The following is a 115,343-nucleotide window of genomic DNA, read 5'->3' as shown; positions in this document are numbered from 1 at the left end:
GTTAAACACCAGATAACGGCTGGTGGCAAGAGTTTCATTGTTAAGTAAATGAGTGGTGAACAACGTACCAAGCAGTTTATGCAGTTTCGTTGACACAGGTAGTGATGATGCTGTGAAGTTTAATTTAGACATAGTGAGTCCTCCTTGTTTCAGGATTCAAATAAGAAATAACAGAGTGGAAGTTAGTGGAACGTTCCGACCATCTTCAGTTGCATGTCGTCAAAGACGTTTCTGGAAAGATGACGAGCAAAGGCTTTCATCCATACCGATAGCAGCTCTTGTACTTCAGGGTGGGATAAATCAGTGCTCCCCACATCGGGCTGATAGCACCATTGGTTTGCAAGGTGAAAGTACAACTCAGGCTCAACGGATGTGCTGTTGTCGTCGAGATATGAGAAGCTGGCAAAGAACACCACCAGCCAAGGGCTTGATACAGATTCTCGTTTTAGCTGCACTTCAATGGGGTGCAAGCCTTGTCGATGTCGGTAGTAACTCATTTGGCGGCAGTTCAATACGAGTCGTTCGGCGTTTTTTGGGATATTCCTTGAGAAGCCTCTTCGATGTAGTTGCTCCACCAACGCATCATCTCTCGACGCTGGTTCAGGTATAATGCTCGATTGTAGATGCCCCTAATTTGGTTTTTATCTACGTGAGCTAACGCTAACTCAATAACATCATTGTGAAAAAGCTTAGTTTCGTTCAATGTCGTGCTCGCTAAGGCGCGCAAGCCGTGGGAGACTAAACGACCTTTAAAGCCCATTCTTTTTAAAGCAATATTGGCAGTCTGGCTATTGCTCGGTCTCATTGGGTCTTTATAAGAAGCGAAGATGTACTCGCTTCCACCATTTATTTTTCTCATCTCATTCAATAAACTTAAGGTTTGTGGTGTCAGGGGAACTAAGTGGTCTTTTCGCTTTTTCATTCTTTCTGCGGGGATAACCCATAGATTTTCTTCCCAATCAATTTCACTCCAACGGGCTTCGGCTGTTTCAGCTGGTCGAGTCATCGTGTGAAGTTGCCATTCAATCATACAACGAGTGGTATACATGATGCTGGCTCTTGTCAGTGTCTTCATTAAATCAGGCAGTTCATCTGTATTAATCGACTTCATATTAGTCACTACAGGTTTCAGGAACGCGGAATGGATTTTTGTCAGTGAGTTGAACTCGATCAGTCCTTTATTTTGAGCAAAATTCATTATCTCATTTATGCGTTGGCAGGCTCTTCGCAATGTTTCTAGATGCCCTTTAATTTGAAGTGGTTGAAGTGCGTTGATTACTAATGGTGCTGTTAGTTCTGTAACGGGATATTTGCCAAGCTTTGAGAGCACGTGGCGTTCTAAAAGGCGTTTAAGGTTTGTAAGTGTTTTTTCACTGATGGTGACACTTTTTACTTCTAACCAGTTAGTTGTAACTTCAGCTAATGTAGACTCCAAACGTTGTTGCTCGACTATTTGTTGGTTCTTGAGTTTAACTTGAGGATCAATGCCTTGCTGGAGCGTCTCTATCGCTCCAAGAGCTCTCTTTCTTGCATTAGTAAGTGAAAGGCTAGGGTAGCTGCCAAAAGTCATGTTAGCGCGTTTACCGCTGTGTGGGCGTGTATAGTTAAAGAGCCAAGTTTTTGTGCCGTTTATTTTTACACGTAGACGAAGGCCGTTACTATCAAAGAGTGTGTACTCTTTATTCTGTGGTTTAGCGTTAGAGATTTGTTTATCTGTTAAAGATTTAGTTGTTCTTGCCATGATTGGTACACCGTAAATTGGAACATACGGACAATGTACCTATTTGTGTACCTAAACTTCTAAGCTAGTATCGGTCTGGATAAGACGTTAAGAGAATGCAATCCCTTGAAGTAGCTACGTTTAGATACAAAAAAAGACGTCCTAGGACGTCTTTCTTCTTGAATTTGGCTCCCCCTGCGGGACTCGAACCTGCGACATACGGATTAACAGTCCGCCGTTCTACCAACTGAACTAAGGGGGAATTGCGTTTAAGCGCAGCGAATATTATCGGCGAGACGAAACGCTGTCAACCTCAAAATCGCCTGAATGGTCTAAATTTTTTTGATAAAAAGTGCTTTACTTTTTTGTAGCCCTTGATTTGCCTAAGCTAGATTTACTTATCCACCAAAATTGTGGATAACTATGTTGATGAATCTTGAGCAATGAATAAACTGAGCAATAATAGGTGTTTAGCTCTAAAAATAATCATAAAAGATCATTAGCTAACTTGTTGTATATTAAAGCATCAGGTGAAGGTTAGATCTGTTCTTATGATTTTTAGGATTTTTTGATCAATGTGGACAAGTTGAGATTTTAACTAGAAATGTGAATAAGCTGTGTGAGAATTTTGGAAGATTATTAAGATGGTTCCCGAGTAGGGCGAGAGATAATAGCAGGATTGAATATTGGGATCTAGCGTTAACAGTGCAAAATTTCTAAAACAGAGGGTTATTTTTTCTCTAGCTATTGTTTCTGTATATTTATACAGTCAAAATAGACCGAATTTATTCTTCATGTGCGGGTGAGGTGCAAATGAGCAAAGTTTTTGATTTGGTTTCGGATTACCAACCGTCAGGTGACCAGCCAACAGCGATTAACCAGTTACTGGAGGGGTTGGATTCAGGTCTCGCTCATCAAACTTTACTGGGGGTTACTGGCTCAGGTAAAACTTTTACCCTTGCCAATGTGATAGCACAGGCTCAGCGCCCTGCGATTCTACTCGCACCGAATAAAACTTTGGCTGCACAGCTTTATGGTGAGATGAAATCATTTTTCCCTAATAACGCTGTCGAGTACTTCGTCTCTTACTACGACTATTACCAGCCTGAAGCCTACGTACCGACTACCGATACATTTATAGAGAAAGATGCCTCTGTAAACGCCCACATTGAACAAATGCGCCTGTCCGCGACCAAAGCCTTACTTGAACGCAAAGATGCCATTATTGTGGCTTCTGTTTCCGCAATTTACGGTTTGGGTGATCCTCAGTCTTATCTACAAATGATGTTGCACGTACGCCGCGGGGATGTAATGGATCAGCGAGATATTTTGCGCCGTCTGGCTGAATTGCAATACAGCCGCAACGATGTGGCATTTGAGCGAGGACAGTTCCGTGTTCGTGGTGAAGTGATCGATGTTTTCCCTGCGGAATCCGATCAAGATGCGGTACGTATTGAAATGTTTGATGATGAAATCGACTGTATCAGTATCTTCGATCCACTGACGGGTGTGGTCAAGCAGCGCGATTTGCCTCGTTTTACCATCTATCCGAAAACGCACTATGTTACGCCAAGAGATAAGATCTTGGATGCGATTGAAAATATTAAGGTTGAATTAGAAAGTCGCAAAAAGCATTTGTTGGACAACAACAAGCTACTTGAAGAGCAACGTATTTCTCAGCGGACTCAATTTGATATTGAAATGATGACAGAGCTTGGCTTCTGCTCTGGTATCGAAAACTATTCTCGCTACCTCAGTGGTCGCAGTGAGGGCGAGCCGCCACCGACCCTATTTGATTACTTGCCCCATGATGGTTTGTTAGTGATCGACGAATCTCACGTAACCGTGCCGCAAATTGGCGCCATGTTCAAAGGTGACCGTTCACGTAAAGAAACGCTGGTGGAATTTGGCTTCCGTTTGCCTTCTGCTTTGGATAACCGGCCGCTCAAATTCGAAGAGTTTGAATCTCTCGCACCACAAACCATTTTTGTATCCGCAACGCCAGGTAACTACGAGCTAGAGAAATCAGATGGCGAGGTGGCTGATCAAGTCGTTCGTCCAACAGGTCTGCTTGATCCTGAATTGGAAGTTCGTCCAGTGGCGACTCAGGTGGATGATCTGCTGTCCGAAATCCGTATTCGATCTGCTAAGGACGAACGTGTGTTGGTCACCACGCTAACAAAACGTATGGCAGAAGATTTAACAGAGTACCTGACGGAACATGACGTACGTGTTCGTTATCTCCACTCTGATATCGACACGGTTGAACGTGTGGAAATTATTCGAGACCTGAGACTGGGTGAATTTGACGTTTTGGTCGGGATCAACTTGCTGCGAGAAGGTTTGGATATGCCGGAAGTGTCGTTGGTCGCTATTCTGGACGCTGACAAAGAAGGTTTCCTACGTTCTGAGCGTTCGCTGATTCAGACTATTGGTCGTGCGGCACGTAATATTAGTGGTAAAGCTATTCTTTATGCCGATAGTGTAACGAAATCTATGCACAAGGCGATGGGAGAAACCAACCGTCGTAGAGAGAAACAACAAGCCTATAATGATAAGATGGGCATCGAGCCGCAGGCACTGAAACGTAATATTAAAGATATTATGGAACTTGGCGATATTGCTAAGAGCAAAAAACAACGAACTAATAAGCAGGTTCCGTTGTCCAAGGTCGCAGAGCCGTCCCAGTCTTACAATGTGATGACACCGCAACAGCTTGAAAAAGAGATTAGCAAGTTGGAAGCACAGATGTATCAGCATGCTCAGGATCTGGAATTTGAAGCGGCGGCTGAGAAACGAGATCAAATTGAAAAATTGCGTCAGCAGTTCATTGTGAATAGCTGATTTCGTGTTATGGCCTCCGACTGACAGATAAAAAAATAGCCAGTAGAAATAAATTCTATTGGCTGTAATTTGTGAATACTAAGTTCACTAACAACGTCAGTTGGCTAGGTGACCCATAAGGGTCAATGTTATAACAGCATTTAACGTGCCAATTTTTTTACGCCAATTTTAGGGCGTTTCTCGTTTTTTAAGCATTAAATTTGCAAAATGCAAAGCGCAATGCAATCATTTATACAAATTGCGAAGAAAAATTCGGCTAGGTTATGCAACATAATACGCAAACACAAAAGTCCAAATATCTTTTGATGGTTGAAGATACTGCGTCGGTCGCGGCGTTGTACCGTTCTTATCTCACCCCTCTGGGTATCGATATCAACATTGTTGGTACCGGGCGTGATGCCATTGAAAGCCTCAACTTTCGCACTCCTGATTTAATCCTATTGGACCTTCGTCTTCCCGACATGACAGGTATGGATGTTTTGCATGCAGTGAAACAGAAAATGCCTGATGTTCCAGTGATCTTCATGACGGCCCATGGCTCGATTGATACCGCTGTAGAAGCGATGCGCCATGGTGCTCAGGATTTCCTTATCAAACCGTGTGAAGCAGACCGACTCCGTGTCACGGTTAACAACGCTATTCGCAAAGCGACCAAGTTGAAAAATGAAGCTGATAATCCGGGTAACCAGAATTATCAAGGCTTTATCGGTAGTAGCCACACTATGCAGGCTGTGTATCGTACCATCGACTCCGCCGCATCCAGTAAAGCCAGTATTTTCATCACTGGTGAAAGTGGTACGGGTAAAGAGGTGTGTGCAGAGGCCATTCATGCGGCAAGTAAGCGTGGTGACAAGCCCTTCATCGCGATCAACTGTGCGGCTATTCCAAAAGATCTGATTGAAAGTGAATTGTTTGGTCATGTGAAAGGCGCGTTTACCGGCGCTGCCACTGATCGACAAGGCGCGGCTGAGTTGGCTGATGGAGGCACGCTGTTCCTTGACGAACTGTGTGAGATGGATCTGGATCTGCAAACTAAGCTACTACGCTTTATTCAGACGGGTACCTTCCAGAAAGTCGGTTCTTCGAAAATGAAAAGCGTCGACGTGCGTTTCGTCTGTGCAACCAACCGAGACCCTTGGAAAGAGGTGCAGGAAGGTCGCTTCCGTGAAGACTTATATTATCGTTTATACGTAATTCCTTTGCACCTACCTCCTTTGAGGGAGCGTGGCGATGATGTCATAGAAATTGCTTATTCTCTGCTAGGCTTTATGTCTAAAGAGGAAGGAAAAGACTTTGTCCGACTGGCACCAGAAGTCGTAAGCCGCTTCGCTCAATACGAGTGGCCGGGTAATGTCCGTCAATTGCAAAACGTACTGAGAAACGTCGTGGTTCTTAACAACGGTGAAAACATCTCCATGGATATGTTGCCGCCTCCATTGAATCAGCCGGTCGAAAATCAGATCAGGGTAGACTTGCAGGACAAAGACAGTTTTTCTGTGCATGACATTTTCCCTCTGTGGTTAACAGAGAAGAAAGCTATTGAGCAAGCGATTCAGGCCTGTGAAGGGAATATTCCTAAAGCCGCGGGCTATTTAGACGTCAGTCCATCAACGCTTTATCGCAAGCTGCAAAACTGGAACACGAAGGAAACACAGTAATCGATCATGGAAGTGTTAAATCAAACTAAAATAGACCGACTGGCAAGTGAAATTGGTGCTGACAATGTACCGATTTTGCTTGATATCTTTCTTGGGGAACTAGCGCAGTACATCGAAAAGCTCAGTACCGATGAAGGATTGGATAAAGATGCTTATCTCAAAGAAATTAGCCATGCCCTGAAAAGCAGTGCTGCAAGTTTCGGGGCTGAATCTCTATGTGCGTATGCGGTGGAAGTGGACGCGAAAGCTAAATCAGGTCAGACGCTCGATATCTCAGCGACACAGCAACAGATGGTTGCGCTGCTGAGTGAAACCCAACAGCGCTATAAAGCGTTACTCGCACAATAACGACTCAACGGCAGACTGCAATTTGCTTCTGTCGTGTCGCCAGTCTCGATTTGGTGAAGCGAGAGGTGTTGTTATGCAATTCCAATCGCTTAATTCAGGGTGAGGTTCTTCACCCAAAACCACATCAATTTTTCTACCGCGGCAGGCACGCTCGCACCATTCCAGTTTTTCTTTCAGAGTCATCTTACCCGCAGGACCGTATTCAGGAGAGAGGTTTTCAACGAAAACAAGCTGGGCCTTTTGGTTGTTTTCGATTGCGCGGCCAATTTCAGGTAACAGCAATGGTGGCATAATACTGGTTAGAAAACTGCCCGGACCAAGAATGATCGCATCCGCTTGTTCTATCGCAAGTACACCCTCACTGGTTGCGGGAACTTCAGGCTCCAAGTCGAGACGAACCAGTTTTTCAGGCATTTCATCGACACTGGTTTCTCCTGTTACCCACTGACCGTTAGGAGCAAGCGCTTTAAGGTCAGCAGGGTGTTCTGTCATTGGGATGATATTCACATCGACTTTAAGCATGTTACGGATAAGGTTGATGGCATCCAAAGGTCGAACTGACAGGTTATCGAGGCCAGTCAGCATTAAGTTACCTAAGTTGTGGCCATCCAATTCGCCAGACCCTTTGAAGCGATATTCAAACATCATCGAACTGATTGAGGGTTCGGTAATTAACTGGTTGATGCAGTTGCGGGTGTCACCCCAAGCGATGCCGCCCTGACAATTACGTATCCTACCAGTTGAGCCGCCATTATCTGTAGTGGCAACAATGCCTGTCGCATTCTCACCAAAGTCTTTCAAAGCCGCCAGCATGCGTCCAAGGCCGTGACCACCACCAACGGCGACTACTTTTTTCGTGCAGTACAGAGTCATTAATTTTGTTCTTATTTGATCATATTCATCTACAATCTAGAATAATCGAACCGTTCAAAGTACTCAATACGGGGTATTTTGGGCGTTGGGTGTGATTTTTTTATCTTGAGGGTAGAAACACGCACAATTATTAAGTATTTTATCGTCAGCTACTGTTGTTAAGCATTGGTCTTAATAGGCAGTTGCCATAACTCCGAGCTCATCAGGCTAAGTTCATAGTGAATAAGCGTGCTGAGCCAGTGACAAATTGTCACAAGGGCATAATTGGAAATGATTATCGCCTCCCGTGTTTGGAAAGGTGTTCCGTGGCGCAACAATTCGAAGATAGATTTCATCGCAAGTTTTATTACTTGCGTCTCTCTGTTACAGATGTCTGTAACTTTAAATGCACATATTGTCTGCCTGATGGTTATAAGCCTTCGGGAAAGAAAAACTCGTCTTTTTTAACGCTTCCTGAGATCAAACGTGTGGTTAGAGCGTTTGCTGACTGTGGTACGTCGAAAGTCCGTATTACTGGTGGTGAACCGAGCTTGCGTAAAGACTTCACTGATATCATTCATACTGTGGCCGAGACCAAAGGCATCGGTAAGGTGGCAACGACCACCAATGGCTACCGAATGGAGAAGCAGGTTGCTGACTGGAAGCAGGCTGGACTGACACATATTAACGTTAGCGTTGATAGCCTCGATCCTCGCATGTTTTATCAGATCACTGGTGAAAACAAATTTACCGAAGTGATGGCTGGTATCGACCGCGCCTTTGAAGTCGGCTATGAGCAGGTCAAGGTGAACGTGGTATTGATGAAAGACCTCAATTCTCATGAGTTGCCAGCGTTTCTAAACTGGATCAAAGACCGCCCAATTCAGCTGCGTTTTATTGAACTGATGCAAACTGGTGAGATGGATCAGCTCTTCCACAATCATCATGTTTCAGGTGTAGCGATTCGTAATCAGCTGATTGCCAATGGTTGGCTACTTAAAGCGCGTGCAAACAACGATGGGCCTGCTCAGGTGTTTATTCATCCTGACTATCAAGGCGAAATCGGTCTGATTATGCCTTATGAGAAAGACTTTTGTGAGAGCTGTAACCGCTTACGTGTATCGGCCAAAGGCAAATTGCACCTGTGTCTGTTTGGTGAACATGGTGTTGAGCTGCGTGATTTATTACAGCAAGACTCGCAAGAAAATGCGTTAATTCAGCGTATTCAGGAGCAGTTACAGACTAAATCAGTGAGCCACTTCCTCCACGATGGTAATGCGGGCATGACGCCGCATCTGGCGTCGATTGGCGGCTAAACGCTGATACTCAATTCTCAAATCATATTATGTTGGGCTAAGCCTCAGCTTGGCGCAATCTGAACAAATCGAAATAGGTAGGTGAACAAATGGGTCACGCAGAAAGTAAATTTCAACCAGCAAACATTGCCGTGTTAACCGTCTCTGACACACGTACAGAAGAAAATGATACTTCTGGCGCGTATCTGGTTGAGAACGCAAAAGAAGCGGGTCACAACGTTGTGGACAAGCAGATCGTGATTGACGATATGTACAAAATCCGTGCGATCGTTTCTCAGTGGATTGCGGATGAAAGCGTGCAAGCTGTGATGATTACCGGTGGTACGGGTTTTACCTCTCGCGATAGTACACCTGAAGCACTGAAACCTCTGTTTGACAAAGAAGTAGAAGGTTTTGGTGAGCTGTTCCGTCAGGTGTCGTACGAAGAAATCGGTACATCGACCATTCAATCACGCGCGATTGCGGGCTTTGCGAACCATACTGTCATCTTTGCAATGCCGGGTTCGACAGGTGCTTGTCGTACTGGCTGGACAAAAATCATTAAGCAGCAGTTGGATGCCAGCCATCGCCCTTGTAACTTCATGCCACACCTTTCTGTATAAGCAGGTAGCACTATGAGTCAGTTCACTCACATTAATGCCTCCGGTGAAGCCAATATGGTCGACGTATCGGCAAAAAATGACACTGTGCGTGAAGCGCGAGCTGAAGCTTTTGTTCATATGGCACCGGAAACCTTGCAGTTGATCGTTTCGGGTCAACATCATAAAGGGGACGTGTTTGCGACCGCTCGTATTGCAGGTATTCAGGCAGCGAAGAAAACTTGGGATCTGATCCCGCTTTGCCATCCGCTTCTTCTTTCAAAAGTTGAAGTTCAGTTGGAAGCGATTGAATCTGAAAACATGGTTCGTATTGAGTCTGTGTGCAAACTTGCAGGTAAGACCGGGGTTGAGATGGAAGCCCTAACTGCGGCGTCAGTGGCTGCGTTAACCATCTACGACATGTGTAAAGCGGTGCAGAAAGACATGGTGATTGGTCAGGTTCGTCTGCTGGAGAAAACCGGCGGCAAGTCAGGTCATTTTAAGGTGGATGCATGATTAAAGTACTGTTCTTTGCTCAGACCCGTGAATTGGTTGATACCGATGAACTTGAACTAGAAGCTCGTTTTGAGACCGTTGAAGCACTACGCGCAGACCTTGCTACCCGTGAAGGTAAATGGGACTTAGCGCTGGAGCCTGGTAAATTACTGGCAGCGGTTAACCAGTCCATTGTGCCTTTTGAGCATCCTTTGAACGATGGCGATGAAGTGGCTTTCTTCCCTCCTGTGACAGGAGGTTAATGATGGAACGTGTGTCTGTTCAGTTCGAAGATTTCTCTGTTGGCGCTGAGTACGCAGCTCTCGCACAGGGCACAGCCTCTGGCGCCGTCGTTACATTTGTTGGCAAAGTACGAGATATGAACCTTGGCGACAATGTTACAGGGCTCTCTCTGGAGCATTATCCGGGGATGACAGAAAAAGCACTTGGCGAGATTTGTCAGCAGGCTGAGCAGCGATGGCCTTTGCTTGATGTTCGTGTCATTCATCGTGTCGGTGATTTGGATATTGGCGATCAAATCGTATTTGTTGGTGTATCTAGTGCGCACCGCGGTGCGGCGTTTGAAGCTTGTGAATTCATCATGGATTATCTAAAGACCAAAGCACCATTCTGGAAAAAAGAACGCACTACGGAAGAGACTCGCTGGGTTGAATCCCGAGAGTCGGATGCGAAAGCTGCTGAACGTTGGAAATCATAAAGAAACAGGCCCTTCTTGATGACGGGCCTGTTTTGTATTTGATTTACATTTTGTGGATGGTGCCTCGTTGGTGTTTTTTGGCAAAGAACAAGGCTTTGTCTGCAATTCCCACAAACTTTTCTGCGGTCATATCTGCGGGGATTGGATCGCAATGACGAATCCCAACGGTAATTGTCAGGTATTGAGAAACGTGTGATGTCCTATGCTCTAGCGCGAGTTGCGCGATCGCATCAAGTAGGTCTTGTGCGTGCTGAATACACATATGTTCCGATATGCCGGGAACAAACACCAGAAACTCATCGCCGCCATAACGAAAGCAAAGATCGTTGTTGTGCGCCCACTGTTTGATTGCACTACCGACCGCTTTTAATGCTTCATCTCCTTTGATGTGCCCATAGTGATCATTGAACTCTTTAAAGCAATCGATATCGATCATAAACACGGCTGCTCCCATGCCCTTTAATCTTGCCAGATCAATAGAATCTGGTAATAAAGCATCCATGGCATAGCGGTTATAAACTTGGGTCAAGTGCTCCATTAAGGTCAGCCGCTCGAGCTCATTTTGCTGCTCTGCCAGTTTATTGAGAGCGCGTTGATATTCAGAGATGTTGCGTACGGTCCAAAGCACATACTCCGTATTGGGTAAAGGGATTACCAGAGCGCTAAAGTATTGGATCTCTGCTGGTCCCTGGATGCCTTCAAAGCAAGTGAGGTCTTTGGGATCAAGCGAGTAGCTGAGCTCAGCGGGTTTTTGATTATCGATGACATCAACAATCACTTGACTGAACCACACTGCTTTGTCTGCAGGTAGCACCTGATATTGATTGAGCCCGATTAGTGATGCTGGGTTGTGATGGCGTTTGGTGTCTGTGCCACCCCAAGCCTCAACATAGATACCGGATTTATTGATCAGAAAGGTCGGTTCAGGCAGTGATTCAAAAACAGCATGCATGAGGTCTGGGTTTCTGGCGACTGCCGCTGAAAATGTCGAATTCACGAGCCTCATCCTTAACTGCTTTCTATCTTCTAACTATAGTTTATTCAGAGAACACAGTACTTATACAAACATAAGGCTCAATAAGATGAATATGCAAATGGCGAAAAGAGCGCTGATCATTGCGGCGGTGGTGGGCACCTTACTCAATCTGATCAATCAGTATGATGCAATTCTGGGAGAAGGTTCTGTGAATTGGGCCAAAGCGTCTTTGACCTACTGCGTGCCATTTTGCGTCTCACTATTCAGTAGCTGGTTGGCGGCACGTGACGCTCAGGCTAACTGTCCCAGCGAGTAGTTTTGTGATAGGTAACGCCTATTGGAAAAATTGTTGTTTTCAATTTAGTAAAATCAAGAAATTAGACAACAATTACAATATGGCAAGCGTGACTTGCTCGTTAAGGAGACACAAATGGAATCATTGAAAGTAAGAGATTACATGACATTGCAAGCCGTGACGTTTAAACCTGAAATGTCACTAAGTGCTGCGCTGGAAAAAGTGATGAAGTCGAGTTATCTCGGTGGACCGGTTATTAACGAAAAAGAAGAAGTGATTGGTTTTCTTTCAGGACATGACTTGCTAGATAAACTGGTTAAGGTCAGTTACTACTGTCAGGATACTCACATTGTGTCGGACTGCATGCATCCTGATGTTATTTCGGTTGGTCCAGATACCTCGATTATTGAGCTGGCAGATATGATGCAAGTGGGTAAACCGAAAGTGTATCCGGTGATTGATAACGGCAAGCTCGTCGGCATTATTACGCGTCGAGATGTGCTCAGAGCGGTGGCGAAGAATCTGGACGATTGCTTTAAGCATCCGGTATAGTGAAGTGTTACAAACTGTAAAAGAGGCGCAAATATGCGCCTCTTGTTGTTATTGATACCTGCAAAGTCCGGGGAGAAGCATGCAGAATCAGAGCGCTAAATTTGTTGAAGGTTCAACCATGCGCCACATATTGGTGATGTCCGGCGCAGGTTCTGTTGGTTTAATGGCCCTGTTTGTTGTCGACTTACTGGATATGCTGTTTATCAGTATGTTAGGGCAAGTGGAGCTGGCGGCTGCGGTCGGCTTTGCTGGTACACTGGTGTTTTTCTCTACTTCAATTTCTATTGGTACATCCATCGCAATGGGGGCACTGGTCTCTAAGGCGATAGGGGCTAAGCAGCGCGATCATGCCAGACAACTGAGTAGCAGCATTATTGCCACCGCTTTTGTCATCAGCAGCGTAGTCAGTGTGGTCATGTTTTTCTATATTCCCGAATTGCTGCACGCGATAGGTGCTAAAGGGTACGTGGCAGAGCGCGCCGAAGCTTATTTGAGAATCCTTATTCCGAGTGGCCCTGTGATTGCCATTGCCATGTCTGCGGGCGCGGGCTTAAGAGCAGCTGGAGATGCGAAACGCTCAATGTGGGCGACACTGGCAGGTGGTATTGCTAACGCTATTCTCGATCCAATTTTCATCTTTGGTTTTGGATGGAATGTGGAAGGCGCTGCAATTGCCACCGTCTTTGCCCGATTTACCGTGCTGTTTTTCTCTATCTATCCTCTGATTCGTGTTCATAACTTGGTTGCGCGCTTGTCGCTGCCTGCGTGGAGTAACAATCTCAAAGCAATTCTGACTATTGCGATTCCAGCCATTATCACCAATATCGCGACCCCGATTGGCAACGCAATCGTAACAACGTCAATCGCACAATATGGCGAAGATTTTGTCGCAGGTTATGCGGTTATCGGACGTCTGATTCCAGTGTGTTTCGCGGTGATATTTGCTCTGTCAGGCGCGGTCGGGCCAATCATAGGCCAAAACTTCGGAGCAGAGCGATTTGATCGAGTGCGTGATACGTTAAACAATTCACTAATCGTGACCACCACCTACACGATTCTGGTTTGCTTCATTCTCTACTTCGCACAATCGTTGGTGATTTCTGGGTTCAGCTTGAAAGGTGATGCCGCCGTTATCGTCTCCGCCTTTTGTACCTATGTGGCCGTGAGCTTTATTTTCAATGGGGCGCAATTTGTCGCCAACACCTCTTTCAATAATCTTGGTAAACCGCTTTATTCGACAGCATTAAACTTAGGCAAAGCGACGTTAGGCACGTTGCCGTTTGTTTATTTAGGCTCGAGTTGGTTTGGGGCACTGGGCGTGCTGTATGGTCAAGCGCTTGGCTCGATTGTATTTGGCATCCTAGCGACCTTTGTTTTACGCATGCACTTGGCCGATTTAATGAAAGGTGAATCCACTGAGCTGGTGGAGGAAGATCCGTCGATTACCAGTATCAACTCTCAGCCGTTTTGTACTCATGATGCAGTCTTGATTGATGAAGTAGCCAGTCAGAAAGAAATTTTGCCTCAGGAAGCAAAAAATAGTTGACCTTGGAGTAGACTCCAAGGTTTATGATTAAGGTGTACATTCAATGGAGATAAGTTTATGTGCACCAAACATCAAGCATGTCGTTCAGACAAAGTGGCGGTTAATCCTTCAAATACAGGCTCTTGTGCCAGCCCAAAAATTTCAACTATTAAGATGGCAGGCGTAGAAACGGCGGATTCTGGTTGTTGCAGTTCAGACAGTTGTGGTAGTGGCACTGATCCAGCTGATGAGGAAAGTGACTCCGGTCTGTCACAAAACCCTCGAATGACGCAAAGCTGGAAAATCGGTGGTATGGACTGCCCATCCTGCGCGCGAAAAATTGAAACTGCCGTTAACAAAGTTGATGGTGTTGTTGAAGCAAAAGTTCTGTTTGCGACAGAAAAATTGGTTGTAAAAGTAGACCACTCTGGTGTGGCGCAACTGGTTGAACAAACTATTCTTGATACTGGCTTTAGCTTTGCCAGCCCCAATTCTTCTAATCAAAAAACGGCTTCTGGCTGGAAACATATCTTCAAGCAAAACGCCCAGATTATTGCCATTGCTTCGGCGATGGCGGTTGCAGCAGTGCTCAAACCGGCTCTTCCTCTAGTCAGCGAATGGATGTTTATCCTAACGTGTTTGGCTGGCCTGTATCCCATCGGTAAGAAAGCCATTGTATTAGCCAAATCAGGTACGCCCTTTGCTATTGAAACTCTGATGAGTGTGGCAGCACTTGGTGCTCTTTATCTGGGGGAAACCGTCGAAGCGGCTATGGTATTACTGCTGTTTTTGATTGGTGAGCAGTTAGAGGCCTTTGCGGCTTCTCGTGCCCGCAGCGGCGTGCAAGCCTTGATGGAATTGGTGCCGGAAACCGCGACCAAAATCATTGACGGTCAGCGCGTTGAAGTCTCAGCCAGTGAGTTACAACCTGGCGATATCATCGAGGTCTCGCCCGGAGCAAGATTGCCTGCAGATGGTAAATTGGTCGGTGAAGTAGCCAGTTTCGATGAAAGTGCACTCACCGGTGAATCCATTCCTGTCGAGCGTTACCAAAATGAATCTGTCATGGCTGGTGCCGTTGTGGTGGACAAAGTGGTGCGCTTCACGATTACCTCTAAACAAGGTGAGAACGCCATTGATCGTATTCTTCATCTGATTGAAGAAGCAGAATCACGTAAAGCACCTCTGGAACGTTTCTTAGATAAATTTAGCCGTTGGTACACGCCACTCATGATGCTGGTGTCGCTGTTTGTGATTATCGTACCGCCAATGTTCTTTGCTCAGCCTTGGGAAACTTGGGTATACCGCGGCCTAGCATTGCTGTTGATTGCGTGTCCTTGTGCTTTGGTGATCTCCACACCAGCAGCGATTACATCAGGGTTGGCGGCAGCAGCAAAACGTGGGGCTCTAATCAAAGGCGGAGCGGCGCTAGAACAGCTTGGAAAGATTGAAACCATCGCCTTCGACAAGACGGGTACTTTGACCAAAGGTAAACCGGAAGTAACGGACATCATTACTCTTGGTGATGTGAAAGAGTCGGAGTTGCTTGAGAACATTGCGGCTATCGAAGTCGGCTCAAGTCATCCGCTGGCTGTCTCGCTGGTTAACAAAGCCAAATCAGCAGGTATTCACTTACCAGAAGCTTTGGACAAACAGGCATTGATAGGTAGTGGTGTTCGCGGTGTGGTGAATGGGGTTGTGTATCAGGCAATTGCACCAAGTAAGCTTGGGTTTGAGATGAGCGGTGATATCGAATCTCGTATCCAGCAGATGGAAGAGCAGGGCAAAACGGTAGTAGTAGCCGTGCAGAACGAAAACACAGTAATGGGCCTGATTGCTTGGCAAGATACCTTGCGTGAAGACTCCGCGCAAGCAGTGAAAGCGTTGAGAGGCTTAGGCATCAATTCGATTATGTTAACGGGGGATAACCCGCGCAGTGCGCAAGCGATCAGCTCAATGATCGACATTGATTTCAAAGCCAGCCTGCTGCCTCAGGATAAAGTAACCTATGTTGAGGAGCTGTCCTCCAACGCGAATGTCGCTATGGTTGGTGACGGCATCAATGATGCTCCTGCGATGAAAGCATCAAGCATCGGTATTGCTATGGGTGGCGGTACGGACGTTGCTCTTGAAACCGCAGATGCTGCAATCACTCACAACCGTTTAGTGGAGCTGGCAGGTATGATTGAGCTGTCGCGTGCGACACTAAGCAATATTCGTCAGAATATCTTCTTAGCTCTGGGTCTGAAGGGCGTGTTCTTAGTCACTAGTTTATTGGGTATCACTGGTCTCTGGGTCGCAGTTTTAGCGGATAGTGGGGCAACAGCGATTGTGACATTGAATGCGCTTCGACTGTTGAAATTCAAATCTCAGCAGGATTAGTTCAAAAAGGACGTTTCTGATTAAACGCTCTGCCTCTGTATCCAAGGTACAGAGGCTGTTTTTTATGCAACACGAGAAGCCAATTTGTATAAAAGTGTGATGCCAACCGATTTTATGTGCAATGCTAATATTGTTTGCGCTCATCATTGTGAGTTTTATCACTCTTTGGTGGGCGTGAGTTAGATAAAGTATTCCTGTACCCGATGAAATTTATAGAACGAACAGGTTCGTGTGTTGAACCAAGTTTCGTCAAACTAAGGAGCCCCCTATGTCTCAAGCCGTATTTCACTTAGGCGTTACTGAAGCTGATCTTGTAGGTGCAACATTAGCGATTATTCCAGGTGACCCTGCGCGCGTTCAAAAGATCGCAGAAGAAATGGAGAATCCGGTATTTTTGGCAAGCCACCGCGAATACACGCTTTACCGTGCTGAGCTAGACGGTAAGCCGGTTGTTGTTTGTTCTACTGGTATCGGCGGCCCTTCTACTTCAATCGCTGTTGAAGAGTTAGCGCAGCTAGGTGTTCGTACTTTCCTACGCGTGGGTACAACGGGCGCAATTCAGCCACACGTTAATGTTGGTGACATGATCGTTTCAACAGGTTCTGTTCGTCTAGATGGTGCAAGTCTTCACTTTGCTCCAATGGAATTCCCAGCAGTTGCTGATTTTGAAGTAGCTACAGCAATGAAAGCTGCTGTTGAAGAGTCTGGTGCAGATGTCCACATGGGTGTAACTGCATCTAGTGACACGTTCTACCCAGGTCAGGAACGTTACGATACTTTCTCAGGCCGTGTAGTGAAGCGTTTCCAAGGCTCTATGAAAGAGTGGCAAGATATGGGTGTGCTGAACTTTGAAATGGAGTCTGCAACACTGCTAACCATGTGTGCGAGCTCAGGCTTGAAAGCTGGCTGTGTGGCGGGTGTTATCATCAACCGTACTCAGAAAGAGATCCCAGACCATTCAACGCTAAAAGAAACAGAAGCGCGTTCAATCAAAGTTGTGGTTGAAGCTGCACGTAAGATGCTTTAATCAAGCAAACTTTTCCCTTTCTAAAGCCCTGCTCATTGAGCGGGGCTTTTTATTTACTCTATACACATATGCTCTCAAAAAAGCTAAAAACACGGTTTTAGCTTTTTCAGAACCAGTAAGAAACCTTCCGTTCCTATCTCAGCCTAGCTTCTTTACCTTGTGCCAGCTTTGAACGACAGCCAGTCGTTAGGAATGACACAAGTTTTATGAGGGAAATCCGTGTCAAAAATATTCTTCGCTATCAGCACACTTATTCTAACCAGTCAGTGTTATGCCCTAGAAAACCCATTCGATCACGTTTCAGCTGGCCTGCACATTAGCAATGCGGGTGAGGGACTGTATGGAGACGAGGATGCAAGAGAAGGTTTAGGAGCCTATTTGGATGCTTCTTGGAACTTCTATGATCAGCTTTTTATTCAGGCTCGTTACGATGAGTCAAGTTTAGAGGGAGCTGAGCGTCAGACCAGCAACGCATCTTCGCAGTACTCTGGTAAAGAACATTTTGCGAGCGCGAATCAATACATTGGTCTGGGTTATTTCTTGTCGTTGGGTAGATTTAAACCATATGCCGCTGTTGGTTGGAGTGATTTTAAAACGAGCCGAAGGTATTTCACCAATGAAGAATACGATTCTATGAACCCACAAGACTATGTCGCTGTTACTGATGAGGTGAACCGGTTTGAAGGTGGAATGTCGCTGGAGTTAGGAAGCGTCGTTAGCTTAAGTGACAACGATAGACTGAACATTTTTTACAACATCAGTTATTTCGAAGAGGACGGCATGGACATCTATAAGCACGAAATCCACTTAAACAATGACTATTACTTTTCGAAGCACTGGGCGCTCAACACCAATTTTGTCTATCGAGAGCTAAAATTTGCAGATTTTGATTTGGAAAAAAAAGCGAACGACAACATTTTTCAGATAGGGGCGACGTACTCCTTCTAGACAGATTTAGCTGCCTCTTCGGTAAGAGGCAGCCTCTATTCTCTAGTGATCATTAGCGTTTTTAGTTCACCTTCTTTTGCTTCGACTATCAGCTTATCTTTGTCACGATAGATAACGTTGAATGAATCGACCAAGGTCAAGTCTTCAGAAAAGTACAGTTGTGTGTAGGGTTCCGAAATCAGCTCCGGTAGTGAAGTCTCTTGCATTGATTTAGTTTTAGAAACGATCTGATAGGCATATTCGGCATCTTTATTGAGTTGGCCAAATACAGAGAAGACTTCAGTTCGTGGCAGCTCATTCCCTTCTAGGATGAGTGTTGCATGAAAGCTACCATCTTCATTGATCAAAATATTGATATTCTCTTGCCACTTTTCTGCTTTGTATGGGTGAGTAATAATATTGCTGTTGAATACGCCACCTCTGAAATTAATATCACTTTCAAAAACAACAGAACCCCAAAGCGCTAAAGAACTAATGATAAGTAAAATATAATACCGCTTCATCATTCATTGCCCCATTTTTTATAAATACATCCCATTCTTCTTTATCAATAAAGTAATTGTTACTACTCTTATTTTTTTAACTAAATGTTGATAATTCATAAGTGTCTTTATTCTTATAATAAAAATAAGAACATTGGCAGGGCATTTCCTTTATTCTATCGATAAGCTCTTGAGGTAAAGGCTGATCCTTGCGTTTTAATACCGTCTTAGTTGATATTTTCATAATGTGGTATTGTTCATCAATAAAGGTTGTATTAAAAAAGTAATTGTTACTGACAGACCACAGCGCAGTGCTAAGCATTATCGCTGAAAGGGAGACAATACTTGCTTTGATGAATTTTTTGGGGGCTTTTTCAACTCGAGAGGCGGCCATATTCTCGCTTTCTCTTTCAACACGTTTTGCTTCAAAATAATTGCAAACCCACATATAGCCTTTATTGGGAATAGTTTTTATTTCGATGGTTTTGGAGTGTCGAGTTGCTGAGCGAAGATTAAAAATAGCTTTGTGTAACGAGGAGTCAGTAACAATACTGTCTGGCCAGCCTACTGAGATAAGGTGATTCTTTGATATGACCTGATTATTATTTTCCATAAAGTGGATAATAATCATTAGTTCATTATAGTTTAGTTTGTTTTCATGACTATCTATTTCTATAGACATTTCTTTTCTGTCTAAGATTAAGTCATCACAATAATAAACGATACTATCGTTTTTACTCATAGAAAAATAGAATTAAGATTTTAAGTCAATTCTATAATTTTAGACTAAGTTGTAAAGTTTGAATTAAGATATTTTATGTAATTTTTACATTATAAGAGCGCCACAAATCATGTGGCGCTACTACTCATTAGTTAAAAGCAACTTTAGGCAGGGGTAAATACAAACTTTCAGTGATGTTTGACAACATCTGGTCGTACACCTGAGAAATGATTAGGGAGATGTCTGTCGTCAATTGGTATAGCTCTTCTACGGAAAGCACCATGTCATCGGAAGCCCCGATTTCAGACAAAGTATGCATGGACTTTGAGCTTAGCGGTGAGGCAATCGACATTGGGCAAATCAGTGATAGCTGATTGAGCTTACGCCTAGATTTATCACAATAGTATTTCACACGCAGCATTCCTTCAGGGTAGTGAGCTTCCTGAATGGAAACACGCAGTTGAGTGAGCACTTCCATGCTGTCGAGGACTTGTTGCCAGTTAAGGTGATACTCATCACTCAATTCTCCTCGCCCAGATTCGATCAACCAAGCGATGGCGACTTCATCCATTAAGAACATACAGTGGCGAATGGCGTGTCCGTGAACGACTTGATTGCGAGCGATGGAACGATGAGACCACTCTTTATGTAATCCCTTGAGTTTCAATTGCAGAATTCGATACATAGGTTTGTTTTCAAACTGTGCAACTGCAATAAGCTCGCCCGATTTCTCCATCATTTGGTCATAAATTCGTTCTAACTCAGGAAAGCTCTGAGATTGATTTTGGTTGGATAGCGCTTGATGAGTGAGTGATCTGTGCTGTCGACCAAGCAGCAAAACTTGCCTAAGTAATACGAGAATATCGAATTTTCTCTGTAGTGTCGTTTGACGATGTTTTGAAAAGTGAAACAGCGTCAGCAAAATGCCTACGGATATAATGATAGAAATGAGTACAAACATGACTGACTCCTTGTTGCTTGATACCTCTTAATGGGTAGAGCAGCTTTGATGCCAGAACTTTATCTATTATATTTCAATAACTTAATTTTATTAGGTACTCTTCTGTGCTCTTAGAAGGTGCATGAACTCACCAAAAGTGTGAAATAGGGCACAAAAAAGCCCCGCTATAAAGCGGGGCTTGTGTAACTAAAAGTCAGTTGACTTACATGACACGCATGCCTGGCTGGGCACCTTCGTGCGGCTCTAGGATCCAAAGATCACTGCCACCTGGGCCTGCTGCCAGTACCATGCCTTCAGACATGCCAAACTTCATCTTACGTGGTTTAAGGTTTGCCACCATCACCGTGTGCTTACCGATCAGATCTTCAGGTTTGTAAGCGGACTTAATGCCTGCAAATACCTGGCGCACTTCACCACCGATATCCAGTTTCAATTTGAGAAGCTTGTTTGCTTTTGGTACTTCTTCACACTCAACGATTTTAGCAATACGAAGATCAACTTTCGCAAAGTCATCGAATTCGATTTCGTCCGCAATTGGCTCTTTATCAAGCTCAGTCTGGCTCGCTTGGTTCTTGGCTGCTTCTGCCGCTTCTTTTGCTGCAACTTCTGCTGCTGCATCTTCTTTTGAAGCTTCAACCATTGCTTCAACCTTCTTAGGATCGATGCGGTTGAACAGTGCTTTGAACTTAGTGATTTCGTGACCAGTCAGTGGTGCAGCGATACCTTCCCAAGTCAGTTCTTCGTTTAGGAAGCCTTCAGTTCGCGCAGCAAGCTCTGGCATGACTGGTTTTAGGTAAGTCATCAGAACGCGGAATAGGTTAATACCCACAGAACAGATGTCTTGCAGTTCTTGGTCTTTACCTTCTTCTTTCGCTACAACCCACGGTGCTTTTTCATCAACGTATTGGTTTGCTTTGTCTGCTAGCGCTGTGATTTCACGGATAGCACGGCCAAATTCACGAGTTTCAAAAAGCTCTGCGATACGATCAGCGGCTGCAACGAATTCGTTGTATAGCTCAGGCTCTGCGAACTCTGAAGATAGCTTGCCTTCAAAACGCTTAGTGATAAAGCCTGCGTTGCGAGAAGCTAGGTTAACGATCTTGTTGACCACGTCTGCGTTAACACGCTGAGTGAAATCTTCAAGGTTAAGGTCTAGGTCATCGATACGGCTGTTTAGCTTCGCTGCGTAGTAGTAACGTAGGCACTCTGGGTCAAGGTGATTCAAGTAAGTTGCTGCTTTGATGAATGTGCCTTTCGACTTAGACATCTTAGCGCCGTTTACGGTCACGTAGCCGTGGACGAATACGTTGTTTGGCTTACGGAAGCCAGAGCCTTCAAGCATTGCCGGCCAGAATAGAGAGTGGAAGTAAACGATGTCTTTACCGATGAAGTGGTAAAGCTCAGTTGTGCTGTCTTTCTTCCAGTACTCATCGAAATCTAGGTCATCGCGCTTGTCACATAGGTTTTTGAATGAACCCATGTAGCCGATAGGGGCATCTAGCCATACGTAGAAGAACTTGTCTTTCTCACCTGGGATTTCAAAGCCGAAATACGGTGCATCACGAGAGATGTCCCACTGTTGAAGACCAGACTCAAACCACTCTTGCATCTTGTTCGCTGTTTCAGCTTGAAGTGAGCCAGAGCGTGTCCACTCTTGCAGCATGCTTTCAAACTGAGGTAGATCGAAGAAGAAGTGCTCAGAGTCTTTCATTACTGGCGTCGCGCCAGATACTGCTGATTTCGGGTCAATCAGTTCAGTTGGGCTGTACGTCTCACCACAGTTGTCACAGTTGTCGCCGTATTGGTCTTCTGACTTACACTTAGGACATGTTCCTTTTACAAAACGGTCTGGTAGGAACATCTCTTTCTCAGGGTCAAATAGCTGAGAAATAGTACGGCTAGAAATAAAGCCGTTCTTTTTCAGCTCTAGGTAGATATGTGAAGCCAGCTCACGGTTCTCTTCTGAGTGTGTGCTGTGGTAGTTATCAAAGCTAATATCGAAGCCAGCGAAGTCTTTCTGGTGCTCTTCACTTACTGCAGCGATCATCTCTTCTGGCGTAATACCCATCTGTTGTGCTTTTAGCATGATTGGCGTGCCGTGAGCATCGTCAGCACAGATGAAGTTTACAGTGTTGCCACGTAGGCGTTGGTAGCGAACCCAGATGTCAGCTTGAATGTGCTCGAGCATGTGACCTAGGTGAATCGAACCGTTAGCGTACGGAAGGGCACAAGTGACCAGTAGTTTTCTTGGATCGTTTGCCATACTTAATAATCGCTTCTTAAGGTGTATAAAAATAGAGAGTAATACTACCTTATCCCACCAGTGACTCCAAGGAGTCATCAGCGTGATTACCTTAGTTTTTTCGGGGTTCAGTCCTGCGCTGCTCAGTGCTACGATTAGATGCATAAGGAGGACCTATGCGTCATTTCACTTCAAAGCAAGATTTTTGTACTTGGTTAAACCAATTTGAGCACCCGAGCTTAGCTCCTCAATGGGCATCTGTGGCCAATATTGTTACGGTCGGAGCAAATGCTATCCAAATCGCCATTCCATTTGCCGCGAAAGCGCTCGTTAGCGAATTGTCTGAATGGGTTCAGTCTCAGCAACAAGGTGGTGAGGTTGCTGCTTTTAAATGCGAGATTACCGTGGCACCTAAACCATTGGAAACTCATGTCGGCCATGAAGTTAAAGGGGTGAAAAATGTCATCGCAGTGACATCTGCGAAAGGCGGTGTCGGTAAATCCACAACTTCAGTCAACCTAGCGCTCGCCATGGCGCAATCTGGGGCAAAAGTCGGGTTACTTGATGCGGATATTTATGGGCCGTCCGTACCTATGATGCTTGGTCAGCAAAATGCGACACCGGTTGTTCGCGATGATAAGTGGATGCAGCCTATTGCTGCGCATGGCATTTACACACATTCGATTGGTTATCTGGTATCGAAGGATGAAGCAGCCATCTGGCGCGGGCCGATGGCGTCTAAAGCGCTGGCTCAATTGCTAAATGAGACAGAGTGGCCAGAGCTGGATTATCTGGTGATCGATATGCCACCGGGGACGGGAGACATCCAACTGACACTCGCGCAGCAAATTCCTGTGACCGGAGCTGTGATAGTGACCACACCACAAGATCTCGCATTAGCAGACGCGCGCAAAGGTGCGGCAATGTTTGAGAAGGTGCAAGTTCCAGTAGTGGGGTTAGTCGAGAACATGAGTTACCACATTTGTAGCCATTGTGGTGGTAAAGAACACATCTTTGGAGCGGGTGGCGCCGAGAAGATGTCGAGTGAGTATGGTCTAGACTTATTGGCTCAGATTCCTCTGCACATCTCTATGCGTGAAGACATTGATAACGGTTGTCCGACGGTAGCAGCGCGTCCAGCTTCTGAACATGCAGCTCAGTATATTCAACTGGCTGAATCCGTATGTGCCCGAATGTACTGGCATGGCAAAGAAAAGCCAGCATCCATCCAATTTACAATGGTCGAGTAACGATAAAATGAGTGCTTTTTAAGCACTCGTTTCTTCATCTTATAGCTTGTAATCGTTTGCGTTGCGCTTATTTATTCCATTTGTAGGTTTGGGCTAAATCCTCACTAGTAACTGCAAGCCGAACTCCCTATAATCAGGCGGTTTATCTATTACACACTAATACACAATGTGTGCTTTTATGCACAATGCTAGTATTAGAACATGACACCAATTCAATTCATCGGGTGCAAGAATAATGTCTGATAATAATCAATGCGTCATCGTCGGTATTGCTGGCGCGTCTGCTTCTGGAAAAAGTTTAATCGCTAGCACTATCTACAACGAGCTTCGTGAGAAAGTGGGCGATCATCAAATTGGTGTGATTACGGAAGATTGCTACTACAACGATCAGGGTCACCTGAGCATGGAAGAGCGTGTTAAGACCAACTACGACCACCCGAGCGCGCTGGATCATGACCTTCTGTGTGAGCATCTTGAAATGCTGACTCGTGGCGAAGCAGTCGAAGTACCAGAATACAGCTATACAGACCACACACGTACAGAAAATACCTCATCTATGACACCAAAGAAGGTGATCATTCTGGAAGGTATCCTTCTTCTGACTGATCCACGTTTGCGTGATTTGATGCACGCGACCGTCTTTATGGACACTCCTCTCGACATTTGTTTGCTGCGCCGTGTGAAGCGCGACGTGGAAGAGCGTGGCCGTACAATGGAATCAGTACTGAAGCAGTACCAAGAAACAGTGCGTCCTATGTTTATGCAATTTATCGAACCTTCAAAGCAATACGCGGACATCATCGTTCCTCGTGGCGGTAAAAACCGTATTGCTATCGATGTACTAAAAGCTCACATTGCAAAACTTTTGAAAGCTTAAGCCCTTATCTCATTCAGGCGCTTTATTTTTTATGTAAGAAGTGGCACTTTAAGTGCCACTTTCTTTTTATGTCTCATAAAAGTTTTCCGACAAGACTTATACTTGGGATATTTGTCCACTCACGTCTGGCAATACCCGAATAGCAAGGATAATGCTGATGAAGAAACTGTTCCTATTTATAGCGATTCCTCTAGTAATCATTATCGGTGCTCTATTGGCACTGGTACTTTTGGTTAACCCAAACCAATTTAAACCTCTTATTGTTGAGCAAGCGCAGAAACAAACTGGCCTTGAGCTAGTGATTGAAGGCGATATCAGCTGGCAATTCTTCCCATCTATCGGCTTTGAGCTAGGCAAAACGGAACTGCGTAACCCGCAGGGTTTTAGCCAGCCAAACATGTTCAAAGTTGAAACAGTGGGCGTTGATGTCTCCGTTATGCCTTTATTCAGTCAGCAGCTTGAAATTGGCAACATCACTCTTGATGGCGCAGAGTTTTACCTCGAAACGCTCAAAGATGGCCGTAAGAACATCGATGCTTTGACTCAGGCTCAAAATACGCAGACGGAAGCCGCGACAACGGATACACAAAACACAGAAGCGCCTGCGGATTCTGCTCCGACAGAGTCAAGCCCAAGCCCAGCTTCTGCTCCGACAGAGTCAAGCCCAAGCCCAGCTTCTGCTTGGACGATCAATCTTGCCGGAGTCACAGTATCTAATGCTGCGGTTGAAATTCAGGATAAGCAGGCTGGTTCCTACGCTAAGCTCTACGATGTGTCGCTCAACTTGTCTGAATTTGCAGTAGATACTTGGACCAAGGCAGATTTTGCCGCCAAAGGCGAAAACAACCAGCAAAAGTTCACGGCGCAAGGCAGTGCTGAATTTAAGCTAGCAAAAGGCTTTGCTGAGTATGCGCTGCGTAACATTGATCTCAATGCGAGCTTTAGCGACCCGGCAACCAAGATGGATTCAATCAAGCTAGGATTGGAAACGTTTGAGTTTGATAAGGCAAATGCTTTGACTTACAGCGTTGCAGGTCAAGCTGCTGGCCTAGACATTAATATGAAAGGCGCAGGTGCACTGACGGTCGACAAAGCGATTTCTAAAGTGGTGATGAACAAACTGACTTTGGACGCAACATTCAAAGGCGACTCACTGCCTCAATCGCCAATGAAAGTGGATATGGCGTCTGATTTGACGTTTGATCTGACAAAAAGCCACTTGAGCTTTGTGTTAGAGAAATTAACCGCCAACGCACTTGCTTTTGATGGTAAGGCGGATGTGACGCTAGGTGATATTCCAAAAGTGCGTTTTGCTCTGCACAGTCCAAACATTGATTTGGATGAGTTTCTTGGTCTCAATAAGCCAGCAGAGAATACTTCAGCATCAGATACAGCAGGTACGCAAAATACAGGCTCGACAAGCTCTAGTAGCGCTTCTGCATCTGCAAGTAAGCCACAGGCCGAAGTAGAACCTGATTTGTCAGCGTTGAAGACGTTGGACGTCAAAGGTGACATTACCATTGATAAGTTCAAAGCCAGCAACGCCAGAATGCAGAACGTCAAAGCGAGCTTCTATGTCAATCGAGGTATTGCTGAGTTGACATCTTTCTCGTCAAACTTGTACCAAGGTTCAATTACTGCAACCGCTAAATTGGATGCACGTAAGAGCCCAGCTTCTTACACAGCGAAGAAGAAAATCAAAGGCGTTAAAGTTCAGCCGTTACTGAAAGACGTGGCAAACAATGAAATGCTGGAAGGGACGGGTAATATCGATGTTGACGTTAAAGGCAGCAGTCTGACCCCAACGGGTATTCAGAAAAACTTGGTCGGAACTATTGGTATCAACTTCACCGATGGTGCCGTTAACGGCATCAACGTTGCTCAGTTGATTCGTGAAAACTACGCCAAAATAAAAGGCCAGAAAGTTGAGTCTAGCAATGAGACGCAAAAGACAGACTTTAGTGCGATGAAGGCGACGCTGAAACTGAACAAGGGCAACGTGTCGACCAACGATTTAACAATGCAATCACCACTGCTGCGCATTCGTGGTAATGGTAGCGCCAATTACCTGAATCAAACCGTCGACTTCACGGTTAGTACTTCAATCGTTGGCTCGCTAGAAGGGCAGGGTGGTAAAGACATTGATGAGTTGCGTGATGTAACGATTCCAATCAACATCTCTGGCTCTTGGCAGCAGCCTAAATTCAAGCTTGTTTTCGATGATGTTCTGAAGCAAAAAGCGCAGAAAGAAATTGATCGCGGCCTGAAGAAGCTTGATGAGAAACTGGGTGACAAGATCAAAGATGAAAAGACCAAAGAAGCAGTGAATAGCTTACTGAAAGGTCTATTCAACTAACCCACATGGATATCAATTGAAAGCGCACCCCAGGGTGCGCTTTTTTTGTTTTTGGTCCACTTACAAAGTCATTACAAGTGCTTACAGATTCATATTGTGAATGTGAGTAGAGTGGAGTTCTGACTAAGGAGGGAACATGAAACGACTGATTTATCTTTTACCATTTATGGTTGTGCCAGCGCAGGCTGGGGAATTCGATCCTAGCCCCTACGCTAAACAAGGCTGTCCGGCTGATTTCTTTACACAAAAAGCAACGGTGTTTAATTCCGTCACGATTTGTGCAACGAACCAGGTGCCGATTGATAAACTGCGCCACGCTGCGAATGTTGCCGCGCAGTGGCTAGACAACGATCAAGATGGTCAGGTTGACCAAACGGGTATTGTTAATGAGCTTCAGGGTAATCGAGCAACCTTGGTCATGAGTGCCAGAGGATTTAGTGACCAAGCGTTTGAACAAATGGACATTGATGGCATTGTTGGGCAGGACTTGTCCGCGGAAGAAACCAATCCAGATGCGGACCGAGATGCCTCCCAGGAAGAGATTCATCATTTGATTCTTAATGCAGGGTGGCAGGGACTGTTTCCGAATGTATTCAGTGATCAAAGTTCTCAGCAGAGTGAGCTGTATCGCCAATGGCAAACTGCAGAGCAGAAAGGTTACTACTTTTATGATGACCCGACATGCGATGACGCGTGTAAAGTTACTGAGTTCTTCTATCTGGCAACCGCTGCGTATTCAGGATCTCAGGCGGATTTGTTTTCTGATGAGATGAGGCTTAAGACGAGAAAAGCACTGAGCGATAAATTGCCTGGCACAGCTGCTATTATGGAATCAGATCGCTATCACTACCCATATCACTTATGGCCTGATGGACATTATAAGCATCAAAACAACATCCATATTGAATAGAGATACAGTGCCAACGGCACGAAAGAGTGGCGTAGACTGACTACGCCACTAACCAGCAAATCTTTACCAATCAACACCCTTGAGCGCTTTCACCCCAGATTCAAACGCATGCTTGACGTTTTTCACTTCTGAAACAGTATCGGCCATTTCGATCAACGTACGATGCGCGCCGCGACCTGTGATGACAACAGATTGCATCTTTGGTCTGTTGTTCAATGTTTCGACGATTTCATCAAGATCACATCGATAGAGCTTATTGTTTTTTATGCCACATATTTTACATGTGGCATAAAAATGACAAGCAGTTTGCGATCAAAAATGAAGTATCTTGCAACTGACATATTTGTCATAGGCATACTTTAAAGAGGTCATTCGAATACGTTTCTTACCATTATTCTCTTTCGTCATAACTACCTGTAATTTAGCCACCAACAGAAAGTCATTATAGATCATAGTGTTGTTATGAGAGAAAAGACAGTTTCGTATTACAACAACCAGATAACAGGTATGCCTTATGGAGCTCTATCGAAAGCAGAAGCAACGCATGAGCTAGGCCGATTTGTTGAAACCATGTCTAAGAGTAAGTTGCGACAAAATTTAAACTTGTCGTCCTTCATACATTGGATCAAACCAGCTGTTCTCCATCGGCAATATAAGTTCCTTAAGCTAACTAGTGATGTTGAATATACCGGATATGTATTATGGGCATGGGTGGATGACTCGACTTTGACAAAGTACATGACTCAGCCTCGATTCTTTTTAAAACCAATGCACTGGAATGAAGGTAATAACTTAATAATTGTCGATTGGTTTGTTGAAAAAAACAAGAATAGCCAATTAAGAGAATTATATAGATACATTACTTCATCCACAGATATTAATAGAAGTGCGGTCAATATTTGTATTCGAGACGATCAAGGTCGGATTGTTAGAACAAATAAGCGGAGTATTTATGGGTACTGAACTACTAAAAACGCACAAGCTGGTTGGAGTAGATAATACCCCGTGCATAGGAAATTTATTACCAGAGGAATCTTTTGTCTCTTTTGATGCTTATAAATTGTCAGGAACAGAGGTTGTCTGGATTAATAAAAAACTTCTTCAAGATTATGAAATTAACGGCGACGAGAATTTAATTAAAAATGAGTTAGTTAAAAATTTTAGCTATGTTTCCAAAGATTATGCTAAGAAGGATCGGATTAATATAAATGATAAGAAACAATTCATGGCTGATCAATACGGCTCTCGACATGAAGTTTGTAATGGAGGCAGTGCTAGATGTGGAATAAATGGTAATTTTCAGGTCAAAGGTATTGGACGAAATCCACTAATCTCTCAAAATGTTTCTGAAAGCCACTCTCATGGAAAGTTATTTATCGACGAAGCCATTAGCGAAGCTATATGGGGTGAGATCTGTCACAAACATTTACCATATGGAGCAATACGTACATTAGCCATTATTAAAACCAATACCAAACATGCTTTTACGTATCAAGATGGTACTCCAAATAAGCACTGTGCACTAGCAATCAGAGAAATGTCAGTTCGTCCGGCACATTTTGAACGATGCACATTTTTTTGGCCAGAGGAGAGTTACAGCTTCCTGCGTGATAATGATGCTAACCGTGTAAGGAAAGCAGTACCGTATCTCTCTAAATTGTTAGGTGGGATGGAGGATCTCCCTCTAGGTGAAGTTCTAAACGAATTGATAAACCGCCTTGCTTCTCAGGTCGCTGCGTCGAGAGTAAAAGGAATTCCACATGGCTCACTAACGAGTTCAAATATATCGATAGATGGTAGGTTTTTGGACTTTGGAACGATAACAGCGGTTCCAGACTTTGGAAACTACGTACTGGCTAATGGAGTGGGTGCCGTATGGGATGACCACGAACTAATTGAATCTTGGCTAGAAAATCTGTTTGATACAGTTAATCACTATTCAAAAGGTGAACTTACTCCAAATCAAATTAAAGATTTATCGTATGGTTTCTCAAAAGCACTTTGTGACTATGAAAATCGGTATTTATTGGAGGAATTAGGAATCGAGGATCACTCCGAGAGTAATTTGCAAAGTGCAAATACTTTAAAGGAGCGACTAAAGGGTGATGAAAGGAAATTTATTATTCGATTCAATGATAATGAGTTTCGACAGAAAGTTTTAGTTGAGTCAAAAAAATTAGGTTTCAATAATAGCAATGCGAAATTTTCTTTAAGAGAAGGAAAGTATTCAGCGTTTAATATGAATCAAGAACACCTACATAGAAAATATGATTATCAATCTATTAGTTGTCTTATTAATGGTTATTTATCATAAGTGGAATAATTATGATTGATGTGATCGAAGTGATATTAATTTCTACGTCGCTATTGTCATTTATTACAACTCTTGTTTTATTTGGTTGTTATAAACTGAGAAAGTCTAAGTGTAAAAATGATAACGACCCAGAAGTTTCCGTATTTCTGCCTTTTTACAACGAAAATGAAGAGCATTTAATATGTGCACTGAACAAGCTAAATGAGCAAAACTATTCAAGTCGACTTCAGGTTATTGTTATTGATGATGGTTCTACAAACGATGCAATAAGTAGGGTTAAAGCGTGGATTACTAGCACCGAGATAAACCACGACTTCCAAATTGTAGAAAGGGCAGTAAATGGTGGTAGAAAAGGTTTCGCCTTAGATCATGTCCTTCATCTTGGCGTTGCAACTGGGGATGTTTACGTCGTAGTAGATAGCGATACTTATATCGAACCCAATGGCATCTATGAGCTGGTCGCGAAGCTTTGGTCTGATGAAAAATACGCTGCAGTTTGTGGGTATATCACACCAGAGAACCATGAAGTCAGTTTTATCGGTAAATTGCAACACTATGAACATATTAGCTTTTATGGTGCGATAAGAGCCGCGCAAGACAAACTTGGTTGTGTTCCAGTATTAGCTGGCGCGTTTGTAGCCCACCGAGCTTCAGTTGTGAAAAAGCTAGGGGGATGGAGCGAGTGGCTAGTCGAAGATATCGCTTGGTGCTGGAAGGCCATTTCTAACGGCTATCGAACAGGATATGCACCTAAGGCAAAGGCAACAACACAATGCCCTACCGATGCTAAAGGGTTGTTTAATCAACGCAGGCGATGGGCGCGAGGTCGGGTGGAAGCCTATACGGAAGCATGGAAAACTCATTGGAGCGCGGGTTTGTGTGCATCTCCTTGGTTTTTACTTACGGCGGCACAGTATATATTCCCATCTAGCATTATTTTGTTTGTATTTATGGTTGCGACAGGTATTTGGGTTCCGATTGCTATAGGTGCTTTAAATATTGTGTTTTATTTTTTACTTGTTAATTCATATGTAAGAGATTTTGATCTTTCGGATGATTTATCAAACCAGCAAGTTATTAAAGCGCCAATATATTCAGCCTTATTAGAGTCAATTACGTGGATACCTAATTTACTCGGATATTCAGATGAAATCCTAGGCAAGAAGAAAGGATGGCTAACAAGATAGATTCTATGAGTACAGTACTCTTTTACTGTAAAAAAATATAAGGAAATAACTTATGTATAACTTAAGCGTTGATGAGATTTCAATGGTTGATGGTGGTGGTGATGGTAGTGTAGGGACTATTATAGGCAATATCGGCTGTGGAATAGCAGGGACAGTAGTTGGTGCAGCTACGAGAAATGTGATAGTAGGGACTGCTTCCGGTATTTTGTGTTCCCAAATGGTCAGTAATAGTGCTAACGGCAACAGTGGAAGCAATGGTCGGGGTGGTAGCATGAGTATGAGCAATGTTCAAGGTAATGCAGGCTTCGCAGGTGGTCGAGGGTTGTAACCTATAAATATCCCCACCGACATATTGTGGGGATAATTTATAGAGACAGTATGAATGCTTTCCTAATTGTAATGTTGAACATCTAAATGATAGTTACTTAGATATAAAACATCCTTCACGACGAGAATTAAGGAGGGATGATAGGAATGAATGCAATGAAAAAATGCCCTTCATGTAAAAATAACGTTAATCTTTTTCGACTGTTAACTGGTTTAAAATTGAATAGACATTTCAAGTGTTCCAACTGTGGTTTGAGATTAAGTATTTCTAAATGGTTTTATTTATATTTTATGCTGCCCCCATTTATTGTTTTGCTATTAAATGACTATACTAATCTAGATTGGTTATCTGTAACTATAGCCTCCTTTGTATTATCGATGGTTGTCGCATATTTATCGTTAGCTTTATCTATTGTTTCAAAATGAAGTTTTGAGGGAAGTGATGTGTAGTTATAGTTATTTATATAACAAAAGGGTTAGAAAGGGGTTTTATATAAACTGGGCTTTGATGAATACTTGTAATTATAAGTGTCGTTATTGTCACTCAGATTTGAATGGGGGAACTATTAAGGCTCCTAGTTATCAAGCTGTACTAGGTTTTGTTAAGCATATACTTGATAGTATAGAAGATCCCAATGATAAACCATATTTTGAGTTCGGTGGGGGGGAAGTAACACTTCTAAGCTATTTTAGCGATTTATTACAGTATATTTCATGGGGAGGAGGGGATGTAACAATTGTGTCTAACGGATCAAAAAAAGTTTCTTGGTGGCGAGACAATGCTGAGTACTTATCGGGCGTGAGCCTTAGTTATCATATTAACGATATCAAAAGCGAATCCCATTTTGTTGCGGTATCCAAAGTTCTTGAGGCATCTCAAAATACACGCTTCCATGTCAATATCATGATGATTCCAGAGCGTTTCGATGACTGCTTAGAGTTTGCAAATAGGCTAAAACAAGAAGTTCGTTGCTCTATTGCTCTCCAGCCACTTTTTGAAGGCTTCGGCAATGGTGGAATTACTAAGAAGTATTCGTATACCCCTGAACAAGAACAGATAATGAAAGACTTTCGTGGTAGGCCGGAACTTAAAACACTACCCCCGTCAATGGCTGAACTAGAAGTTAAATATATTGATGGTACAGCTAGGAATTTGTCTACCTTTGACCTAATCGCTAATAATCAAACCAACTTTGTTGGGTGGGATTGCTATGCTGGTATTGATAGTTTAGTCGTGACGTTTAGCGGAGATATTTATCGCTCTTGGTGTATGCAAGATGGACCTATTGGTTCTATTTATGACGAAAATTTTGAACTTCCCGATATTCCAACCAAGTGTAGAACTAAGATTTGCCAATGTGGTGTAGACCTGTCGGCTACAAAGGTGAATACAAAGTTAATTTCACATAAGCAACAAGAAATTGCAGTAACGCAGGTTTAGCCTCATTTGTTTCGGGAAAGGATAACCAGTGGTAGCAAGAGCCAAGCATTTATACCGGCCAGAGTATTTTGAGGCGCAAAGATCAGACAATCAAGGTTCAATTTTAATTGATGCTTCAGTTAGTCAGAACTTGTTCGTTGGCGCATCTGTATTCGTTTTATTGACGATCATTTTTTTCGTTGTTTTTGCTGAATATACTCGGAGAGATACACTGAATGGAGTGGTAAGCCCTACAGGCGGTATTGTTAAGATACAGTCTAACGATGAAGGGTATGCCGAAAATGTATTTGTTACTGAAGGTCAGAAAGTTCTCGCTGGAGAAGCGTTGTACGAGATAAAAACAGAGCGATATGATGAGTTTGGCCAAGGTGTAAAAAAGCGCATTGTTACTACCATTGAAAATCAAATCACTTTGCTAAATGAACGTCGAAATAAAGAAGTAGAAAAATCCCAACATCAACGAGAAGTCATTGAGGATGACCTAGCGCGCCTGTCAGAAGAAGCAAGTATACTGAAAGTTGTCGTTGATTTATCTGAACAAGAACTAAGCCTTGCACAAAGCCTAGTCGATAAGCAACAAGTGTTAGCCAACAAACAATTCATCTCTTCTATTGAGCTTCAAAAACAAAGGCTTGAGCTAATAACACTAGAGGCTAAAGTACAAACTCAACGTCTTAGTTTACAACGCTTGGTCAGAGAAAAAGCTAAGCTGGAAGAATCGAAAGATACCCTCCAGTTGGAACTTGATATTGCCCTACAGGAAATAGACCGCCAGCTTCAGCAAGTTACTCAAAACAAAATAGAATACTTTTATCAGACAGATACTCAGGTTGTGTCACCGATAGACGGCGTCGTTGCGTCAATCTTCGTCAAGGAAGGTCATTCAGTTAACAAAGGTCAGCCTTTACTTGTTGTAATTCCAGAGGGTGAAGATCCAGTCGTTGTTGAGCTTTATGCGCCCAGTCGTAGCATCGGCTTTATTCAAGAAGGTCAGGATGTTCGCTTACGGTTTGACGCGTTTCCTTATGAAAAGTTTGGTGTTCAGCAAGGCGTTATCGCATCTATATCAAAATCTGCAGTCTCCGCGGAGATGTTACCAAATAGTCCACTAATACAAAGTCAGCTTTCTCGTACTCTTGGTGGTGTTGGTTTGTACCAAGTGAGAGTTAAATTAGATAAGCCAACCATCACGGTATATGGGGAGGAGCAAGTATTTGTGCCAGGAATGACGTTAACTGCAGACATTGAATTGGATACACGTAAGGTCTACGAGTGGCTTTTAGAGCCTTTGTACACGATTAATGGGCGAATATAGCGATGCATGCAGATGGTCTAATAGATTGGGGGTGGGAAAAGAAACTCCCATTGATCCGACAGACTGAAAAGGCGGAATGTGGTATTGCTTGCTTGGCGATGGTTGCCGATTGGTATGGTTACAAAACCGATCTTAGGTCACTGAGGGTAAAATGCGGCATTACCCAGCATGGGATGTCGTTTGCCCGGCTAATTGAATGTGCTTCTCTTCTCAAGCTTTCTGGCCGAGCGGTGCGCTTGGACCTGCATGAATTAGAACAGTTAGCCACACCTTGTATTTTGCACTGGAATCTAAATCATTTTGTTGTGTTAAAGAAAGTGAGTGGGAGGAGAATTGAAATTCATGATCCTGCAAATGGAGCATTGACACTGAGTTATGATGAGGTGAACAAACATTTTACAGGTATTGCTCTAGAGTTAACACCCACTCATGACTTTGAAGAAAAGGTCGAAAGCAAAGCCGTTCGGCTATCAACCCTTATTGGTAAAACAGTTGGCCTAAAAGGGGCACTAGGACGAATTTTTGTTTTTGCATTGGTATTGGAGGTATTAGCCCTTACGTTACCTATCTTCAATCAAATCGTGATTGATGAAGTGTTGGTTGGGTATGACAAAAATCTCCTTGTACTCGTCATTGGATCCATCCTTATGATAACGGCGACTCAAACCTTAATCGGTCTCGCCCAGCAATGGGCGACAATCAAGCTTTCAGTAAATTTTAATATGCAGTGGGCTGCAAATGTTTTCCATCATTTGTTCCGATTACCGATAGATTGGTTTGAAAAAAGGGATATAGGGAGTATTAATGCTAAATTTTCTGCTGTAGATGTCATTCAGCAGACGTTAACAACCAGTGTAATTCAAGCTCTACTCGACTTAGTATTAGTCGTTGGCACGCTGTCGGTTATGTTGGTTTATAGTCCTCAACTCTCATTCATTGCCATCGCTGCTGCGTTGGGCTACATCTCTCTCAGGTTGGCATGGTTTGGTGCGTTTAAACGCGCTGAAGAAAATACTTGGGAAGCTAGTACTCAAGAAGAAAGCTATTTCATTGAGACTGTTCGCGGTGTATTAAGTTTGCGAGTAAATGGGACGCTACCTTGGCGAGAGTCGTCATGGAGAAACCTTAACATTAATCGCAGAAATGCGCAGCTATACGAGCAAAAGCTAGGAATGATCTACAACACAATGAATGTGAGCATTGTTAGCCTTGTATCTGCGAGTGTTCTTTGGTTTGGTGCGAATTTGGTGTTAGATGGACTCTTTACTATCGGTATGTTAATGGCGTTCCTGTCTTATCAAGGGCGCTTTTCGGCCAGCATTAGCTCCCTAATAGATAAGTATTTCGAGTTTAAGATGTTATCCGTGTATAACGAGCGTCTTGCAGACATTGTCTTAACGGAAAAGGAAACAGATAGCGCTCCAGATGTTACGGAACTACCTAGTGTGATTAATGACCAGAATGAGAGTGCCATCGAGTTCGACGATGTATACTTTTCCTATGGGAAAGACCTGCCCCCTATTCTTAGTGGCGCTAGCTTTAGTATCAAAAACGACGAAATTGTTGCGTTAGTCGGGCCATCTGGTTGCGGTAAATCTACGATCTCTAAGCTTCTATTGGGCATATACTCAGCCACATCTGGAGACATTTGCTATTTTGGTAATAGATCGACAGCTTCTAAATCACTTAGAGCTCAAGTCGGAGCAGTATTACAAGAAGATCAGCTATTTAGTGGTTCGATTATCGAGAATATTACGTTCTTTTCAGGCGATCTAGATGAAGAGTGGCTCGTTGAGTGCGCTCGAAGGGCAGGTGTTCATGATGATATTGAACGTCTAAATATGGGGTATCACACACTGGTTGGTGAAATGGGCTCCAGTCTCTCCGGAGGTCAAAAGCAAAGAATCCTTATCGCGCGAGCTTTGTACAAGAAACCTAAGTTTTTGGTGTTGGATGAAGCCACAAGTAGTTTAGACATCTATACCGAGTCGTTTGTCTGTCAGATGTTTAAAGAAATTAATATTCCCATCCTGATGATCGCTCATCGCCCAGAAACTATAGCATCGGCAGATCGAGTTTTACTTATGGACGGAGGGGTAATCCAGGAGATACCTAATAATTTTAGGCAGGAGGGTTCAAATGTATCACTCTGAACGCATATTGTGTCCGGATAAGCATTCTGGATTGTCAGGGACTGAATTGATGCAACAGTTTGGGGAGTACTGTGGTGTAGATAATTGGGTGACATTTTCGGGTTGTCCATCAGTGACGTTAACTAAAGTTGGAACAGATAGTTTTGGTAACCTCCCCAAAAACAATGAAGTTATTTGTATCGGTTCTAGCTGTTATATTGAGTCCACTCATCTTCCTGCATTTCCTTCGGGAATAACCAAGTTAACTAGTGTATCTATTAAAAACCGTCCATTTGGAAAAATTGAAATCGGGAACAACTGTGTTCTCCAAGGTACTTCTATCTGTTCTTATCAAGAGATAAAGATAGGGAACAATGTCATTTTTGGCCCTAATGTAGTCATTATGGATTGCAGTGGTCACTCTTTGGCTAATAGAGGTCACGCGAATGAGCTAGATAGCCTAGAAGCTAAGCCTGTTACGATAGGTAACGACGTCTGGGTTGGATACGGGGGCATTATTTTACCTGGCGTCCATATTGGTGATGGAGCAGTTATCGGAGCAGGTAGTGTTGTCACGAAAAGCGTCCCTTCCTACTGTCTGGCGGCGGGCAATCCATGTAATATCAAGAGAAAGAACTTACAGGGTCAAAGCACTGAGCGATAGTCATTGTCAGTGCTGTCATTCGTGTTGTTGTTGGTAATGATAGTGGGCAGCCTAGACTACCAATCAACACCCTTGAGTGCTTTCACTCCAGATTCAAAAGCATGCTTAACGTTTTTCACTTCTGAAACAGTATCGGCCATTTCGATCAACGTACGATGCGCGCCGCGACCTGTGATAACGACAGATTGCATCTTTGGTCTGTTGTTCAATGCTTCGACGACTTCATTAAGTTCAATGTAGCCGTAGCTGACCATGTAGGTTAATTCATCAAACAGAATCACGTCGATAGACTCATCGCTCAACATTCGCTTACATTCTTGCCAAACTTTCTGCGCGGCTTCGGTGTCGGTGGCTTTATTCTGAGTTTCCCAAGTAAAGCCAGTCGCCATGACTTGGAATTCTACTCCGAGGTTTTCTAGCAAGTTACGCTCACCGTTGTCCCACGTTCCTTTAATGAACTGGGCGACTGAACATTTGAAGCCATGGCCAACAGCGCGCGCGATAGTGCCAAACCCTGAAGTGGATTTACCTTTACCGTTACCAGTTATGACCAGTAGCAGGCCTTTTTCTTCCTGAGCAGCAGCAACTTTAGCGTCGATTTGCTCTTTCACTTTTTGCTGACGCGCTTGATGGCGTTCTTGCTTTGAATTTTGATCAGGCATGAATGCTTCCTTAAGTGTATTTGGCCTTATCATAACCAAAAAAATTGCTGGTAAATACCAGCAATCATTGTGTCATTTCAAGTGCCTACCACCATCGAGATAGATGTTCCTGCCAGTCATGTATTCGCTAGACATGATAAACCGAATCGCTTCTATCACTTCTTCAAAACCTGCTTCATGGGGTATAAGCGCTTTGGTCAGAGCCTTTTGCTTGTACGCATCATCATCATGCTCATTAAACTTAAGAAGGGCTGGAGAAACGGTGTTCACTTTAACCTTTGGCGCTAACATAGCTGAGAACGAGAGCGTAAGATTGTTAAGCGCAGCTTTACTGGCTGCATAGGCTGCATGCTTTTTACTGCCTTTTTCAGCAACATAGTCACTGATGTGAATAATATCGCTGGTGCCAGAGCCCTTGGAGAGTAATCCTTGTAGTGCCAAGTTCATCTGGTATGGTGTGCTCACATGAACCGCCATCATTTTTTGCAACACCTGAGTGTGATTGTTGGACCCTGCAGGCTCATCCGGGCTCCAGTCTGAAGCATTATGAATAACCGCCCGCAGCTCAGAGTACTCAAGATTGAGGTATTGGATAAAAGCATCGAGGCTTGCAGGCTGATAGAAATCAACTTGACGCAAGTCAGCTCCTTGTGCCTGTAAAGTTTCAAGTTCTGGGTATGCGGTGCGATAAGTACCGATCACTCTATAATCTTGAGCGAGAAAATCTTTCGCCAATGCTAATCCCAGTCTTTTACCAACACCTGTTATTACAACCGCTCCTTTCATCCTAGAAACTCCGCGCGGGTCTGAGGGTTGGTTTTGAAGATGCCACCCAGTGCAGTAGTCGATGTCTCTGAGCTAGTATCCATGACACCTCGAGATTTAACGCAGTAGTGAGTGGCTTTTATAGACACTGCGACATTTTCAGTTTCCGTCAGGGTTTGAATCGCCACTAAGATTTGTTGAGTGAGGCGCTCCTGTACCTGTGGTCGCTGTGCAAAGAAGCGTACAATGCGATTTATTTTCGACAAACCAATGATTTTGTTCGACGGAATGTAAGCGACTTGAGCTAGGCCATCAATAGTGATGAAGTGATGCTCACAGGTCGAAGTGATGTTCACATCCGATACTTTGACCATTTCATCAACGGCCATTTTGTTTTCAATCACACTAATTTTTGGAAAGTTTTGGTAATCCAGACCAGAGAAAATCTCATGCACGTACATTTTTGAAATACGATGAGGTGTTTCAGCCAAGCTATCATCGGTAAGATCCAGTCCTAATGTGCTAATGACTTCGGTGAGTAGACCTCGAATACGTTGATATTTCTCATCTGCCGTCATTTCAGAGGGAACGAGTGGCGTTTCCAATCCACGTGCGATTAATGCTTCTTGTACTTTTTTAGCTTCTGGTGAAATCATGCCTTGTCTCCTGTTTCTGCCGTGTAGTTCAAAGTGAGAGAAACAGAGTCTGCAAATCTCAGAGCATGAGGTTTATCAATCTTAACTTGAGCATAAGAGACCCAAGGGTGATCGATACAGATGCCGAGAACGTCGCTGGTGAGTTTTTCTAACAGTAAGAACCTGCCATTTTCGACATGGTTAATGATTCCTTTACAGATGGTTTTGTAATTCAAGGCATTATCAATGTTGTCTTCTAAACAAAGTTTATTAGCTGGGTAGTGGATTTCTGCGTTGATAATGATGTCTTGCTGCTTCTTTTTTTCCTCTTCGTTGAAACCGATGTAGGTACGAAGTCTGAGGTTAGTAATTGTTATTATTGCGTTGTGATTCATCATATTTTCCTAATTTAGGACCGTATCAACCTTTACGTAATAGCCGCTTGCTGAGATCAATTTGCATATAGCGGTAAGAGGGAAGACTGATTGAGATAGGAAGGATGAGCAGATTAAGGCCAAGTGAAATCGGTCACGGTGACATGCTGACTGCTTTTGTCGTATTCACTCCAAAGTTGCTCGTATGTCTTTGTTGTTAGTGGATGAGTTTCGTGTGGAATAATGTCTGCTAGCGGGCGAAGCACAAACGCGTTTTCGGTGATTTCGCCTCGAGGGAGCTCAACACCATCAATGATTCCGACTAGATCATCGAAAGTGAGTATGTCGAGGTCTAGTGTTCTTGAAGCGAACTTTTCTCCACTTCTAACGCGATCACTTTCATCTTCGATTTGTCTAAGTAATGTTGCTAGGTCACTTACGGATTGAGAGCACTCAAACCCCACTACCAAGTTTAGAAAGTTGTCACCCTCAAAGCCAACAGGTACACAGTCGTAAGATTTAGATACGGTCAGAGGCGCGAAAAACTGGTCAAGTGCGTTCAACGCTTTGTAAACGTAAAACTCTCTGTCGATGTTGCTGCCAATGCTGACAGTTACGTGATGCATTGTCGTAGGCTTCCCTATGTCTCTTCTCAAACGGTGCCAACCAAAGTTTGTTTTTGGTTAACGCCCCCTTGCCTAACTACATGAATTACTTTCTTAATTTACGTGAAGTGGGGCAGAAAGGATCACGAATTGATTGGTATTCGATATATGCAAAAATAGAGTTTTGAGATCTGCACTTTGCTGGTAATAACTTGAGAAGGTGTTTTAATATTAAATTATGTGAATATTGAGTACGGGATTTGGCAGCGTTATAGGTTTAAAACTATGAATAATATAAAGAAACCATCAATACTTGTGGTATGCATGGGAAACATTTGCCGTTCTCCCACGGGAGAAGCAATTCTGCGCGCGAAAGCAGAGCAAATGGGCGTGGATGTCGAAGTCGACTCCGCGGGTACGATTGGCTACCACCAAGGTAACCCACCAGATCCTCGCTCGAAAGCTGCGGGTGAGCAACGAGGTTACTCATTCAAAGGGATTCGTTCCCGCAAAGTTGTTGATAGCGACTTTGAGCACTTTGACCTGATTTTAGCGGCTGATCGAGACAATTTAGCTGACTTGAAAGCACAATGCCCATCTCAGTATCAAGAGAAGCTCAGGCTGTTTCTTAGCTTTGGAGAAGCGTGTGAAGAGGAAATTCCGGATCCCTATTACGGCGGTGATAAGGGGTTTGAGTTGGTGTTGGATTTGATCGAAGAAGCATCAGAAAAACTTCTTCGATCTCTTTAGCTTAGGCGGCCATGACTCGGCCGCTGAAATAATCGTTTGAAACAATGTATTCCGTATTGCGGATCAGCTCATCGTGGATTTTAGCCCAGTGGGTTTCTTCTTGTTCGTAGCAAGGGACCACACCACCGACTCGAATATTAAACGGTGTCAGTTCTTTCGCCCAACTCTGGGTAAATCCGGCAACCATAGAGGTAGCATTTTCAAATCCGGATAAATCATGGTAGTCCGCGTGAGCAATCACATTCACAATCACACCGTTTTTCTTATCCTGACGCATTTTTTCTGCTGTAGCCTGGCCAAAACTAAACAATGTCGCGGCCATTAGTGATAAGTGCTGCGTAAAGACATCTCCCGCTCGATCATCAAAAAACTTGGGCATAGCCTGACTGGTCAAGGCATTGATCAAAACATCCGGTGATTGATGAACCGATTGATCAATAAATCCGAAAAGAGAGTGGATAGAGTCCACTGAATGATCCGGCAAAGCGTATTGATATATATCTGGTGAAATGGCTTTGCAACGGACAAAAGTTTCATTCAATTGAGCCGCGCTTTTATCGCAAAGAACAACGGTGGCACCCAGTGAAGCAAAGTGCGTAGCGAGCGTACTACCAAGCTGTGAGCCTGCCGAAGTGATTAAAATCACGGCACTTTTTATATCCATATAGTGAGCCTCCGTCCATAGCTAAAAAGGTTGTCCACATAGCATGGTAGATTAGTTGTTGCTTAAGTGTGAATAAGCTCAAATAACTTGTGCATATCTTGTGCTTAGGGTAAATAATTTGCACTCATTCACATTTGTAAGTGATTGATTGAATATAAAGAGAAATCGAAGGCAGGATTGTGTGATCTCGATTGATCTTCAAACTTGCGTTTGGATCTGGAAGGTTCGCTGGGCTTTGATCAGCTGATTGTAGAGATCGATAGGTATCAGTTCCTTGGCGTCTTTTTCGCCTAACTGGCGGCGTTGATGGCCAGATAAATTATTGTAAATCTCTTCAGGAAGGTTGTGAGTATCTTCTGGCATGTATGTCAGAACTTCAGGGTGAAGGTAGTGAGTCAGTTTGGCACTTGGTAAGCCTGCGCGATGAAACATATCGGCTTGCATCGCCGAGATAGGATAGGAGTCCTGATCAGAACGAATTTGCTGGGGAGGTTGCAGTTCGAATCGGCGCCTCAAAGCTTCTTCAGTTGCGTCCTGCTCGTTTACCTTCTCGATGGGGGTGTTATCGCGAACGTCATCAGAAAACATCGACAGAATCAAAGCGAAGTCGGCACGACGCCCTTCGTGAACAGCATGGTTAATCCCCTTGCCGAACTGAAGTTCGTTAATAATACCCGCTTTATCTAAGGTGTGAATCTGAGTTTGCATGTTACCTCGCTTGATGCCTATGTAGCGGCAACATCGAGGTGAACTTTAGGGGAAATGACTGACTAGAAAAGAAAAAAGCCAGCTAAGTGCTGGCTTTTTAAGCGACTAAATTTTAAATCCTATAGGGGAGGATTATTTAGCTAGGTTTTCTGCTACGAAGTCCCAGTTAACTAGCGCCCAGAAACCATTCATGTAGTCTGGACGAACGTTACGGTAATCGATGTAGTAAGCGTGTTCCCATAGGTCAACAGTAAGAAGTGGAGTTGTACCTTCTTCTGTTAGAGGAGTCGCTGCGTTAGAAGTGTTAACGATGTCTAGAGAACCGTCAGCTTTCTTAACTAGCCAAGTCCAAGAAGAACCGAAGTTGTTGATTGCTGAATCAGTGAACTTCGCTTTGAACTCTTCGAAAGAACCGAATGCAGCGTTGATTGCGTCAGCAACTGCGCCTGTTGGTTCACCGCCCGCGTTTGGAGCTAGACAGTGCCAGTAGAACGTGTGGTTCCAGATCTGTGCTGCGTTGTTGAATACGCCGCCAGTAGACGTTTTGATGATTTCTTCTAGCGTTTTGCCTTCGAACTCAGTACCTGGGATAAGACCGTTTAGCTTAACTACGTAAGTGTTGTGGTGCTTACCGTGGTGGAAATCTAGAGTCTCTGCTGAGATATGTGGTTCTAGCGCGTCTTTCGCGTAAGGAAGAGCTGGTAGTTCAAATGCCATTGCTCGATTCTCCATTGATATGAAAGAGTTAAACTCTCTCGATTGCTTCCAGTGTTATTTATTATTCATGGCTCGCCACAGGCCAACCATGTCATTCTGCTGACTTGCGTTATAGTCTAACAAGTTTTTACTTTAATAAAAGCGCCTCGACAAATTTCTTTCTTCTATAAAACCATAGATATTATAGGCTTTTTATTCTCAGCCAATGGTTTAAAATGTGTCAATAACTTGCAGTAACTCCATGAAGAGGAAGTAATGGAAACCATCGACAAAATCAAACAGCAAATCGAAGAGAACGCTATCCTTCTTTACATGAAAGGTTCTCCAAAGCTACCTAGCTGCGGCTTCTCATCTCAGGCTTCACAAGCGCTAATGGCATGTGGTGAAAAATTCGCTTATGTAGATATCCTACAAAACCCGGATATCCGTGCTGAGCTACCTGCATACGCACAGTGGCCAACATTCCCACAACTTTGGGTTGAAGGTGAGCTGATTGGCGGTTGCGACATTATTATTGAGATGTTCCAGAAAGGTGAACTTCAGCCACTGATTAAAGAAGCAGCTGAACGCGCTGGTGCAGACGAAGAATAATAGAGAAACTACTGTTTAAATTTACAGTTTTTCTTGATTTTTAAGGGCCACATTCGATAATGTGGCCCTTATTGTATCTGCCTGATTAAGTTTTATGTCACGTCTGTTCATTGCTGAAAAACCAAGCTTAGGTCGAGCTATCGCTGCTGCGCTGCCCAACCCGCAAAAGAAAGATCAAGGTTTTATTCGTTGTGGCAATGGCGACGTGGTGACGTGGTGCATTGGTCACTTGCTAGAGCAGGTAGAACCAGACGCTTACGACGACAAATATAAAAAATGGAATCTGGCTGATTTACCAATCGTTCCCGAACACTGGCAACTACGTCCTCGCAAGTCGGCGTCTAAACAGCTGACTGTGGTTAAGAAGTTACTCAAAGAAGCGTCTGAAATCATTCATGCTGGCGACCCGGATCGTGAAGGCCAGTTATTGGTGGATGAAGTGTTGGATTACTGCAAAGTCAGTAAGACGAAAAAAGAAGCCACACAGCGCTTATTGATTAGCGACCTCAACTTACCGGCGGTCAAACGCGCGCTAAATCAGATGCGCAGTAACCGCGAGTTTATTCCACTTTCAGTTTCCGCTCTTGCTCGCTCCCGAGCTGACTGGTTGTATGGTATGAACATGTCCCGCGCTTATACGCTACTGGGGCAAAAAGCAGGCTATCAGGGAGTACTGTCAGTCGGCAGAGTTCAGACACCCGTGCTTGGGTTGGTGGTTCGTCGTGATAAAGAGATCGAGAACTTTGTCCCTCGCGACTATTTTACCTTGCATGCCTTGATTCCTTATCAGGACGGAAATAGTGCGTTTGATATCCGCGCCCGCTGGAAACCGAGCGAAGCGTGCAAGCCTTGGCAAGATGAAGAAGGGCGGGTTCTCAATCGTAAACTGGTCGAGAACGTTGCCAATCGCATTACGAATCAGCCTGCCAAGGTTGTCGAGTCGGAGCAAAAGCAGACTAAGCAATCGGCTCCTTTACCTTATTCTCTCTCTGCGTTACAGATTGACGCAGCCAAGCGTTTTGGCATGAGTGCTCAACAGGTTCTGGATACCTGCCAATCTCTGTATGAAAAGCACAAGCTCATCACTTACCCTAGGTCGGACTGCCGATACCTTCCGATGGAACATTATGGACAGGCCAAAAGTGTCTGCGATGCGATATCGAATAACTGTAACGAGTTAGGTCAGGCTGTTCATGGCGCTGATTTAAGTCTCAAATCCAAAGCATGGAATGATAAAAAAGTGGACGCCCACCACGCGATCATTCCCACGCCTAAAAAGGCTTCCGTAAATGCGCTGTCAGGCAATGAGATGAAAATCTATCAGCAAATTGCTCGCCAGTATCTAATGCAGTTTTATCCAGCCGCGGTTTATGCAGAGGCGAAACTGGTATTTGACATCGCTGGGGGGACTTTTATTGCCAAAGGTCGCCAGCTTGTTTCGGCTGGCTGGAAAGCGTTGATGGGAAAAGTGGACGATGATGACACGGGTGTTGACGCGGTTCCCCCGCTTGATGAGGGCACAGTACTGACTTGTCGCGAAGGCGAAATCAAAGACCGTAAGACTGAGCCACCTAAGCACTTTACTGAAGCGACTTTACTCCAAGCGATGACAGGCATTGCCCGTTTTGTTGAAGACAAAGAGCTGAAAAAGATCCTAAAAGAAACCGATGGCCTAGGTACCGAAGCGACTCGCGCAGGCATTTTGGATACGCTGTTTAAGCGCCAACTGCTGCAACGGCAGGGCAAAACAATCCTCAGTTCACCAGCGGGGAGAGGGTTAGTGCATGCATTGCCTTCCGAGTCGACTTATCCCGATATGACGGCACACTGGGAGCATCAGCTTCAAGGAATGGCCGAACGTAATCAAGCCTACAGCCCATTTATGCAGGCATTGCAAACGCGTATTGACGGTCTAATGCAGCAAGTCAAAGGCGGCGAAGTGCCTGAGTCGCTACGTCATCTACCTAAGGTGGAACGTCCTGCCTTTAAGCGTAAGCGGAGAAGCAGTGCGAAAGCTGGTGGTCAGAAACGTGCGACCACGCGCCGTAAGAGCAGTTAATGCTCATTGCCAATAGTTCGTTGATACTCTCTTGGCGTGACGCCAAACCTTTCTCTAAAACGCTGACGAAAGCGTTCTTCTGACTGATAACCGCACATTTGCGCTAACTGGTAGCCATCGTATTGATGTTTTTGCATCAATTGCAATGCATGGCTAAGGCGCACTTGTGCCAGTAATTGCCGATATTGACTACCTTCCAGCTTAAGCTTTCGGATCAGCGTTGCCCGGCTCATACCAAAATGATCGGCGACGTCTTCAAGAGAGTGTTCGTCCGCTGGTGCGATGGAAAGGTATTGGGTGATAGTTTGTGTCAGTGATGCTTGGGAAGAGCGAAAAATCTTATGCAGAGCGCCTTGTTCTGCCAACTGCTGATAAAGCGGCATTAACCAATACTGTTGAGTGCGGGGGCTCATCGCCTTTAAGTTAATCATTGCAAGCGTATTGAGTGTGTCTCTGATTTGTTTGTCGACCAAGCAGTAAGAGGAATTCGATGAGTGAGCGGCACTTTCGCTCAAGCCGAGCATTTCCTGATTAGGTAAATAGTGGAAGCTAAACACTCGTGATAGGAACGGCCCTTTTTCTGGAAGATTGGCAAAGTTCCATGAGCTGGCTGCGCTGCACAATATGAGCGAGTCAGGTGTTAGCGTGACAGACTCTTCCTGCCAGAACAGTCGTTTGTTACCGGATAAAATCTGGATGATGCTAGGGGAGTGAATCGTCACATTTCTCAAAGCTTGCAAGTGCTGGGCACGAAACTCAGTGATCTGAAATTGGTGAGCCATCACTTCTCCTTCAATTAACGGGTATAGGTCGCTGTCAGCGTCGTTTTCGCTAATGCGATGCTATTAAGGGTAAAGCCAACCACAGCCGCCGGTGTATCCTCACCCAACTCCAGCTTTGCTTTTGGTAGTGCCCAAACCGTGAACTGATAACGATGCATACCATCATCCACGGGTGGACAAGCGCCACCAAAGCCTTTGGTGCCATAATCAATACGGGTTTCTAAGCCACCCAGCTTGCTGATATCTGCCCCTCTAGGAAGTTGACTCACGCTGGCAGGAATATCGATTGCAATCCAATGCCAAAAGCCACTTTCAGTCGGCGCATCTGGGTCGTAAGCCGTAATGGCGAAACTCTTGGTGCCCTTTGGTGCGTTGTCCCAGCTTAACTGCGGCGACAAATTATCGCCTGAGCATCCCCAGCCAGCAAACTCGAAGGTCTTCTCCATTGGATGGCCTTCCTGAATATCCTGACTGGTTAGATCAAAGGCGAATGTGTTGCCTGACAGCATCAGGCCTGCTGTCATTAGTGCTAATGTGGTTGCTTTCATGTTGAGCTCCTTGTGTCTGATTTAGTGTCAGTCTAACGAGCCCAATCTGTTTTTATGGATCTAAAAGTATCATATTCAATCTAATGTTAGTTAAAAGTGATACTTTTTGTTGATTTTGATATTACCAAGGAAGTGCGGTGCCATCGTAGTTGATAAATTCACCAGAGCGGCTGATATCGGCACTCTCGATCACTTCAACAAGTCCCGCAGCGGATGTTTGCGTATCAATTAACGCATTTGGCCCGCCCATTTCTGTTTGTACCCAACCAGGATGAAGTGCTAAAACGGTGAAGCCCTGGCTGGAAAGGTCGTTACTCAGGCTCTTTACTACCGAGTTAAGCGCGGCTTTAGACGAGCGATAAATGTAACCGCCACCAGACGTATTTTCCGTCATACTGCCCACTTTAGAAGAGAGACAAGCAATCTTTTTAAGCTGACCTCTTTGTAGATTGGGAAAGAGCGCTTCAACGAGTTTTAGTGGCGCGATGGTGTTAGTTTCAAGCACTTTGCGCCACTCGTCGATATCGGTATGACCAAAGCCGTAGCCTTTTGGACCGTAATAGCCAGCATTATTGATCAGCACATCAAGCGCTGGCAGAGCGTTGGCGAACTCACTCAGCCCTTGATAATCGGTCACGTTGAGCAGATGACACGTCAGGTTGTCACCTTCCAGTTCAAGGAGATCCTGCGAGCTCTTCTCTGAGCGATAGGTTGCGTGAACCTGCCAGCCTTGAGCAAGATAGTTTTTGACTAAGCTCAGCCCGATACCACGGTTAGCTCCGGTGATTAGAACAGTTTTCATGGTGAACCCCTGTTAAAGTATTTGGGCTATTTTGCTAAGCGGTCAACGTAAAATCAACCAGCCACCATGCAGAGACCAGCATCAGGGAAAACAAAGATATAGCGCCAACTGAACCGACTATGATTCCTAGCAGTAAAAACAGTTTTGGATGATGCATAAGATTAAACAACTTAAATGATAATTATTACTATTTAAGTTGTTTTGCAACCGTGATGCAACTTGTTACCATACTCAAAACTCAAATATCGACTGATATCAATGATCCCACTGATTTATCATTCCATCTATTCAGAGCTGCCGTTACCTCAAGGTCACCGATACCCGATCCATAAGTATCGTCTGTTATTCAATGAGATCGAGAAAGTGCGCTTTCGTGACGAGCAGTGGCAGGCGTTTTTCCACTACTGTAAACCTCAAGCTTTGACATCAGAGGAAGTGATGAAGACGCACTGTGAACAGTACGTGTCTGAGCTGTTTTCTGGTGGCCTGCCTGCAGCGCGGATGCGACGTATTGGTTTCCCGTGGAGTGAGTGCCTTATTGAACGCACGTTGACGTCGGCAGGTGGAACTTGCCTGACGGCTGAAAAAGCGATTGAACATGGTGTGGCTATCCACCTGAGTGGCGGATACCACCATGCACATTATGATTTTGGCAGTGGGTTCTGTTTACTTAATGATTTGGTATTGGCGGCGAAACGTGCACTAACGCATGAAGGCATCGAAAAAGTGCTGATTGTTGATAGTGACGTCCACCATGGTGATGGGACTGCAACGCTATGTGCAGATCAGGATGATATCGTGACGCTATCCTTTCATTGCGATAAAAACTTTCCTGCACGTAAGCCAGATTCAGATATGGATGTGGCTTTACCACGTGAAACCAGCGATGAAGAGTTTCTTAGCTCGTTTTCCTCAGTTGTCGAAATGGCGATTAATCTGCATCAACCGGATTTGATCCTTTATGATGCGGGCGTAGACATTCATCAAGATGACGAGCTCGGTTACTTCAATGTTTCTACTCAGGCGATTTACCAACGAGACGTTGCCATGTTTGAGCTGGCGAAAACAAACGCACTTCCGATAGGTTGTGTTGTTGGAGGCGGCTACCGCACTGACCACAGCGAATTGGTACCGATCCACATGCAGTTACTTAATGCGGCCTTTCAGGTCTATGGCAATCAATAAAGGTTAACAATGGAACAGAGAATTCGGGCTGCAGGCATACTCATCGACAATGACGCGATGCTGCTTTTGAAAGTCAGAGACTTTACGGGAGAGTATTGGATCCCGCCGGGTGGTGGTATGGAAGAAGGCGACAGAAGCTCAAAAGATTGTGTTGTGAGGGAGTTTAAAGAAGAGGCTGGGCTGGATATTGAAGCAGGGGAGCTGATTTGTGTGCGCGAGTTTCTTGAAACACACAGAAACCGTTATCACTCTGAATTCTTCTACCGTGTCTCCCGCTATCATGGTGAACCTCATATCGAGAACCTTACTGGACTTAATGACGAAGAATACATCCAGTCTGTGGAATGGGTGCCTTTGACTGAACTGAACGACAAGCGTATGTATCCGAAAGAGCTCAAAGATAAAGTACTGGAACTGATTCAGACCGAGAGCTTTTCTACTCATCTTGGCAGTTACGCGCAAGGCGATCAGGAAGATATCAATCAGTTATAGGCTGAGTGAAATTTTGCCGATGAGAGAAGGCGACATGAGAGTAAAAAGTCCGCTCAGATAAGAGTGGGCTTTTTATAGGGAGGTGGGTTGTTCTCAACTAGGTGATTAGACAACTTCCGTTTCCGAACAACAAAAATGAAAAAAGCCGCTAATTGCTTAGCGGCTTTTTTACTGAATGTGGCGGAGAGATAGGGATTTGAACCCTAGATACGCTATTAACGTATGCCGGTTTTCAAGACCGGTGCTTTCAACCACTCAGCCATCTCTCCGTTGTTGAGGCGAATAATATATAGGTTGGTTTTTCTTGTAAACCCCTAATTTTACTGATTGCTTTAATTGTGAGCACTTGAAGAGGAAAACTAGATCAAGTGCGTGTTTTTAGACCAAATATGACGAATAAACAGAGAGTTATTCGGTAGTGACCTGTGAAAAATAGATTCATGGAGAATAGAAAGAGCGCTGTGATAATCACAGCGCTCAGAAGTTTAGCGCTCTGTAGGTAACCTCCGTCCGCTAAGAGGAAACAGGTTGTTGTAACGGCGTAGGCTGATAATGTTTTCGACTGTACCACACGAAACCAATCAATATTGCACAACATGCTAAGCGGACAATCAAAGCGGTTTCAGGCCAGACGAGGGCGCAACCGATAGCGACAAGTAAGATACGCATTACCAGATGGATTTTCCCTTCCAGATAACCTTCCATCGCGCCAACAAATGCATAAGTGCCTAAAATAGCGAACACCCCTGCTTCCAGTACTGACACCGTATCCCAACTGACAATACCACTGTAGGCGATCAGCAGCGGAACTAAATATAAACCCTTGGCTATTTTCCACGCCGTAAAGCCGGTTCGCATCGGTGGAGTATTTGCTATGGTGGCAGCGGCAAAGGCTGTTAAACACACTGGCGGCGTGACATTGCTGTCTTGCGATAACCAGAAAATGATCAGGTGCGCGGACAGCAAAGCCAGACTGACTGTTTCCAGCCCTAAGCTTTGTTCGAGTAATGTCTGCATAAAATCAGCTGGTACTTGAGAGAGCAGTTGCTGAGCCGTTTCCAGTGACATCGGGGCGGCAAGCGTGCTGAGTTGATCCGGTGCGGTGAGCATAAAGATAGACATCGCTTCCTGTGGCAGTTGACCCGACACCATGAGGTCGAGCAGCTGTTTCTCTGCCAGCAATTCGTACAGAGCAGGCGCAGACAGCGTGCCTAGTACGATGTAAGACGCGGTGACAGGCAAGCCCATTCCCAGTATCAAAGAGGCTAGGGCAACAAACAGGATCATCAGCAGCAGTTGTCCGTTCGCCCAGTGATGAATCATGAGTGAGAAGGTGTTGCCAATGCCTGTGGTACTGATGACATTCACCACTAAACCAATCCCGACCAAAAGCACGGCGGTGGTGGTCATGTTTTTTGCGCCTTGTGCCAATGCTTCAAAAATAGCGCGTAGGCCCATTCTGTGCTGTTTCGAAAACCACGACGCGACCACAACCGACAAAATGGATAACCCTGCGGCATAAGTTGGTGTGAACCCTTGCACCAACAGCGTCACTAATACTGCTAATGGAATCAGGTTATGCCAACCGGATAGTAAGACGCTGAGTAATGACTCGCCATCAGTTGATACCTTCTGTACCCCGCTGCGTTTAGCTTCAATCCGCACAAAGAAAGCCACGGAAAGGAAGTATATCAACGCTGGTAATAGAGACACTAAGATTATATCGACATAAGGGATTTGCGTGTAAGAGGCCATAATAAATGCACCAGCGCCCATAACTGGTGGCATGAGTTGTCCTCCAGTTGACGCAGCCGCTTCGACGCCGGCTGCGAAGCGAGGTGGAAAGCCAGCTTTTTGCATCAGAGGAATACTGATGACACCCGTGGAAACGGTATTGGCGACACTTGAGCCAGACACCGAACCCATTAGACCCGAGCCGATGACGGCGATAAAACCGGGTCCACCTATGATTTTTCCAGCCGCAGCTTTTGCTACGGCAAGAATATAGTCACCAACGCCTGAACGGACCAAAAAGGCGCCAAACAGAATGAACATGAAGACAAACGTCCAGCTTATGCGCGAAATAGGGCCGAACATTCCCTCTGATGAGTAGAAGCTTCGATAGAGCAGAGTCTCAAAGCTCAACCCGGGAAAGTGGAATAAACCGGTTGTCCATTTCCCCCATAGCACCACGTAACTGAGGCAGACAAGGATCAGGACCGGAATGAACCAGCCCATGGTGCGGCGTATGAGTTCTATGACGATGGCGATCGCCAGTACGGAAAAGAACCAGTCGCTGGCAATAAAGCTCATGCCTCGCTCGTAGAGTGCATCTTCAGCAAACGGGAGGTAGACGACACAAGCGAGGATGGCGATGACGAGCCCAATATCTGCAATAAGGGCTGATCGACTTCTCTTTAAAGACCCGTGTGCTGGGTACCAGAGCGCACATATGATCGCGAAACCAGCAAAGTGAATGGCGGAAATCCATAACTCAGGCAGTGCGGCTATGGTGTTAAACCAGATATGTAAGAGAGAGAGAACCACGCCGAGTGTTGTAATGACTTCCCCAACCAAGGGAAAGTCAGTACGTGTGGGCAGTTCAAACTTTTGCAGTTCTTGTTGAAGCGAATCCTTCATAACAAACTCCATGCGTGCAGGTCAGAACGGCTTAACGCACAATCAACTCAGGTGGAAGATCGATACCCATTTCTCGGTAATAGCGAGCTGCGCCTGGGTGCAGTGGTACTGGCAGGCCGGAGGTGCCTTTTTCCAACGCCATCGCTTTGGTGGCTTTGTGGATACCTTGAAGGAAGGATAAGTTTTCGTAGATTGCTTTCGTCAGCTGATAAACGTCTTCCTCAGGGATATCGTCGCGCACCGCAAGGAAGTTTGGCTGAGCAATTGTAGTGATGGGTTTGTCTACACCTGGGTAGGTGTTCGCTGGTATCTCATATTTTGTCCAAATGTCATATTCCTGATTTGCCTGTTTGATTTGCTCATCGGTGAAAGAGAGAATTTGAATGTCACTGCCAAGCGCGGCAAACGCCTGAGTAACCGCGCCAACAGGCACGCCCGCTGGTGTGTTCATACCATCAATGGTGCCGTTTTGCAGTGCGCTGGCGCTACCACCATAGCCCATGAAGGCCAATTTGAAATCTTCCGGATTAATAGAGAGGCTGCGCAGTATCTGACGCCCCGAGTTCTCTGTACCTGAGCTTTTCTTACCAATAGAAAATTTTTTGCCTTCTAGTTTTTCAAGGTCACTTACAGTCCCTGTCTGCGCTAAGTTTGAACGTACAATAAAATGTTCCACGTTTTGCCACAGCATGGAAACTGAACGCAATTGAGTCTGACTGCCTGACTTCTGGTAAGGCCCCGCTCCTTGCCATGCCCAAGCGCCATACAGCCCCTGCAAAATCGCAAATTGTGCCTGATTGTCATTAAGAAGCTTAATGTTTTCTCCGGAACCTGCAGAGCTGATGGCGGCCAGTGAGAAATGTTGCTTAGGGGCGAGTTTCACCTTACTTAACGTTGCCAGTGCCACGCCTACCGGATAGTAAGTTCCACCGGTTGAAGCGGTCGCGAGAATATAGCTGCGATCGCTAGCGAGAGTTGGATGAGTAAATGCCAGCGCGCTGAGTGTAAGTGCTGTGGCTGTGAAGATCTGTTTTAACGTCATGATGATGCTCCATATCATTAGATGTTATTAAAATTGGAAAAACACATAGAGCAAGCAGAATGCCAAAGTTTAAGTTAATGTAATAAAAGGGTTTTTTATTAAAGCACACCTCAAATAAGCAATTGGTTGCTTATTTGAGGTGGTTGCCGTAAGCAAAAAATGGCTCATCAAGAAGGGAGTGCAGCGAATGACGTCTCAGCCCCTAAATAGCGTGACTATTGCTAGTCGGTAAATGGCGCCGAGACGTGCAGCATTCAGATAAGCGGATTTTTGCCTATCGGCTGACAAATCTAAGAGGAGATATAGTCGCTTCGGTTTAGTGCGTACTTGACCATTTTTTGGTTGAGTGTTCGTCGAGGTAAATCCAGCTCTTCCATCACATCATTGATGCAGCCTTGGTGGCGCCTCAACGCGTCGTGGAGAATTTTTCTCTCGAAGCTCTGCATCTGAACGGCGAGTGGTAAACCTTGCTTGATACCCGCTGTGGTAGCGTGTGGACGGCAAGATAGAATGTCACCAACGGTCAGTGAGTCATCCAGTGCGAAGCGAATTGCTACATTACGCAGCTCACGAACATTGCCCGGCCAAGGGTAGCTGATCAACGCTTGTTGATCGGCAGGGCTGGCACGTCGCGTGTTGGGGTTGGCTTCCTGAGTAAAGTGTTCAAACAGCAGTAAGGCGTCTTCTTCTCGGTCTTTCAGGGCAGGTAGATGCAGCTGCGCGATGTTCAAACGGTAAAACAGATCAGGGCGAAAATCAGAATGATTGAGCAAGTCACACTTAGCGGCTGAGATGACGCGCAAGTTGACCTGCTTAGCGTGATTACTGCCCACACGTTCGACGGTACTTTCTTGCAGAGCGCGCAGTAGCTTGACCTGCATTGCTAAGGGCAAGCTTTCTATTTCATCAAGGAATAAGGTGCCTTTGTCGGCAAATTCTATCTTGCCGATGCGTCGCTTGGCAGCGCCAGTAAAAGCCCCGGCTTCATGACCAAACAACTCACTTTCAAACAAGTTATCTGGTATTGCGCCGCAATTGAGCGGTACGAATGGATGCGATTGTCGGGCACTAAAGTGATGCAAGCAGTAAGCGACCAGCTCCTTTCCGCACCCAGTGTCGCCATAAATGATGACGTTGGTGTCAATATCGGCGACTTTCTGCACCTGCTCACGCAGCTCGCACATGACTTGACTGCGACCAATCAATATTTGCTCAATACCTTCAAGCCTCTGGAGATAAGCCTGCCGTGATTGCCACTTCTGAGATTCGATATAAGGCAGGATGGCTTGGTTGATGGTTTGCGCTAAGCGTTCAGGCTCAAATGGTTTTTCGATGAAATCGTAGGCACCTTGCTGAAGAGCTTTGACCGCCATATCGACATCACCATGTCCGGTTATGAGGATCACCGGAATGCCCGGAGCTTGCTGCTTCACTTGCTGTAGCAATTCCAAGCCGTTGATTCCCGGCAAACGAACATCACTGATGATCGCCATGAACTTATGCTGAGTAATTTCGGCCAGCGCTGCCTGGCCATTGTCAAAAGTGGTGATATCAAAACCAGCCAGTTGCAGCCATTGAGCGGTCGTCTGGCGAACGATAGGGTCGTCCTCGAGCAGCGCTATAGAGTGTTTAGTTACTTGTGCCATATCTAACGTCGTTGTCTTTTTTCCGTCACGTTAAGGAAATTGTCCTCAGGCGGAAAGGAGCTGGCTCTCACTTTATGCAACTAGTTTGTCCGTTTTAAAACCGAGCAGTGTAATTCGTCAAAACCTAGTATGTGTGGCCTCAATAAGTGATAAAGGATGAAATTGCTATGGTGGCTCAACAACGATATGGCTTGTTTGCCGTTGCCCTTTTGCTGATAGGTTTGATTCAGATTGTAAGTGAGGAAGTGGTTAAACAGTGGAAGCTGGAAAGTAAGCAACGTCACGCAGAAGCTCGTTTTCTCGGTTATATCGAAGAAGTTCGCCGCACATTACGTCGTTTTGACTACTTGCCTTTCTTAGTCACTAAAGATGAAGAGAGTGTGCGTTTTTTAAGCGGTGAGCAACAGCTTTATCGAAAGATTCAGCAGCAACTGATACAACTGGACAAGGCGGCTAACACCAAAGGTTGGTATGTACTTACCGACAAAGGCACGCTTAAAATTTCCAGTGTGCAATCTAGTCAGCTCGCTGGTGACAGCGCCAAGGAAATCGCGGCCAAAATTCAGCAACATCGTGGCGTGATTTCTCATGTGTCCACCCGCCCAAACAGCTCGGATTATTTTATTGCCGCCCCTCTGTACGATGGCGTGACTATCATTGGTATTGTCGCGGTTCAGATAGATCTGACTCTTCTAATCGATCAATGGTTTTCTCAGGGAGAGGCGATTTTGGCGCACCATCCTGACAGCCAGTTTTTTCTCTCCAGTAACCCTTTCTTTTCATCCACCTGGTTTAATCAGCACTTCGATAGTGGGGAAATGATGGAGTACCGAACCCTGTATGATGGAACGCGCATTGAAACCTGGCAACTAAAGGAAAAAAGATATTTAGTTCAGTCGGTTACTTTAGATGATCTCAACTGGAGGCTGGTATACCTCACTCCCTTGCAGTCGATGTTACGCACTACACGCTGGATTAGCGTGAGTGCTGTGGTTGGGTGTTTAATCATCATGTTACTGATGGTGATCAGATATCAACGACATCAAAAACAGCGTAGCCAACAACGTATACAAAAGCTGGTGGAAGCCTCTGAGAAAAGGCTGAATGTGATGCTCAGTAAAACCCATGTCGGGTTGATATTGATTGATGATAGTGGCCATATCCAAGACATTAACCCGATGGCGAAGAAGTATTTTAGTCTGTCAGATTCCATGACTCGTCATATTAAGGTATGGCAGTTGTTTGACAGCAGCCGTTCGGATTCACCCACGTTAGAACTACTGAGAAACTTCGATAAGCACACCTATCTGGCTGAAATGACGGAAGTAGAAATTTTAGGCCAGCGCAGCGACGGTAGCTGCTTTCCCGTGATGCTCTCACTCAGTGCCTTACCTTGGCATGAAAGAGGCTATTACCTATGTACTGTGATTGATATTAGTAAGCGAAAACGCGCTGAAATGGCTTTGAAACAGTCAAACCAGATGTTGAAGGTGCGAGTTGAAGAGCGGACGAAAGCACTCGACAATGCTCAGCAAGAGTTGATTGAGTCGAGCAAAATGGTCGCGCTTGGAAGAATGTCCAGTGCCATTGTGCATGAACTTAATCAACCACTGACAGGGCTCAGAACGCTATTTTCGAGTAACCAATTGTTGCTTGAAAGAGGTGACACAGAGTTACTGAAAGACAATATGTCATTGGCAATGACGTTATTTGAACGTATGGCGTCGATGACGCGTCAGCTTAAGTCGTTTGCGTTTCAGCGACTCGATTCTCCACAGCCTGTGTCACTCAAGGAAGCGTTGGATGAAGTACTGCAAGTTCATCAAGCGCGCTTGGACAAGGTGGATTTCGAGCTTCGTACTGAGAGCGCAAAGCTGATTGTGCTTGGCGAAGAGGCTAGGTTGCGCCACGTACTCGGAAACTTGGTTGGCAATGCTTTGGATGCAATGGTGAATACTGACTTTCCTCGACTAGACATTGAGGTGAGATGCTCATCGAATGAAGTAGAAATCAGAATCATCGATAACGGCTGTGGTGTGGAACAAGATAACCTAGAGCGCATGTTTGAGCCTTTCTACACCAGCAAAAAAATCGGTGAGGGACTGGGGCTTGGATTAGCGATTGCAGCGAACAATGTCCGTGACATGCAGGGAAGGTTGACTGGGATAAACAATGCCACAAGCGGGATGACGTTTACGCTGGTTTTACGAAAAGCTTGCTGACTGGAGAGTGATACCAAGCCTGCTCAGTCAGCAGGCTTGTTGAAGGCATATTCTCACTGATCAGTGCTGGAGCAACTCAATGACTTGGTAAGTTTGGATACCAGCGAGTACGCCTTGCTCCCAACCACCTTCAACCAGAGTTGAGGCATGTTGTTTCATTGCAGCAGCAACGCCGCCATTAAAGTGCGCATCAACTCCGGCTTGATCAGCGAAGAAATCTACAATGCCGAAGCGATCATCGCCAAAATGAATGGCAAACCAATGGACTGTGCCGGGCTCTTGCGTTGTTACGATGTGAGCGCCTTGCTTGAGTAATTCCGCGAGCTTTTGTTCTTGACCTGGCTTTGCCTTCAAGGGGATAAAAGTGGCAATCTTGATACTTTCCTGCGTATTTTTGCCGACTTTTGAAGCAATAATGTCAGCATTGTGGATGTTAGGTAGCACGCCGTCGTTCCATCCACCTTTAACTAGTGTTGCAGCACTTTCACTCAGTGCTTTCGGGATTTTCCCAGCAAAATGCGCATCCTGAGCAGCTTGAGAGCCAAAAGCGTCGAAGATCACAAAGGTGTTTTTATCTTCGGTTTGAAGTGCAGACCAGAACAGTGTGTCAGGTTCGTTGTCCTGAACGAGCTGTGCACCAACCGAAAGGAAGTCAGCAAGGGCGGTGTTTTGTCCCTGTTGAGCGGTAATCTCAATAACGCTTGCTCTTGTATGAGTGTGTTCCGTGGTTGCAGCGTTTGCCCCCATAGTAACTGCAAGAAGCGAAATGGCAGAATAAGCACGAGTGATTGTGTTGAGTGGTTTTAACATCTGGTATACCTCTTCAAGTTAGGTGGATTTGTTCGACTTGAAGCAAAGTATACTTGTCAGTATTTTTGGATAAATACAGCAGAAACTGATTTATAGTCTCAATAAACAGAACAATAAGAACAAAAAACCCAACGATACATCTTTAGTTGATAGTTGGAGTTTGGTTCTTCAGATGAGTGGCCGTGGCTTATCAAAAAGATAGCCTTGTGCGAAGTCGATATTCAGTTGCTGCGCCATATCGAGTTGGGCTGGCTCTTCAATCCCTTCAGCCAAAACCGCGCCGCCGTAGTCATGAACCGCTGTGACGACGGTTTTAATTTCATCGACCAGAGTAGAATCAAACGTAAGCCTGCTGACGATTTTTATGCACAGTTTAACCACCTCTGGTTTAACTTCATCGATCAGCGCCAAATCAAAGAATCCACAGCCAACGTCATCAAGCCAAAACTGGTAGCCCCGTTTCCTCAATTGAGCCATTCGTTGTTTTATTGGCTGCCAGTCCCGTATCGGTAAGTGTTCGGTAAGCTCGATCTTAATTTTTTCGGCGAGCGGATAGCGGCTAAGTATCTGGAATACGGTCTCATCTAACAATAGGTTAGGAGTGAGGTTAACGGTGTAACACCCTATGGGAGCGTGGGCGACAATGTTTTCAAGATGAACGTCGAGGATGACAATTTCCAATTGCCTGCTGAGTTGCTGTGATTGAGCTGCAGAAAACAATTGATCGGGGCGATGCCACAAGGAATCTGAAGGACCACGAACCAAAACTTCATGTCCATAGGTAGTTTGGCTCTTAAGATCTCTAATAGATTGAACATATGATGATAGTGAACGCTCACTTAAGATCTCATTCAGTGAGATAGAAACACTCATTTCAATTTTATCCATGTGGCTTCCTCCTTATTTGCTCACACGCTAACGGTGTTAAGCGCTTTCCTTTCGACCTGCGTGACCACCTAGCTCCAGATAAGATAAAGAGTTGACGATTTGTTCCGCGAGTTCATGGTTATTACCTGAAAGGCTGATTGACAGCTTGGTGTCTTCAACTAAGGCTTCCATGTTTTGCTTAACCGTATTTGAGTCTGACAGCTGCGCTTCAATGGCATCCATGATGGTTTTGGAGGAGGTTTTACTTTCAATCGACATGTCCATCAGGTTCTGCATTTTTAGCATGGTGTCTTTAGTGACTTCTGAACTGAGAATAATGACGTCCTCGACTTCTTTTTGCTTATTGAAAATGCTGTCTGATATTTTTGAAATCGACGCCATTTCAGTATCGATACTCTCTGCTGACTGGTTCGCTGTGTTCGCTAACTGACGGACTTCGTCTGCGACCACCGCAAAACCGCGACCGTGCTCTCCAGCTCGAGCCGCTTCAATCGCGGCATTAAGCGCTAACAAGTTTGTCTGTGCCGCAATGCCTTTGATGGAATCCACCAATTGGGTGACGTTCTTGTTTATCTCATCTAATGATTCAAGAAGGTCACTGAACTGACAGATCTTTTCCTTAGAAACCAGCACCTGTTCTTCCAAAAGCTCCAGCTTATCGATGGTATTGGCTGCAGTTTCAGCCGTTTTGCTGGAATATTGGTGACTCTCACAAGACAGTTTATTAATGCTTTCCGATTGCTCGATAAAGTGATTGACCAGTTCGTAGCTTTGCTCGATAGATTCAGCGCGACTTCGGGACGCTTTATGGACATTGGCCGCATTGACGTGAATTTTCTTTGCATAGTTGGTGGGATCATTCTGTTTGAATAGCGAGTACTTATCAGAGATTTGCTCTAATTCTTCGAGGTGACTGGTTTTGACCTCAACAATATCTGGAGACTGTTTTTTAAAGGAAAATTTCATGATTAGGCGGCCTTGTTTCGTGATTGTAGAGTTGCAGAAACGCTTGCTTGGGTAGATACACAAAAAGGTACGCAGTAAGTCATTAATATCTTGATAACCAGTGTTGCGTCGATGTTGTTGTAGAGCAATTTGTCGCCGTGATTAATGAACATAAGAATAGTGCCAACTATAAGAGAAACCTTTAGCGAGCGTTTTAGTATCGCGGGTTCGCCTGCGGTTTTAAAAAACTGAGCTAGATACATCTGCAACCTCTGTTTGGATTAATTATTGTTCTGGTGAATCATATACCCTGTTGAACGATCGTTCAAATTGATAGTAGTGATCAACGGCAACTTACGCAAAGCTAATTGCTGCATATTCAATAGCTAAAGGTTCTATGTATCGTTGAGATCGTTTGTCGAACAGGCTGTTTGATATTGGTGACTAAAAGCGCTGAAACCTTATTTAGTTGGCTTCAGTTGTCATGAAACATCGAGGAACGATAAACGGTATTTTTTCGGGCTCGAATACGATTAATCTTCTATTAACTATCAATACTTACAATGACTTAGAAAGATGTTGTTAACTTTATTAATAGTGTGATCAGCGTAAAAATTTAGATGAAAACAAGGAGCATTATGCAATTGCGATGATACATTCGTCTCACTTATGAAACAGTGGTAAAGGATATGAGTGTTTTAAACAGTTTTAAGGGCAGGATCGTTGCTGTTGTCATTCTCTTACTGACAGCATCACTTACGGTTTCTAGCTTCCTTTCTTACAGACAAATTTCTTCGTCGATTCACGAGCGGGTTAATGAATACTCGATGCTAAAAATCAGTACAACCAGCGATACGATCTTAACTTGGATTGACTCAATTAAGTCTGGGCTGGTGGCGAACGCGCCTGATTTTGTTCCAGACTACAACGATGACCAAATCTTATTGATGATCAGACAGATCGCAAACACCTCTCCTGCATCGGATATTCTGGTTGGTTACGAAGATGGCCGCTCTTATGGCAATAACAGCGGTAAGCGGGACTTAGCCAAATATGACCCACGTAAACGCGACTGGTACCAACTTGCCAAGCAAAAGCGTGGCACAATTGTCACGGAAATCTACAGTGATGCTTTGACCAAAAGTTTGATGGTAAGTGTTGCTGAACCTTTTTACGAGCAAAGCCAGCTAAAAGGGGTCTTGCTAGCCGATATCGAATTGACTTTATTGGATGAACTGGTCAGAAAAGCGCCTTTCCCGGGTGCGATGATGGGTCTATATGACCACAACAGTCTGACAATTGCCTCAAACGGAGAAGTGGATGTACCCGGTGAAACGAAATTGTATGACTTTGCTGAATTAAATCCTTTGACCGACGCTTTGCTGTCTCAGCCGACAGGGATGAAGGATTATAGTTTAGGAGGCATTGAGAAGGTCGCTTTCTTCCAGACCATTCAATTGGATGAGAACAACAGCTGGCATTTGTTGGTCGGGGTGAATAAATCCATTGCTTATGCCGAAGTTGACGAAGCACTGAAAAATTCACTCTATACAGCACTGGTGTTACTCGTTGTCGCTTTTATCATCTTGTTCGTCATTCTCAATTATGCCTATCGTCCAATTCTAGCGTTAAAGAGTACTGTCCTCGATCTGTCTCAGGGCAATGGCGACTTAACACGTCGTCTTGAAGTCAAAACTGACGATGACTTAGGCCAGATAGCTCAGGCAGTAAATACCTTCATTGGTAACCTGCAATCAATGATGCTGGAAGTGTCGAAATCGTCCAATCAAATTTCAGAAAACATTGAGCTATTAAAATCGCAGACCGACAGTAATGCTCAAGTGCTGACATCTCATGCAATGGAAACCACCCAAGTGGTAACGGCGATGAATGAAATGAGTTCAACCGCCGAAAGCGTAGCACAAAGTGCATCTCAAACCGCGGAGTTTACTCGTGTAACCAATGATGAAGCCGAGCAGTCGAAACTGGTCGTTGCCAGTGCCGTTCGCAGTGTTGCTGACCTGATCGAAGAAGTTGAATCGATGGCGAAAAGTATTCAGGCTATGAACGAAGACTCGCAGAAGATAGGCTCTGTGTTGATGGTGATCGGTGAGATTGCTGATCAAACCAATCTGTTGGCGCTGAACGCGGCGATTGAGGCGGCGCGAGCAGGTGAGCAAGGGCGTGGATTCGCAGTGGTTGCGGACGAGGTTCGCGCTTTAGCTGCCCGTACTCAGCAAAGTACCTCTGAAATCAACAATATGCTGGATAACCTTAACGAGGGTACCAGAACGGTTGTTAAAGCGATGGATGACACTAAGCAACGTTGTCAGGAAACAGCTGAGACGACGGAGAATGTGAATGAGAGCCTGGATCGTATGGTTAATTCTATCGTGCGTATAAATGATCTTGGACTTGAAATCGCGACAGCAGCAAGTCAGCAAAATGCGGTGACAGAAGAAGTCAGCCGCAATATGACGACCATTCAAAGCATGGTCGATGAGCTCACCAGTAATGGTTCACAAACGATGGAGAGCACATCAGGTTTGTCCAAAAACAACCAGCAGCTTTCACAAATAGTCGCTCAGTTCAAACTGAACTAATACTGTTGAAGTTCAGTTCGATGATTCTAAAGCCGCCGTTGAGGCGGTTTTTTATTGTTAGCCATGGTGAGTTGGTCTTTCGAGCGAGAGGTGCAAACAGCCAAAAACAAAAAAGAGAGCCGAAGCTCTCTTTTTCTAGGTGTAATGGTCGGACTGACTGGATTTGAACCAGCGACCCCCGACACCCCATGACGGTGCGCTACCAAGCTGCGCTACAGTCCGATGCAAATAATCTACCCATAATTTACGGCGAGGTCAATTACTAAGGCTATGATTTAGTTACTTTTTACGTAAAAACGCTGTAGCTCTGTCAGACCTTGCATTAAAACTGGCAATGTTGGGTTTTCGTCTTTCAGGCGTTGGTAATTACTGTCATACAATTTGTAGTTACCAAACTTATCGATCACCGTTGTGTCTTTGTTTGTGATTAATGCCAACTCTCTTGTGTCGCCTGCAAGAATCCATTTTCTAGAGCGTTCATCAAACAGGTTTTGACCGCTGCTGAAATCTGATGGGTTAGAAGATACACCCAGTAGATCCTGCAGAAGAGTCACAGATAAATCAAGGTGGCTAGTGCGGTGATCGTATTTTCCGGCGACTTTGCCTGGCCAGTGAATAATCATTGGCACTTCAAGTTGATAACGGCTGTAGTTACTGTTTGAACCCCAGCTATTGGTCTTAGTTTCGTTAAACTCAGTACCATGATTTGATGTGATGACAATAACTGTTGAGTCACCAATATCCAGTTCTTTTATCTTCTCGAACAGCACGCCCAGTTCTTCATCGGCGTTGTTCACAGACGTGTGATAGCCCTGTTTCAAGGTCTCTAACGTAGACGTGTTGTTGCCTGTTTCGTTATAGGCGCTAAAGTTATCGACCGTTGTGAGTTCAATAAAGCTAAACCAAGGTTGCTGCTTCTGCTGAGACACCCATGTTGCCCAAGCATTAATGGCTTGAGTATCAGGTGATGTGCTGTCATTAAAGGCAATGCCAGTAAAGTTCAGACCACGGAAGACGGTTTCACCATAAAGCGTATCATCGAAGTTATCGCCACTGAACAAGCCGAAGCTGTACTCTTTATCGAGCAGTGTATCAAGCAAGATTGGGCGAGAACCTTGAGTTTTGATGCTGCTGACATAGCTACTTGGCAGGCCATAGAACAAACCAAACACGCCGAAAGTATCGTTGCTGGAGCTATAGTGATTCGCAAAGTTGAGGTTGTTCGAGGCAAACTCAGCGGCATTTGGCATCAACTGCGGCGTCAGGACATCACCACGTAGGTTATTAACACTGACAACCAGTACATTGAGCGGGTTCGCTCGACGGTTGAATTCAAGCTTTTCAAGAGGATAGCGAACCAAATCTGTGTTCGCTTCACTCTCTTTGAGACGTTGAAGGTATTCTTCTCTATCCAATAAACCATGACGCTCCATAAAGGACTTCGCCGTCATTGGGTACGAAAGGGGGAAGTTGGCTTTTTGCGCCGTAATTGGGTTGTAGAAATAAGCATCAGCCCAGACGTAAATCAAATGGCTGGTAATAAAGCTGACAAAGAATAATGCGGCGATTGGACGACCGACATGTTTGTGAGACAGACGACGTTGCTTACGCCACACCCACTCTGATAGCGCCAGTTGTAATAGGAATATCAGTGGAAGTACAACAAACAAGTGCTGTAGATCTATGCTGATCGAACTGCCTTCCTCACTAAACAACACTTCCCAGACGACAGGCGTGAGGTGGAGGTTAATTTTTTGATAGGCTTGAGTGTCAATCAGAAGCACCGTCAATCCGACGGTGGCAAAGCAGACCGCCACTAAGCGAAATAGCTTGCGTGACGGTATCAAGAAGGTTAGCGGAAACAGAACCAGTAGATAGAGTGCAAAAACGAGAAAACCGAAATGCCCCACCCAAGATACGGCCAGATAGAATTGTCCTAAAAGGGTTTCGGGCCAGGGAGACTGAGTGATGTAACGGGTACCAATTAACATGGCCGCTATGATGTTGAAAAAGGCAAACCAATGCCCCCAACCCACTAAACGCGATACGCGCTCGCCGTATGTATTTCCGTTATCTACCATGTACTGTTCTATTGTCCGTTTATTTTTCTAGTGAGTGTTTTCTTCAATAGAAGACAACAGCGCCTGAGCAAATTTTTCAGCAAGTGCTTTACGTTGTGAAGCATTAACGTTTTGATTTAAGACATTGGTAGCGATATTTCCCGCAATCATCAAAGATAATTCCGGACCCGCACCGTGTTTGTCTAACACTGCAGCCACTTCTGATAGAATAGCTTCAACTTTGTCGTCGCTGTATTTAGATGTAATCGGCATAAAGACTCTAATGGTGATAGTAAAGCGGCTTATGATAACCTACAATGCGTCGCAACTGAAACCTACACGACGATAAAAATTCATCATGAGTCTTCATCTTTCAAACGTTATCTTACACCAGCTACGAAAAAACGATTCAGACGAACTTGTTGTTAACTTCCGAGCTGACTCTCTGGCTAATGACGCATCGACTGAAAACCTAGTGGCTGAGCTTCATCGTGTCTTTAATTCAAAAGCTGGCAAAGGGTTCGGCTCATTCAAATCTGACAGCGAATTCCAGAACTGGTTGCATGAACTTCGTAAAGGTGAGAGAAGCTTCTATGATTTCTCACAAGAAAGTGCAAACCGTCTGAAAGATGAGTTAAGTAAGTACCCGTTTGCTGATGAGGGTATTCTGGTCATTGCTGAATATCAGTCTCTGGCGACAGATTACCTTTTTGTTGCCATCATTCCTTCAAATGAAAGCCTAAAAGTGACAGAAGGTCTCGAAATTAGTGCGACTGATTATCTAGATCTGAGCAAAATGGATATCGCAGCGCGTATTGACCTGACCAGTTATGAGACTGACAAAGAGTCAAACCGCTACCTTGCCTATATTAAAGGTCGAGTTGGGCGTAAAGTCGCAGACTTTTTCCTTGATTTCTTGCAGGCGGAAGTAGGACTCGATATTAAGCAACAAAACCAAGTTCTCATGCAGGCGGTTGAAGATTTTTGTACAGACTCTAAGTTAGAGAAAGATGAAGCCATCAGTTACAAAAAGCAGGTAGCGGACTACTGTAACGAACAAATTAAAAGTGGTGACGAAGTTCAGGTTCGTGAGCTGTCGGGTGAGTTACCTCCTTCTCAGGATGGTACCAGCTTCCTTGATTACACGCAGGAACAAGGTTATGAACTTGAAGAAAGCTTCCCAGGCGACAGAACGGCAGTACGTAAACTGACTAAATATGTTGGCGCAGGCGGTGGCCTAACGATTAACTTTGACAGCTTGCTGCTTGGCGAGCGTATTTTTTATGATCCAGAAACCGATACACTGACGATCAAAGGTACGCCACCAAACCTGCGTGATCAGCTGACACGCAACCGCTAATTCCTCACTAAATCAGGACTAAGTCGAAGAAATATGCACTTAGTCCTACCTTTCTCAAACTTTGCGTATATGCTTGTAATTATGGAATTTATTCAAATACGAGCATAACATGGAACGCAAAGCGCTCAAGCTGAGTTGGCTGATTATTGTTGTCTGGGTGATAGGGACAACAGTGCTGTCTCTAAGCTATCGCTCAAACGTAATGACAATGAGCCAAGTCGGAGAATTGAGTAATAGCATAGATGAACTTAAGTATTCCTTGTTTCAAGAGCCTGCCTACAGAGCGGAATTGACCGATGGCCAGTCTCTCAACTTACAGCTTATCTACGCTCTTCGCCTCCAAATTGAAGCGACTTATGAGCAGAGCTGGCTGACACCAGACATTAACCAACTGCTTTATACCACCGATCGATTTATAGAGCAGACCAAAGTCTTCCTTGATAATGAACTTGCTTTAATTTCGTTGGTGGACCAAGTTCGGTTTATTCGCGCAAAATACCAAGACAACAATGAGCTGATGTCACACTCTTACCATTTGAGTGCGAATGTTTTAGAGGCTTTGTTCAGCTCCAACAGATCCAATCCTCAGGTTTTCCGCGAGCTTGATCAGCTTTACGTAGCATCTGAATCTCTTCCAGCGCTGCAAAAGCAAGATCTTCAACAATTGCTGTCACAAACTTCAGCTGTATTGGGTAGCTATGCGCAAGGGAGTTATGTCATCGAGAAAATGATGACACATTCCATTCACACCCAGATCAATGTGGTCGAATCGCAATATCAGTCACAGCAGCGTAATCTCGTCATTGGCGGTGTCATTTTTAGCGGAATTTGTTTGCTAGCGATGATGCTCATTACTTATCGATTTACAGGAGTCCAACGTATGGTTGAGCGTTCAGAAAAAGTTGCAGATAACTCTCAGAAAGAGGTTCAATCTATAGTTGAGACAGCTAAAGAATCAGCACCCATGGTTACTGCAGCCGCTGCGTTGGACGATGGTCCAGAGATTGATTTAGACGGCATGCTTGATTCATTGGGAAATGACTACGAATCGGTGTGTATGTTGCTACAGGTATTTGTCGATGACCATACTGGAGACGCTGAACGAATCACTCAGTTGCTCAATGACTCTCCTGAAGAAGCGTTGCGTAAAGCCCATAGTCTAAAGGGGGTTGGTGGTAATTTAGGCGCACTAAAACTTCGTGAATCAGCAGGCAAGGTTGAGCAGGCAATTAAAGATGACATTGGTTCTGTGTCAGGTTTGCTGGATGAGCTCAAAGCTCGTTTGGATAAGGCGATTCTTGAAGCACAAACGTTTCTTAAAGAACAAGATGTTAATGGTTGATTCAACTAATTAGTTGAAATCGCGATATAAATACAGCAGAGAGCAAAGGCTCTCTGTTTTATTTTCTAAGTACCAAAGTAAAGTCAGAATCAGAGTAATCGTCAATTAAAGTGACATTAGGTGTTACTGTTTGGCAAAACTGCAATACCTCAAGCTTGTTATAGGCTTGCAATACCTGTTGGTCAGGAAATGCCTCAATGTTAAGAAGATTAAAGATAGTTGCCTCTTTGCATGCAGAGAACATACGCATGATCATTTCGTTCAGATAGTCTGGGTTTTTCGTTCGGTAATTCAGCGATCCACTGGCGACGATGATATCCATCTCCGGTAAGGTTGCTCGGCTGATGTCGGCGAATCTAAATCGGCATTGTGAGGAGCCTATCCGCTTTCTAGCTTGGTGAAGGAAAGACCAATGTTGGTCGAAACCGAGATAAAACCCAGGGCGTTGGTTCTCTGAAAGGTAGTCATACAACTCTCCCAGCCCACAGCCGAGATCCAACACACGTTTGCCTTTGAACTTCATGTTTCGGGCGAAAGTCTCGAAGCGCACTTGTTGTTCTTCATGGCTGGACCAGCCTTGTACCTTATGATTTTTCCCATTCCAACGCCGAATTCTTTCTTTATGGAATAGGTAGATTTTCAAGCGATCGGCAAGATGCATAATGCTCAGAAAATAAAGGATGATAGATTCAGGTTACCCGTTTTCACTGTTGGTGCAAGCGAGTATGTTCTCCGCCTTCATTCAATCGAATTAAATTTAAAAAAGTACTTTACCTAAAGTTAACTTGAGGAATTAGAGTTAAATCAGTGAAGACAAGATTAGGCGGTAAGGCGCTGATTCTTAAATTAACTATCTAATTACTCAAAAGGACTGAATTATGAAAGGCTATGTTGAGCACGCAAATATTGGTGTTGTTGATCCAAACAAAACGGTGAAATTACTAACGACAGCTTTACCTGAATGGCGAATCCGTGGTGGAGGTGAATACGTTAATGGTCAGGGTGAGACGATTCAGTGGTGTCACGTCGGTGATGAAAACTCTTACATAGCACTTTCTTCAACAGGAAAAGGGGAGGCGCCGGACTGGCAAACACGATTCACTGGGGTTAAGCACGTAGGGATAGTGGTAACCGATCTAGATGCGATGGAAGCAAGGTTGGCTAAGCAAGGCTATTTTGTCGATCATCGAGGAGATGAACACCCTCATCGCAAGAACGCCTATTATATGGATGATCATAACTTGCAATTTGAGTTTATAGAGTACCTCTCAGAGCAACCAGAACAGAAGAACGATTACTCGTTATAGAGTTAATAAAAAAGCGCCGTTTTGGCGCTTTTCTTTTTGGTTATCTATCAAGCGGTTTGTTTGCTTAACTCTGGTGTCTCTTCTGCACTTGCTGGAGCTGTGGGTTCGCACTTATCGACAAACCAACCCATGTACGAGGTAATAATCGTTACCAAAATACACACAAAACTTAGCCACATAAATGGCGCGTATGAAAGTGTGGCGACACCTAAGATGCTTGCCATATAGATACCGTTGTCACTCCACGGAACCATGCCAGATGTTAGTGTACCGCCGAATTCGGCATTTCGTGACAGGTTCTTACGCTTGTAGCCAAGGCGATCGTAGTTTTTCGCGCAGATCTTCGGAGTGAGGATCAGGGAAACATACATCGCAGAGCCAAACACGTTGCCTAGGAAAGCTGTACCAATAGTGCTGGTTGCCAGTGAACCTGAACTCTGGACACGGCGCTCAAACAGTTTGGCGATGGTTTCCAATACGCCGACTTTGTCCAATAGACCACCAAAGCCCAGACCAAAGACGATCACAGCGACAGAACCTAACATAGAAGACATACCGCCACGGTTGAGAATTGAGTCGATAAACCCAACGCCAGACTCGATATGGAATGGTGCCCACGCAGTATTAAATGCCTGAAGGAAGTCAACATCTTGAATCATCACCGCCCAGATAATCCCCAGTAGTGAACCAAAGCTGATCACTGGGAAAGACGGCATGCGCATCGCTAACAGGCCAAGTACGATCATGACAGGGACGAACGAGTATGGCGCGATGTAGAACTGACTTTCCATGGCATCGATGACTGACTGCACTTGTGTCATGTCAACATTACCGGCGTAGTGGAAGCCAAAAGCAGTAAACATGATACCAGTGATGATGTAACTGATCAGAGCAATCGGCAGCATACCTTTGATGTGCTCAACGACTTCAACGTTAGACATTGATGATGCCAAAATTACGGAATCCGAAAGCGGAGACATTTTATCGCCAAAGTAACAACCTGACAGAACAGCACCTGCTGTGATTGGTGCAGGAACGCCTAGACCTTGGCCAATACCCATCATGGCAATACCAGCAGTACCAGCTGCACCCCACGATGTTCCGGTTGCAAGTGCGGTCAGGGAACAGATGATCATGGTCGCCAGAAGGAAGATAGACGGATGAATCGCTTTCAGGCCGTAGTAGATGATGGTTGGAACAATACCGCCTGAAATCCAAGTGCCGACCAAAGCGCCGACCGCTAGAAGAATTAAAACAGCACCTAGACCATTAGAAATGCCATTAAGCGCTGCTTTTTCTAAATCTTTATACTGGTGACCGAGACGAACACCAAGAATCATGATGACAAACCAGCCTATGTAGAGTGCTAGCTGAATAGGCAAATCCAATTGGGCTGTGAAAGAGAAAGCCATTAGCAAAAACAAACCAAGCGCAGCGATAACTTGCAGCAGGCTTGGTAAACGGGGAGTGAGTTGCGTCATGCAGAGCCTCTTATATGTGTTATATGCCATATGCTCCTATGTGTATGGGGAAGGAACATATAGAGAGTGTTTACTCATTTGGGTACTGGATGCACTTTACATGACTCAGAATAATATTTCGAACAAATACAACTCCGATGTGATTTAAATCTATTGATGTATTTATTGCTAGTTAAAAATATTAAAAATGGTTAAATTTAATGGTTTGAAATGAGTTGTTTTGTGAATGGTATGTAGCACGTAAATCTCTCTTATGTACATTAATTCGCATGTTTTGTTGTAACTTGTGACTGGTGAGCAAAGAAGCAACAAAAAGCCATTTGGTGGAGATATTTAAAAAAAGGATGCAAAAGTTACAGAAATAAGTGAATTTTTCCTTGAGATTTTGTTGGGAAAATTGAAATATTGAGGAATTCCTTTTTTAAATATTGTACACGGAGAGTTGAGAATGAGAGTAGGTTTAGTCGGTTGGCGTGGCATGGTAGGTTCAGTGCTTATGCAGCGCATGGTTGAAGAAAAAGATTTCGACCTTATTGAGCCGGTATTTTACAGCACTTCTCAGGTAGGTATTCCTGCTCCAAATCTTGGTAAAGAAGCAGGTCTCCTACAGGATGCATTTGACATCGAAAGTTTAAAACAGCTTGATGCGGTTGTTACCTGTCAAGGTGGTAGCTATACAGAGAAAGTCTACCCTGCACTTCGTCAGGCGGGATGGAAAGGCTACTGGATTGATGCGGCATCAACGCTGCGCATGGCTCAAGACTCAATCATCACTCTTGATCCGGTGAACATGGCTCAGATTCAGCAAGGCATCCATGGTGGCACCAATACGTTTGTTGGTGGTAACTGTACAGTGAGCTTGATGCTTATGGGCTTGGGCGGCCTGTTTGAAAAAGGCTTGGTTGAATGGACCAGTGCGATGACTTACCAAGCCGCATCTGGTGCGGGTGCGCAAAACATGCGTGAGCTGATTTCTCAAATGGGCGTTATCAACGACTCAGTAAGCTCAGAATTAGCAAACCCATCAAGCTCTATTCTTGATATCGATAAAAAAGTGGCTGACACCATGCGCAGCGGCTCATTCCCAACGGACAAGTTTGGTGTGCCACTGGCGGGCTCTTTGATTCCATGGATCGATGTGAAGCGCGATAATGGTCAGAGTAAAGAAGAATGGAAAGCGGGCGTTGAAGCGAACAAGATTCTCGGCTTCCAAGATGCGCCAGTACCAATTGATGGCACTTGTGTGCGTATCGGCGCAATGCGTTGTCACTCTCAAGCGCTGACCATCAAGCTTAAGCAAAATGTACCAATGGATGAGATCGAAGAGATGATCGCTACCCATAATGATTGGGTTAAAGTGATTCCTAATGATCGCGACATCACTGCAGAAGAGCTAACACCAGCGAAAGTGACTGGTACGCTGTCGATTCCAGTCGGCCGACTACGTAAGATGGCGATGGGTGATGACTTCCTTAATGCCTTTACTGTAGGTGACCAACTACTGTGGGGTGCGGCAGAGCCACTGCGTCGCACACTACGCATCATCCTTGCTGAAAAAGCGTAATTATCAAAGCGAAGAATCATCTCATTCTTGAGGTGCAAGCTTTGTATAAGAAGGAAGGGTTGACGTATAACGTCAACCCTTTCGTTTTTCCTGTTGTCTATTTTCTAGTCTTCTTCGACAACTATCCTTTGGTCAGGGTCGGCCAACTCACTTCCACAATGTTTGCAATGCATGGCATCTGACTCATGTCCTGACTTAGAGCAGTTTGGGCATTTGACCAAAGACTTGTGGGTGCGCATTTCTTGGTTGAGCTCGGCGGTGATGATCCCTGTCGGTACGGCCAATATAGAGTAACCAAGTAACATAGTGATGGATGCAACGGCTTTGCCCAAATTGGTTTGAGGAACAAGGTCACCATATCCGACAGTTGTGATGGTGACGATTGCCCAGTAGATACTTTTAGGGATGCTAGTAAAGCCGTTTTTCGGCCCTTCAATGACAAAGATAAGCGCGCCAAAGATGGTAACAAGGATGGCGACCGTACTGAAAAAGATGAAGATCTTTCTTCTCGCCATGAGCAATGAGCGCAACAAAATATTGGAGTCTTGCAGGTAACGCACCAACTTAAGTACGCGGAATATTCGCATTACGCGTAGCAACCTGATGACACCCATGAATGACGCAGACGGAAAGAAAAACGCTAGGTATGTTGGGAGAATAGCCAACAGATCGACGACGCCGTAGAAGCTTTTTGCGTAAGCCACGGGTTTTGGAGAGCAATAAAGGCGCAGCAGGTACTCGATAGTGAAGAGAGCGGTGAATGTGTATTCCAGGTAACGCAGTTCTGTTCGCCATTGGGATGCGACCGCTGGAATTGATTCCAGAACCAGTACCAGTAACGATGAAAGAATCGCAATAATTAATGCGATATCAAAGGCACGCCCAGCCTTGGTATGCGTGCCAAAAATAATGATATAGAGATGGTGTTTCAGGGATTTGCGTGGCATGACGGTACTACCTTTTAATCGATAGCGCTAATCATACCTGCAACACTCTTGTCAGGCTAATCCAGGGAATAAGTTACGTAAGCCATTGGCGATAAACTCAATGCCAAGTGCTCCGAGAATCAAGCCCATGATCCTTGTGATAACGTTAATTCCTGTCTGACCAAGAAAACGTACAATCAATGGCGCAGAACGGAACAGGAACCAAGAGCAAAGGCAGAATAAGCTGACGGTAATAATGATGCCGACGGTATCCAGCATGGTCGGGTAACGTGCACCATAAACGATAGTAGAACTGATAGCACCGGGACCGGCCATCAGCGGCATAGCCAGAGGAACCACGCCAATTTGCTCGCGGCTGACATACTCGGACTTCTCCTGTTTGTTCTGCTTATCTTCACCTAACTTACCGCTCATCATTGAGAAGGCGATACTAAGTAGAAGTAAGCCACCAGCGACACGGAATGAATCCAACGAAATACTGAACATATCGAGCAGCATCTGACCTGCCAGTAGAGATACGATTAGAATCACGGCGACGGCGAGATTAGCAGTTGCTGCGGTCTTATGTTTTTCTTCCAGCGTCATATGGCCTGTTAGAGAAACAAACACAGGCATGATTCCGACAGGGTTAACGGCTGCGACTAAGCCCAGAAAGAACTGTAAAAAAATTGCGATTTCGAACGTTTGCATTGCGTGTGCCTACACAAAGTAAAGACCAGAACAGGATCACCAGAGTGATAGGCGGAATATAGTCGAAAATTTGCTGAGTCACGAATGAAAAAATCTAAAGCTAATCTGAATTCATTACTGAGAAAATCTAATTCCTGACAGAAACGTAAACACTAATGACATACTTTGTTACGTACAATATGTGTGCAGTTTCCTTCGATTTACACAAACGTTAACATTTGCACATTTTTGATAAAAAAAAGGAGGGACTATAGTGCCTCATTTACGATTGGATATAAGCTTAGTAGCACAACATTAGTGGACCACATGTAAGTTGATGGTCAAGAAATGAAACTTTTTTACAGTTTGTGTGCGATTCGATATCTGAGATACGTAATAGCTGTAAATTTATTTCGTGTTTGGGTTTCTTTTTATTTTTTAAAATTCAACTAGTTAGATTTTATTTTTGATGTGGGATACCACTTAGTAGGTAAATAATATTTCAGAACTGATCTGGGTCAATTTTTTTCACAACCTGAAATAATATAATCAGCTCTGAAAGCAATTTACTAAGAAACACTGTTGAATCAACTAACAACGAGCACACAGTTTACTTACTAAAAAGTTTTTAATATTTGTTAATTTTAGGAGATTCCCTATGCCTGTAACTAATATGGCTGAACTAGATGCAATGATTGCACGCGTTAAAAAAGCGCAAGAAGAGTTCGCGACATACTCTCAGGAGCAAGTCGACAAGATCTTCCGCGCAGCGTCTCTTGCAGCTAACCAAGCACGTATCCCGCTAGCTCAACAAGCGGTTGAAGAATCTGGTATGGGTATTGTTGAAGATAAGGTAATCAAGAACCATTTTGCCTCTGAGTTTATCTACAATAAATACAAAGACGAACAGACTTGTGGCATCCTAGAAGAGGATGACAACCTAGGTACTATGACTATCGCTGAGCCTGTAGGTATCATCTGCGGTATCGTACCAACAACTAACCCAACGTCTACTGCAATCTTCAAATCTCTAATTTCTTTGAAGACTCGTAACGGTATCATCTTCTCGCCACACCCACGTGCGAAGAACTCTACTAACGACGCAGCAAAACTTGTCCTAGATGCAGCAGTTGCAGCGGGTGCTCCAAAAGACATCATCGGCTGGATTGATCAGCCATCTGTAGAGCTTTCTAACGCTCTAATGAAGCACGATGATATCGCTCTTATTCTTGCCACTGGTGGACCAGGCATGGTTAAAGCAGCTTACTCTTCTGGTAAGCCAGCAATCGGTGTAGGTGCAGGTAACGTTCCTGTAGTTATCGATGAAACCGCTGACATCAAACGTGCTGTCGCTTCTATCCTAATGTCTAAAACTTTCGATAACGGTGTTGTATGTGCTTCTGAGCAAGCTGCAATCGTAGTTGATTCTGTATACGACGAAGTAAAAGAACGTTTTGCTTCTCACAAAGCTTACGTTTTGACTAAAGCTGAAGCAGAGAAAGTTCGCAAAGTTCTGCTCATCGATGGCGCACTAAACGCAAAAATCGTTGGTCAACCAGCTCCAGCAATTGCTGAAATGGCAGGTGTTAGCGTTCCAGCAGACACTAAAGTGCTGGTAGGTGAAGGCCTAGGCAAAGTGTCTTACGATGACGCATTTGCTCACGAGAAACTGTCTCCAACTTTAGGTCTATTCCGCGCAGATGACTTCGAAGATGCTGTGGCACAGGCTGTGACTATGGTTGAGATTGGCGGTATCGGCCACACATCTGGTCTGTACACCAACCAAGATGTTAACGCAGACCGCATCCGTTACTTCGGTGACAAGATGAAGACCGCGCGTATCTTAATCAACATCCCGACGACTCACGGTGGTATCGGTGACCTGTACAACTTCAACGTTGCACCTTCTCTAACTCTAGGTTGTGGTTCATGGGGTGGTAACTCTATCTCTGAGAACGTAGGTCCTAAGCACCTAATCAACAAGAAAACTGTAGCGAAGCGAGCTGAAAACATGTTGTGGCACAAACTACCTAAGTCTATCTACTTCCGTCGTGGTAGCCTTCCAATCGCATTGAGCGATCTAGAAGGTAAGAAACGCGCATTCCTAGTTACTGACCGTTTCCTATTCAACAACGGTTACGCTGATGACGTAGTTAGCCTGCTTAAAGCTCAAGGCATGGAAGTTCAGACGTTCTTCGACGTAGAAGCAGATCCAACGCTATCTGTGGTAGAGAAAGGTGCTGAAGCGATGAAGAGCTTCCAACCAGACACTATCATCGCGCTAGGTGGTGGTTCTCCGATGGATGCAGCGAAAATCATGTGGGTAATGTACGAGCACCCAGATACGCACTTCGAAGAGCTAGCAATGCGCTTTATGGACATCCGTAAACGCATCTACAAGTTCCCTAAAATGGGCCAAAAAGCTGAGCTTGTTTGTATTACGACAACTTCAGGTACGGGTTCAGAGGTTACACCATTCGCGGTTGTTACTGACGACAAGACTGGTGCTAAGTACCCACTAGCTGACTACGAAATTACGCCAAACATGGCTATCGTAGATGCAAACCTTGTTATGAACATGCCTAAGTCTCTAACAGCATTCGGTGGTTACGATGCAGTAACTCACGCTCTAGAAGCTTATGTATCAGTTCTAGCAAATGAATACTCTGACGGTCAGGCTCTGCAAGCACTTAAGATGCTAAAAGAGTACCTACCATCAAGCTACGCAAATGGTGCGGCTGACCCAATCGCTCGTGAGAAAGTGCACAATGCGGCAACTATCGCTGGTATCGCGTTTGCTAACGCATTCCTAGGTGTTTGTCACTCTATGGCGCACAAGATTGGTGCTGAGTTCCACCTACCACACGGTCTGGCGAACGCACTACTAATCTCTAACGTAGTACGTTACAACGCGAACGATAACCCAACTAAGCAGACTGCATTCTCTCAGTACGACCGTCCACAAGCACGTCGTCGTTATGCTGAAGTAGCTGACCACCTAGGCCTTAGCCAAGAAGGTGACCGTACTGCTCAGAAGATTGAACGTCTACTAGCATGGCTTGATGAGCTAAAAGCTAACCTAGACATCCCAATGTCTATCCAAGCTGCTGGCGTTTCTGAAGCGGACTTCGTTGCTAAACTAGACGAACTTGCGGTAGAAGCGTTCGATGACCAGTGTACAGGTGCTAACCCTCGTTACCCTCTGATCACTGAGCTGAAAGAAGTTCTACTAGCGTCTTACTACGGTAAAGCGTTCGTTGAAGGTGAGACTTTCGAAGGTACGACTGTTATCAAAAAGAAAGCAGACCAGGTAGCCGCAAAAGCAGCGCCAAAATCAAAAAAAGCAAAAGCTAACGCATAAGTAGGAGCGTTAGTGTTGAGATAGGTTTTCGCTAGCACGAAACCTAACTATCGGGAAAAGGTTTAGCCCCAATCGAAAGGTTGGGGCTTTTTTTCGTTATAAGAATTGCTGAAAGGTGCTGATAGAAGTTACGCGCGGTAAAACTTGCAGCCATTAAAAAAGCCAATGCTCTCGCATTGGCTTTTAAATTCTATTTCACTGGTTTTACTTCTCGTCTTCCGGAAGTTTTACATTCAGCTCCAGTACAGAAATATCGTCGTCTTTGTGTTCAAAAGAGAGATCAACCATAGAAGGATCCACAGCGACGTATTTACCAATTACCTTCAGAATGTCTTCTTTGAGCTGTGGCAGGTACGAAGGTGACGGGTCACCCTGACTACGACGTTCCGCAACGATGATTTGCAGACGCTCTTTGGCTAAATTGGCAGACGTTTTCTTCTGCGGGCGGAAAAATTCAAGTAATGACATTTAGCCTCCGAATAGTCGTTTGAAGATCCCTTTCTTCTGCTCGGTTAGGAAGCGGAAATCCACTTGTGATCCTAATAAGCGCTCGACAGTGTCGTCGTAAGCCATACCCGCGTCTGTTTCGTTATCGAAGATCACTGGTACACCTTTGTTTGAAGCATTCAGAACCGCCTGACTTTCTGGGATTACACCAAGCAGTGAGATATGCAGAATCTCTTCGACATCTTCTACGCTCAGCATTTCACCTTGTGTAACGCGTGCTGGATTGTAACGGGTTAACAGCAGGTGCTGTCTAACTGGCTCTAGCCCTTCTTCAGCACGGCGTGACTTCGAGTCCAAAATGCCCAAGATACGGTCTGAGTCTCGAACCGAAGAAACTTCGGGGTTCGTTGTTACAATAGCTTCATCTGCAAAGTATAGCGCCATCAGTGCGCCTTGCTCGATACCTGCCGGAGAGTCACAGATGATGAAATCAAAGCCCATTTCATCCAGTTCATCAAATACACGGCGAACCCCATCGCGAGTCAGTGCATCTTTATCACGCGTCTGAGAGGCAGGTAGAATGAAGAGGTTGTCTGTACGTTTGTCTTTGATCAATGCCTGATTAAGCGTGGCTTCGCCATTGATTACGTTCACGAAATCGTAAACTACGCGGCGTTCACAGCCCATAATCAAATCTAGGTTGCGTAGACCAATATCAAAATCGATCACTGCGGTTTTCTTTCCTTTAAGTGCCAGGCCTGAAGCAATAGCGGCACTTGACGTGGTTTTACCTACACCACCTTTACCTGACGTGACAACAATAATGCGTGCCATTATGTGTTCCTTATTAATCTTTAAACGGTTAACAACTCGAACTTGAGCGAGTCATTGTCCAAACTGAACATAACTTTCTTCTGCCAGTATTCATCTGCAAACTGTTCTGTGAGCCAATAGTGACCGGCAATTGACATTAATTCGGCATTAAGCTTATTGCAGATGATCACTGCGCCCGTGTTGCCACTGGCGCCAGCAATCGCACGACCACGGAGTGTTCCGTGAATGTGAATAGAACCATCTGCAATAACCTCGGCACCCTCACTGACGTGGCTTAACACTACCAGATCACAGTCCTTGGCGTAGATCTGCTGACCAGATCGTACCGGGGTGCGAATAATCTTGGTTGGTGCCATTTTTGCTGGAGCCTGAGAAGGGGATTTACTGGCTGACATAACAGCAAAACCAGCCTCTGAAGCCAGATTCTGAGTGCGTTTATCGCGACCGCCTGTTACACCAACTGGAATCATTCCAGCGTGTGAAATCCCTTGTTTTAGTCTCGCAAAGTCAATATCACCATCAACTTTTGAAATATTGATGACAACAGGGGCTTGAGCGAAAAAAGCCGGCGCTTGTTCGACTTTTTCACTGAGAAATTGGAGTGTGTTTTCAACATCGTTATTTGAAAGGTGTAAAACGGACAAAGTAAAACTACTACCTTTCAGGTCCGGTGAATTCGACATCTTTTTTTGGGAACCTCGTAAGGACGTTGCCTGAGACTAGGGTTGTCATGTTATATTCCCACAATAAGCACAGCAAGTTATCTTGCGCTCAATTGAGTGTTTTGCTCTCAAAAATAGCGAAACATTGACGTTCTCTGAATCTAAACAGACAAAAGGCTTCCCATGCTTTGTGCAATTTACAAAAGTTCTAAAAAAGAAGGCGCGTACCTATATATCCCGAAAAAGGATGATTTTTCACAAGTTCCTGACACATTGATGCAAATGTTTGGCAAACCTACCATGGTCATGATGGTGAATTTGGACGGTCGCGAACTGGCTCAAGTCGACATTGAAAAAGTGAAGCAATCGATGAAAGATGAAGGCTTTTTCCTTCAGTTGCCGCCACCGCCAAAAAACCTGTTGGACGAATACAAAGAACAAAAGGCGCGCCAGCAATCAGAATAATTTCTCTCATCTATAATAGGGAAGTTGTTGGCGAATCATAATGTTGCTCAAGGAGGGCAATGTGAAAAAATTATTGTCAGTCATACTAGGTGCGACGATTGCGAGCTCAGCTTGGGCTAATGAGCTGAGCTTTGAGCAATACGTTGAAGGATTAAAACAAGAGGCGCGACAAAAAGGCATCTCTGAGCAAACAATTTCTGCGGCTTTTGAGGACGTGACGTATAAACCACGGGCCGTGAAAGCCGATCGTAACCAACCAGAAAAAAAACTCACGCTGGATGAATACATTCCTCGTGCAGTGCCTGACTGGAAAGTAAAACAGGCCAAAGAGCTGTACGTGAAGCATAAAGAAGAGCTACAGCGTATTGGTGAGGAATATGGCGTTCAACCTCGCTTTATTGTCGCGCTTTGGGGCGTTGAGAGTAATTTTGGTAAATTCACTGGTAATTACAGTGTGATTGATGCGCTGTCGACCATGGCTTATGACGGTCGCCGTGAAGCGTTTTTCCGCAATGAAGCCATGGCAGCGCTGACGATTCTTGAAGAAGGGCATATCAAGCCTGAGGACATGAAGGGCTCATGGGCAGGGGCGATGGGCCAGTGTCAGTTTATGCCGAGTTCTTTTCTTTCTTATGCCGCGGATGGCAGCGGTGACGGCAAGAAAGACATCTGGGATAACGAAGCCGATGTGTTTGCCTCTGCAGCCAATTACTTGAGCCAGTCTGGCTGGACCGATTCCTATACTTGGGGACGTCAGGTTAAGCTGCCGCACGGTTTTGATACTAGCATTCAGGGTCGCAGTGAAGAGAGAGGCAAGTACCTTCAGGAATGGAGCAAAATGGGGGTCACTCGCTATGACGGGCGTCCGCTGCCTCAATTGGACGAAGATATTAAAGCTTGGTTGATTGCTCCTGATGACGCCAATGGCCGCGTTTATCTGGTATACAACAACTATAATGTGTTGATGAAGTGGAATCGCTCTTATTATTTCGCTTTAGCCGTCAGCCATCTGGCCGATAGAATCGCACTTTAATTGTTTTGATTAGGAGCTCTTCGGAGCTCCTTTTAGTTTGTGGAGTCCTTGTGCTGTCTGATCGCGCGTCTCAAATGGTGGTGTTTGCCGCCTTACTTACTCATAAAAACTTTACTCAGGCCGCCAAGAGTCTGGGTGTCTCTGTTTCACATGTCAGTAAGCAACTGGCTCTGTTGGAAGAGTCGCTAGGGGTTAAGTTAGTTCAACGCACCACACGGACTTTTACGCCGACTGAGGCAGGAGAACAGTTTTTCTATCATTGCCAGAAAGTGGTGCGAAGTGTTGAAGAAGCACATCTGGAAGTTGAAAGCCAAAAAGATGAAGTGGCGGGGTTGATTCGAATCGGCTTATCGCAGTCGTTTGGTACCTTACATATTCTTCCTGCGATTGATGAGTTACGGTTGCAACACCCAAACCTGCAAGTAGAGATGCATTTGTTTGACTACAAGGTCGACATGTTGCAAGAGGGGCTTGATCTCTGGATTACCAATAACGAGATGCTGCCGGAAGGATATGTCGCACAGCGGTTAGCGGACAGCCAGTTCGTAGTCGCGGCTTCGCCAGAGTATCTGATGAAATATGACACCCCTCATCACCCGAATGATTTGGTTGATCATAATTGTTTGATTTATCGAAGTTGGGAGCGCGATTATACCAGTTGGGCATTTTCCAATCGTGACGATCAAATAAATGTAAAGGTGTCTGGAAATTATTCGGTCGATCTGGCCGAAGCAGTTAGAGATGCGGCTGTCGCTGGGTGGGGAGTCGCTTACCTCGCCACTTATCTGATTCGTGATGAGTTTAAACAAGGTCAGCTGATTCAGCTTTTACCTGAGTGGTTACCCAGTCAGAACATGCCATTTTATGCGGTTTACCCTAGCCGCCGTTACCTGCCGACTAAGACAACAGCAGTAATTGAGTTCATCAAGAAGAAAATTGGTTCACCTTGCTACTGGGACAAACGATTGTCTCCCTATATCCACCGACCTAAAGCCTGATTTTCGCCCTGAGATTATTTCTGTTTTTGGAAACATTTTTTCTTTCTGGAAACAATAAGAAAAAGCAAACGTTTATCTTGATTGAAAACAGCAGCTTATTGCGTTGATTAAAGTTTGAGTTGTGGAAAGTAAACCGGATTTTAACAACTTGGATTTGCATCTCATTTGTAACGGAATATTATCCGACGCCATTCTTAATACCCCTTTTAGTTGGATATTTCCATGAACTCGATCCTCGGAATCATCGCCATTCTTGCACTGGCATGGCTACTTTCTACCAACAGAAAAAATATTAACCTGAAAACGGTATCTTTAGCATTTGCTCTGCAGATTACCTTTGCGCTGTTAGTCCTCTATGTACCGGCAGGTAAGGAAGTGCTGAACAATGTCACCGGAGCGGTGTCGAATCTGATCAACTATGGTCAGGAAGGGATTGCCTTTTTGTTTGGTGGGTTGGCAACCGGTGGCTTTACCTTTGCCATCAACGTGTTGGGTATTATCGTCTTCTTCTCTGCGTTAATCTCCGGTCTGTATCATATTGGGCTAATGCCGAAAGTGATCAATGTGATCGGCGGCGGATTACAAAAACTGCTGGGAATAGGCCGTGCAGAATCTCTGTCTGCGACAGCAAACATTTTCGTCGGTATGGTTGAAGCGCCTCTAGTAGTAAAGCCTTATCTGCGCCAGATGACCGATTCACAGTTTTTTGCTGTGATGACAGGCGGTCTTGCATCCGTGGCTGGTGGTACACTGGTCGGATACGCGTCGCTGGGCGTGGACCTCAACTTCCTGATCGCGGCAGCATTTATGTCAGCCCCTGCAGGTTTGCTGATGGCAAAAATCTTGGTTCCTGAAACAGAAAAAATAGACGCTCAGGTTGAAATGGACAATGTCGATATGCCACGCGCGACCAATGTTGTAGAGGCGATGGCGGATGGGGCGATGTCCGGCTTACGAATTGCTGTAGCCGTTGGTGCCACCTTGCTAGCATTTATCAGTGTGATTGCCATGCTTAACGGCATGCTGGGCTGGATAGGTGGTCTGGTAGGTATGGAGCTAAGTTTTGAGCTCATCTTAGGCTACTTGTTTGCACCTGTTGCTTGGCTGCTGGGTGTGCCTTGGAGTGAAGCGATTACGGCAGGCTCTCTGATTGGCAACAAAGTGGTGGTTAATGAATTTGTTGCCTTCATTCAGCTAATGGAAGTGAAGTCTCAGCTAAGTGAGCATTCACAGGCGATTGTGACGTTCGCTTTGTGTGGTTTCGCGAATATTTCGACAATGGCAATGCTGATTGGTGGACTGGGTAGCTTGGTGCCTGAGCGTCGCAGCTTTATTTCCCAGTATGGGTTCCGTGCCATTGCAGCAGGGGTAATGGCCAACTTAATGAGTGCATCAATCGCTGGTGTGATACTCAGCCTCTAAAACGAAAAAGCCGCTTTATGATAAAGCGGCTTTTTTATGTCAGATTTTCAAGCTCAGTAATGTTGTCGATCGCTTGCTGGTTCGTACTACCACAGACGACAGGACAGGGTTTAAATTCGTGGCACACTTTCGGTCTTTCTGGTTTACCAAACAACTTACACAAATTATCTTCATTGAGCTGAATACATCTTGTCCCAGCCGGCTTACCTTTCGGCATACCCGGAATCGGGGAAGAAATACTTGGCGCGATACAACACGCTCCGCAGCCTAATCGGCATTCCATATTGACGGTCTCATCAAAAACAGGGGCGCGATAGTAGCAAAAAAGATTGCCTATAGCAGTATAAAGTTCATTCGACACATTACATGTTTACTTAATGTCATTCATGACTTGGTCGCCCATATAACTGGGGTGTGAGTAAAAGCAGTTCCGCTCTAATTTATATTTTTGTTAGTTTTATGCGTGTTCCACTAAACTTAAAGGTTAGGGGAAACGCTTTTTAGGCGTTTTGAAATTAAATATACAATCAGGAGTGTCGAGTCATATGAGCGATAAAGGCTTTTGGACAAAACATTCCAGCAAGGTCGCGACTGTCCTTGGCATAGCTGGTGCCATTATGGTCGGTGTCGGCGTCTACTTTATTGTTGATTACGAACACCAACAGGCTCGCCAGGAATTACTTGGTGTGTGGGAAGAGTCGAATGTGGCGACCTATGCCGCCAATACGCTGCATGTGGCGGAAGAAGGGATCTATTGGAACGAAGACTTAATCAGTACACACTTTGCGTTTGATGGTGAAACGTTAGAGTTTAATCTGGGAAGTAGCGAGCAGCGTTATCACTTGGATAGATTACGGGGGACTTTGGTGCATCTCAATGGCAGTTATAAAGCAAAGTACCTCAAACAGTCGTCAAAAACTTACGCATTTGGCTCTCGTGCCAGAGGCCGTTGAACTCGCTAACCTGTTGCTTATCTGAGAGAGTTTCAGAAAGCCTCTTAAATGCTGCCTTCACTTCTCTGTTCCGTACAAAAATTGCCCTTGAACTTTACGCGTCTAAACGGTATAAAACGCTCCCCTTGTCCGATACCGAAGTAATGTTATGAGCCAGCCATTTTGGGAAAGCAAATCACTAGAACAAATGACCGAGCAGGAGTGGGAAGCTCTCTGTGATGGTTGTGGTAAGTGCTGCCTGCATAAGCTCATGGATGAAGACACGGACGAAATCTACTACACCAACGTGGCGTGCAGTTGGTTAAATAGCAAAACCTGCTCGTGCAAAGACTACCCAAACCGATTCACATCAGGTGAGGAATGTACCAAGCTAACCCGCGACGATATTGATGACTTCACTTGGTTGCCACACACCTGTGCTTACCGCTTATTAGCAGAAAATCAGCCGATTCCTGAATGGCACCCTCTGATTACAGGCTCTAAATCTGCGATGCATGCTGCTGGCGAAAGCGTACGTAACAAAGTGGTATACGAGATCGACGTGGTAGACTGGGAGGATCATATCCAAAACTTACCTGATAGACTAAAACCTCATAATTAACTTTCAAAGTTGAGAATGCTGTATATTCTGATCGTATGTACGGCATGAGGTTTTATATGCCAGATAACTATATAAATCAGAAAAAGATCATACGAAAAGAAGTAGAAATTTCGACGATCCCTAACTTCGTTTACAAGAAACCATTGGTGTCCATTGATGAGAGTGGTGAACCTCAGGTTACATACCGTGCCAATGGCAATAAAATTCCCATCAAGAAACTCCCCTTACTCCATATTGTTGGGTATGACGATAAAGACAACCTAATCAGCTACCAACCATTAGATATGGTCAATGAGTTCTTATTATCGAAAGCAATCGATGACGGTGTACTTGAGCTTGGTACAGATGCTCAGGGGCTTGCTCATTATTTTAGCTTTGTATTGGATAAACAGGCAGAATGGGACGCTGAATACGATGAAGAGGACTTTGACCCTCTCTATGATGACCCCCGCCCAGAATGGAATGCTTTTTCTCGTAAAAAACAAGAGCGGTTAACCTACCAATATCGAAATGGGATAAAGCAACTCGCTATTGATGGTGTATTGGCTAAAACAACGGCTAGGCAATATATAAGCAGTGTAGTTGGCTTTTATAAACACTGCCTTCGCCAAGGCATCCGCTTCAATAATCCACCCTTCCAGTTCGAGACGGTGAACATCCATTACGAGGCGTCTGCATCCAGTATGAAAGCTTACCAGCGTAAGCAGGTTCACACGACGGATATGCGGATTAAGTTTTCTAAATCATCTCGCAGTGGCGGCACGAACCTCAACAACCTACGTCGTGACTTAAAGGCGTTTACGAATAGTGAATGGAACATCCTACAAAACATACTGATGAAGTCCCGCAGGGTGGTTCGTCATGGTGACAATAATAAACTGCACTCACTGCCGATTGAATTTTGCCTGCACCCAATGATTTGCCGTAATACGGGGTTACGCAGAGAGGAAGCAGCGAGCCTTCATTTGGGACAGATTGTTAACCCTGAAACCCTGATTCAGGATGGCAAAGAGGTGTTTAAAAAGCCAGTGATGGATTTGGGTGTCGGTGATAAGTACCAATCACTCACAAAGACGGCTGAGGGCTTCGCAGAGAAGAATAATAGCCGCGTTACTATTATCCCCGCCGCATTGATGAAGATGCTTTACGATTACTCGCAGTCTGACAGGTATCAAAAGCGCCTTGAGAAATTCAAAGCATGGTGCAATGAGCAGGTTGAGATTGGTAATACGCATCTCTTTGAGGGTGACGATGCCATTAACCCCGAGCTGGAATACCTGTTTATTACCCAGTCTGGGAAACCGATGTTTACACGGCTACAGGACTTTACTGGGCGCTGGGTGGAAATTCGTAACACTGCAAACCTAACCCAAGGTCTCGACAAACCGATTGTCGGCTCCATACATAACTTACGCTCAACGTTTGCTGTGAATATCTTCCGCCACCTTTTAAATAAAATGGATGAGTATGGCAATCCATCAATCACACCTGATGAAGCATTGGATAGGGTATCAGCACTGCTAGGTCATGAAGATAGGGCGACGACCATGGAATACCTGAAAATTGCACAGGATATGCCCTCTGCCGATGAAATTTACGAGGACGTACTGGACTATATTGGCGCTTTTGATGATTTGGAGGTGACACTATGAGCCAAGGACGAAAGCGAACCAAAATTACAACAAAGAAGACCAGCACACCTATCATCCCACTCTGCTTTGAAGATATGGCATTAGATTGTGGCAGTGGAATTAAATCCTACACCCACCGCCTACGCTACCGTAATGTCCCGACAGTGAAACAGATTGAATCAGGGAGTGGTGTGTTGGCGAATCGGGATGATATCGTCAGGGACATTCACCAAATGCTAACCCCCTTACCTGCAAACAAATCAAAACAGCGTTATTTTTCGGGACTTGTAAACTACTTTCAATATCTTGACGGCATCGGTTATCACGGTGACCTTTTCAGTAATGCCATCATGAGAGATTGCATTAAGCACTTCAATAAATTACGCGAGAAAGGTGAGCTGGTATCGAAAGCACCACAGATTCAATGCAGCTTGTCTTTCCTGTTAAGGCTGTGGAGCAGAGAGTCTGACCTTAAGGCGTTGCCGAAGGTTGCAGCAAGCCCTTTGGCTGCGAACAAAGCGTTCCATCTGGAAACAGAGCTGAAGCCACTATCCAAGATATTGGTTAAAGGTGCACTGGCCTTTCAGGAGGCGATTGAGAAAAATGAGTTGTTAGATATCCATCCGTTCTTTGATGAAGAGTTGTTTGACGAGCAAGCAAAGCGTCTTGGATGGACACCAAGTCAAATTAGTTATAAGAAACGTGGTTTTAAGAGGTGCATGAAACCTACGGCAGGAACTAAAAAGAGTAGTTCACTTCAACTTGAGCAGTTGAATAGGCAGGTATTTTATAATCAGGCTTCACGCAATTGGTTTTTCGTATTCTCAATGCTAACAGGTATGAATACATCAGTGCTTGCTAATATTCTTCACAAGGACATTGCATTTAAAAGTATTGGCAGTGGGCGGTTTGTTCTTGGCGGTGAAAAGTTTAGGGCAGGCTATAAAAGTTTGGATAATAGTGCTGGCTTTAGCCTGCGAACTAAAGGGTTGATTACCCGATGGCTAAATACCTCTAAAGCGATGTACCAATCACTGGGGATTCCGTTATCAAATGAGCTGCCGCTTTGTCCTTATTTTAGTTCCAGAGGTGAGGTCTTCTCGTTCAATACCCACGGTTCAAAGATTGGCTGCATCAATTCACAGCTTGAGAAAATAACGGGGTTAAAGGTTACGACAAGTCGATTTAGGGCAACAAAGTCCGATGTGCTGATGCGAGTGACTGAAGATATATTCCTTGTGTCACAGGGATTGAATAATACCGTGAATGTTGTCGCTAAACGCTACTCTAGCGGCGTTCAGGCAGACCATGATAATAACCTAAATGCCACGTTTGGCGCATTAAGCGCTATTGCTAAAGGTGAGGAAGTTGGCAAAGCCATTGAAGGCTCTAAGGTAATGCACAGCGATGTTTTGTCTGATTATGATTATAAGAAATTGCGTATCCGTGAAAGCCAAGAGCAGCCATTAATGACCACGCCCAGTGGCATCAAATGCGCAGGACCAACACCAGAGAAACTTATTGCAGAGGCAAGGCGTATGAAGCAGTTGGGGGTCGATTTTTCCCAAGATAAAGGGCGTTGTACGGATTTTCTTGCCTGCTTTGATTGTGACAGCCATAAATTGGTGGCGTCAGAAAATGATATCTGGTTAATGCTGTCATTTTTGGAGCAAATCGAAGATCTCAAAGAAATGGCAGCAAGTAATTCCGCACCGAAAGATGAGTATTTTGTGGTGGAGGGGATGTTGATAAAAGTCCTTTTCAGGCTGAAACAAAAAGCACCGAAAAATTACGCTCAAGCAAAACAAAAAGTGGATGATGGCGACTACCATCCGCTTTATCAAGCCCGAGCCAGTGCAGGACAATTCTTTAAGGGGTAATGAAATGTCTAAACAGCTTATACAGCTTCGCCAAGAACTCGCTGAAAATCCGTATGTGACGTTTGACTCTGACAAGAACGGTGTATCACGTGTCTTTGATGTAGTGTGGGACTTCCACGCCCTGAACCAGAATGTAAAAACAATGTCTTTTGGGCAAATTGATGAGAAGTACCGCCACGATATTCAGTCTTACCTCTATGCACTGATGCAATGGCAAAAGAAGAACTCTGGTTCTGATTCACATATGGCGGTTAGTTCGTTGGTAAGGGCTAGGTGTGACTTATACACCATTGCTAAATGCTGGATAAAAAGTGACTTCAGTTTGCTTTCGAGCGAGCGAGAGTGGAAAAAGTGCACTAAAGCATTACATAGGGGGGGCGGTGAAGCCTGGTGCAAACACATTGCGTCTACGATTAATGCACTGAATAAAGCGGGCCTTGTAACGCGTTATGTCCATAAACGAGAGTATATCCAGTGGGTTAAACCTGATGCTTGTGAAGGTCAGGCAATTGCGTTTCCAGAAACGATTCATGTCAGTATTTTAAAGATCGTTGTTGAGTTTGTGGAAACCTATCACCCCTATCGTCATCAGATTCCAGTAGCGATGGAAAAGCTATACACCTATCAGGATGAAATGTTCAAAGCTGAGCTTAAAGCGCTTGGTGTGAGTAGCCTTAGTGAGAGGCAAATGCACACATTCAACGCTAGGATATCTCGCAAAACAAGTAAGTGGCCTGAACGAAAAGCCATTCCTAATTTTTCGTTTTCCAGACGTGGAGCTTGGTTAGGCACATTACTCAGGATGTGTTTTATCTGTGTCGGTTTGTTCTCCGCAGCCCGAAAGGAAGAGCTACTTTCCATGAACAAAGAGAGTTATGACGATACATTAGCTGCTGTGCCCAAGGTTTCAGGGTTTTCGACAAAGGGAATTAAGGGCGAAAAGATCTATGCGACATGGAATACTGCACCAATTGCAAAGTTGGCGTTAGAGCTAGCTTATGATGCCACGCAAGCCGCAAGGAAATATCAGTTAGAGCGACTGGATGACGGCTATCAAAATGGTCAGCTAACCCAAGACCAATACAACGCTAAGAAGCAAGACCTTGAGAGTGCCTTTATTTCTTCTGACATCCCTTTAAACAGTGAAGCGCTCATAAATAAAACATCGTTAAAGTACAAGATTGAAGGTGCTGATGATGCATTGAATATGAAAGAGTTCAACATTACTGCGACTGCCGAAGAAGTTGAAGAATTTGACCTTTTAAATCCAGAGCGAGCAGGAAGTTTAAAGGTTGGAGGCGGTTTACCTAAGCTAAGTTCCCATGATTTACGACGGAGTTTTGTGGTCTTTATGGTGAAAAACCGACTGGGCAACGCACTCACAGTAAAATACCAGCTAAAGCACCGCAATATTAACATGTCCAACTGGTATGCGAATTATTCGGAACTCGCGCGCACCAACCTATTGCTGATGGATACCAAGTTAATTAGTGAATTTGATGAAGCAATTGAAGCATCTGCTGTGGACGCATGGGATGAGATTTACAATGTATCCGAAACCTTAAGTGGTGCTGAGGGCGAGCGTATAGCTCAGAATAAAGCAGAGCGGCTAGCACTGGGTGAAGAAATCGTGATGTCTCGGAGTGAACTGGAGGCATTGGTAAGGTCTGGTGACAAATCCATTGTATTACTTCCTACAGGTGGCTACTGCACCAACCGTAATTGTGAACGCCTTTGCTCCCTAGTGGATATCGTTGAAGTCCCTTGTGAGCATAAGGTTATCACTGACAAGGCGGCCAAAAGGCTTTCAAGGGAGCGGGATAACCTCATTGCTTCATTTAGGGCAATCAATGATATAGGTGATTATGCCAATGAGTTGATTCTGGATGCTAGAAAAAAGAAGATTCAGTCGATTGAACCAACGTTAGTCAAGCACAACATACTATTTGATTGCTTCAATGATGATATTAAGGCGGTGTGGTTATGAAAGTAGAGTATAAGGCGACCAGCAAGGCCGAGGGGTTACTGGTCAATGCATTTCAGCGACTATTAAATGGTAAGCCGCTTCATGTTAAGGTAACGGGTAAACTCACGTTGAACCGAATCAATAATGAAGCTCGGCTTGGCAATAGCTATATCCATAAGTTCAAAGAGTTCGTGGCCTACGCCAAGCCTGTGATCGATGAATACAACCTCAACCGTGATAAGGCAATGACAACAGGTTTAGATATTGAGCTAGATGTCCCATTGTCTGAGCTTGATAGGCTCAAGCACGAACTAAAAAAAGCAAATGAGCTTAAGGATAAATACAGGGTTCAGCGAAACAATGCCATTGAGGCTCGGAAGCAGTTGGAGGCTGAAAATGCGAGGTTGCGTTTTAGGGTGTTTGACCTGCAACAAGAGTTATTGGATGAAAATTCAGTCGTGACACCAATCAAGTAACGCGCTCTCACGTGCAATGGGGTTAGGGACGTAACACGTTACTTCCCCGAAGTTTGTTTCATTGCATTCGTTCTAACGGCAGTCTAGTTGACTTTGTTATACTGAAACTATTCTAAATCAACTGTTAGGTTACATGCGATGAGCAAGGAAAAATTGACCGAAGCAAAGCCAGATTGGGTATCTTTCGCTGACGAAGTCGAACGGGTTACCGATGATTTCATGGCTGACCGAAATGAAGTTTTTAATGAAGAGGGTTCAAATTTGGTGAACCGATATACCTTCGTTTCAGATCTCATGTCAGCTCTGGATAGTCTTCCTGATGGGGATATTGAGCTTTGCGATTTAGCAAATGAAATCGGTCGAGTCATAGCTAGTTTAAACTCAGCACATAAGAGTCATTTGCGTGAAGTAATTCATGGCCTTGAGCATGGGTTTGACTTGATAGCCAGAGAAAAGGGTATTGATGGTTAGTAAGTGCCACAGCAGTGGAGTAGAAGGCAAGCGCAAACAGGATGTTTCTGTATTAAGACAGTCAACCAAACAGACAAGGCTTGAAAACTTGAGCGTATTTGCGGCCGTTACTGTAATTTAAATAGCTTGTCTTTGATATCTTACACACCATTTTAAACCTTAGTCCTTAGAGATTAATCAACCCTAGCTAGGTTTGTTCGATCCCTTCATTTTTACTTTAAGTAACATATGTACTTCATGTACTTCGATATATCAAAGACTTAAATAATAACGAATGACCACTTTTCGAACTGGATTGATATGTTACAGCTATAGTGCAAGTATCATTTAATGAAATATATTCTATCTTTGATAGGATAATATACCTTATTTAACAATAATTTAGATATTACATGCGATATGATGACAAGGCGGATTGCGAAAGGGGATCACTTGTCAGGTGAATCACAACAAGGTTTACATGCATATCATATAAGTATATGTCGCGTATGTTGCTAAAGCTGTATTGAGCACTTCACTATTTAAACAAGTTTAATGCGCTTAGGTATAGAGCATTCGCAATGGGTACTCTGTAAGTCAAAAGTGCCCCATTATGGTTTAGAGAAGGAGTGTCATCCACATTTTGTAAGTGTGCGTTTGCCCTATATTTATCTATTGCTAAATTAACAAAACCACTAACAAATTCTTGCCAACTACAATCGTGATGACCAATCAAAAAGGAGGTCATTATGGTGGTTTTCAACAAAACGAAACGAAGTGGAGTCAAAAAGCCTTTTCGGCTTGAGGAAATTTGGCGGATCAGAACCAGATTAGAAATTGAAAATAATTTGATGCAGCTTGCCTTGCTCAACTTAGCCATTGATAGCAAACTTAGAGCGAGTGATTTGCTTTCCCTCAGAGTTTGCGATGTATCTTCGCAAGATAGGATATTTAGCCGTGTTAAGCATATTCAACAAAAAACAAGCATTGAAGTGCAATTTGAGATAACGACAAGAACTCAACAGAGTCTAATGAAATGGATTTTGATGGCTTCGCTACATGACAGCAGTTTTCTTTTCCCAAGCCAAAGGCGAAAGCAACAACCGATTAGCTATTCGTACTATAGATACTTAGTGAGGAGATGGGCTTCTAATCTGGGATTGGATCCTAACTTGTATGGCACTCACTCAATGAGGCGAACGAAAGCTACGTTAGTCTATGCAAAAACGAAAAATATCCGAGCGGTGCAGCTACTACTTGGCCATACAAAGGTAGATAATACAATCCGCTATCTTGGAGTTGAATTAGAAGATGCATTGTTACTTTCAGAAGGTACTGACTGTTAATCGAAAAGGAACATGAATACTTAGATGTTCCAAGTGCTATTACTTTGAAAGTTATGACTCGTTCAACGCTACACTTGATTATCTTCAATACGTTAAGTGCAAAACTACTAATCTGTCCAAGATTCAGATGACCTTGAACAGATTAGGTATATACAGGCTTAAATCAAACGTCGAAATGTGCGTTTTTCTTCTTTGATTTGTAGGCTTTCATTGAAATTTTTAGAACAAGCTGTTTTTGTTTAGTTGAAATGATCTGCTTAGTTAAAGCTTTGTGGTGTAAGTCCGTGATAAAGTTTTTTTCCCAAGGTGTAAGGCAGTCAAACTTCAATAAAACAATGTCATTGAGTATATTAAACAGCTCGTATTGATTTTTATCCATTCGAGGGTTTCGCATTCAATTAGAACACTTGGTTAGAGAAATAACGTTGAGGCTTTCTACGTCCTCATTTTTGTCTAATGTAATGATTTTATAAGAAATCTTGCTCTCCAATAAAGGCCTTAGCTCAATGCTGCTACAAAAACTAGCAGCGACCTGATCCACTAAGCTGTCAATATTTAATTTTTTCTTTTTAGCAAAAATAAGAGTGACGATATTAGCTTCCGACTGAGCCTCAATGAGTGTGAGTGAGCCTAACTCAATTGGTAGTTGGCTTGAGATAACGGTCGCTCTATAATCGGCAAGCCAATGAGATTGTATTGGGTTTGTCTGGCAACCGTTAAGCATGGACACTAACGAAAATATCGCAGTTGCTCTAAGCATTGTGCTTCCCTTTTGGCTTGGCTACCTCACAAGATGTATTAAAATATTTATGGACATAGCCTGAATTCATACAAGATAAAAGAGCACTGTAATTTAGATTAAATTTAACTTTTTCCCCCACGAATAATGATCTATTCGAGGATTCAATAACCATATGGTCGCTGGTTGAAGAGATGATGTTTTCTCCTTCCAGAGCTTGAAGCCCAGAGACACAAACATCTTGACGACCTAATGCAAGAATAGCTTGCGAGGTCGCCCCTCTGTCTTGAAAGTTTATCTTTTCACCAAAAGCATTAGCTCCTCTGGTTCCCCAAGGTAAAGTTGGTTTGATTTTGGATTCAATCACTTCAGCGGTCAAAAGGACTGTATCGGTATACAAACCTTCAATCTTTTCTTGCTCTAAAGGCTCACAACCTAGGAAAATTGCCTCGCCTATTCGTAGGTTGTTTACTCGAGTTCGTGCGGTGTTATTAAGCGCCCAATTGATAGAAGCTGAATTCCCTCCTGAAACAATGGCGAGATTTATTCCAAATACCGCTTCAATTCCATCTGCAAGATCAGAAAGAACCTTCATATTTTGATGATCAGGAGCCACACCATACCTGCAGGCTAAGTTCCCACCAATCCCTATTATCGTGATGTTGGGTAAAGAGATAATCTCACGGATAAAATCAACAACGCGATTCGGCATCAAACCTTCCCTGAGGTCACCTAGTTCAACCATTATAATGATCTCATGATGGCGATTCTGTCGTTTCGCTAAATGCGAAAGCCTTTCCACTACGCCTACTTCAGAGATTAAACTCACGTCGCAGTACTTTATCACGCTGACAATTTGGTCCAGCATAGGAGTACGTATCAGCATTTTAGGGGCTGCAATACATGCTCTCGTCATCTTTTGCAGGTTTTCGATTCTTGAATCGGCTAACATTGTTGCTCCGGCATCAAGTAGCACTTGAGCAATGACGGGATGGCCTAGGAAAACTTTTGTTACAGGTGTCACTGAGATGTTTTTCAGCGAGAGCTGAGTAATCAGGAACTGAGCGTTATGGTGAATTTTCCCACAATCGATATCCAGTCTAGGGTAGTTCACCCTTCTTCGGCCAGTTTACTTGCTAACGGAGGGAAAGCTGCCAACACGATGTGCAGTAGATGTTTGGCGGGCTGTGATAACGCATCAGTAACGGGTAGGTCAAATTCAGTGGTGTACCACTCTATAGCATTGAGTGTTTCATCCCGAGACATGCCTTCATGGTTTAGTGTTAGTCCAATAACACTGGTATTAGAAAATGTTTCGATAAGGTTTATTTCAGAGGCAACCGAAGGCATTGGGCAATCAGGAAAGTCACTGCGATATAAGCGATTAGGGGCATGTTGCAAGATGACGCCAGTTGGGCAGCTACCACGCAAGATAAAAGCGCTGGTAGAAAAGGCGGGGTGACTTAAAGCCCCTTGCCCCTCGATAATAATTATATCCGGACTTTCCGTGTCATAGGCTTGCACAATGACTGATTCCAACTCACCAGCGCAAAATTGAGCAGAAACAGCGTCAAGTGCCACACCGTACTGCGCTCCTTGTATAATACCGGTCTGGCCAGTCGCTATCAAAACGACATTTAGTCCCTTTTTAGTCAATTCATTAGCCAGAATGGTGGCAGTTGTTCGTTTTCCTAGCGCGCAATCCGTGCCCATCACGGCAATTCTTGGACATTTAACTCTGTGTATCTTCCCGCTAAACGTTTGTAGTTCGGCTTTATCCTTGGGTTTACGAGTATCCAATATTCGAACGTTGTTCTTGATACTTGCCGCCAAAAATACAGGATCGTCGCTAAGAAACTCATGCAACCCATTCACGATATGCATTTTCAGCGACATGGCGTTCAAAAGGATACTTTTATCTAGGTCAGATAAAAAACCATTTGAAGGGGCGATGCCAAATATAAAGTAGTCAGGAATTGTGTCTGCCTGAATTAAAGCTTCCTCGATGCTACTCACTATGGGAATACCATTGGCTTCGTTATCCAGTATTTCACCAGCGTCTAGGCCTGCCAGTTCACTATCGATAACCGATAAGATACGATAATTAAGTGAATGTCTTACTAGTCCATTAGCGGTTTTGCCATCAATCCTACCGAAATTACCTTCACAATATATAATCGCCGAGGGGATAACTGGTTTAATTATATGAACAAGTGATGTTGTTTGACTCTTGGTTTCGATCTCTTCAGCTCTAGTAGACTTGAAGAGATTTCTTAACTTTTGTTTTGAAGTTGACATGATTAAAGCCTTGTATTTAGGCCTAGGAGGGCGACTAAGGAGTGCCGAGATGCAAGTTCGGAAAAGAAAAGAAGCCCCTACTAAGCGGTAGGGAGGAACCCAAGGTAACACACTTACTAGACTTTTGTTGGTTATTTTTAATACGCTTTCAACGTCTATCACTTTAAGACTTAACCCATACTCGATAATTGATTAGAGATTTAAGACTTATTGTTCAACGCTTCTATATCAACCTTTCAGATACTTTTTCTAATATCAGTCGGTCGGATTAGAGTTTTTAGTTTAACGCGTTTATGTCCAACAGTCTCTTATGCGGATTTTTGGTTGTAAGGTGCAAAGGAGAAGTGCTTGCTTGTATCGCGAAGCGCTGGTTAGCAACAAAATGTCGAGGATTGCATTGATCGACCTGATGGGATAGTTGAGAATTTTGGGGTGATTTTCTCAGGTTTTGGTTAGAGAAAGGACTTTTTGTTGAGAAAACCATGAACCCATTGGTATGATTAGCCTCTCTCATGATTCATAAAAACAAAAATTAATTCTTGTGAATCCTTAACCATCCAGATCGAGCATAATAGATTCCATACAATAACAGCCGCTAATTGCGGCTGTTTTTGTATTTGCCAATCGCTAACACGGCAAAGGCTCGCCAATACGCTTTGTTGATATACACTGTTTAGTAATCATTGTTTAAACAAAAGCTTGCACAAGAAGAGTGCCGCTTTCGAGGTGTATATGAACCACAACTTTGGATTCACCAATCGATCTTTTATCAGTCTGTTCATTGTTATGTTGATAGCGTGGGTGCTGAGCTTTCAAGCACTTGCACAAGCTCATACGCTATCAAGGGCTGAAGCGGCGATCACCAAGATAAACGCTGACCTGAAAGAACTGACGGTGACACTTGAAAGTGCGATTGGTGATGAAAGAGATGCGTTGCAGCTGAAACTGTTCCAAAAAAATGAGGAACTAAGGTCGATTCTGGCCACCGCCATCGAGCAAAATAGCCTGCCTAAAGAGACATTGATTGAGCAGGTAGCAACCCAGCAAGCCTATTCTCAAGGGGCATCTGAGTATCTTGAAGGTAAGATAAAGTCACTCAGCGAAAAGCTCAATGAAGCGAAAGATGAACAGCGCCTGACGATGCTCAATGACTATCAGGAACTACAGCACTATCTTGATACAGTGGTTGAGTCGAGTTGGCAGAATATTCAGTGGCTCAAGCAATTGGGTGTCGATGAGTCTCTAGAAGAAAAGCAATTTAAAAGTTTTATCATCAAGCGATTGCGTCTGGTCTCTGCGTCGGTGGAGTACTTTAGCCAGCAGATCGATGTGGTAGATAAGCAGCTTTCCATTAGCCCAGAGTCAGAAAAATCCAGCCTTCAACTCAGTCGTTTAGTGATTCAGCAAAGGCTCAATATTGCTGGTGATAGCCTGAGTTCCTTAGTCTCTATTGCCGATCAACTATCGGTTAAGACCGCCGAGTATAAGCGTCTGATGTTTGAAGTTACAGGTAGTGTGACGCAGGATTTGTTGGACTGGCAGGTCGCACTTTCTGTCGTAACGCATTGGTCGGACAATTTCTGGAGTTGGATTGCCAACAATGCCCCGCAGCACTTGTTCCAGCTGTTCGTTTTTATTCTGATTCTACTGGTCACTAAGGTTCTTGCTAAGTTGGCGAGGAAAGTTGTCAGTAAAACGGTGGTTTCAAAAAACCTCAAAATGTCACAGCTGATGCAAGACTTCTTTATCGCCATGTCAGGCAATGCGGTATGGATTATTGGTATTCTGATCGGGCTGTCTCAAATAGGGCTTAACCTTACTCCTGTATTAACGGGTTTTGGTATTGCAGGGGTAATTGTCGGCTTTGCGCTTCAGGATACGCTTTCCAACTTCGCAGCAGGTATGATGCTGCTCATCTATCGTCCGTTCGATGTCGGGGATTTTGTCTTTGCTGGTGGCGTTGATGGGAAGGTGAGCCACATGAGCTTAGTTAACACCACCATCAAGACATTCGACAACCAAATCATTATTGTACCGAATGGCAAGATCTGGGGTGATGTAATTAAGAATGTTACCCATGAACGAGTACGTCGCGTTGATATGGTGTTTGGCATCGGTTATAGCGATGACATTCTTCAAGCAGAGAAAGTGCTAAAGGAAATTGTCGACTCTCATCCAGCGGTATTACGCAATCCGGAACCTAATATTCGTGTACATTTGTTGAATACGTCTTCGGTCGATTTTATCGTTCGCCCTTGGGTGAAAACCGATGATTACTGGGATGTGTACTGGTATGTCACACGTGAAGTGAAACTGAGATTTGATCAGGAAGGCATATCGATTCCTTTCCCTCAACAGGATGTGCACTTACATATGGTAAAACAGGGTGATTAACATTTTGATGAGATAAAAATAAGAGCGCCGATGGCGCTCTTTTGCGTTTATAACTGATCGTAAAAGGTGATAGTCGGTTCCTGCTCTAGCAAACCTTCCAAACTGTCTAAAAGGTTGAGAAAGTGCGCCTGTTGGCAATGTTCATCAAAAGCCTGCTTGTCAGTGAACTGCTCTTGAAACATAAATATTGCCGAGTTGCTGCTGTCCTTTAACAGGTCATAGCGAAGGCACCCTGGCTCATTTCGGGTAGGTTCTAGCATGGCGATTAATAAGGACTGCAGTACGCTTTCTTGGCCAGCTTTTGCGTGAAAAGTCGCGGTTAAATTTATCATTATGTTTACTCTGTAATTATTGATTTTTCGTTGTTGTTTATTGGTATCTTCCCTGACGTTGTAGGAATTCGATTTTGTATCCATCGGGATCGGTAATGAAAAATAAAGTAGCGAGATCAATACCTTGATGCTGTATGGTTTTCGTTTCAGAGGGAGCTAATCCTAGCGTGTTGAGTTTGCGATGCGTCTGATGAATGTCATCGACACAGACTGCAATATGCCCGTAGCCGTTTCCGTGACTATACGGTTCTTTCGTATCGTGATTGTGGGTCAACTCTAACTCAAAACCGGTTTCGCGATTGGCTAGGTAGGTAAGGGTAAAGCCGTCAAAAACGAATTGGTCTTTCACCTCAAGTTCAAGTGCTGTGCGATAAAACTCAATCGAAGCGGTAAGGTCTTGTACTCTCACCATAGTGTGAATTAGCTTCGTCATTATCTTCCCCTTGCTCTGTTGGTGAGAAGAATAAGGGGAAATGTTTAGCGGAAGGTAGTACCGGAGTACGACAGCGAAAAGATTTTAACTATTCACGATGAGTTGCTGTTTGACGGCTGCCATAACATCATCGGGCTGGCGAAGATAGATGAGGCAAGCACAGCGAAGTAGGGAGGTGAAGTTTTTGATTTCCCCATTGTATTTCAATGCTTCAGCGTAAATCGCGCTGATAAAGCGGGGAAGTGTCATTGATTGTTGCTGCGCGATCTCCTCTAAAATCTGCCAGAAACTGGCTTCGAGCTTAATGCTGGTCGCGTGGCCATCAATTCGGATCGAGCGAGCAATAATCTGATAGTTTTCTTGAGGCTGATTAGAAAATATTTCACACATAATACGATGCTGAACAATGATAAACCGCTATTTCTAACCTGCCATTCATTACGAGTCAACAGAAAACGATGTCACTAAAAAACGCCCCGAAAGGCGTTTTATTTTATTGAAGGTTCAAAGTACGCTCATTTAACTTGTGTCTTGATGTATTCACCCAGCTCCGAGTGATGCATGATTTTAGACACAGGAATAATGGCCTCTGCTGGCCCCCAGGCAAACACGTTTACCGGTGTATGTGTGTGCGTACCCGTGCCCCAAACAATGTTTTGGCCAGTTGCCTGCTCACGTGCAAGCAGGTTACCGCGATCGTTATATGGGAAGAAGGCATCGAAGTCGTTAATTGCCGGAACTTCTTCAACAGACAAGTACTTATGCCCTGCTAAACGATATGGGTTAGGTTTGCTGGCAAGGACATTCGCAGCTTGACCTGAAGTGATTGGGAAATCGGTATTCTTGTTCACCATTTCAGCAAACTTAGCGGCAGTTTGCTGATTTTTATCCAGCTTTTGGAACTCACTCACGATGCCATAATAGCTCTTCTTCTGGTTGTATAGACCATCTAAGATCTGAAATGCACCAAAGTTAAAGTTAGGGGCGTAGCTACGCTCGGCAAAAGCTTCGCCATCACGTTGCTCAGGTTTTGGCAGATCCTGAGAGGAATAGCTGAAGCCAAAGGATCCCGTTTCATGGTCAGCAGTGACGATGACAATGGTATCTTCACGGCCTTGCGCCCATTGATAAACGGTATTGACGGCTTCATCAAATTTGATCATCTCATGCAGCATGGTGCCGGCATCATTACTGTGTCCAGCCCAGTCAATTTGGCCGCCTTCAACCATGAGGAAGAAGCCGTCTTCGTCCTTCGAAAGGATATCCAGCGCTTTATCTGTCATTTCTTTAAGGCTTGGTTGGGTGCGCTCTGGATCATTTTTACTCACGCTATAAGCAATGCCGTCGTTCATACCAGAGTAGGAGAACAGACCAAGCAGCTTATCGCCTTGCGCTTTTGCCATCATGTCACGGTTAAAGGCCAGTGAGTAACCGTCTTGCTGCGCTTCAGTGAGCAGGTTACGGTCATCTTTGCGCTTAGACTTGAGGTAAACATCGCCCTGAGTCAGCGTTTTCAGCTGGTTGTATGTCTCACCTTTGTCGTTGGTCGACTTTGGAATCCAGTGACGAAGACCGCCGGATAGCATGACATCTGCTCCTGTTTCCAACATGTCAGATGCAATGTCATTCTCTAGAGAGCGGTGAGGTTGGTGCGCGGCAAATGAGGCTGGGGTAGCATGAGTGAGGCGAGTATCAGAAACCAACCCGGTTGCTTTGCCCATGCTTTTAGCTTTTTCTAAAACCGTCTGAACATGGTTACCTTGAGAGTCGATACCAATGACCTCGGAGCCAGTATAAATACCCGTTGAAAGCATGGTTGCCGAACATGCTGAGTCAACCACAATCGCATCTTCAGGGTGGGTCAGTGAGGAACCGATAACACCTTCCTGAGCGAGTTTAAACAGTGCCGTCGGTTGACCTTGGTAAATGGAATTCGGGGCTTGATTGGCATAAGTTTCTAGCAGGCCAACCTGCTGTGGGCCCATCCCATCACCAATCATCAGGATAACGTTTTTAATTTCTGCAGAAAGTGCATTAAAAGAGAGCGCAGAAGTCGCGACTGCCGCGACAAGAGGTTTTGTTAAGTGCTTCATCGAATTGTCCTTATTTGTAAAAGCGTCCTGATTAAATCACTGTTACATTTCACATTTGTGTCATCAATGAATTAATTTATAAAATCGATTGCATGGTGATTTTTGTGTTGATTAACACGAAATAAAGTTCATTTAAGTGAGTCTTTTGATATTAAAAGTAGCGGTAACATTGAGAGGTGAGCAGCAGTGCTTTGTTAGGGGAGGTCGGGCAAGTAAAACTGGAGGAACTGTATTTTCTTCGCAATAGAAAGATGGCGGTCTTAACGCACAGTGAATAGGCCGTTGTCAGTTGAGCGTGACCGAAATGAAACGTGCCACAAATTATGGAGCTACAGCTAGGCGCGGAGTGGTGACACTATTTAACTTAGCGTCAATTAAGCTTGATGAAGAAAAAACAGCTGGTCGGAATAACTCTATATCAGAGCTAGAAGTATTCCGCCCACTGTTGCCGCTGCGGAAAGATATTGCCCCGCAGAATAAGCACCATCATCTTCTTCTTTGATTTCGTCAGGTTTATCAATACCTAACGCACCATGTGTGAAGGATTCTACTTGATCGCCGACGGTTTTATCCGCCTTCTCTGCGGCTTTCGCTTCCTTATCAATTTCCTGCAAAGCGGCAAGCAACGCCTTTCCTTCATCAGAAAGCGTGACTTTATTTTGCTCCACTTTAAGCGGAGCCGGGCCATTATTTGGCTCACTTTGATTCGCTTGAGGCTTGACCTGCTGGGCTGGTGTCAGCTTAGCTGGCTCCATTCCTACTGGTGTCATAGCGATCTCCTTACATCATCCTCATGGAATATATCGACCAATGAGCGAAAAACTTGTGCAAAATATGTCGATTTTGTATGAAATAGAATCAAGCACAAAGCATGCCTGATTTATCCATTACATATCAAAAACTACTATTTATTGAATTTACATGATGTTAGTTCAATGGATCTTATCAAAGTGAGCAAAATGGATGCCGGGTTAGAGGCAAGATAAATCCTCGTTTCTTTTCGTTAGGCTGTGGTAAGCCTTCATTCGATTCTCCATTTGCACATATCGCACTGGAGGAGCGAGTACCTCTAGCTGATAGTCTAGTCTGTCAGAGACTACTTCGCCTGTCGGAGTAATCACAACAACACGTAAATCTGGATTCCTAGATAGAATCGACGCTTTAGTTCCTAGCCCGTTTTCAATGTGAAATTTGCCAGCAATATGGATTATTTGTTTGGAAGGGTTCTGCTCCAGATAGCGAGTCATACTTTCTGCCATGGTTTCATCCCAAGTCACCTGAGCGGCAAACTGTTTTTCTGTCTGTTCAGGTTTGCCATGGTGCATCGAAGTCATGAATTTATCTTTGTATGGGCTCGATGTGACATTCACTTTCTCGGCCACATTCGCGCGTTGCTCAGGGGGAAGTTTATCGAGGTAACCAACCCCTTGCCGCCCAATGCAGCGAACGATGGGTTTCGGCGCATTCGCCGCGATAACATCGAGCTGATTGGCTTTTGCCAGTTCAACTAGCGCGCGATAGTCACTTTCATAGTTTGGCCAAGCGCTGGCGTTTTTAATCAGCGTTTGCTCCCCAATTTCACCAGATAGGTACTGATTGACGATACCTTGGCTGTCACGTGAGAATTGCTCCATAGAGACAGCCACATTATGGCCTTGTGAAATAAGCGCTTTGACTAAGTCGGTTTGAAAGCGATGAACTCCGGAATGGGTATGCCATTCACCCACCAAAATAATGTCAGCTTTTTGAATGTCTTCGGGAAGACTGGTTAGGGAAACGGTTGTAGCGTGTGGGGTGAAGAGTTGATAGTCGTAGAAACTGGTTATTTCTTGATGAGGAGCAGTGGAACAAGCTGACAAAGTCAGACAAGCCAAAGATATAGTGAGAAGCTTACGCATGAAATGCCTCCAAAATATGATGCGAGCATACTAATGGAGGCAGGAAGATAACTCAATCTAAATGAGAATTATTATCTAGTAAGTTAATCTGGCTGTTTGCGATAGATACGAATCATAAAGTCTGCCTCGCATTCAAATAACTTAGCTGATTTCAGACGATCGCGCAGCTCTTCACTAGCTTTCCATGCAAAAGGTGTCATTTGGAGCAAATCATGTGCATCGCCACCTTGCAATGGCATGGTGTAAGTGAGTTTGAGTGTTTCTTCAAGACTAAATCCATCAATGATTTCCGCTTCTTCGCTATGCAATCTGACATCCTGATAGATACGTTCTCGAAGTTGGTAGAGGTGACGACCCGCAGGCGTGACTGTGATGACGACACCATTGTCATTCACGACTCGTGCTAACTCTTCTGCTTTACAAGGTGCATAGATACGTAGCACGGCGTCAAGGCTGTTGTCTGAAAAAGGCAGGCGAGTACTCGACGCTACGCTAAATGAACAGTTGGTATAACGTTTAGACGCATAGCGAATAGCCACTTTAGATATATCGAGACCATAAGTCACCGCTTTTGCGTGTTGTGTTGAAAGCTGGGTCGCGACTTCTGTGGTGTAGTAACCCTCACCACAGCCAATATCAAGTAACTGGTGCTGAGTGCTTTCAAGGTATTTAGCACAGATCTCAGCCACTTTCTCTTTCATCGGGCGATAGTAGTCTTTCTCTAAAAAGCGACGACGGGCCTGCATCATCTCTTTGTTATCACCCGGATCTTTAGAACGCTTATGCTGAACTGGCATCAAGTTGACGTAGCCTTCTTTGGCTAAGTCAAAAGCATGGTTGTTCTCACAGCGATAGGTGCGCTCAGTGAGTGACAGGCTTTGATGACATAAAGGGCAGGTATAAGACATAACGATCTCAGGATGACAAAATGAGCGCGAATTCTAACAGGAACCGTGTTTTCAGACTAGCATGGGAAGGGCGGCATAGAGGTAAAAAAGGGCAGAAAAAGTCCTGCCCGTTTTTTCGTATTAGTGGAAGAAGTCGACTTGTTGTTTCAACGAACCGGCTTGAGTTTGTAGCTCTTCAGCACTTTGAGTGGTCTTAGCGCTGGTTGCGCGGCTTTCTCGGTTCAATTCACTGATTGAATTGGCATTAGAAGCAATCTCCTGCGATACATTCGCCTGCTCTTCAGAAGTAGCGGCTATGGTGTCAGCCTGAGTGGCAATGGACTGCACTTGTGACGCGATGGCCTCCAAGGCTGAACCTGCTTCTTGGGCTTTATCTAACACTTGATTGGCATTACTTTGGCTCTGAGTCATCAGATTCACGGCGTTGCCTGTAGAGGTTTTCAGCTTCTCGATAATCGATACTACATCCTGAACCGAGGTTTGTGTGCGATGTGCTAACGTACGGACTTCATCAGCTACAACAGCAAAGCCACGGCCTTGCTCTCCTGCACGTGCTGCTTCAATCGCCGCATTCAGAGCGAGCAGGTTGGTTTGCTCGGCGATTTCATCAATCATCTTAGTGACAGTCTGGATAGCTTCACTGTCTCTGTTGACCTGCTCAATTGCCTGCGCGGAATTATCCAGCTGATCGTTGAGCTGCGCGACATCGATACAAACCCCTTCGACTTTTTCCAGCCCCGATTGGCTGTCTTCATTGGTGAGGCGGACGTTTTCAGCAATCGCTTCTACTTGCTCGGCAACCGATTGTGCTGAAGAGGCCATTTCTTCAATAGCGGTTGCGACTTGCTCAACCTGTTGCTGCTGTAGGTCTGACTGGCTGAGATTCTGATTGGCATCCTGAGATACACTACGCGACGCGTCCTGAACCGAGTCACTTGTAGAGCGGATCTCGCTGACCAAGGAGTTCAATTGCCCTGCCATATTGGCGACGCCGTTATTCAGGTTAATGATTTCATTCTTAGATGCTTTGCCTGTTGCTGGGATATCTAAGCTTACTTCACCTTTTGCTAGGCGAGACATATATCCATTCAGTACCGTCAGTGGTTTGAGGTTGCGGTTAAGGAATATGGTCAGAATGATGAAGGTGGCAATCGCTACTACCGTAGCAATCGTAATGATCAGCTTGAGCAAGGTGTCACTGCCTTTAGTGACTTCTTTGATGAACGTCCCACCAAGCAGCTTCCAGTTCCAACCAGGTACTTCTGTGTAAACTAGGTATTTCTCTCCAACTGTGCCCTGATATTCGTATGGGTAGCGGATCAGGCCACTTTTCTGTTCGAAAATCTGATGGAAAGGTTTATTGCCATTGTAGTCGGCGACATCGATGATGGGTGGAGCGTTTTCATCATGAATTGGGTGCAATAGGTAGCGACCCAAATTGCCCTCTCGGTTATCTACTACAATGCTATATCCTGTATCGCCCCACTTTATTGAACGTAATGATTCAAACAGATCTTGAGTCGCTTGTTCGACTGGTAAGCCAATAAAGGTCACGCCGGTCACCTTGCCCTGATAGTCTTTGAGGGGGGCGTAATAGGTAATATAGTTTTCGCCAAAAAGCTTAACTTGAGCGTAGTAAGGTTGGCCGCTCATTAGCTTGTTATAACCCGGATGGTTTTTGCCTAATGTTGTACCAACCACGCGATTACCTGATGGGTTTTTGAGTGAGGTTGACACTCGAATAAAGTCACCATCTAACGGAGCAAATAGTGTGGCTACTGCTCCTGTATCACGGGTAAAGCTATCAACCAGTTTCTCATCATTGATCAGGCTCTCACCATACTGAGTGACATTTAGAACCTGTTTACCATTGAAGTCGACGGTGTAGTCTTCAACATAGACGCCTGCCAGATAACCGTTTCTAAAGGTGGATTCCAAAACTTTTGCGGTATGAAGGTAAGCGTTAAATTGGCCAGCAATGGTCATTGCCATTGCTTCGACCTCTGATTGGTGGCCTTTCAGTGTGGTATCAAGGAGCACTTTGGAGGCATTACGGTAAACGAGGGTAGCGGTCCCTACAAAAGAGACCAACAAGCAAAGCAGTATTACCAACTTTAGTTGAAAGCCAACACTTTGGTTTTTGAATTTCTCGAACATTTTTTAATTATCCTGTCTTTGGAGACGTGTCTTATCGCTGAAAAATAGAGCTCTTATTGTAAATTAAGAATAATAATAACTACTTATCCATTTGTTAAAATTGATTCCTATTAATTATTCAAACAATAAGCAAGTCAAAAAATGCGTTTGTACAGCGGGTGTAGAGTAAAAGACCTGAGCGGGCATAGAATAATTTTCGGGAGGGAGGTACTGCAGGCATAATAGCCTGCAGAAAAAGAGTTATTGAGCGGAAATAGAGGTGATAAGTTGATGTGTCTCACCAGGTTGAAGTGTTTTTCCTAGTTCAATGCTTGGTGCGTGAAGAGTAGATTCGACACACATCATTGTTAAATACCCGTCATTCGTCATATCTGACATAGATTCAGCACCTTGTGCCCATGGGTTCCATAATACAGCCGAGTTGTGGCCTTGGTTCTCCACGCTTAGTGTGCGATCCAACACTGGATCTTTCACTAAAATTTGCGCTTCTGGCTGAGTGTAAACACGGTCGATAGTATCAGTAAGTTGAAGAACCTTGTCACCTTGGCAGATTTCACCTGCTTTTAGGCTATCGATGTACTCAGGGCCCATCCCAGTAGTTTGTGCTTGTTTGATGTTGCCTACGTTAAGATACGTGTGCAATGCCCCTGAAAATGCCCAAGGTGTCGTATCAGTATTGGTGACGTCGAGCGTCACTTTAAGCTCGTTGCTGACTTCTATTATTAAACGCGTATCAAATTTATGTGGCCAGATTGATAGCGTTTGCTCTGAAGGTTTCAGTCCGAGCTCAATCACAACTCCTTGTTCATTTTCACGATGTTGTAGCAGTGACCACTCACTGGTACGAGCAAAGCCATGTGCAGGCGCAGCAATGCGGCCAAACCAAGGCCAGCAAATTGGAATGCCACCACGAAGCGCTGCCTTACCATCAAAAATGGCGCTGTTGCTCATCCAAATCAGATCTTCTTGGCCTACTGGTGTGAACGATACGACATGTCCACCGTGCAGCGCGATGCCTGCTGTTGCTTTTTCATGAATCACGCGGACGACTTTAACCTGATCAACTTCAACGATAGTGACGTTGTCAGATAACACGGTCAGGGCTGGGAGAGTTTTTAAATCCATGTGTAGTTTCCTATCGCTGGGGAGAGCTTTTCGACATACTTCGCACATTATATGCAATGTCGAGTTTGTATTACCTCAAAGTCCAGATACAAAAAAGGCGACTCTAGAGCCGCCTTTTCTTTAACGAAGTTATTCGCTAATTGCTAACTATCTAATTACTTAGAGATGTGAGCGATTAGGTCTAGAACTTTGTTTGAGTAACCGATTTCGTTGTCGTACCAAGATACAACTTTAACGAAGTTATCAGTTAGAGCGATACCAGCTTTAGCATCGAATACTGAAGTTTGAACTTCGCCGATGAAGTCTTGAGAAACAACTTGGTCTTCAGTGTAACCTAGAACACCTTTAAGCTCGCCTTCAGAAGCTTCTTTCATTGCTGCACAGATAGCTTCGTAAGATGCGCCTTCTTTTAGGTTAACAGTTAGGTCAACTACAGAAACGTTAGCAGTTGGTACACGGAAAGCCATACCAGTTAGTTTGCCGTTTAGTTCTGGAAGAACAACGCCTACAGCTTTAGCAGCACCAGTTGAAGATGGGATGATGTTCTGAGAAGCACCACGACCACCGCGCCAGTCTTTAGCAGAAGGACCATCTACAGTTTTTTGAGTTGCTGTAGTAGCGTGAACTGTAGTCATAAGACCAGATTCGATACCGAACTTGTCGTTAAGAACTTTAGCGATAGGCGCTAGACAGTTAGTTGTACAAGATGCGTTAGAAACGATGTCTTGACCAGCGTAAGTGCTGTCGTTAACACCCATTACGAACATTGGAGTTGCGTCTTTTGAAGGACCAGTTAGAACAACTTTCTTAGCACCAGCAGTGATGTGCTGACGTGCAGTTTCGTCAGTTAGGAAGATACCAGTTGCTTCAGCTACAACGTCAACACCGATTTCGTCCCACTTAAGGTCAGTTGGGTTACGCTCAGCAGTAACACGTACAGTCTTACCGTTAACGATTAGGTTACCACCTTCAACTTCAACAGTACCGTTGAAACGGCCGTGAGTTGAATCGTACTTAAGCATGTATGCCATGTACTCTACATCGATCAGGTCGTTGATACCTACAACTTCGATGTCGCTACGCTCTTGTGCTGCACGGAATACGAAACGACCGATACGGCCAAAACCGTTAATACCTACTTTGATAGTCATTATAGTTGCTCCACAACTTAATTTCTGATTAAAGATAACTGGTAGTAAAATTACAGAATCCAGTCAAAATCTGCAACAGATAATCGGACTTAACTTGTTTAAAGTCAAAAAAAAGCGTCGCTTTTTTTCACAATCAGTCGTAATTGACTATCTTTTGAACGGATTATAGGTTTTTTGTCTAACCAGTTGACGTAAAATAGATCAAACGCTTTCACTTTTGATCAAAGTTTAAGCGTCCTTTTATGGATTCAAAGTATGTGCTACAAACAATAAATTGCGCAAGTTTTTGAGAAAAAAAGTCACAGTAATAGTGATTAATTCGGAGAAAAATACAAAGTGGAACAGGATAATAAAAAAGTCATCAAACCAAATGAATACTGGCGTGAAAAGCTTTCTGAAGAAGAATATCGAGTATGTCGAGAGCAGGGAACAGAAGCACCGTTCACAGGTAAGTTACTGCACAACAAGGAAACTGGGGTATATTCTTGTACTTGCTGTCAGGCTCCTCTATTTCAATCAGATAACAAGTATGATTCTGGTTGTGGTTGGCCAAGTTTTGATGCCCCTATTAATGATCAGGCTATTCGTTATTTGGAAGATCTAAGTCACGGAATGGTGAGAACAGAGATTAGGTGTGCAGCTTGTGATAGCCACTTAGGTCACGTTTTTCCTGATGGGCCAAAGACAACAGGCGAAAGATTCTGTGTAAATTCTGTGTCGTTAATTTTCAACAATTCAGTAAAAAGCGGTGATTAAATCACCGCTCATTGTTTAATCCTTTCAACTTGCCGACACTAATTGAAGCTAGGAACCATGTTTCTTTGATAAGTGCCGCTATCTAGTGCGCTTTCTATATTATCGGCAATACCGTCAAGCTGTTTGTACTTGTCTTTACTGAAGCCGTAAAGAATCTGCATTTCTTGCTCTGAGCCAATAATGGGTACTTCAAAGCGATTTGCGACCATTGCCCAGATGTAAGCTTGTTCTTTGCGATTCAATTGATAGGTAATGCTGGCGAGTGTTTTGAAGATATCCGTGTTGAGGTTCTTGCCTTTACTCAGCTCAAGTGACTTGTTGAGCAAGTTTATGGTTTTCTCCAGATCGCGGCTGGTATAGAAAGTCGCCAGTGCATACTGCATTTCTGGCGTGTCTAAAGCGGGTGTACCTTCGAGTTGGAGGAAGCTTCTTTGCGCTTCATCATCGCCAGTTTGGCTCCATAGAAAATAGAGTGATTCTGGTGAAGAAGACTTGCGAATTCGTTCGACTAATTTTTCCAGGTCTTCGCCGGAGTTGATCAGCGCGTTAAATCGGCGCTCTTTGAGTCCGGCTTGCTCAATCGGTTGGATTTGCGATGCCAACTCAAGACACTTCTTATACGCGGCCAGAAAATGGTATTCATCAATAATATTGCTGTCGGTCGGTTGTTTACGTACTTCATTACGATGCCAAATCAAATCGGTTCTAGGAACACGGCATTGACCATCGTTCATATTAAGCCGTTCACATTGTAAGCTAGGGTTGTCTGCGCACAGTTTGTCGGTGTTCTGACGGTTTTCGAAACACCCTGATAGCGCAATAGCCAGACTGAAGATTAGTAGTGCTTTTATATGATTCATATTTTGATTTGCTTGTGATCCGTTACACTTATTCTTGGGTGCAATCTTGACTCAGAATGCCAGCCAGTTATGTTCTTTCCATCTCAGTTACAACTTAAGGATAGACCATGGACGCAGAGCAGTTAATTAATGCCATTACACCAGAGGCATACGAGCGTCTACTCTATGCTGTAGAAACGGGGAAGTGGCCTGAGGGTACACCACTTTCTCAAGAGCAGCGAGATTCGTGTATGCAAGCTGTGATGTTGTATCAATCTAAGCACAATGCAGAAGCGCAACATATGACAGTGGCCCAGGGGGGCGAGATCAGTTTTAAGTCAAAAGCGGAACTGAAAAAGCAATTCAAGCAAGATCAACAAGATATTGTGAGAGTTAACCCAAACAAAGACGCTTAGTACTTTACTAAGCTCAGAAACTAAAAGCAGGATAATCATCCTGCTTTTTTACTATCTAGCCTGTAGTTAGCCGCAACATCTCTTAAACTTTTTACCGCTACCACAAATACAAGGATCGTTTCGGCCGACTTTGAAACTCTTTATAGTTTGATTGAGCCGTGGATCAACGTCTGGCTCTGGAAACGTACCGTCGATGTAATACCATAGCCCATTTTCTCGCACAAAACGTGAGCGCTCTTCGAGACAGTGTTGCACGTTATCTTCTTTGAAATAAGCCTTGAAGGTAACGAAGCCTTCGTCTTTATCGCTGCCTGCTTCTGTATTGATGACTTCAAGTTTGCACCAATCGCTTTCTACCGATTGCTGAATTCCTTCACGTTGTTCAATGGCATTGCAACTTGGATGATAAGTGTCTATGACGTAATCGACCAGATGCTTAACGTGTGCGCTATAGCGGGAGCGCATTAATTTTTCAGGAGTTTTGGCTTTAGAATGATCGAGGTGAATTGGCTCGCAGCATTCGCTGTAGCTTTTTTCTGTACCACAAGGGCAGTGTTGCATGATGGCTCCAATGAAGCGCTATTTTGTTGACACTGAGAGAAGATCTGCAGTCCATTTAACCGATGCGTCATAGCTTTTACTTAAATCTTGTGGATTCAAGCCTAAAGACTCGCTAAGGTCGGATACCTCTTCCCAATCAGCTAACTCATACGCTTCGGTTAACATGAGAATGCTGCCTAGTATGCCTTCATTCTGCGTCAATGCCAGCTTTACGGTTTCTTCAATAGGAATCTCAGTCACTATTACATCCAATGGTTTGTCTAACAGGCTGTCTAGTAGTGAGAACATACCGGTAAGAAAAGCTTGCCCGGACTCAAGTTCTACTTGAAGCTTCTCTCCGATCAGCTCGCAAAACCGCGCACGCTGTATAGATAGCCCATATAAGTAATCGGGTTTACTATCTTGAGTGGATGCCAGCGATACCAAAGAAATGAATTTGCGTAACTTATCCTCGCCAAGATAAACCAAAGCCTGATGGAAAGACTGAATCTGTGTCTGAACGATGGCTGACGAATTGACAAAAGTCAGTAGCTTGTAGGATAAGGATAAGTCTTTACTGATTAGTGATTCGATGGCTTTGTAGTCAATCTCATCTTTCGAAATCTCGGTCAACAGTTGAATAACTGTCATGAAAGAGGGTTCTAACGCTTTTTTACTGATCATTTCAGGCTTGCTGAAAAAATAGCCTTGGAAATATTCAAATCCTGCTTTTTTTGCTTGCTCAAACTCTTCATAGGTTTCTACTTTTTCCGCCAGAAAGCGAATGTTACTGCCCTCGAGCCTTTTCATAAAAGCATGGGCTTTTTCAATGGGCACTAACCGAATATCAAACTTAATCAATGAAACATAAGGAAGAAAAGGGCGCCATTCCTTATTAGGGATAAAATCATCTAGTGCAATGGTATAGCCTTTGGCTGCCATATCTTTTATTGCATCAAGCAGTTCTTCAGTTGGTGGGCAGTCTTCTAAAATTTCGATGACAAAGTTCTCTGATGGAAACAAAGTCGGCACTCGATTTATCAGACTTTGGTACGGGAAGTTAACAAACCCAAGTTTATCCCCAAGAGTCTCATAATGTGTATTTAGAAAGTGATCAGACAATAAACGACTGGTGGCATGTTCAGGGTCTATTTCAGGGAAGGTATTTTTAGGACCATCCCTGAACAAGAGTTCGTACCCTACAGTTTGTTTATCTCGGTTTAAAATCGGTTGTCTGGCTATGTATGAGTTTTTCAAAACCTAGTTCCAGCGTCTCATTATTAGTAATGGAATTGGCCAAATTCCAATGAATAATTAAGAGTTTAGTCAGCTTCTTCCACTGAAGTCTGAAATGGCCTAGCTTCCAACTCGAAGCTATTTTTAGCATAGACCAGAACTGAGCCTTGAGTGTACCAATCCCCTAAAACAATACGGGTTTTTTTAGTATTGTTCGCGGAGAATACGTGTACATTAGGGCGGTGAGTATGTCCGTGAATCATCAAATCGACGTTGTGGTATGCCATGACCGCTTCCACTTCAGTTTGTGTCACGTCCATGATGTCGAGTGATTTGGTTTGTTTGTCGGTGCGAATATCAGATTGAACTTTCGATACAATCTTCTTTTTAATAAACATTGGGATGCGATTGAACAACCATTGTAGCCAAGGTTGATGCACTTTCTCTCGATACTGGAGGTACTTTACATCTTCAGTACACAGTGTGTCGCCGTGCAAAACCACGGCTTTTTTGCCGTATAGGTCAATCACTGTCTCATCACCCAGCAAGGTGACACCAGTTTGCTTGGCAAAGCGCTTACCGACGAGGAAGTCGCGATTACCTTGTGTGAAGTAGCAAGGTACCCCAAGAGAGGTCAGTTGCTTGAATTCGCGACGAATTTGCTTGGCAAAATCTGAGCGGTCATCATCGCCAATCCAAAACTCGAACAGGTCGCCGAGAACGTATAAGGCGTCAGCATGAACGGCTTCTTCACGCATAAAGCGAATAAAGCAATCAGTGATGTCTGGTGTGGTAGAAGAGAGATGGAGGTCTGAAATAAATAATGTGGTCATATTTTATTAACCTGAAGAAACAACGAGGGAGAGCGTAGTGCTCCCCCTGACAATCATTATTCTTCGATTGTGGTACCTGTGATGACAACGTCTTCAAGAGGTACGTCTTGGTGCATGCCTTGAGAACCTGTGCTTACACCTTTAATTTGGTTAACGATATCCATGCCTTCAACCACTTCAGCGAATACACAGTAACCCCAACCGTCTAGGCTCTCGCTGCGGAAATCAAGGAAAGTGTTGTTGTTCACGTTGATGAAAAACTGTGAACTTGCTGAATGCGGTTCCATGGTACGTGCCATTGCTAGCGTGCCAACTTTGTTGCTCAGGCCATTGTTTGCTTCGTTTTTGATTGGTGCGCGAGTTGCTTTTTCACGCAGACCAGATTCCATGCCGCCACCTTGGATCATGAAACCGTCGATAACACGGTGGAATAGCGTGTTGTCGTAGAAACCATCACGGCAGTACTGCAGGAAATTCGCGCATGTTTCTGGTGCTTTCTCTTCGTTTAGCTCAACTTTGATGTCACCAAAATTAGTGTGAAGGGTGATCATGATGATGTCCTTTATTTATGACTTTGACTTAAAAACTGAATTCTATATTAACTTTTGCCACTTTTATACGTGAAAAGTGGCTCTCTAGAGGTGAATAATGAGTTTGGTGGTGGCTTTTTGCACATTTCAGGGATGACCTGAAGGTAAGCATATTGGTATACTGAGCCACTATTTTTTTTCACCTAAATAATTAGATAGAGATCATGTTAAAGATATATAACACACTCACAAGACAGAAAGAGGAATTCAAACCAATCAATGCTGGCAAAGTTGGCATGTATGTCTGTGGAGTAACCATCTACGATCTCTGTCACATCGGTCATGGTCGTACATTCGTTTCTTTCGACGTAGTGTCTCGCTACCTGCGTTACCTCGGCTATGATCTGACCTTTGTTCGTAACATCACCGATATCGACGATAAGATCATCAAGCGCGCCAATGAAAACGGCGAGAGCTGTGACTCTTTAACAGAGCGCCTTATTGGTGAAATGCACGCTGACTTTGACGCTCTGAATATGAAGCGCCCAGATGTTGAGCCACGTGCGACAGAATTTATTGCTGAAATTATCGAGCTGGTTGAAAAACTGATCGAGCGCGGTTTTGCATACGTTGCTGACAACGGTGACGTCATGTTTGAAGTTGGCCAGTTCGACGAATACGGTAAGTTATCTAAACAAGATTTAGATCAGCTTCAGGCTGGCGCTCGTGTCGATGTAGAAAGCGCAAAGCGCAGTCCGCTAGACTTTGTGCTGTGGAAAATGTCAAAGCCAGGCGAGCCAACATGGGAATCGCCATGGGGCGCGGGTCGTCCAGGTTGGCATATTGAGTGTTCAGCAATGAACTCATCAATCCTAGGTAATCATTTCGATATTCACGGTGGTGGCTCGGATCTTCAATTCCCGCATCACGAAAATGAAATTGCTCAGTCATGCTGTGCTCACGACACTCAATACGTGAATACTTGGATGCACAGTGGCATGGTGATGGTCGACAAAGAGAAGATGTCGAAGTCACTGGGTAACTTCTTTACCATTCGTGACGTGCTTGGTCATTATGACGCAGAAACGGTTCGCTATTTCCTAATGTCAGGGCATTACCGTAGCCAGTTGAACTACAGTGAAGAAAACCTGAATCAGGCTCGTGCATCTCTTGAGCGTCTATACACCTCGCTGCGTGGTTTGGACCTAACAGTCCCAGCAGCTGGTGGTGAAGAGTACGTTAAGCGCTTTACCGAAGCCATGAACGATGACTTCAATACGCCAGAAGCATATTCTGTGTTGTTTGACATGGCTCGCGAGATCAACCGTATTAAGAATGATAACTTAGAGCAGGCGAGTGCGATGGGTTCACTAATGCGTGAATTGGCGGATGTGATAGGTATTCTTCATCAAGAACCAGAAGCGTTCTTAAAAGGTGATGCAGGTAATGATGATGAAGTGGCTGAGATTGAAGCGCTTATCAAACTGCGTAACGACTCGCGTGCGTCTAAAGACTGGGCAAATGCCGATATGGCGCGCGACAAGTTAACTGAGATGGGAATCGTGCTTGAAGATGGCCCAGAAGGGACGACTTGGCGCCGTAAGTAACTGAATTTTATTGAGGGCTGTTGATTCAGCCCTTTTTCTTTTTTATTTATATTTTTATACGGGTAGCAATCAGTGGCTCAGATGTACTTCTATTACTCTGCGATGAACGCGGGTAAATCCACCACTCTTCTTCAATCCTCATTTAACTACCAAGAACGAGGCATGACGCCTGTGATTTTTACCGCTGCATTGGATGACAGATACGGCGTCGGTAAAGTGAGCTCTCGTATCGGTTTACAGTCGGATGCTCAATTGTTTCGTCATGACTCTGATCTCTATCAGGATATTGCCGCCTTAAACGAGGTGGAAAAGCGCCACTGTATTCTAGTTGATGAGTGCCAGTTTTTGACTAAAGAGCAAGTTTACCAGCTGACAGAAGTAGTGGATAAGCTGAATATCCCGGTGCTGTGTTATGGCCTGAGAACGGATTTTCTGGGCGAGCTATTTGAAGGCAGTAAATACTTGTTGTCTTGGGCAGATAAGTTGATTGAACTAAAAACAATCTGTCACTGCGGACGCAAGGCGAACATGGTTATCCGTACGGATGAGCACGGTAATGCCATTGCTGAAGGCGATCAGGTTGCGATTGGTGGTAATGACCGCTATGTGTCAGTGTGTCGCCAGCATTACAAAGAAGCGCTTGGCAAGTAGGAGCGTAAATGCTAGACAACAAAAAACGGAGCTTCAAGCTCCGTTTTTTGTTGTATTCGACTAATTCGGATTGCGCAAAGCAATCAGAGATTAACGAGCACGGAAGACGATGCGACCTTTAGATAGATCGTATGGAGTCATCTCTACAGTTACTTTGTCACCAGTAAGAATACGGATGTAGTTCTTACGCATTTTACCAGAGATGTGAGCAGTAACTACGTGACCGTTTTCTAGCTCAACACGGAACATTGTGTTTGGAAGAGTATCAAGGACAGTGCCTTGCATCTCAATTACGTCTTCTTTAGCCATTTAATCCTCTTTTAAAAATGGATAATTTCAACCGGCCAATTTCGCCGATAAAAATGAAATAAGTAAAGTTGGGGCGTATTCTACCCTTGCCAACGCTGATTTACTAGCCTTTGATGGCGCTGAAAGCGGACTTTGTAATTCATTGCAGGGCATTCGTCAATCTGATAACCCAAATAGAGCCACTGTTTTCCTTGCTGCTGGCAGTATTCAAGCTGAAATAGCACGCCGAGTGTCCCTAAAGATAATTCGTAATCCGGGTCAAAAAAGGTGTAAAACGCGCTGGCAGAGTTGGACA

The 115,343-nt window shown here is 44.4% G+C and carries 113 protein-coding genes, 3 tRNA genes, 1 pseudogene and 1 riboswitch (2 of these 118 cut by a window edge); of the genes and pseudogenes, 55 read left to right on the top strand and 62 right to left on the bottom strand.

The genetic code is table 11. The annotated features are described in order from the left end of the window. The 4 genes from IX95_RS01495 to IX95_RS01480 all read right to left on the bottom strand — a co-directional run. Positions 1-132, bottom strand: the 5' portion of a protein-coding gene (locus IX95_RS01495) for a DUF2787 domain-containing protein (protein ID WP_038156202.1). Its footprint begins 312 nt before the window's first position; 132 of the gene's 444 nt are visible here — the first part of the coding sequence; its start codon is at positions 130-132; the stop codon falls past the left edge of the window. A 50-nt stretch (positions 133-182) separates the two neighbouring features. Beyond that, the gene (locus IX95_RS01490) at positions 183-578 is read right to left on the bottom strand and encodes a DUF2787 domain-containing protein (protein WP_051912416.1); all 396 of its coding nucleotides are present in this window, start codon (positions 576-578) and stop codon (positions 183-185) included. Further along, positions 509-1,741 (bottom strand): integrase domain-containing protein, encoded by a 1,233-nt coding sequence (locus IX95_RS01485; RefSeq protein WP_038156198.1) that lies wholly within the window; start codon positions 1,739-1,741, stop codon positions 509-511. Before IX95_RS01485 ends, IX95_RS01490 begins: the two co-directional genes overlap by 70 nt. 165 nt (positions 1,742-1,906) lie before the next feature. After that, positions 1,907-1,982: transfer RNA gene (locus IX95_RS01480), tRNA-Asn, on the bottom strand. Positions 1,983-2,533: 551 nt separating this feature from the next. Here IX95_RS01480 and uvrB point away from each other — a divergent pair. The 3 genes from uvrB (at position 2,534) to luxU (ending at position 6,570) form a co-directional block, all read left to right on the top strand. Further along, positions 2,534-4,564 carry an excinuclease ABC subunit UvrB gene (gene uvrB / locus IX95_RS01475; RefSeq protein ID WP_006963019.1) on the top strand — a complete coding sequence of 677 codons (2,031 nt, stop codon included), beginning with the start codon at positions 2,534-2,536 and terminating at the stop codon, positions 4,562-4,564. Positions 4,565-4,827: 263 nt separating this feature from the next. Next, positions 4,828-6,222 (top strand): quorum-sensing sigma-54 dependent transcriptional regulator LuxO, encoded by a 1,395-nt coding sequence (luxO, locus tag IX95_RS01470; protein ID WP_019275536.1) that lies wholly within the window; start codon positions 4,828-4,830, stop codon positions 6,220-6,222. Positions 6,223-6,225: 3 nt separating this feature from the next. Continuing rightward, complete coding sequence (gene luxU, locus IX95_RS01465; protein WP_029236080.1) at positions 6,226-6,570, top strand: quorum-sensing phosphorelay protein LuxU; 345 nt, start codon at positions 6,226-6,228, stop codon at positions 6,568-6,570. Here luxU and IX95_RS01460 read toward each other — a convergent pair. Beyond that, on the bottom strand, positions 6,556-7,443 hold the full coding sequence (locus IX95_RS01460) for a YvcK family protein (RefSeq protein WP_019275535.1): 888 nt from the start codon (positions 7,441-7,443) through the stop codon (positions 6,556-6,558). The two genes, luxU and IX95_RS01460, sit on opposite strands and share 15 nt — an antisense overlap. A gap of 179 nt (positions 7,444-7,622) precedes the next feature. Then, positions 7,623-7,760: riboswitch (molybdenum cofactor riboswitch) on the top strand. Here IX95_RS01460 and moaA point away from each other — a divergent pair. The 5 genes from moaA (at position 7,749) to moaE (ending at position 10,529) form a co-directional block, all read left to right on the top strand. After that, positions 7,749-8,738: a GTP 3',8-cyclase MoaA gene (gene moaA, locus IX95_RS01455; RefSeq protein ID WP_038156196.1), complete on the top strand. Its 990-nt coding sequence runs from the start codon at positions 7,749-7,751 to the stop codon at positions 8,736-8,738. It overlaps the preceding riboswitch by 12 nt. An 89-nt stretch (positions 8,739-8,827) precedes the next feature. After that, complete coding sequence (gene moaB / locus IX95_RS01450) at positions 8,828-9,340, top strand: molybdenum cofactor biosynthesis protein B (protein ID WP_006963014.1); 513 nt, start codon at positions 8,828-8,830, stop codon at positions 9,338-9,340. 12 nt (positions 9,341-9,352) lie between these two features. Further along, positions 9,353-9,832: a cyclic pyranopterin monophosphate synthase MoaC gene (moaC, locus tag IX95_RS01445; RefSeq protein ID WP_006963013.1), complete on the top strand. Its 480-nt coding sequence runs from the start codon at positions 9,353-9,355 to the stop codon at positions 9,830-9,832. Continuing rightward, the gene (gene moaD / locus IX95_RS01440) at positions 9,829-10,074 is read left to right on the top strand and encodes a molybdopterin synthase sulfur carrier subunit (protein WP_038156193.1); all 246 of its coding nucleotides are present in this window, start codon (positions 9,829-9,831) and stop codon (positions 10,072-10,074) included. Before moaC ends, moaD begins: the two co-directional genes overlap by 4 nt. Further along, on the top strand, positions 10,074-10,529 hold the full coding sequence (gene moaE, locus IX95_RS01435) for a molybdopterin synthase catalytic subunit MoaE (RefSeq protein ID WP_038156191.1): 456 nt from the start codon (positions 10,074-10,076) through the stop codon (positions 10,527-10,529). Before moaD ends, moaE begins: the two co-directional genes overlap by 1 nt. Before the next feature lie 43 nt (positions 10,530-10,572). Here moaE and IX95_RS01430 read toward each other — a convergent pair whose 3' ends face one another. Continuing rightward, complete coding sequence (locus IX95_RS01430) at positions 10,573-11,526, bottom strand: GGDEF domain-containing protein (protein ID WP_038156189.1); 954 nt, start codon at positions 11,524-11,526, stop codon at positions 10,573-10,575. Between the two features lie 85 nt (positions 11,527-11,611). Between IX95_RS01430 and nrtS (IX95_RS01425) the strand changes: the two genes are divergently transcribed. The 6 genes from nrtS (IX95_RS01425) to IX95_RS01400 all read left to right on the top strand — a co-directional run bounded on the left by nrtS (IX95_RS01425) (position 11,612) and on the right by IX95_RS01400 (position 18,234). After that, complete coding sequence (gene nrtS / locus IX95_RS01425; protein WP_038156187.1) at positions 11,612-11,821, top strand: nitrate/nitrite transporter NrtS; 210 nt, start codon at positions 11,612-11,614, stop codon at positions 11,819-11,821. 114 nt (positions 11,822-11,935) lie between these two features. Next, entirely contained in the window at positions 11,936-12,352 is a 417-nt protein-coding gene (locus IX95_RS01420) for a CBS domain-containing protein (protein ID WP_006963008.1), read from the top strand. 79 nt (positions 12,353-12,431) lie between these two features. Beyond that, a complete protein-coding gene (locus IX95_RS01415) occupies positions 12,432-13,898 on the top strand; it encodes an MATE family efflux transporter (RefSeq protein ID WP_038156185.1) in 1,467 nt (488 codons plus the stop codon). 57 nt (positions 13,899-13,955) lie between these two features. Further along, a complete protein-coding gene (locus IX95_RS01410) occupies positions 13,956-16,259 on the top strand; it encodes a zinc/cadmium/mercury/lead-transporting ATPase (RefSeq protein ID WP_038156183.1) in 2,304 nt (767 codons plus the stop codon). A gap of 268 nt (positions 16,260-16,527) precedes the next feature. Further along, positions 16,528-17,286: a uridine phosphorylase gene (gene udp / locus IX95_RS01405; protein WP_038156181.1), complete on the top strand. Its 759-nt coding sequence runs from the start codon at positions 16,528-16,530 to the stop codon at positions 17,284-17,286. Between the two features lie 219 nt (positions 17,287-17,505). Beyond that, on the top strand, positions 17,506-18,234 hold the full coding sequence (locus IX95_RS01400; protein ID WP_038156179.1) for an outer membrane beta-barrel protein: 729 nt from the start codon (positions 17,506-17,508) through the stop codon (positions 18,232-18,234). A 35-nt stretch (positions 18,235-18,269) separates the two neighbouring features. Here IX95_RS01400 and IX95_RS01395 read toward each other — a convergent pair whose 3' ends face one another. The 4 genes from IX95_RS01395 to metG all read right to left on the bottom strand — a co-directional run bounded on the left by IX95_RS01395 (position 18,270) and on the right by metG (position 22,661). Beyond that, positions 18,270-18,740 carry a hypothetical protein gene (locus tag IX95_RS01395; protein ID WP_021458408.1) on the bottom strand — a complete coding sequence of 157 codons (471 nt, stop codon included), beginning with the start codon at positions 18,738-18,740 and terminating at the stop codon, positions 18,270-18,272. Between the two features lie 73 nt (positions 18,741-18,813). Continuing rightward, complete coding sequence (locus IX95_RS01390; protein WP_160174989.1) at positions 18,814-19,398, bottom strand: winged helix-turn-helix domain-containing protein; 585 nt, start codon at positions 19,396-19,398, stop codon at positions 18,814-18,816. Positions 19,399-19,585: 187 nt separating this feature from the next. After that, entirely contained in the window at positions 19,586-20,398 is an 813-nt protein-coding gene (locus IX95_RS01385) for a hypothetical protein (protein ID WP_019276533.1), read from the bottom strand. Positions 20,399-20,600: 202 nt separating this feature from the next. Further along, on the bottom strand, positions 20,601-22,661 hold the full coding sequence (metG, locus tag IX95_RS01380) for a methionine--tRNA ligase (RefSeq protein WP_038156172.1): 2,061 nt from the start codon (positions 22,659-22,661) through the stop codon (positions 20,601-20,603). A 155-nt stretch (positions 22,662-22,816) separates the two neighbouring features. Between metG and apbC the strand changes: the two genes are divergently transcribed. The 4 genes from apbC to IX95_RS01360 all read left to right on the top strand — a co-directional run bounded on the left by apbC (position 22,817) and on the right by IX95_RS01360 (position 28,033). Then, positions 22,817-23,890 (top strand): iron-sulfur cluster carrier protein ApbC, encoded by a 1,074-nt coding sequence (gene apbC, locus IX95_RS01375; protein WP_038156170.1) that lies wholly within the window; start codon positions 22,817-22,819, stop codon positions 23,888-23,890. Between the two features lie 235 nt (positions 23,891-24,125). Beyond that, positions 24,126-24,767, top strand: coding sequence for a uridine kinase (gene udk, locus IX95_RS01370; RefSeq protein WP_006962998.1), 642 nt, complete (start codon positions 24,126-24,128; stop codon positions 24,765-24,767). 157 nt (positions 24,768-24,924) lie between these two features. Beyond that, positions 24,925-27,123 (top strand): AsmA family protein, encoded by a 2,199-nt coding sequence (locus IX95_RS01365; RefSeq protein ID WP_038156168.1) that lies wholly within the window; start codon positions 24,925-24,927, stop codon positions 27,121-27,123. A gap of 136 nt (positions 27,124-27,259) precedes the next feature. Next, positions 27,260-28,033: a hypothetical protein gene (locus IX95_RS01360; protein WP_038156166.1), complete on the top strand. Its 774-nt coding sequence runs from the start codon at positions 27,260-27,262 to the stop codon at positions 28,031-28,033. A 63-nt stretch (positions 28,034-28,096) separates the two neighbouring features. Here IX95_RS01360 and IX95_RS25760 read toward each other — a convergent pair. Continuing rightward, positions 28,097-28,273: pseudogene (locus IX95_RS25760) on the bottom strand (cob(I)yrinic acid a,c-diamide adenosyltransferase); the annotation flags it as partial. A 222-nt stretch (positions 28,274-28,495) separates the two neighbouring features. Here IX95_RS25760 and IX95_RS27040 point away from each other — a divergent pair. The 8 genes from IX95_RS27040 to IX95_RS01320 all read left to right on the top strand — a co-directional run bounded on the left by IX95_RS27040 (position 28,496) and on the right by IX95_RS01320 (position 37,413). Then, the gene (locus tag IX95_RS27040) at positions 28,496-28,996 is read left to right on the top strand and encodes a toxin-activating lysine-acyltransferase (protein WP_051912415.1); all 501 of its coding nucleotides are present in this window, start codon (positions 28,496-28,498) and stop codon (positions 28,994-28,996) included. Then, positions 28,986-30,347, top strand: coding sequence for a protein adenylyltransferase SelO family protein (locus tag IX95_RS01350; RefSeq protein WP_038156164.1), 1,362 nt, complete (start codon positions 28,986-28,988; stop codon positions 30,345-30,347). The genes IX95_RS27040 and IX95_RS01350 overlap by 11 nt, the downstream gene beginning before the upstream one ends. A gap of 11 nt (positions 30,348-30,358) precedes the next feature. Beyond that, positions 30,359-31,534: a glycosyltransferase gene (locus IX95_RS01345; RefSeq protein WP_038156162.1), complete on the top strand. Its 1,176-nt coding sequence runs from the start codon at positions 30,359-30,361 to the stop codon at positions 31,532-31,534. A 52-nt stretch (positions 31,535-31,586) separates the two neighbouring features. Further along, positions 31,587-31,862, top strand: coding sequence for a hypothetical protein (locus IX95_RS01340; protein WP_021454904.1), 276 nt, complete (start codon positions 31,587-31,589; stop codon positions 31,860-31,862). Positions 31,863-32,369: 507 nt separating this feature from the next. After that, positions 32,370-33,302 (top strand): radical SAM protein, encoded by a 933-nt coding sequence (locus IX95_RS01335; protein WP_038156334.1) that lies wholly within the window; start codon positions 32,370-32,372, stop codon positions 33,300-33,302. Positions 33,303-33,330: 28 nt separating this feature from the next. Then, the gene (locus tag IX95_RS01330; RefSeq protein WP_038156160.1) at positions 33,331-34,617 is read left to right on the top strand and encodes an HlyD family secretion protein; all 1,287 of its coding nucleotides are present in this window, start codon (positions 33,331-33,333) and stop codon (positions 34,615-34,617) included. A gap of 2 nt (positions 34,618-34,619) precedes the next feature. Next, the gene (locus IX95_RS01325; RefSeq protein ID WP_038156159.1) at positions 34,620-36,770 is read left to right on the top strand and encodes a peptidase domain-containing ABC transporter; all 2,151 of its coding nucleotides are present in this window, start codon (positions 34,620-34,622) and stop codon (positions 36,768-36,770) included. Further along, a complete protein-coding gene (locus IX95_RS01320; RefSeq protein WP_038156158.1) occupies positions 36,757-37,413 on the top strand; it encodes a DapH/DapD/GlmU-related protein in 657 nt (218 codons plus the stop codon). Before IX95_RS01325 ends, IX95_RS01320 begins: the two co-directional genes overlap by 14 nt. 56 nt (positions 37,414-37,469) lie before the next feature. Here the strand turns inward: IX95_RS01320 and cobO are convergent, their stop codons facing one another. The 5 genes from cobO to folK all read right to left on the bottom strand — a co-directional run bounded on the left by cobO (position 37,470) and on the right by folK (position 40,475). Beyond that, on the bottom strand, positions 37,470-38,075 hold the full coding sequence (gene cobO, locus IX95_RS01315) for a cob(I)yrinic acid a,c-diamide adenosyltransferase (protein WP_038156157.1): 606 nt from the start codon (positions 38,073-38,075) through the stop codon (positions 37,470-37,472). Positions 38,076-38,147: 72 nt separating this feature from the next. Then, positions 38,148-38,861, bottom strand: coding sequence for a dihydromonapterin reductase (gene folM / locus IX95_RS01310; RefSeq protein WP_038156155.1), 714 nt, complete (start codon positions 38,859-38,861; stop codon positions 38,148-38,150). Then, positions 38,858-39,496 (bottom strand): GTP cyclohydrolase I FolE, encoded by a 639-nt coding sequence (gene folE / locus IX95_RS01305; protein WP_038156153.1) that lies wholly within the window; start codon positions 39,494-39,496, stop codon positions 38,858-38,860. Before folE ends, folM begins: the two co-directional genes overlap by 4 nt. Continuing rightward, positions 39,493-39,870, bottom strand: coding sequence for a dihydroneopterin triphosphate 2'-epimerase (gene folX / locus IX95_RS01300; protein ID WP_019276526.1), 378 nt, complete (start codon positions 39,868-39,870; stop codon positions 39,493-39,495). The genes folE and folX overlap by 4 nt, the downstream gene beginning before the upstream one ends. Before the next feature lie 113 nt (positions 39,871-39,983). Continuing rightward, positions 39,984-40,475 (bottom strand): 2-amino-4-hydroxy-6-hydroxymethyldihydropteridine diphosphokinase, encoded by a 492-nt coding sequence (folK, locus tag IX95_RS01295; protein ID WP_021454911.1) that lies wholly within the window; start codon positions 40,473-40,475, stop codon positions 39,984-39,986. Positions 40,476-40,739: 264 nt separating this feature from the next. Between folK and IX95_RS01290 the strand changes: the two genes are divergently transcribed. Then, positions 40,740-41,204 carry a low molecular weight protein-tyrosine-phosphatase gene (locus IX95_RS01290; protein ID WP_253816058.1) on the top strand — a complete coding sequence of 155 codons (465 nt, stop codon included), beginning with the start codon at positions 40,740-40,742 and terminating at the stop codon, positions 41,202-41,204. 1 nt (position 41,205) lies between these two features. Here IX95_RS01290 and IX95_RS01285 read toward each other — a convergent pair whose 3' ends face one another. The 3 genes from IX95_RS01285 to sodB all read right to left on the bottom strand — a co-directional run bounded on the left by IX95_RS01285 (position 41,206) and on the right by sodB (position 43,293). Continuing rightward, positions 41,206-41,868 (bottom strand): SDR family oxidoreductase, encoded by a 663-nt coding sequence (locus IX95_RS01285; RefSeq protein ID WP_006962981.1) that lies wholly within the window; start codon positions 41,866-41,868, stop codon positions 41,206-41,208. Positions 41,869-42,066: 198 nt separating this feature from the next. Further along, on the bottom strand, positions 42,067-42,576 hold the full coding sequence (locus tag IX95_RS01280) for a VC2046/SO_2500 family protein (RefSeq protein WP_019276522.1): 510 nt from the start codon (positions 42,574-42,576) through the stop codon (positions 42,067-42,069). A 132-nt stretch (positions 42,577-42,708) separates the two neighbouring features. Continuing rightward, positions 42,709-43,293 carry a superoxide dismutase [Fe] gene (gene sodB / locus IX95_RS01275; protein ID WP_006962979.1) on the bottom strand — a complete coding sequence of 195 codons (585 nt, stop codon included), beginning with the start codon at positions 43,291-43,293 and terminating at the stop codon, positions 42,709-42,711. 255 nt (positions 43,294-43,548) lie between these two features. Here sodB and IX95_RS01270 point away from each other — a divergent pair, with 255 nt between their 5' ends. Together IX95_RS01270 and IX95_RS01265 are read left to right on the top strand one after the other, a co-directional pair. Further along, complete coding sequence (locus IX95_RS01270; RefSeq protein WP_006962978.1) at positions 43,549-43,884, top strand: Grx4 family monothiol glutaredoxin; 336 nt, start codon at positions 43,549-43,551, stop codon at positions 43,882-43,884. Between the two features lie 94 nt (positions 43,885-43,978). Next, positions 43,979-45,943 (top strand): DNA topoisomerase III, encoded by a 1,965-nt coding sequence (locus tag IX95_RS01265; protein ID WP_038156149.1) that lies wholly within the window; start codon positions 43,979-43,981, stop codon positions 45,941-45,943. Here the strand turns inward: IX95_RS01265 and IX95_RS01260 are convergent. From IX95_RS01260 to IX95_RS01250, 3 genes are all read right to left on the bottom strand, one after another. Next, positions 45,940-46,725: a helix-turn-helix domain-containing protein gene (locus IX95_RS01260; RefSeq protein ID WP_038156147.1), complete on the bottom strand. Its 786-nt coding sequence runs from the start codon at positions 46,723-46,725 to the stop codon at positions 45,940-45,942. The genes IX95_RS01265 and IX95_RS01260 overlap by 4 nt on opposite strands. Before the next feature lie 14 nt (positions 46,726-46,739). Continuing rightward, a complete protein-coding gene (locus IX95_RS01255; RefSeq protein WP_038156145.1) occupies positions 46,740-47,273 on the bottom strand; it encodes a YbhB/YbcL family Raf kinase inhibitor-like protein in 534 nt (177 codons plus the stop codon). Between the two features lie 121 nt (positions 47,274-47,394). After that, positions 47,395-48,075, bottom strand: a complete 681-nt coding sequence (locus tag IX95_RS01250) for an SDR family oxidoreductase (protein ID WP_038156143.1) — start codon at positions 48,073-48,075, stop codon at positions 47,395-47,397. Positions 48,076-48,333: 258 nt separating this feature from the next. Here IX95_RS01250 and IX95_RS01245 point away from each other — a divergent pair, with 258 nt between their 5' ends. Continuing rightward, positions 48,334-49,260, top strand: a complete 927-nt coding sequence (locus IX95_RS01245) for a histone deacetylase family protein (RefSeq protein WP_038156141.1) — start codon at positions 48,334-48,336, stop codon at positions 49,258-49,260. Between the two features lie 9 nt (positions 49,261-49,269). Next, positions 49,270-49,752, top strand: a complete 483-nt coding sequence (locus IX95_RS01240; RefSeq protein WP_038156139.1) for an NUDIX domain-containing protein — start codon at positions 49,270-49,272, stop codon at positions 49,750-49,752. 178 nt (positions 49,753-49,930) lie between these two features. On the opposite strand, the gene IX95_RS01235 is transcribed toward IX95_RS01240, so the two are convergent. From IX95_RS01235 to IX95_RS01220, 4 genes are all read right to left on the bottom strand, one after another. Beyond that, a tRNA-Ser gene (locus tag IX95_RS01235) sits at positions 49,931-50,021 on the bottom strand. 244 nt (positions 50,022-50,265) lie between these two features. Further along, positions 50,266-52,392 (bottom strand): TRAP transporter permease, encoded by a 2,127-nt coding sequence (locus tag IX95_RS01230; protein ID WP_038156137.1) that lies wholly within the window; start codon positions 52,390-52,392, stop codon positions 50,266-50,268. 31 nt (positions 52,393-52,423) lie between these two features. Next, a complete protein-coding gene (locus IX95_RS01225) occupies positions 52,424-53,434 on the bottom strand; it encodes a TAXI family TRAP transporter solute-binding subunit (RefSeq protein ID WP_038156136.1) in 1,011 nt (336 codons plus the stop codon). Positions 53,435-53,724: 290 nt separating this feature from the next. Continuing rightward, complete coding sequence (locus IX95_RS01220; RefSeq protein ID WP_038156134.1) at positions 53,725-55,080, bottom strand: sigma-54-dependent transcriptional regulator; 1,356 nt, start codon at positions 55,078-55,080, stop codon at positions 53,725-53,727. Between the two features lie 167 nt (positions 55,081-55,247). On the opposite strand from IX95_RS01220, the gene IX95_RS01215 reads away from it, so the two are divergent. Then, positions 55,248-57,302, top strand: a complete 2,055-nt coding sequence (locus IX95_RS01215) for a PAS domain-containing sensor histidine kinase (RefSeq protein ID WP_038156132.1) — start codon at positions 55,248-55,250, stop codon at positions 57,300-57,302. A gap of 60 nt (positions 57,303-57,362) precedes the next feature. Here the strand turns inward: IX95_RS01215 and IX95_RS01210 are convergent, their stop codons facing one another. The 4 genes from IX95_RS01210 to nrtS (IX95_RS26605) form a co-directional block, all read right to left on the bottom strand. Next, a complete protein-coding gene (locus IX95_RS01210; RefSeq protein WP_038156131.1) occupies positions 57,363-58,112 on the bottom strand; it encodes a putative quinol monooxygenase in 750 nt (249 codons plus the stop codon). A 168-nt stretch (positions 58,113-58,280) separates the two neighbouring features. Continuing rightward, on the bottom strand, positions 58,281-59,000 hold the full coding sequence (locus IX95_RS01205; RefSeq protein WP_038156129.1) for an EAL domain-containing protein: 720 nt from the start codon (positions 58,998-59,000) through the stop codon (positions 58,281-58,283). Between the two features lie 36 nt (positions 59,001-59,036). Further along, positions 59,037-59,966, bottom strand: a complete 930-nt coding sequence (locus tag IX95_RS01200) for a methyl-accepting chemotaxis protein (RefSeq protein WP_006962965.1) — start codon at positions 59,964-59,966, stop codon at positions 59,037-59,039. A gap of 2 nt (positions 59,967-59,968) precedes the next feature. After that, positions 59,969-60,208, bottom strand: a complete 240-nt coding sequence (nrtS, locus tag IX95_RS26605; RefSeq protein WP_051912413.1) for a nitrate/nitrite transporter NrtS — start codon at positions 60,206-60,208, stop codon at positions 59,969-59,971. 426 nt (positions 60,209-60,634) lie between these two features. Here nrtS (IX95_RS26605) and IX95_RS01190 point away from each other — a divergent pair, with 426 nt between their 5' ends. Further along, complete coding sequence (locus tag IX95_RS01190; protein WP_038156125.1) at positions 60,635-62,548, top strand: methyl-accepting chemotaxis protein; 1,914 nt, start codon at positions 60,635-60,637, stop codon at positions 62,546-62,548. A gap of 145 nt (positions 62,549-62,693) precedes the next feature. Here IX95_RS01190 and IX95_RS01185 read toward each other — a convergent pair. The 3 genes from IX95_RS01185 to IX95_RS01175 form a co-directional block, all read right to left on the bottom strand. Next, a tRNA-Pro gene (locus IX95_RS01185) sits at positions 62,694-62,770 on the bottom strand. Positions 62,771-62,823: 53 nt separating this feature from the next. Then, positions 62,824-64,629 carry a DUF3413 domain-containing protein gene (locus IX95_RS01180; RefSeq protein WP_038156123.1) on the bottom strand — a complete coding sequence of 602 codons (1,806 nt, stop codon included), beginning with the start codon at positions 64,627-64,629 and terminating at the stop codon, positions 62,824-62,826. A gap of 27 nt (positions 64,630-64,656) precedes the next feature. Continuing rightward, complete coding sequence (locus tag IX95_RS01175) at positions 64,657-64,881, bottom strand: YejL family protein (RefSeq protein WP_006962962.1); 225 nt, start codon at positions 64,879-64,881, stop codon at positions 64,657-64,659. An 85-nt stretch (positions 64,882-64,966) separates the two neighbouring features. On the opposite strand from IX95_RS01175, the gene yejK reads away from it, so the two are divergent. Further along, the gene (yejK, locus tag IX95_RS01170) at positions 64,967-65,968 is read left to right on the top strand and encodes a nucleoid-associated protein YejK (RefSeq protein WP_038156121.1); all 1,002 of its coding nucleotides are present in this window, start codon (positions 64,967-64,969) and stop codon (positions 65,966-65,968) included. A 109-nt stretch (positions 65,969-66,077) separates the two neighbouring features. Next, positions 66,078-67,310: an Hpt domain-containing protein gene (locus IX95_RS01165; protein WP_038156119.1), complete on the top strand. Its 1,233-nt coding sequence runs from the start codon at positions 66,078-66,080 to the stop codon at positions 67,308-67,310. Between the two features lie 58 nt (positions 67,311-67,368). Here the strand turns inward: IX95_RS01165 and IX95_RS01160 are convergent, their stop codons facing one another. Then, a complete protein-coding gene (locus IX95_RS01160) occupies positions 67,369-67,971 on the bottom strand; it encodes a class I SAM-dependent methyltransferase (RefSeq protein ID WP_038156117.1) in 603 nt (200 codons plus the stop codon). Between the two features lie 217 nt (positions 67,972-68,188). On the opposite strand from IX95_RS01160, the gene IX95_RS01155 reads away from it, so the two are divergent. Then, complete coding sequence (locus IX95_RS01155) at positions 68,189-68,617, top strand: VOC family protein (protein WP_006962957.1); 429 nt, start codon at positions 68,189-68,191, stop codon at positions 68,615-68,617. Between the two features lie 47 nt (positions 68,618-68,664). On the opposite strand, the gene nhaC is transcribed toward IX95_RS01155, so the two are convergent. After that, positions 68,665-70,098 (bottom strand): Na+/H+ antiporter NhaC, encoded by a 1,434-nt coding sequence (gene nhaC, locus IX95_RS01150; protein ID WP_038156114.1) that lies wholly within the window; start codon positions 70,096-70,098, stop codon positions 68,665-68,667. Positions 70,099-70,546: 448 nt separating this feature from the next. Between nhaC and asd the strand changes: the two genes are divergently transcribed. Next, on the top strand, positions 70,547-71,662 hold the full coding sequence (asd, locus tag IX95_RS01145; RefSeq protein WP_038156112.1) for an aspartate-semialdehyde dehydrogenase: 1,116 nt from the start codon (positions 70,547-70,549) through the stop codon (positions 71,660-71,662). Between the two features lie 104 nt (positions 71,663-71,766). On the opposite strand, the gene IX95_RS01140 is transcribed toward asd, so the two are convergent. After that, complete coding sequence (locus IX95_RS01140) at positions 71,767-72,609, bottom strand: ion transporter (protein WP_006962954.1); 843 nt, start codon at positions 72,607-72,609, stop codon at positions 71,767-71,769. 51 nt (positions 72,610-72,660) lie between these two features. Then, on the bottom strand, positions 72,661-73,299 hold the full coding sequence (locus IX95_RS01135) for a YchE family NAAT transporter (protein ID WP_006962953.1): 639 nt from the start codon (positions 73,297-73,299) through the stop codon (positions 72,661-72,663). A gap of 637 nt (positions 73,300-73,936) precedes the next feature. On the opposite strand from IX95_RS01135, the gene adhE reads away from it, so the two are divergent. Further along, on the top strand, positions 73,937-76,639 hold the full coding sequence (gene adhE / locus IX95_RS01130) for a bifunctional acetaldehyde-CoA/alcohol dehydrogenase (protein WP_038156109.1): 2,703 nt from the start codon (positions 73,937-73,939) through the stop codon (positions 76,637-76,639). Positions 76,640-76,843: 204 nt separating this feature from the next. On the opposite strand, the gene minE is transcribed toward adhE, so the two are convergent. The 3 genes from minE to minC are packed head-to-tail and all read right to left on the bottom strand — an operon-like array spanning position 76,844 to position 78,603. Beyond that, positions 76,844-77,107 (bottom strand): cell division topological specificity factor MinE, encoded by a 264-nt coding sequence (gene minE / locus IX95_RS01125; protein ID WP_006962951.1) that lies wholly within the window; start codon positions 77,105-77,107, stop codon positions 76,844-76,846. Next, on the bottom strand, positions 77,108-77,920 hold the full coding sequence (gene minD, locus IX95_RS01120) for a septum site-determining protein MinD (protein WP_006962950.1): 813 nt from the start codon (positions 77,918-77,920) through the stop codon (positions 77,108-77,110). A 20-nt stretch (positions 77,921-77,940) separates the two neighbouring features. Next, positions 77,941-78,603, bottom strand: a complete 663-nt coding sequence (minC, locus tag IX95_RS01115; RefSeq protein ID WP_006962949.1) for a septum site-determining protein MinC — start codon at positions 78,601-78,603, stop codon at positions 77,941-77,943. A gap of 162 nt (positions 78,604-78,765) precedes the next feature. Here minC and IX95_RS01110 point away from each other — a divergent pair, with 162 nt between their 5' ends. The 4 genes from IX95_RS01110 (at position 78,766) to IX95_RS01095 (ending at position 82,500) form a co-directional block, all read left to right on the top strand. After that, a complete protein-coding gene (locus IX95_RS01110) occupies positions 78,766-79,047 on the top strand; it encodes a YcgL domain-containing protein (protein ID WP_006962948.1) in 282 nt (93 codons plus the stop codon). Between the two features lie 61 nt (positions 79,048-79,108). After that, positions 79,109-80,080 carry a lytic murein transglycosylase gene (locus tag IX95_RS01105; RefSeq protein ID WP_038156106.1) on the top strand — a complete coding sequence of 324 codons (972 nt, stop codon included), beginning with the start codon at positions 79,109-79,111 and terminating at the stop codon, positions 80,078-80,080. A gap of 50 nt (positions 80,081-80,130) precedes the next feature. After that, positions 80,131-81,078, top strand: coding sequence for a LysR family transcriptional regulator (locus IX95_RS01100; RefSeq protein ID WP_038156104.1), 948 nt, complete (start codon positions 80,131-80,133; stop codon positions 81,076-81,078). A 222-nt stretch (positions 81,079-81,300) separates the two neighbouring features. Then, complete coding sequence (locus tag IX95_RS01095; protein WP_038156102.1) at positions 81,301-82,500, top strand: NupC/NupG family nucleoside CNT transporter; 1,200 nt, start codon at positions 81,301-81,303, stop codon at positions 82,498-82,500. 34 nt (positions 82,501-82,534) lie between these two features. Here IX95_RS01095 and IX95_RS25755 read toward each other — a convergent pair whose 3' ends face one another. Next, positions 82,535-82,783: a YkgJ family cysteine cluster protein gene (locus IX95_RS25755; RefSeq protein ID WP_006962944.1), complete on the bottom strand. Its 249-nt coding sequence runs from the start codon at positions 82,781-82,783 to the stop codon at positions 82,535-82,537. Between the two features lie 262 nt (positions 82,784-83,045). Here IX95_RS25755 and IX95_RS01090 point away from each other — a divergent pair, with 262 nt between their 5' ends. The 8 genes from IX95_RS01090 (at position 83,046) to IX95_RS01055 (ending at position 91,803) form a co-directional block, all read left to right on the top strand. Beyond that, positions 83,046-83,453 (top strand): DUF2850 domain-containing protein, encoded by a 408-nt coding sequence (locus IX95_RS01090; RefSeq protein ID WP_038156100.1) that lies wholly within the window; start codon positions 83,046-83,048, stop codon positions 83,451-83,453. Positions 83,454-83,601: 148 nt separating this feature from the next. Next, positions 83,602-84,054: a YcgN family cysteine cluster protein gene (locus IX95_RS01085; RefSeq protein ID WP_038156098.1), complete on the top strand. Its 453-nt coding sequence runs from the start codon at positions 83,602-83,604 to the stop codon at positions 84,052-84,054. A gap of 56 nt (positions 84,055-84,110) precedes the next feature. Further along, on the top strand, positions 84,111-85,706 hold the full coding sequence (locus IX95_RS01080; RefSeq protein ID WP_038156096.1) for an integrase: 1,596 nt from the start codon (positions 84,111-84,113) through the stop codon (positions 85,704-85,706). Continuing rightward, the gene (locus IX95_RS01075; protein WP_038156094.1) at positions 85,703-87,565 is read left to right on the top strand and encodes a hypothetical protein; all 1,863 of its coding nucleotides are present in this window, start codon (positions 85,703-85,705) and stop codon (positions 87,563-87,565) included. The genes IX95_RS01080 and IX95_RS01075 overlap by 4 nt, the downstream gene beginning before the upstream one ends. A gap of 4 nt (positions 87,566-87,569) precedes the next feature. Then, a complete protein-coding gene (locus tag IX95_RS01070; protein ID WP_038156092.1) occupies positions 87,570-89,552 on the top strand; it encodes a hypothetical protein in 1,983 nt (660 codons plus the stop codon). Next, a complete protein-coding gene (locus tag IX95_RS01065; RefSeq protein WP_038156090.1) occupies positions 89,549-90,007 on the top strand; it encodes a hypothetical protein in 459 nt (152 codons plus the stop codon). The genes IX95_RS01070 and IX95_RS01065 overlap by 4 nt, the downstream gene beginning before the upstream one ends. 138 nt (positions 90,008-90,145) lie before the next feature. Then, positions 90,146-90,478: a hypothetical protein gene (locus IX95_RS01060; RefSeq protein WP_235202553.1), complete on the top strand. Its 333-nt coding sequence runs from the start codon at positions 90,146-90,148 to the stop codon at positions 90,476-90,478. A 728-nt stretch (positions 90,479-91,206) separates the two neighbouring features. Next, positions 91,207-91,803: a tyrosine-type recombinase/integrase gene (locus IX95_RS01055; RefSeq protein ID WP_038156088.1), complete on the top strand. Its 597-nt coding sequence runs from the start codon at positions 91,207-91,209 to the stop codon at positions 91,801-91,803. 163 nt (positions 91,804-91,966) lie between these two features. On the opposite strand, the gene IX95_RS26985 is transcribed toward IX95_RS01055, so the two are convergent. From IX95_RS26985 to IX95_RS01035, 4 genes are read right to left on the bottom strand one after another with little or no spacing between them, the layout of a single operon-like run. Next, a complete protein-coding gene (locus tag IX95_RS26985) occupies positions 91,967-92,197 on the bottom strand; it encodes a hypothetical protein (protein WP_038156086.1) in 231 nt (76 codons plus the stop codon). Continuing rightward, a complete protein-coding gene (gene gspS2 / locus IX95_RS01045; protein ID WP_038156085.1) occupies positions 92,198-92,563 on the bottom strand; it encodes a type II secretion system pilot lipoprotein GspS-beta in 366 nt (121 codons plus the stop codon). Continuing rightward, positions 92,556-93,656, bottom strand: coding sequence for an alanine/ornithine racemase family PLP-dependent enzyme (locus IX95_RS01040; protein ID WP_038156083.1), 1,101 nt, complete (start codon positions 93,654-93,656; stop codon positions 92,556-92,558). Before IX95_RS01040 ends, gspS2 begins: the two co-directional genes overlap by 8 nt. Then, entirely contained in the window at positions 93,653-94,840 is a 1,188-nt protein-coding gene (locus tag IX95_RS01035; RefSeq protein WP_038156081.1) for a DUF1611 domain-containing protein, read from the bottom strand. Before IX95_RS01035 ends, IX95_RS01040 begins: the two co-directional genes overlap by 4 nt. 732 nt (positions 94,841-95,572) lie before the next feature. Here IX95_RS01035 and IX95_RS01030 point away from each other — a divergent pair. Continuing rightward, on the top strand, positions 95,573-97,234 hold the full coding sequence (locus tag IX95_RS01030) for a mechanosensitive ion channel family protein (RefSeq protein WP_038156079.1): 1,662 nt from the start codon (positions 95,573-95,575) through the stop codon (positions 97,232-97,234). Positions 97,235-97,281: 47 nt separating this feature from the next. Here IX95_RS01030 and IX95_RS01025 read toward each other — a convergent pair whose 3' ends face one another. The 10 genes from IX95_RS01025 to gap form a co-directional block, all read right to left on the bottom strand. After that, positions 97,282-97,566, bottom strand: coding sequence for a putative quinol monooxygenase (locus IX95_RS01025; RefSeq protein ID WP_038156077.1), 285 nt, complete (start codon positions 97,564-97,566; stop codon positions 97,282-97,284). A 37-nt stretch (positions 97,567-97,603) separates the two neighbouring features. Further along, positions 97,604-97,999: a VOC family protein gene (locus tag IX95_RS01020; protein ID WP_038156074.1), complete on the bottom strand. Its 396-nt coding sequence runs from the start codon at positions 97,997-97,999 to the stop codon at positions 97,604-97,606. Between the two features lie 84 nt (positions 98,000-98,083). Then, complete coding sequence (locus IX95_RS01015) at positions 98,084-98,389, bottom strand: ribbon-helix-helix domain-containing protein (protein WP_019275315.1); 306 nt, start codon at positions 98,387-98,389, stop codon at positions 98,084-98,086. A gap of 125 nt (positions 98,390-98,514) precedes the next feature. Next, positions 98,515-100,092: an alkaline phosphatase gene (locus IX95_RS01010; protein ID WP_006962937.1), complete on the bottom strand. Its 1,578-nt coding sequence runs from the start codon at positions 100,090-100,092 to the stop codon at positions 98,515-98,517. 413 nt (positions 100,093-100,505) lie between these two features. After that, positions 100,506-100,862: a hypothetical protein gene (locus IX95_RS01005; RefSeq protein ID WP_019275317.1), complete on the bottom strand. Its 357-nt coding sequence runs from the start codon at positions 100,860-100,862 to the stop codon at positions 100,506-100,508. 201 nt (positions 100,863-101,063) lie between these two features. After that, positions 101,064-101,990, bottom strand: coding sequence for a ChaN family lipoprotein (locus tag IX95_RS01000; protein ID WP_038156071.1), 927 nt, complete (start codon positions 101,988-101,990; stop codon positions 101,064-101,066). An 83-nt stretch (positions 101,991-102,073) separates the two neighbouring features. Continuing rightward, positions 102,074-102,898: a 23S rRNA (guanine(745)-N(1))-methyltransferase gene (rlmA, locus tag IX95_RS00995; protein WP_038156069.1), complete on the bottom strand. Its 825-nt coding sequence runs from the start codon at positions 102,896-102,898 to the stop codon at positions 102,074-102,076. A 120-nt stretch (positions 102,899-103,018) separates the two neighbouring features. Further along, positions 103,019-105,055, bottom strand: coding sequence for a methyl-accepting chemotaxis protein (locus IX95_RS00990; protein ID WP_038156067.1), 2,037 nt, complete (start codon positions 105,053-105,055; stop codon positions 103,019-103,021). A 240-nt stretch (positions 105,056-105,295) separates the two neighbouring features. Next, positions 105,296-106,180, bottom strand: a complete 885-nt coding sequence (locus tag IX95_RS00985) for a D-hexose-6-phosphate mutarotase (protein ID WP_038156065.1) — start codon at positions 106,178-106,180, stop codon at positions 105,296-105,298. Between the two features lie 155 nt (positions 106,181-106,335). Beyond that, positions 106,336-107,331, bottom strand: coding sequence for a type I glyceraldehyde-3-phosphate dehydrogenase (gap, locus tag IX95_RS00980; protein WP_006962931.1), 996 nt, complete (start codon positions 107,329-107,331; stop codon positions 106,336-106,338). A 336-nt stretch (positions 107,332-107,667) separates the two neighbouring features. On the opposite strand from gap, the gene msrB reads away from it, so the two are divergent. Continuing rightward, the gene (gene msrB / locus IX95_RS00975; protein ID WP_019275322.1) at positions 107,668-108,087 is read left to right on the top strand and encodes a peptide-methionine (R)-S-oxide reductase MsrB; all 420 of its coding nucleotides are present in this window, start codon (positions 107,668-107,670) and stop codon (positions 108,085-108,087) included. A 38-nt stretch (positions 108,088-108,125) separates the two neighbouring features. Here msrB and IX95_RS00970 read toward each other — a convergent pair whose 3' ends face one another. After that, entirely contained in the window at positions 108,126-108,947 is an 822-nt protein-coding gene (locus IX95_RS00970; protein ID WP_021454951.1) for a DUF2989 domain-containing protein, read from the bottom strand. A gap of 107 nt (positions 108,948-109,054) precedes the next feature. Here IX95_RS00970 and IX95_RS00965 point away from each other — a divergent pair, with 107 nt between their 5' ends. Then, on the top strand, positions 109,055-109,342 hold the full coding sequence (locus tag IX95_RS00965) for a YeaC family protein (protein WP_006962928.1): 288 nt from the start codon (positions 109,055-109,057) through the stop codon (positions 109,340-109,342). A 66-nt stretch (positions 109,343-109,408) separates the two neighbouring features. On the opposite strand, the gene IX95_RS00960 is transcribed toward IX95_RS00965, so the two are convergent. The 4 genes from IX95_RS00960 to IX95_RS00945 form a co-directional block, all read right to left on the bottom strand. Beyond that, the gene (locus IX95_RS00960) at positions 109,409-109,903 is read right to left on the bottom strand and encodes a YchJ family protein (RefSeq protein WP_038156063.1); all 495 of its coding nucleotides are present in this window, start codon (positions 109,901-109,903) and stop codon (positions 109,409-109,411) included. 18 nt (positions 109,904-109,921) lie between these two features. After that, positions 109,922-111,139: an EAL and HDOD domain-containing protein gene (locus tag IX95_RS00955; protein WP_019275326.1), complete on the bottom strand. Its 1,218-nt coding sequence runs from the start codon at positions 111,137-111,139 to the stop codon at positions 109,922-109,924. 65 nt (positions 111,140-111,204) lie between these two features. Next, the gene (lpxH, locus tag IX95_RS00950; RefSeq protein ID WP_019275327.1) at positions 111,205-111,951 is read right to left on the bottom strand and encodes a UDP-2,3-diacylglucosamine diphosphatase; all 747 of its coding nucleotides are present in this window, start codon (positions 111,949-111,951) and stop codon (positions 111,205-111,207) included. A 56-nt stretch (positions 111,952-112,007) separates the two neighbouring features. Further along, complete coding sequence (locus tag IX95_RS00945) at positions 112,008-112,502, bottom strand: peptidylprolyl isomerase (protein ID WP_006962924.1); 495 nt, start codon at positions 112,500-112,502, stop codon at positions 112,008-112,010. Between the two features lie 203 nt (positions 112,503-112,705). On the opposite strand from IX95_RS00945, the gene cysS reads away from it, so the two are divergent. Together cysS and IX95_RS00935 are read left to right on the top strand one after the other, a co-directional pair. Continuing rightward, positions 112,706-114,088 (top strand): cysteine--tRNA ligase, encoded by a 1,383-nt coding sequence (gene cysS / locus IX95_RS00940; RefSeq protein WP_019275328.1) that lies wholly within the window; start codon positions 112,706-112,708, stop codon positions 114,086-114,088. Positions 114,089-114,160: 72 nt separating this feature from the next. After that, a complete protein-coding gene (locus IX95_RS00935) occupies positions 114,161-114,739 on the top strand; it encodes a thymidine kinase (protein WP_021454953.1) in 579 nt (192 codons plus the stop codon). A 90-nt stretch (positions 114,740-114,829) separates the two neighbouring features. On the opposite strand, the gene infA is transcribed toward IX95_RS00935, so the two are convergent. Both infA and IX95_RS00925 read right to left on the bottom strand, forming a co-directional pair. After that, positions 114,830-115,048, bottom strand: a complete 219-nt coding sequence (gene infA, locus IX95_RS00930) for a translation initiation factor IF-1 (protein ID WP_001040192.1) — start codon at positions 115,046-115,048, stop codon at positions 114,830-114,832. An 80-nt stretch (positions 115,049-115,128) separates the two neighbouring features. Next, a protein-coding gene (locus tag IX95_RS00925; protein WP_038156056.1) for an arginyltransferase crosses the window boundary here: on the bottom strand, positions 115,129-115,343 show its final stretch. The gene runs 484 nt beyond the window's last position; only the last 215 of its 699 coding nucleotides appear in the window; the start codon falls outside the window, past its right edge; its stop codon occupies positions 115,129-115,131.

Origin of the sequence: Vibrio sp. B183 (genome assembly GCF_000740665.1) — a bacterium.
GTDB classification, from domain to species: domain Bacteria; phylum Pseudomonadota; class Gammaproteobacteria; order Enterobacterales; family Vibrionaceae; genus Vibrio; species Vibrio coralliilyticus.
Note: the sequence above shows the minus strand (reverse complement) of the source record. Positions and strands in the feature narration are given on the sequence as shown.

Coding starts and splice junctions, on each gene's coding strand:
- IX95_RS01365 (WP_038156168.1), top strand. CDS start 24,925: ATGAAGAAACTGTTCCTATTTATAGCGATTCCTCTAGTAATCATTATC.
- IX95_RS01255 (WP_038156145.1), bottom strand. CDS start 47,273: ATGAAAGCAACCACATTAGCACTAATGACAGCAGGCCTGATGCTGTCA.
- IX95_RS01060 (WP_235202553.1), top strand. CDS start 90,146: ATGAGCAAGGAAAAATTGACCGAAGCAAAGCCAGATTGGGTATCTTTC.
- IX95_RS00985 (WP_038156065.1), bottom strand. CDS start 106,180: ATGGATTTAAAAACTCTCCCAGCCCTGACCGTGTTATCTGACAACGTC.
- IX95_RS01320 (WP_038156158.1), top strand. CDS start 36,757: ATGTATCACTCTGAACGCATATTGTGTCCGGATAAGCATTCTGGATTG.
- IX95_RS01460 (WP_019275535.1), bottom strand. CDS start 7,443: ATGACTCTGTACTGCACGAAAAAAGTAGTCGCCGTTGGTGGTGGTCAC.
- adhE (WP_038156109.1), top strand. CDS start 73,937: ATGCCTGTAACTAATATGGCTGAACTAGATGCAATGATTGCACGCGTT.
- IX95_RS01260 (WP_038156147.1), bottom strand. CDS start 46,725: ATGGCTCACCAATTTCAGATCACTGAGTTTCGTGCCCAGCACTTGCAA.
- IX95_RS01065 (WP_038156090.1), top strand. CDS start 89,549: ATGAAAGTAGAGTATAAGGCGACCAGCAAGGCCGAGGGGTTACTGGTC.
- IX95_RS01025 (WP_038156077.1), bottom strand. CDS start 97,566: ATGATAAATTTAACCGCGACTTTTCACGCAAAAGCTGGCCAAGAAAGC.
- IX95_RS01325 (WP_038156159.1), top strand. CDS start 34,620: ATGCATGCAGATGGTCTAATAGATTGGGGGTGGGAAAAGAAACTCCCA.
- IX95_RS01085 (WP_038156098.1), top strand. CDS start 83,602: ATGAGCCAGCCATTTTGGGAAAGCAAATCACTAGAACAAATGACCGAG.
- IX95_RS01420 (WP_006963008.1), top strand. CDS start 11,936: ATGGAATCATTGAAAGTAAGAGATTACATGACATTGCAAGCCGTGACG.
- IX95_RS01210 (WP_038156131.1), bottom strand. CDS start 58,112: ATGTTAAAACCACTCAACACAATCACTCGTGCTTATTCTGCCATTTCG.
- IX95_RS01190 (WP_038156125.1), top strand. CDS start 60,635: ATGAGTGTTTTAAACAGTTTTAAGGGCAGGATCGTTGCTGTTGTCATT.
- IX95_RS01095 (WP_038156102.1), top strand. CDS start 81,301: ATGAACTCGATCCTCGGAATCATCGCCATTCTTGCACTGGCATGGCTA.
- udk (WP_006962998.1), top strand. CDS start 24,126: ATGTCTGATAATAATCAATGCGTCATCGTCGGTATTGCTGGCGCGTCT.
- IX95_RS01220 (WP_038156134.1), bottom strand. CDS start 55,080: ATGGCACAAGTAACTAAACACTCTATAGCGCTGCTCGAGGACGACCCT.
- IX95_RS01340 (WP_021454904.1), top strand. CDS start 31,587: ATGTATAACTTAAGCGTTGATGAGATTTCAATGGTTGATGGTGGTGGT.
- IX95_RS01070 (WP_038156092.1), top strand. CDS start 87,570: ATGTCTAAACAGCTTATACAGCTTCGCCAAGAACTCGCTGAAAATCCG.
- yejK (WP_038156121.1), top strand. CDS start 64,967: ATGAGTCTTCATCTTTCAAACGTTATCTTACACCAGCTACGAAAAAAC.
- IX95_RS01160 (WP_038156117.1), bottom strand. CDS start 67,971: ATGCATCTTGCCGATCGCTTGAAAATCTACCTATTCCATAAAGAAAGA.
- IX95_RS01080 (WP_038156096.1), top strand. CDS start 84,111: ATGCCAGATAACTATATAAATCAGAAAAAGATCATACGAAAAGAAGTA.
- IX95_RS00945 (WP_006962924.1), bottom strand. CDS start 112,502: ATGATCACCCTTCACACTAATTTTGGTGACATCAAAGTTGAGCTAAAC.
- nhaC (WP_038156114.1), bottom strand. CDS start 70,098: ATGACGCAACTCACTCCCCGTTTACCAAGCCTGCTGCAAGTTATCGCT.
- folK (WP_021454911.1), bottom strand. CDS start 40,475: ATGCATCACGTAACTGTCAGCATTGGCAGCAACATCGACAGAGAGTTT.
- IX95_RS01000 (WP_038156071.1), bottom strand. CDS start 101,990: ATGCGTAAGCTTCTCACTATATCTTTGGCTTGTCTGACTTTGTCAGCT.
- IX95_RS01250 (WP_038156143.1), bottom strand. CDS start 48,075: ATGAAAACTGTTCTAATCACCGGAGCTAACCGTGGTATCGGGCTGAGC.
- IX95_RS01360 (WP_038156166.1), top strand. CDS start 27,260: ATGAAACGACTGATTTATCTTTTACCATTTATGGTTGTGCCAGCGCAG.
- IX95_RS01225 (WP_038156136.1), bottom strand. CDS start 53,434: ATGACGTTAAAACAGATCTTCACAGCCACAGCACTTACACTCAGCGCG.
- cobO (WP_038156157.1), bottom strand. CDS start 38,075: ATGCCTGATCAAAATTCAAAGCAAGAACGCCATCAAGCGCGTCAGCAA.
- IX95_RS01005 (WP_019275317.1), bottom strand. CDS start 100,862: ATGACACCAGTAGGAATGGAGCCAGCTAAGCTGACACCAGCCCAGCAG.
- IX95_RS01350 (WP_038156164.1), top strand. CDS start 28,986: ATGGGTACTGAACTACTAAAAACGCACAAGCTGGTTGGAGTAGATAAT.
- IX95_RS01265 (WP_038156149.1), top strand. CDS start 43,979: ATGTCACGTCTGTTCATTGCTGAAAAACCAAGCTTAGGTCGAGCTATC.
- IX95_RS01020 (WP_038156074.1), bottom strand. CDS start 97,999: ATGACGAAGCTAATTCACACTATGGTGAGAGTACAAGACCTTACCGCT.
- IX95_RS01180 (WP_038156123.1), bottom strand. CDS start 64,629: ATGGTAGATAACGGAAATACATACGGCGAGCGCGTATCGCGTTTAGTG.
- IX95_RS00960 (WP_038156063.1), bottom strand. CDS start 109,903: ATGCAACACTGCCCTTGTGGTACAGAAAAAAGCTACAGCGAATGCTGC.
- udp (WP_038156181.1), top strand. CDS start 16,528: ATGTCTCAAGCCGTATTTCACTTAGGCGTTACTGAAGCTGATCTTGTA.
- IX95_RS01035 (WP_038156081.1), bottom strand. CDS start 94,840: ATGTCAACTTCAAAACAAAAGTTAAGAAATCTCTTCAAGTCTACTAGA.
- minC (WP_006962949.1), bottom strand. CDS start 78,603: ATGTCGAATTCACCGGACCTGAAAGGTAGTAGTTTTACTTTGTCCGTT.
- IX95_RS00990 (WP_038156067.1), bottom strand. CDS start 105,055: ATGTTCGAGAAATTCAAAAACCAAAGTGTTGGCTTTCAACTAAAGTTG.
- IX95_RS01200 (WP_006962965.1), bottom strand. CDS start 59,966: ATGAAATTTTCCTTTAAAAAACAGTCTCCAGATATTGTTGAGGTCAAA.
- IX95_RS01015 (WP_019275315.1), bottom strand. CDS start 98,389: ATGTGTGAAATATTTTCTAATCAGCCTCAAGAAAACTATCAGATTATT.
- IX95_RS01165 (WP_038156119.1), top strand. CDS start 66,078: ATGGAACGCAAAGCGCTCAAGCTGAGTTGGCTGATTATTGTTGTCTGG.
- IX95_RS01055 (WP_038156088.1), top strand. CDS start 91,207: ATGGTGGTTTTCAACAAAACGAAACGAAGTGGAGTCAAAAAGCCTTTT.
- IX95_RS00965 (WP_006962928.1), top strand. CDS start 109,055: ATGGACGCAGAGCAGTTAATTAATGCCATTACACCAGAGGCATACGAG.
- apbC (WP_038156170.1), top strand. CDS start 22,817: ATGCGTCATTTCACTTCAAAGCAAGATTTTTGTACTTGGTTAAACCAA.
- IX95_RS01030 (WP_038156079.1), top strand. CDS start 95,573: ATGAACCACAACTTTGGATTCACCAATCGATCTTTTATCAGTCTGTTC.
- IX95_RS01290 (WP_253816058.1), top strand. CDS start 40,740: ATGAATAATATAAAGAAACCATCAATACTTGTGGTATGCATGGGAAAC.
- IX95_RS01270 (WP_006962978.1), top strand. CDS start 43,549: ATGGAAACCATCGACAAAATCAAACAGCAAATCGAAGAGAACGCTATC.
- minE (WP_006962951.1), bottom strand. CDS start 77,107: ATGTCATTACTTGAATTTTTCCGCCCGCAGAAGAAAACGTCTGCCAAT.
- IX95_RS01395 (WP_021458408.1), bottom strand. CDS start 18,740: ATGATGAAGCGGTATTATATTTTACTTATCATTAGTTCTTTAGCGCTT.
- IX95_RS25755 (WP_006962944.1), bottom strand. CDS start 82,783: ATGGAATGCCGATTAGGCTGCGGAGCGTGTTGTATCGCGCCAAGTATT.
- IX95_RS01415 (WP_038156185.1), top strand. CDS start 12,432: ATGCAGAATCAGAGCGCTAAATTTGTTGAAGGTTCAACCATGCGCCAC.
- moaB (WP_006963014.1), top strand. CDS start 8,828: ATGGGTCACGCAGAAAGTAAATTTCAACCAGCAAACATTGCCGTGTTA.
- sodB (WP_006962979.1), bottom strand. CDS start 43,293: ATGGCATTTGAACTACCAGCTCTTCCTTACGCGAAAGACGCGCTAGAA.
- IX95_RS01410 (WP_038156183.1), top strand. CDS start 13,956: ATGTGCACCAAACATCAAGCATGTCGTTCAGACAAAGTGGCGGTTAAT.
- minD (WP_006962950.1), bottom strand. CDS start 77,920: ATGGCACGCATTATTGTTGTCACGTCAGGTAAAGGTGGTGTAGGTAAA.
- IX95_RS27040 (WP_051912415.1), top strand. CDS start 28,496: ATGAGAGAAAAGACAGTTTCGTATTACAACAACCAGATAACAGGTATG.
- IX95_RS01385 (WP_019276533.1), bottom strand. CDS start 20,398: ATGTTTGTACTCATTTCTATCATTATATCCGTAGGCATTTTGCTGACG.
- infA (WP_001040192.1), bottom strand. CDS start 115,048: ATGGCTAAAGAAGACGTAATTGAGATGCAAGGCACTGTCCTTGATACT.
- gap (WP_006962931.1), bottom strand. CDS start 107,331: ATGACTATCAAAGTAGGTATTAACGGTTTTGGCCGTATCGGTCGTTTC.
- IX95_RS01110 (WP_006962948.1), top strand. CDS start 78,766: ATGCTTTGTGCAATTTACAAAAGTTCTAAAAAAGAAGGCGCGTACCTA.
- IX95_RS01090 (WP_038156100.1), top strand. CDS start 83,046: ATGAGCGATAAAGGCTTTTGGACAAAACATTCCAGCAAGGTCGCGACT.
- IX95_RS01390 (WP_160174989.1), bottom strand. CDS start 19,398: ATGTCTATAGAAATAGATAGTCATGAAAACAAACTAAACTATAATGAA.
- IX95_RS01285 (WP_006962981.1), bottom strand. CDS start 41,868: ATGGATATAAAAAGTGCCGTGATTTTAATCACTTCGGCAGGCTCACAG.
- rlmA (WP_038156069.1), bottom strand. CDS start 102,898: ATGTCTTATACCTGCCCTTTATGTCATCAAAGCCTGTCACTCACTGAG.
- IX95_RS26985 (WP_038156086.1), bottom strand. CDS start 92,197: ATGCGAAACCCTCGAATGGATAAAAATCAATACGAGCTGTTTAATATA.
- IX95_RS01140 (WP_006962954.1), bottom strand. CDS start 72,609: ATGCCACGCAAATCCCTGAAACACCATCTCTATATCATTATTTTTGGC.
- IX95_RS01245 (WP_038156141.1), top strand. CDS start 48,334: ATGATCCCACTGATTTATCATTCCATCTATTCAGAGCTGCCGTTACCT.
- IX95_RS01075 (WP_038156094.1), top strand. CDS start 85,703: ATGAGCCAAGGACGAAAGCGAACCAAAATTACAACAAAGAAGACCAGC.
- nrtS (WP_051912413.1), bottom strand. CDS start 60,208: ATGTATCTAGCTCAGTTTTTTAAAACCGCAGGCGAACCCGCGATACTA.
- moaE (WP_038156191.1), top strand. CDS start 10,074: ATGATGGAACGTGTGTCTGTTCAGTTCGAAGATTTCTCTGTTGGCGCT.
- IX95_RS01135 (WP_006962953.1), bottom strand. CDS start 73,299: ATGCAAACGTTCGAAATCGCAATTTTTTTACAGTTCTTTCTGGGCTTA.
- IX95_RS01335 (WP_038156334.1), top strand. CDS start 32,370: ATGAATACTTGTAATTATAAGTGTCGTTATTGTCACTCAGATTTGAAT.
- IX95_RS01155 (WP_006962957.1), top strand. CDS start 68,189: ATGAAAGGCTATGTTGAGCACGCAAATATTGGTGTTGTTGATCCAAAC.
- IX95_RS01175 (WP_006962962.1), bottom strand. CDS start 64,881: ATGCCGATTACATCTAAATACAGCGACGACAAAGTTGAAGCTATTCTA.
- IX95_RS01230 (WP_038156137.1), bottom strand. CDS start 52,392: ATGAAGGATTCGCTTCAACAAGAACTGCAAAAGTTTGAACTGCCCACA.
- folE (WP_038156153.1), bottom strand. CDS start 39,496: ATGATTTCACCAGAAGCTAAAAAAGTACAAGAAGCATTAATCGCACGT.
- gspS2 (WP_038156085.1), bottom strand. CDS start 92,563: ATGCTTAGAGCAACTGCGATATTTTCGTTAGTGTCCATGCTTAACGGT.
- asd (WP_038156112.1), top strand. CDS start 70,547: ATGAGAGTAGGTTTAGTCGGTTGGCGTGGCATGGTAGGTTCAGTGCTT.
- folX (WP_019276526.1), bottom strand. CDS start 39,870: ATGAATCACAACGCAATAATAACAATTACTAACCTCAGACTTCGTACC.
- luxO (WP_019275536.1), top strand. CDS start 4,828: ATGCAACATAATACGCAAACACAAAAGTCCAAATATCTTTTGATGGTT.
- IX95_RS01205 (WP_038156129.1), bottom strand. CDS start 59,000: ATGGATAAAATTGAAATGAGTGTTTCTATCTCACTGAATGAGATCTTA.
- IX95_RS01215 (WP_038156132.1), top strand. CDS start 55,248: ATGGTGGCTCAACAACGATATGGCTTGTTTGCCGTTGCCCTTTTGCTG.
- IX95_RS01345 (WP_038156162.1), top strand. CDS start 30,359: ATGATTGATGTGATCGAAGTGATATTAATTTCTACGTCGCTATTGTCA.
- moaC (WP_006963013.1), top strand. CDS start 9,353: ATGAGTCAGTTCACTCACATTAATGCCTCCGGTGAAGCCAATATGGTC.
- IX95_RS01240 (WP_038156139.1), top strand. CDS start 49,270: ATGGAACAGAGAATTCGGGCTGCAGGCATACTCATCGACAATGACGCG.
- lpxH (WP_019275327.1), bottom strand. CDS start 111,951: ATGACCACATTATTTATTTCAGACCTCCATCTCTCTTCTACCACACCA.
- metG (WP_038156172.1), bottom strand. CDS start 22,661: ATGGCAAACGATCCAAGAAAACTACTGGTCACTTGTGCCCTTCCGTAC.
- folM (WP_038156155.1), bottom strand. CDS start 38,861: ATGAAAGGAGCGGTTGTAATAACAGGTGTTGGTAAAAGACTGGGATTA.
- moaD (WP_038156193.1), top strand. CDS start 9,829: ATGATTAAAGTACTGTTCTTTGCTCAGACCCGTGAATTGGTTGATACC.
- nrtS (WP_038156187.1), top strand. CDS start 11,612: ATGAATATGCAAATGGCGAAAAGAGCGCTGATCATTGCGGCGGTGGTG.
- IX95_RS01010 (WP_006962937.1), bottom strand. CDS start 100,092: ATGAAGCACTTAACAAAACCTCTTGTCGCGGCAGTCGCGACTTCTGCG.
- cysS (WP_019275328.1), top strand. CDS start 112,706: ATGTTAAAGATATATAACACACTCACAAGACAGAAAGAGGAATTCAAA.
- uvrB (WP_006963019.1), top strand. CDS start 2,534: ATGAGCAAAGTTTTTGATTTGGTTTCGGATTACCAACCGTCAGGTGAC.
- IX95_RS00970 (WP_021454951.1), bottom strand. CDS start 108,947: ATGAATCATATAAAAGCACTACTAATCTTCAGTCTGGCTATTGCGCTA.
- IX95_RS01280 (WP_019276522.1), bottom strand. CDS start 42,576: ATGCAAACTCAGATTCACACCTTAGATAAAGCGGGTATTATTAACGAA.
- IX95_RS01485 (WP_038156198.1), bottom strand. CDS start 1,741: ATGGCAAGAACAACTAAATCTTTAACAGATAAACAAATCTCTAACGCT.